At 71.7% G+C, this 115,106-nt stretch carries 94 protein-coding genes, 2 pseudogenes and 1 riboswitch (2 of these 97 running past the window's edge); of the genes and pseudogenes, 47 read left to right on the forward strand and 49 right to left on the reverse strand.

From position 1 onward, the window contains the following. From ACZ55A_RS10165 to ACZ55A_RS10175, 3 genes are all read right to left on the reverse strand, one after another. A protein-coding gene (locus tag ACZ55A_RS10165; protein ID WP_468836982.1) for a metallophosphoesterase crosses the window boundary here: on the reverse strand, positions 1–120 show its start. Its footprint begins 1,200 nt before the window's first position; the window shows 120 of its 1,320 coding nt (coding positions 1–120); its start codon is at positions 118–120; its stop codon lies beyond the left edge, outside the window. Positions 121–308: 188 nt separating this feature from the next. Continuing rightward, positions 309–998, reverse strand: a complete 690-nt coding sequence (gene gntA, locus ACZ55A_RS10170; RefSeq protein WP_468836985.1) for a guanitoxin biosynthesis heme-dependent pre-guanitoxin N-hydroxylase GntA — start codon at positions 996–998, stop codon at positions 309–311. Between the two features lie 330 nt (positions 999–1,328). Further along, complete coding sequence (locus tag ACZ55A_RS10175) at positions 1,329–1,619, reverse strand: SCO4848 family membrane protein (protein WP_468836987.1); 291 nt, start codon at positions 1,617–1,619, stop codon at positions 1,329–1,331. Between the two features lie 10 nt (positions 1,620–1,629). On the opposite strand from ACZ55A_RS10175, the gene ACZ55A_RS10180 reads away from it, so the two are divergent. Then, positions 1,630–3,054: a D-alanyl-D-alanine carboxypeptidase family protein gene (locus ACZ55A_RS10180; protein WP_468836989.1), complete on the forward strand. Its 1,425-nt coding sequence runs from the start codon at positions 1,630–1,632 to the stop codon at positions 3,052–3,054. A gap of 87 nt (positions 3,055–3,141) precedes the next feature. Here the strand turns inward: ACZ55A_RS10180 and ACZ55A_RS10185 are convergent, their stop codons facing one another. The 4 genes from ACZ55A_RS10185 to ACZ55A_RS10200 form a co-directional block, all read right to left on the reverse strand. Next, positions 3,142–4,104, reverse strand: coding sequence for a YihY/virulence factor BrkB family protein (locus ACZ55A_RS10185; RefSeq protein WP_468836992.1), 963 nt, complete (start codon positions 4,102–4,104; stop codon positions 3,142–3,144). A 151-nt stretch (positions 4,105–4,255) separates the two neighbouring features. Continuing rightward, positions 4,256–4,840, reverse strand: coding sequence for a 2'-5' RNA ligase family protein (locus ACZ55A_RS10190; protein ID WP_468836995.1), 585 nt, complete (start codon positions 4,838–4,840; stop codon positions 4,256–4,258). A 179-nt stretch (positions 4,841–5,019) separates the two neighbouring features. Next, complete coding sequence (gene trpS / locus ACZ55A_RS10195; protein WP_468836997.1) at positions 5,020–6,033, reverse strand: tryptophan--tRNA ligase; 1,014 nt, start codon at positions 6,031–6,033, stop codon at positions 5,020–5,022. A 130-nt stretch (positions 6,034–6,163) separates the two neighbouring features. Next, complete coding sequence (locus ACZ55A_RS10200; protein WP_468837000.1) at positions 6,164–7,438, reverse strand: serine hydroxymethyltransferase; 1,275 nt, start codon at positions 7,436–7,438, stop codon at positions 6,164–6,166. A 39-nt stretch (positions 7,439–7,477) separates the two neighbouring features. Next, positions 7,478–7,568: riboswitch (ZMP/ZTP riboswitch) on the reverse strand. A gap of 117 nt (positions 7,569–7,685) precedes the next feature. Between ACZ55A_RS10200 and rocD the strand changes: the two genes are divergently transcribed. Continuing rightward, positions 7,686–8,924 carry an ornithine--oxo-acid transaminase gene (gene rocD, locus ACZ55A_RS10205; RefSeq protein ID WP_468837917.1) on the forward strand — a complete coding sequence of 413 codons (1,239 nt, stop codon included), beginning with the start codon at positions 7,686–7,688 and terminating at the stop codon, positions 8,922–8,924. 158 nt (positions 8,925–9,082) lie between these two features. On the opposite strand, the gene ACZ55A_RS10210 is transcribed toward rocD, so the two are convergent. The 4 genes from ACZ55A_RS10210 to ACZ55A_RS10225 all read right to left on the reverse strand — a co-directional run bounded on the left by ACZ55A_RS10210 (position 9,083) and on the right by ACZ55A_RS10225 (position 20,262). Then, positions 9,083–10,243 carry a M4 family metallopeptidase gene (locus tag ACZ55A_RS10210; protein ID WP_468837002.1) on the reverse strand — a complete coding sequence of 387 codons (1,161 nt, stop codon included), beginning with the start codon at positions 10,241–10,243 and terminating at the stop codon, positions 9,083–9,085. A 143-nt stretch (positions 10,244–10,386) separates the two neighbouring features. Continuing rightward, complete coding sequence (locus tag ACZ55A_RS10215) at positions 10,387–11,577, reverse strand: glutathionylspermidine synthase family protein (protein ID WP_468837005.1); 1,191 nt, start codon at positions 11,575–11,577, stop codon at positions 10,387–10,389. 17 nt (positions 11,578–11,594) lie between these two features. Beyond that, positions 11,595–12,017, reverse strand: coding sequence for a hypothetical protein (locus tag ACZ55A_RS10220; protein WP_468837008.1), 423 nt, complete (start codon positions 12,015–12,017; stop codon positions 11,595–11,597). Positions 12,018–12,156: 139 nt separating this feature from the next. Continuing rightward, positions 12,157–20,262, reverse strand: a complete 8,106-nt coding sequence (locus tag ACZ55A_RS10225; protein ID WP_468837011.1) for an Ig-like domain repeat protein — start codon at positions 20,260–20,262, stop codon at positions 12,157–12,159. 253 nt (positions 20,263–20,515) lie between these two features. On the opposite strand from ACZ55A_RS10225, the gene ACZ55A_RS10230 reads away from it, so the two are divergent. After that, positions 20,516–21,058, forward strand: a complete 543-nt coding sequence (locus tag ACZ55A_RS10230) for a GNAT family N-acetyltransferase (RefSeq protein WP_468837014.1) — start codon at positions 20,516–20,518, stop codon at positions 21,056–21,058. Positions 21,059–21,118: 60 nt separating this feature from the next. Here the strand turns inward: ACZ55A_RS10230 and pdxR (ACZ55A_RS10235) are convergent, their stop codons facing one another. Further along, positions 21,119–22,528, reverse strand: coding sequence for a MocR-like pyridoxine biosynthesis transcription factor PdxR (pdxR, locus tag ACZ55A_RS10235; protein ID WP_468837016.1), 1,410 nt, complete (start codon positions 22,526–22,528; stop codon positions 21,119–21,121). A gap of 47 nt (positions 22,529–22,575) precedes the next feature. Here pdxR (ACZ55A_RS10235) and ACZ55A_RS10240 point away from each other — a divergent pair, with 47 nt between their 5' ends. Both ACZ55A_RS10240 and ACZ55A_RS10245 read left to right on the forward strand, forming a co-directional pair. Then, complete coding sequence (locus ACZ55A_RS10240) at positions 22,576–23,067, forward strand: carboxymuconolactone decarboxylase family protein (RefSeq protein WP_468837018.1); 492 nt, start codon at positions 22,576–22,578, stop codon at positions 23,065–23,067. Between the two features lie 43 nt (positions 23,068–23,110). Continuing rightward, positions 23,111–23,842 (forward strand): isocitrate lyase/PEP mutase family protein, encoded by a 732-nt coding sequence (locus ACZ55A_RS10245; protein ID WP_468837021.1) that lies wholly within the window; start codon positions 23,111–23,113, stop codon positions 23,840–23,842. Between the two features lie 53 nt (positions 23,843–23,895). Here the strand turns inward: ACZ55A_RS10245 and ACZ55A_RS10250 are convergent, their stop codons facing one another. Further along, entirely contained in the window at positions 23,896–24,381 is a 486-nt protein-coding gene (locus ACZ55A_RS10250; protein ID WP_468837024.1) for a carboxymuconolactone decarboxylase family protein, read from the reverse strand. A gap of 46 nt (positions 24,382–24,427) precedes the next feature. Between ACZ55A_RS10250 and pdxR (ACZ55A_RS10255) the strand changes: the two genes are divergently transcribed. After that, positions 24,428–25,855, forward strand: a complete 1,428-nt coding sequence (pdxR, locus tag ACZ55A_RS10255) for a MocR-like pyridoxine biosynthesis transcription factor PdxR (protein ID WP_468837026.1) — start codon at positions 24,428–24,430, stop codon at positions 25,853–25,855. Between the two features lie 159 nt (positions 25,856–26,014). On the opposite strand, the gene ACZ55A_RS10260 is transcribed toward pdxR (ACZ55A_RS10255), so the two are convergent. Together ACZ55A_RS10260 and ACZ55A_RS10265 are read right to left on the reverse strand one after the other, a co-directional pair. Continuing rightward, positions 26,015–26,224 (reverse strand): DUF397 domain-containing protein, encoded by a 210-nt coding sequence (locus tag ACZ55A_RS10260; protein WP_468837029.1) that lies wholly within the window; start codon positions 26,222–26,224, stop codon positions 26,015–26,017. Beyond that, positions 26,221–26,931, reverse strand: a complete 711-nt coding sequence (locus tag ACZ55A_RS10265) for a DUF5753 domain-containing protein (RefSeq protein ID WP_468837031.1) — start codon at positions 26,929–26,931, stop codon at positions 26,221–26,223. Before ACZ55A_RS10265 ends, ACZ55A_RS10260 begins: the two co-directional genes overlap by 4 nt. Positions 26,932–27,855: 924 nt before the next feature. Between ACZ55A_RS10265 and ACZ55A_RS10270 the strand changes: the two genes are divergently transcribed. Continuing rightward, positions 27,856–28,029, forward strand: coding sequence for a hypothetical protein (locus ACZ55A_RS10270; RefSeq protein ID WP_468837034.1), 174 nt, complete (start codon positions 27,856–27,858; stop codon positions 28,027–28,029). A gap of 147 nt (positions 28,030–28,176) precedes the next feature. Continuing rightward, positions 28,177–29,352 carry a methyltransferase domain-containing protein gene (locus tag ACZ55A_RS10275; RefSeq protein WP_468837037.1) on the forward strand — a complete coding sequence of 392 codons (1,176 nt, stop codon included), beginning with the start codon at positions 28,177–28,179 and terminating at the stop codon, positions 29,350–29,352. A gap of 99 nt (positions 29,353–29,451) precedes the next feature. On the opposite strand, the gene ACZ55A_RS10280 is transcribed toward ACZ55A_RS10275, so the two are convergent. From ACZ55A_RS10280 to ACZ55A_RS10295, 4 genes are all read right to left on the reverse strand, one after another. Further along, positions 29,452–30,621: a trypsin-like serine peptidase gene (locus ACZ55A_RS10280; RefSeq protein ID WP_468837039.1), complete on the reverse strand. Its 1,170-nt coding sequence runs from the start codon at positions 30,619–30,621 to the stop codon at positions 29,452–29,454. 383 nt (positions 30,622–31,004) lie between these two features. Further along, positions 31,005–31,295, reverse strand: a complete 291-nt coding sequence (locus ACZ55A_RS10285) for a hypothetical protein (RefSeq protein WP_468837041.1) — start codon at positions 31,293–31,295, stop codon at positions 31,005–31,007. Between the two features lie 63 nt (positions 31,296–31,358). Beyond that, positions 31,359–31,814, reverse strand: coding sequence for a hypothetical protein (locus ACZ55A_RS10290; RefSeq protein ID WP_468837044.1), 456 nt, complete (start codon positions 31,812–31,814; stop codon positions 31,359–31,361). Between the two features lie 243 nt (positions 31,815–32,057). Continuing rightward, positions 32,058–32,375, reverse strand: a complete 318-nt coding sequence (locus ACZ55A_RS10295; RefSeq protein ID WP_468837046.1) for a response regulator transcription factor — start codon at positions 32,373–32,375, stop codon at positions 32,058–32,060. Between the two features lie 453 nt (positions 32,376–32,828). Between ACZ55A_RS10295 and ACZ55A_RS10300 the strand changes: the two genes are divergently transcribed. Further along, positions 32,829–33,569 carry a hypothetical protein gene (locus tag ACZ55A_RS10300; protein ID WP_468837049.1) on the forward strand — a complete coding sequence of 247 codons (741 nt, stop codon included), beginning with the start codon at positions 32,829–32,831 and terminating at the stop codon, positions 33,567–33,569. A gap of 36 nt (positions 33,570–33,605) precedes the next feature. Here ACZ55A_RS10300 and ACZ55A_RS10305 read toward each other — a convergent pair whose 3' ends face one another. From ACZ55A_RS10305 to ACZ55A_RS10335, 7 genes are all read right to left on the reverse strand, one after another. Next, positions 33,606–33,851 (reverse strand): hypothetical protein, encoded by a 246-nt coding sequence (locus ACZ55A_RS10305; RefSeq protein ID WP_468837061.1) that lies wholly within the window; start codon positions 33,849–33,851, stop codon positions 33,606–33,608. A gap of 155 nt (positions 33,852–34,006) precedes the next feature. After that, positions 34,007–34,999 carry an ABC transporter substrate-binding protein gene (locus tag ACZ55A_RS10310; RefSeq protein WP_468837919.1) on the reverse strand — a complete coding sequence of 331 codons (993 nt, stop codon included), beginning with the start codon at positions 34,997–34,999 and terminating at the stop codon, positions 34,007–34,009. A gap of 2 nt (positions 35,000–35,001) precedes the next feature. Then, a complete protein-coding gene (locus ACZ55A_RS10315) occupies positions 35,002–37,002 on the reverse strand; it encodes an ABC transporter permease (protein ID WP_468837062.1) in 2,001 nt (666 codons plus the stop codon). Further along, positions 36,999–37,169: a hypothetical protein gene (locus ACZ55A_RS10320; RefSeq protein ID WP_468837064.1), complete on the reverse strand. Its 171-nt coding sequence runs from the start codon at positions 37,167–37,169 to the stop codon at positions 36,999–37,001. The genes ACZ55A_RS10315 and ACZ55A_RS10320 overlap by 4 nt, the downstream gene beginning before the upstream one ends. Next, on the reverse strand, positions 37,169–38,290 hold the full coding sequence (locus ACZ55A_RS10325) for a quaternary amine ABC transporter ATP-binding protein (RefSeq protein WP_468837066.1): 1,122 nt from the start codon (positions 38,288–38,290) through the stop codon (positions 37,169–37,171). Before ACZ55A_RS10325 ends, ACZ55A_RS10320 begins: the two co-directional genes overlap by 1 nt. Beyond that, positions 38,290–39,831 carry a GMC family oxidoreductase gene (locus ACZ55A_RS10330; RefSeq protein ID WP_468837069.1) on the reverse strand — a complete coding sequence of 514 codons (1,542 nt, stop codon included), beginning with the start codon at positions 39,829–39,831 and terminating at the stop codon, positions 38,290–38,292. Before ACZ55A_RS10330 ends, ACZ55A_RS10325 begins: the two co-directional genes overlap by 1 nt. A 60-nt stretch (positions 39,832–39,891) precedes the next feature. After that, positions 39,892–41,400, reverse strand: a complete 1,509-nt coding sequence (locus ACZ55A_RS10335) for an aldehyde dehydrogenase family protein (protein ID WP_468837071.1) — start codon at positions 41,398–41,400, stop codon at positions 39,892–39,894. Between the two features lie 288 nt (positions 41,401–41,688). Between ACZ55A_RS10335 and ACZ55A_RS10340 the strand changes: the two genes are divergently transcribed. The 3 genes from ACZ55A_RS10340 to ACZ55A_RS10350 all read left to right on the forward strand — a co-directional run bounded on the left by ACZ55A_RS10340 (position 41,689) and on the right by ACZ55A_RS10350 (position 43,835). Beyond that, the gene (locus tag ACZ55A_RS10340) at positions 41,689–42,492 is read left to right on the forward strand and encodes a hypothetical protein (RefSeq protein ID WP_468837074.1); all 804 of its coding nucleotides are present in this window, start codon (positions 41,689–41,691) and stop codon (positions 42,490–42,492) included. Positions 42,493–42,581: 89 nt separating this feature from the next. Next, positions 42,582–43,199 (forward strand): Uma2 family endonuclease, encoded by a 618-nt coding sequence (locus tag ACZ55A_RS10345; protein WP_468837076.1) that lies wholly within the window; start codon positions 42,582–42,584, stop codon positions 43,197–43,199. A gap of 15 nt (positions 43,200–43,214) precedes the next feature. After that, on the forward strand, positions 43,215–43,835 hold the full coding sequence (locus ACZ55A_RS10350; protein WP_468837079.1) for a dihydrofolate reductase family protein: 621 nt from the start codon (positions 43,215–43,217) through the stop codon (positions 43,833–43,835). Here the strand turns inward: ACZ55A_RS10350 and ACZ55A_RS10355 are convergent. Next, positions 43,804–44,391 (reverse strand): carboxymuconolactone decarboxylase family protein, encoded by a 588-nt coding sequence (locus ACZ55A_RS10355; RefSeq protein ID WP_468837082.1) that lies wholly within the window; start codon positions 44,389–44,391, stop codon positions 43,804–43,806. The two genes, ACZ55A_RS10350 and ACZ55A_RS10355, sit on opposite strands and share 32 nt — an antisense overlap. 122 nt (positions 44,392–44,513) lie before the next feature. Here ACZ55A_RS10355 and ACZ55A_RS10360 point away from each other — a divergent pair, with 122 nt between their 5' ends. After that, on the forward strand, positions 44,514–44,723 hold the full coding sequence (locus tag ACZ55A_RS10360) for a DUF5988 family protein (RefSeq protein WP_468837085.1): 210 nt from the start codon (positions 44,514–44,516) through the stop codon (positions 44,721–44,723). 44 nt (positions 44,724–44,767) lie between these two features. Here the strand turns inward: ACZ55A_RS10360 and ACZ55A_RS10365 are convergent, their stop codons facing one another. The 5 genes from ACZ55A_RS10365 to ACZ55A_RS10385 all read right to left on the reverse strand — a co-directional run bounded on the left by ACZ55A_RS10365 (position 44,768) and on the right by ACZ55A_RS10385 (position 49,117). Beyond that, positions 44,768–45,682, reverse strand: a complete 915-nt coding sequence (locus ACZ55A_RS10365; RefSeq protein WP_468837088.1) for a hypothetical protein — start codon at positions 45,680–45,682, stop codon at positions 44,768–44,770. Between the two features lies 1 nt (position 45,683). After that, positions 45,684–46,064, reverse strand: a complete 381-nt coding sequence (locus ACZ55A_RS10370; protein WP_468837090.1) for a hypothetical protein — start codon at positions 46,062–46,064, stop codon at positions 45,684–45,686. Then, complete coding sequence (locus ACZ55A_RS10375) at positions 46,045–47,922, reverse strand: hypothetical protein (protein ID WP_468837093.1); 1,878 nt, start codon at positions 47,920–47,922, stop codon at positions 46,045–46,047. The genes ACZ55A_RS10370 and ACZ55A_RS10375 overlap by 20 nt, the downstream gene beginning before the upstream one ends. A gap of 147 nt (positions 47,923–48,069) precedes the next feature. Continuing rightward, entirely contained in the window at positions 48,070–48,252 is a 183-nt protein-coding gene (locus ACZ55A_RS10380; protein WP_468837095.1) for a DUF397 domain-containing protein, read from the reverse strand. Then, positions 48,170–49,117, reverse strand: a complete 948-nt coding sequence (locus tag ACZ55A_RS10385) for a helix-turn-helix domain-containing protein (protein WP_468837098.1) — start codon at positions 49,115–49,117, stop codon at positions 48,170–48,172. Before ACZ55A_RS10385 ends, ACZ55A_RS10380 begins: the two co-directional genes overlap by 83 nt. A 277-nt stretch (positions 49,118–49,394) precedes the next feature. On the opposite strand from ACZ55A_RS10385, the gene ACZ55A_RS10390 reads away from it, so the two are divergent. The 3 genes from ACZ55A_RS10390 to ACZ55A_RS10400 all read left to right on the forward strand — a co-directional run bounded on the left by ACZ55A_RS10390 (position 49,395) and on the right by ACZ55A_RS10400 (position 51,091). Beyond that, positions 49,395–49,535: a hypothetical protein gene (locus tag ACZ55A_RS10390; RefSeq protein ID WP_468837101.1), complete on the forward strand. Its 141-nt coding sequence runs from the start codon at positions 49,395–49,397 to the stop codon at positions 49,533–49,535. A 245-nt stretch (positions 49,536–49,780) separates the two neighbouring features. Beyond that, positions 49,781–49,918 (forward strand): hypothetical protein, encoded by a 138-nt coding sequence (locus ACZ55A_RS10395; RefSeq protein ID WP_468837103.1) that lies wholly within the window; start codon positions 49,781–49,783, stop codon positions 49,916–49,918. A gap of 3 nt (positions 49,919–49,921) precedes the next feature. Further along, positions 49,922–51,091, forward strand: a complete 1,170-nt coding sequence (locus tag ACZ55A_RS10400) for a methyltransferase domain-containing protein (RefSeq protein ID WP_468837106.1) — start codon at positions 49,922–49,924, stop codon at positions 51,089–51,091. Positions 51,092–51,166: 75 nt separating this feature from the next. Here ACZ55A_RS10400 and ACZ55A_RS10405 read toward each other — a convergent pair whose 3' ends face one another. The 4 genes from ACZ55A_RS10405 to ACZ55A_RS10420 form a co-directional block, all read right to left on the reverse strand. After that, positions 51,167–52,156, reverse strand: coding sequence for a malate dehydrogenase (locus ACZ55A_RS10405; RefSeq protein WP_468837109.1), 990 nt, complete (start codon positions 52,154–52,156; stop codon positions 51,167–51,169). A 386-nt stretch (positions 52,157–52,542) separates the two neighbouring features. After that, the gene (locus ACZ55A_RS10410) at positions 52,543–53,712 is read right to left on the reverse strand and encodes a helix-turn-helix domain-containing protein (protein ID WP_468837111.1); all 1,170 of its coding nucleotides are present in this window, start codon (positions 53,710–53,712) and stop codon (positions 52,543–52,545) included. Between the two features lie 328 nt (positions 53,713–54,040). After that, the gene (locus tag ACZ55A_RS10415; protein WP_468837113.1) at positions 54,041–54,985 is read right to left on the reverse strand and encodes a helix-turn-helix domain-containing protein; all 945 of its coding nucleotides are present in this window, start codon (positions 54,983–54,985) and stop codon (positions 54,041–54,043) included. Next, positions 54,982–55,884, reverse strand: a complete 903-nt coding sequence (locus tag ACZ55A_RS10420) for a helix-turn-helix domain-containing protein (RefSeq protein ID WP_468837116.1) — start codon at positions 55,882–55,884, stop codon at positions 54,982–54,984. The genes ACZ55A_RS10415 and ACZ55A_RS10420 overlap by 4 nt, the downstream gene beginning before the upstream one ends. A gap of 322 nt (positions 55,885–56,206) precedes the next feature. Here ACZ55A_RS10420 and ACZ55A_RS10425 point away from each other — a divergent pair, with 322 nt between their 5' ends. Next, positions 56,207–56,614, forward strand: coding sequence for a peptidase inhibitor family I36 protein (locus tag ACZ55A_RS10425; RefSeq protein WP_468837118.1), 408 nt, complete (start codon positions 56,207–56,209; stop codon positions 56,612–56,614). A 73-nt stretch (positions 56,615–56,687) separates the two neighbouring features. Here the strand turns inward: ACZ55A_RS10425 and ACZ55A_RS10430 are convergent, their stop codons facing one another. Both ACZ55A_RS10430 and ACZ55A_RS10435 read right to left on the reverse strand, forming a co-directional pair. Continuing rightward, positions 56,688–57,116: a DUF3017 domain-containing protein gene (locus tag ACZ55A_RS10430; protein WP_468837120.1), complete on the reverse strand. Its 429-nt coding sequence runs from the start codon at positions 57,114–57,116 to the stop codon at positions 56,688–56,690. A gap of 102 nt (positions 57,117–57,218) precedes the next feature. Continuing rightward, positions 57,219–58,073 carry a bifunctional methylenetetrahydrofolate dehydrogenase/methenyltetrahydrofolate cyclohydrolase gene (locus tag ACZ55A_RS10435; protein WP_391864702.1) on the reverse strand — a complete coding sequence of 285 codons (855 nt, stop codon included), beginning with the start codon at positions 58,071–58,073 and terminating at the stop codon, positions 57,219–57,221. Between the two features lie 243 nt (positions 58,074–58,316). Between ACZ55A_RS10435 and ACZ55A_RS10440 the strand changes: the two genes are divergently transcribed. Next, the gene (locus ACZ55A_RS10440; RefSeq protein ID WP_468837123.1) at positions 58,317–59,039 is read left to right on the forward strand and encodes an RDD family protein; all 723 of its coding nucleotides are present in this window, start codon (positions 58,317–58,319) and stop codon (positions 59,037–59,039) included. Positions 59,040–59,151: 112 nt separating this feature from the next. Continuing rightward, positions 59,152–59,709 carry a hypothetical protein gene (locus tag ACZ55A_RS10445; protein ID WP_468837126.1) on the forward strand — a complete coding sequence of 186 codons (558 nt, stop codon included), beginning with the start codon at positions 59,152–59,154 and terminating at the stop codon, positions 59,707–59,709. Between the two features lie 74 nt (positions 59,710–59,783). On the opposite strand, the gene purH is transcribed toward ACZ55A_RS10445, so the two are convergent. Then, positions 59,784–61,352, reverse strand: coding sequence for a bifunctional phosphoribosylaminoimidazolecarboxamide formyltransferase/IMP cyclohydrolase (gene purH / locus ACZ55A_RS10450; RefSeq protein WP_468837129.1), 1,569 nt, complete (start codon positions 61,350–61,352; stop codon positions 59,784–59,786). Further along, positions 61,349–62,014 carry a phosphoribosylglycinamide formyltransferase gene (gene purN, locus ACZ55A_RS10455; RefSeq protein WP_468837131.1) on the reverse strand — a complete coding sequence of 222 codons (666 nt, stop codon included), beginning with the start codon at positions 62,012–62,014 and terminating at the stop codon, positions 61,349–61,351. Before purN ends, purH begins: the two co-directional genes overlap by 4 nt. A 269-nt stretch (positions 62,015–62,283) precedes the next feature. Between purN and ACZ55A_RS10460 the strand changes: the two genes are divergently transcribed. Continuing rightward, entirely contained in the window at positions 62,284–63,237 is a 954-nt protein-coding gene (locus ACZ55A_RS10460) for a hypothetical protein (protein ID WP_468837134.1), read from the forward strand. 90 nt (positions 63,238–63,327) lie between these two features. Here ACZ55A_RS10460 and ACZ55A_RS10465 read toward each other — a convergent pair whose 3' ends face one another. Then, positions 63,328–64,965: a cell division protein PerM gene (locus ACZ55A_RS10465; RefSeq protein WP_468837922.1), complete on the reverse strand. Its 1,638-nt coding sequence runs from the start codon at positions 64,963–64,965 to the stop codon at positions 63,328–63,330. A 126-nt stretch (positions 64,966–65,091) separates the two neighbouring features. Between ACZ55A_RS10465 and ACZ55A_RS10470 the strand changes: the two genes are divergently transcribed. Continuing rightward, positions 65,092–65,913 (forward strand): RNA polymerase sigma factor, encoded by an 822-nt coding sequence (locus ACZ55A_RS10470; protein WP_468837137.1) that lies wholly within the window; start codon positions 65,092–65,094, stop codon positions 65,911–65,913. 81 nt (positions 65,914–65,994) lie between these two features. Here ACZ55A_RS10470 and sucD read toward each other — a convergent pair whose 3' ends face one another. Both sucD and sucC read right to left on the reverse strand, forming a co-directional pair. After that, complete coding sequence (gene sucD, locus ACZ55A_RS10475; protein WP_468837139.1) at positions 65,995–66,879, reverse strand: succinate--CoA ligase subunit alpha; 885 nt, start codon at positions 66,877–66,879, stop codon at positions 65,995–65,997. Between the two features lie 23 nt (positions 66,880–66,902). Beyond that, positions 66,903–68,081 carry an ADP-forming succinate--CoA ligase subunit beta gene (sucC, locus tag ACZ55A_RS10480; RefSeq protein ID WP_468837141.1) on the reverse strand — a complete coding sequence of 393 codons (1,179 nt, stop codon included), beginning with the start codon at positions 68,079–68,081 and terminating at the stop codon, positions 66,903–66,905. 741 nt (positions 68,082–68,822) lie between these two features. On the opposite strand from sucC, the gene ACZ55A_RS10485 reads away from it, so the two are divergent. The 20 genes and pseudogenes from ACZ55A_RS10485 to ACZ55A_RS10580 form a co-directional block, all read left to right on the forward strand. Continuing rightward, a complete protein-coding gene (locus tag ACZ55A_RS10485; protein ID WP_468837144.1) occupies positions 68,823–70,670 on the forward strand; it encodes a phage tail sheath family protein in 1,848 nt (615 codons plus the stop codon). Positions 70,671–70,710: 40 nt separating this feature from the next. Beyond that, positions 70,711–71,235 carry a phage tail protein gene (locus ACZ55A_RS10490; RefSeq protein WP_384425300.1) on the forward strand — a complete coding sequence of 175 codons (525 nt, stop codon included), beginning with the start codon at positions 70,711–70,713 and terminating at the stop codon, positions 71,233–71,235. A 290-nt stretch (positions 71,236–71,525) separates the two neighbouring features. Continuing rightward, entirely contained in the window at positions 71,526–72,293 is a 768-nt protein-coding gene (locus tag ACZ55A_RS10495) for a T4 family baseplate hub assembly chaperone (RefSeq protein WP_468837147.1), read from the forward strand. Next, positions 72,286–73,053 carry a hypothetical protein gene (locus tag ACZ55A_RS10500; RefSeq protein WP_468837150.1) on the forward strand — a complete coding sequence of 256 codons (768 nt, stop codon included), beginning with the start codon at positions 72,286–72,288 and terminating at the stop codon, positions 73,051–73,053. Before ACZ55A_RS10495 ends, ACZ55A_RS10500 begins: the two co-directional genes overlap by 8 nt. A 90-nt stretch (positions 73,054–73,143) precedes the next feature. Further along, entirely contained in the window at positions 73,144–74,133 is a 990-nt protein-coding gene (locus tag ACZ55A_RS10505) for a Pvc16 family protein (protein ID WP_468837152.1), read from the forward strand. 5 nt (positions 74,134–74,138) lie between these two features. After that, positions 74,139–76,286 (forward strand): ATP-binding protein, encoded by a 2,148-nt coding sequence (locus tag ACZ55A_RS10510; RefSeq protein WP_468837155.1) that lies wholly within the window; start codon positions 74,139–74,141, stop codon positions 76,284–76,286. Beyond that, entirely contained in the window at positions 76,277–76,603 is a 327-nt protein-coding gene (locus ACZ55A_RS10515) for a hypothetical protein (protein WP_468837157.1), read from the forward strand. Before ACZ55A_RS10510 ends, ACZ55A_RS10515 begins: the two co-directional genes overlap by 10 nt. After that, positions 76,600–83,295, forward strand: a complete 6,696-nt coding sequence (locus ACZ55A_RS10520) for an eCIS core domain-containing protein (RefSeq protein WP_468837160.1) — start codon at positions 76,600–76,602, stop codon at positions 83,293–83,295. The genes ACZ55A_RS10515 and ACZ55A_RS10520 overlap by 4 nt, the downstream gene beginning before the upstream one ends. A gap of 127 nt (positions 83,296–83,422) precedes the next feature. Further along, positions 83,423–84,001, forward strand: a complete 579-nt coding sequence (locus ACZ55A_RS10525; protein ID WP_468837163.1) for a hypothetical protein — start codon at positions 83,423–83,425, stop codon at positions 83,999–84,001. Next, positions 83,998–84,666 carry a hypothetical protein gene (locus ACZ55A_RS10530; protein WP_468837165.1) on the forward strand — a complete coding sequence of 223 codons (669 nt, stop codon included), beginning with the start codon at positions 83,998–84,000 and terminating at the stop codon, positions 84,664–84,666. The genes ACZ55A_RS10525 and ACZ55A_RS10530 overlap by 4 nt, the downstream gene beginning before the upstream one ends. 3 nt (positions 84,667–84,669) lie before the next feature. Further along, on the forward strand, positions 84,670–85,050 hold the full coding sequence (locus ACZ55A_RS10535) for a LysM peptidoglycan-binding domain-containing protein (protein WP_468837168.1): 381 nt from the start codon (positions 84,670–84,672) through the stop codon (positions 85,048–85,050). Continuing rightward, the gene (locus ACZ55A_RS10540) at positions 85,043–86,185 is read left to right on the forward strand and encodes a hypothetical protein (RefSeq protein ID WP_468837170.1); all 1,143 of its coding nucleotides are present in this window, start codon (positions 85,043–85,045) and stop codon (positions 86,183–86,185) included. Before ACZ55A_RS10535 ends, ACZ55A_RS10540 begins: the two co-directional genes overlap by 8 nt. Positions 86,186–86,214: 29 nt before the next feature. Next, the gene (locus ACZ55A_RS10545; protein WP_468837173.1) at positions 86,215–86,739 is read left to right on the forward strand and encodes a phage baseplate assembly protein V; all 525 of its coding nucleotides are present in this window, start codon (positions 86,215–86,217) and stop codon (positions 86,737–86,739) included. Positions 86,740–86,825: 86 nt separating this feature from the next. Continuing rightward, positions 86,826–87,113, forward strand: coding sequence for a hypothetical protein (locus ACZ55A_RS10550; RefSeq protein WP_468837175.1), 288 nt, complete (start codon positions 86,826–86,828; stop codon positions 87,111–87,113). After that, on the forward strand, positions 87,110–87,499 hold the full coding sequence (locus ACZ55A_RS10555) for a GPW/gp25 family protein (protein ID WP_468837177.1): 390 nt from the start codon (positions 87,110–87,112) through the stop codon (positions 87,497–87,499). The genes ACZ55A_RS10550 and ACZ55A_RS10555 overlap by 4 nt, the downstream gene beginning before the upstream one ends. Further along, positions 87,496–90,723 (forward strand): putative baseplate assembly protein, encoded by a 3,228-nt coding sequence (locus ACZ55A_RS10560; RefSeq protein WP_468837180.1) that lies wholly within the window; start codon positions 87,496–87,498, stop codon positions 90,721–90,723. The genes ACZ55A_RS10555 and ACZ55A_RS10560 overlap by 4 nt, the downstream gene beginning before the upstream one ends. Further along, entirely contained in the window at positions 90,720–94,523 is a 3,804-nt protein-coding gene (locus ACZ55A_RS10565; protein ID WP_468837182.1) for a putative baseplate assembly protein, read from the forward strand. Before ACZ55A_RS10560 ends, ACZ55A_RS10565 begins: the two co-directional genes overlap by 4 nt. Further along, positions 94,520–96,703 carry a hypothetical protein gene (locus tag ACZ55A_RS10570; RefSeq protein ID WP_468837185.1) on the forward strand — a complete coding sequence of 728 codons (2,184 nt, stop codon included), beginning with the start codon at positions 94,520–94,522 and terminating at the stop codon, positions 96,701–96,703. Before ACZ55A_RS10565 ends, ACZ55A_RS10570 begins: the two co-directional genes overlap by 4 nt. Before the next feature lie 81 nt (positions 96,704–96,784). Next, on the forward strand, positions 96,785–98,461 hold the full coding sequence (locus tag ACZ55A_RS10575) for a DUF6519 domain-containing protein (RefSeq protein ID WP_468837187.1): 1,677 nt from the start codon (positions 96,785–96,787) through the stop codon (positions 98,459–98,461). Next, positions 98,461–99,075, forward strand: a pseudogene (locus ACZ55A_RS10580) (N-acetylmuramoyl-L-alanine amidase); the annotation flags it as partial. The gene ACZ55A_RS10575 and the pseudogene ACZ55A_RS10580, both read left to right, overlap by 1 nt. A 219-nt stretch (positions 99,076–99,294) precedes the next feature. On the opposite strand, the gene ACZ55A_RS10585 reads toward ACZ55A_RS10580, so the two are convergent. The 5 genes from ACZ55A_RS10585 to ACZ55A_RS10605 all read right to left on the reverse strand — a co-directional run bounded on the left by ACZ55A_RS10585 (position 99,295) and on the right by ACZ55A_RS10605 (position 106,854). Continuing rightward, positions 99,295–100,683: a hypothetical protein gene (locus ACZ55A_RS10585; RefSeq protein WP_468837189.1), complete on the reverse strand. Its 1,389-nt coding sequence runs from the start codon at positions 100,681–100,683 to the stop codon at positions 99,295–99,297. Between the two features lie 93 nt (positions 100,684–100,776). Next, on the reverse strand, positions 100,777–101,673 hold the full coding sequence (locus ACZ55A_RS10590) for a hypothetical protein (RefSeq protein ID WP_468837192.1): 897 nt from the start codon (positions 101,671–101,673) through the stop codon (positions 100,777–100,779). Positions 101,674–101,807: 134 nt separating this feature from the next. Further along, on the reverse strand, positions 101,808–102,947 hold the full coding sequence (locus ACZ55A_RS10595) for a VWA domain-containing protein (RefSeq protein ID WP_468837925.1): 1,140 nt from the start codon (positions 102,945–102,947) through the stop codon (positions 101,808–101,810). 137 nt (positions 102,948–103,084) lie between these two features. Further along, positions 103,085–105,670, reverse strand: a complete 2,586-nt coding sequence (locus ACZ55A_RS10600) for a DUF5682 family protein (RefSeq protein ID WP_468837195.1) — start codon at positions 105,668–105,670, stop codon at positions 103,085–103,087. Continuing rightward, entirely contained in the window at positions 105,667–106,854 is a 1,188-nt protein-coding gene (locus ACZ55A_RS10605; protein WP_468837198.1) for an ATP-binding protein, read from the reverse strand. Before ACZ55A_RS10605 ends, ACZ55A_RS10600 begins: the two co-directional genes overlap by 4 nt. Before the next feature lie 168 nt (positions 106,855–107,022). On the opposite strand from ACZ55A_RS10605, the gene ACZ55A_RS10610 reads away from it, so the two are divergent. After that, complete coding sequence (locus ACZ55A_RS10610) at positions 107,023–108,399, forward strand: SWIM zinc finger family protein (protein WP_468837201.1); 1,377 nt, start codon at positions 107,023–107,025, stop codon at positions 108,397–108,399. 78 nt (positions 108,400–108,477) lie between these two features. Continuing rightward, positions 108,478–110,232, forward strand: coding sequence for a DUF5691 domain-containing protein (locus ACZ55A_RS10615; protein WP_468837204.1), 1,755 nt, complete (start codon positions 108,478–108,480; stop codon positions 110,230–110,232). Between the two features lie 56 nt (positions 110,233–110,288). Here ACZ55A_RS10615 and ACZ55A_RS10620 read toward each other — a convergent pair whose 3' ends face one another. After that, on the reverse strand, positions 110,289–110,702 hold the full coding sequence (locus tag ACZ55A_RS10620) for a cobalamin B12-binding domain-containing protein (protein ID WP_468837206.1): 414 nt from the start codon (positions 110,700–110,702) through the stop codon (positions 110,289–110,291). Positions 110,703–111,121: 419 nt separating this feature from the next. Between ACZ55A_RS10620 and ACZ55A_RS10625 the strand changes: the two genes are divergently transcribed. The 4 genes and pseudogenes from ACZ55A_RS10625 to ACZ55A_RS10640 form a co-directional block, all read left to right on the forward strand. Next, positions 111,122–112,057, forward strand: coding sequence for an esterase/lipase family protein (locus tag ACZ55A_RS10625; RefSeq protein WP_468837208.1), 936 nt, complete (start codon positions 111,122–111,124; stop codon positions 112,055–112,057). A gap of 191 nt (positions 112,058–112,248) precedes the next feature. Next, entirely contained in the window at positions 112,249–114,120 is a 1,872-nt protein-coding gene (locus tag ACZ55A_RS10630; RefSeq protein ID WP_468837211.1) for a M23 family metallopeptidase, read from the forward strand. Positions 114,121–114,260: 140 nt separating this feature from the next. Beyond that, positions 114,261–114,746 (forward strand): annotated as a pseudogene (locus ACZ55A_RS10635) (transposase); the annotation flags it as partial. A gap of 271 nt (positions 114,747–115,017) precedes the next feature. Next, positions 115,018–115,106 carry the 5' end (the start) of a hypothetical protein gene (locus ACZ55A_RS10640; RefSeq protein ID WP_468837214.1) on the forward strand. The gene runs 541 nt beyond the window's last position, so the window shows 89 of its 630 coding nt (coding positions 1–89); it begins with the start codon at positions 115,018–115,020; the stop codon falls past the right edge of the window.

Consider the following 115,106-nt stretch of genomic DNA (forward strand, 5'->3'; position numbering starts at 1 on the left):
GCCCGTACGCCGCGGCGCGCTGCCCGGGGTCGTCGTATCGCGGATGAGCCGGCACCACAGGTAGCGGTGCACGCCGAAGAACAGTCCGAGGACCGGGACCACGATCAGGGCGAAGATCACGGTGTCTCCTCCAGCGGTTGCGTGCTCTCCCAGTGAGAGCACGCTATCCGCTGTTCCCGGGAGGACCATGGCCTCCGGCGCAACACGCGCCCCGTGAATCCCCAACGCCCTGTGAATCCCCGGCGCCCCGTGGATCCCCAACGCCCCGTGAATCCCCGGAGCCCGTCATCGCGCGAAGGGAGGCGCGGCTACGCCCCCGTGGGCGCCAGTTCGCGCTCCCGCTCCGTCTCGCGGGCGCTGAAGGGGCACTGCCACTCGGCGGGCTTGGGGCGGCCGGAGTAGCGGCGGGCCTCCGAGAGCTCTTCGTATTCGTGCAGGTTGGGGTTGATGTCGCCCTGGAGCTTGATGTCCTGCTTGCGTATCTTCTCCGCCAGCCGGTCCCACATCCCGGCGCCCTTGATCCGGTCGAACTGCTCATGGGAGTTGAAGGCGAGCATCGGGAACGGCGGGCGACGGCCCCACCGGCGGTGGGTCTCGTGCAGGCCGATCACGAAGAACGGATGGCCGGCCACGCTGTACGCGAACTCCTTGGCCTGGGGGTCCGACGCGTAGCCCTCGGCCCAGCGATGGGTCTCGGCGTCGTGTTCGTGGAGCAGTTGCAGCTGCTGCCACAGGAGCTCTTCGAACCGCAGCTCATCGACCCCGCGAGGCTGCTCGAAGGTCGCGATGAAACTGGTGAACGTCCGGGCGCTCCAGTTCGCCGAGCCCACGAACTCCGCAAGATCGAGCGCCATCAGCCGAGCGGACTCCGCGCCCCCCAGCAGGTCATAGTGCCGGTGTGTGATGCCGCCCTGGCGCCAGGCGGAGCGACCCGCCAGGCAGGAGAACCGGTCTCCCAGGATGAACTGCTCGACCTCATCACGCGCATCCGACGTCATGGCCAGCCTTCCTTCCACCTACGTACCTCCTCGAGGGGAGATCATCTCCTTCACGCAATCCGAAAGCACCCACCCCGCATCCACGGCACCCGGGCCCGCGGGCGGCTGCGGCAGCCGTCACCGCAACACAGGCCGGACCGGGTCCGCTGGAGAACGGGGAAAGTCGCTGGGTGATTGTGACCGGCCGGGGCCGATCGGCGAAATGCCTCAGCGACGTCAGTTGCGACGAATCGCTCACATTGCACGGTGAGCAGGGTTTTTCACACAAGGTGAGGGGAAGGCCCCACCGCGTCCGGATGTCGTCGCCCCGCTCTGCGGGGGTTCGCGGCGTCAGCGGGCAGCGCTCCCGCCGCGCTCCGCGCGTTCGTCGTCCGCCTCCGGGGACTGCCGGCGCAGCGCCCGTACACCGCGGAACCCGATCACGCCGATTGCCGTCCCCAAGAGAAAGGACACCACCGCGAGCAGGAGATGGACCCAGAAGTAGGCGGTCGGGTCACCCGCATCGTCGAAGGCGAGACCGCTCCCGTCCTTCCACAGGTTTTTGACGAAAGTGATCCAGATGACCCAGCTCCACACCCCGAAGGCGAGCAGGAACCAGGACACGGGGCGAGAGAGCTTCATACGTTCCAGTATGGGCAGCGGCTCCATCCGGCGGTCGGGAGGGGCACTCTTCCGTGGGGTGCTGTCGGCGTCGCGGGCAAAGGGGGGTACGTTCAGCGACGTGCCGACGACCTTCTGTGCTTCCACGGCTTCCCTCGACCCGAACGGACCGATCGCCCCGGCCGCCTCCGCCGCGACCGGCAGTGCCGGGCGCGCGGCGCGTAACGGCTTCCCCGTGCGCACCGTCGCCGCGCTGGCCGCCTCCGGCCTGCTCGCGTCCCCGCTTCTGGCCGGCACCGCCTACGCCGACCCGAAGGCACCCGCGCCGCCGGCCAAGATGTCGCAGATCGGCGGGGACCTGCTGGGCAGGCCCGGCGTCCAGGTGCATCCGAAGCCCGGTGCGCCGAAGCTGCCGGGGCCGGACGCGCTGACCGCCCGTTCGTGGATCGTCTCGGACGCCGAGTCCGGCAAGGTGCTGGCCGCCAAGAACCCGCACTGGCAGCTCGCGCCGGCCAGCACGCTGAAGATGCTCTTCGCGGACACCGTGATGCCGAAGTTCCGCAAGGACCAGAAGCACACCGTCAGGCCCGCGGACCTGGCGGGGATGGGCGCGGGCAGCAGCCTCGTCGGGATAAAGGAGAACCTGAGCTACACGGTCCACGATCTGTGGCTGGGGGTCTTCCTGCGGTCCGGGAACGACGCGGTGCACACCCTGTCGGCGATGAACGGCGGGACGAAGGTCACCGTTGCCCAGATGCAGCAGCGTGCCGAGGAGCTGAACGCCAACGACACCCATGTGGTGACGCCGGACGGCTATGACGCGCCGGGGCAGGTCTCCAGCGCGTACGACCTGAGCCTGTTCGCCCGGGCGGGACTACAGAACGCCGACTTCCGCGAGTACTGCTCGACGGCGAGCGCCCAGTTCCCCGGTGAGAAGGGCAAGGGCGGCAAGCGGGCGACGTTCGGCATCCAGAACACCAACCGGCTGCTCAGCGGCGATTACGACCTCAAGCCGTACCCGGGGATCGCCGGGGTGAAGAACGGCTCGACGACGAATGCCGGGTCGACCTTCACCGGCGTGGCACAGCGCGGGGACCGCAAGCTGCTCGTCACGGTCATGAACCCGTCGAAGAAGGAGCACAACGAGGCCTACAAGGAGGCCGCCAAGCTGCTGGACTGGGGCTTCGCGGCGGCCGACAAGGTGGAGCCGGTCGGCCGGCTCGTCGGGCCCCGGAGCGAGGACGACGGCCGGGGCGCGGTGGGCGCCAAGGACAAGGGCGCGCACAAGAGCACCCAGGCCGCGCTGGACGGCGCCGACGGCCCGGGCGGCGTCTGGACCGCGGTGGGGATCACCGGCGGTGCGCTGGTACTGCTGGGTGTCGTGGGGCTTGCGGTGCACCGCCGGTGGCCGCTGCCGGAGCTCGTACGCGGGCGGGGGCGCCGCTCAGGGAAGTGAGCGCGGCGAGGCTGCCCGGCCGGGACGGCGGGTCAGGGAAGGGCCAGGGAAGGGCCAGGGTGTGACGCCCGAAGACACGGCCGCGGCCTAGGTGCCCTTCCCGCCCTCCGGTGCGGCCGGTGCCTGGCCTCCCCCGTCTCCCCCATCTCCCCCGTCTCCCCCGTCCGGTCGGTCCACTCCGTCCGGCTCCTCCGAGGCGGCTGTCTCCTCCGAGGTGGCCGTCCACGAAGCGCAGTACACCAGCAGTTTCGCGGTGAAGTTGATCCACAGCAGCAGGGCGATCGGGGTGCCGAAGGCGCCGTACATACTGCGGGCGGCGACGCCCCTGAGGTAGCCGCTGAGCAGCAGTTTCAGCAGTTCGAAGCCGATCGCCCCGAGGAAGGCGGCGACCACCACGGCGCGGCGCGGCGGATGGGCGCCGGGGAGCTTGGTCAGGACGTAGACGAGCAGCACGAAGTCCGCGAGGACCGCGATGCAGAAGCCGGCGACCGAGAGCAGGACGGCGCCGATGCCGCCCTCCGGCAGACCGATCGCCTCGGCCGCCTTGCCCACCGCGGAGGCGGCGAAGGCCGAGGAGCCGAGCGAGAGCAGGGCGACGCCGCCGAGGCCGAGCAGCAGGACGCCGTCCCGGAGCTTGCCGAGGAAGAAGTTGGTGTCCTCGTCGTCCTTCTCCCAGACGGCGCGCAGACAGTCGCGCAGCGAGTCGACCCAGCCGATGCCGGTCAGCAGCAGGACGCCGCCGGCGACCAGTCCGATCGTGGTGGCGTGGTCGACGAGCGCGGCGAGGTCGAGCTGTGCGGCGATGCCGGGGATCTGCTCGGCGAGCTTGCCCTCCAGGGTGTGCAGCCGGCTGTCGCTGAGCAGGGCGGCGCCGATCGCGGCGGCGACGGTGAGCAGCGGGAAGAGGGCGACGAAGCTGGTGAAGGTGATCGCGGCGGCGAGCCTGGTCCAGTGCACCCGGAGCATGCGGGTGTAGGCGCGCCAGAGGTGGGTGGTCATCAGCCAGGTGACGGCCGGTCCGATCACCGGCAGCCTGCTCAGCCAGTCCATGGCGTTCCCCTCGTGCCCCGGTGGTCCGCCGGGCCGGGCCAGTTGTACGGCGGGGGCTCCGGCCGATCCGGAAGCCTAGCTTCCGAGTACCCCGTAAGCGTCTCCGCTCAAGCGTCTCCGCTCATACGTCCCCAGGGGTGCCCGCAGGTATCTAGCAGGACGGTGCCGGGGGCCGGGAGAGGTCCGCTGCCTGGCGGGGGACGCCGGGGGTCTGGCGGCCGAAGGGGTACTCGCGCTCCAGGCGCCAGACCGCGTCCGCGCCCTGTTCGTAGAGGGCGAAGCCGCTGATCGTCCACGTCGCGGAGAAGTCCCTGAGCTCGGCCTGGGCGCGGTCCATGGCGTCCTCGGCGATGCCATGGGCGACGGTGACATGCGGGTGGTACGGGAACTGGAGCTCACGGGCGCAGGGGCCGGAGGCGGCGCGTACCCGGGCCTGGAGGGCGGTGCAGCCCGCCTCCCCCTCGGTGACCTTGACGAAGACGACCGGGGAGAGCGGGCGGAAGGTGTCGGTGCCTTCGAGGCGGAGCGGGAAGGGGCGGCTGCCGGCGGCGACCTCGGCGAGGTGGCGTTCGATGCCGGGCAGCGCGTCGGCGTGCACCTCCGTCGGCGGGAGGAGGGTGATGTGCGTGGGGATGCCGTGTGCGGCGGGGTCCCCGAAGCTCTCGCGTTTCCTCTGGAGGAAGCGGCCGTACGGCTCCGGGACCGCGATCGAAACGCCCAGCGTTACGGTCCCCACTGCGCTCTCCCTCCTGACGTGTGTGCGGCGCTCGCGCACCCTCCTAGTGTGCCGGGTGCGTGCCCCTCGCGGGGAACCTCCTCAGCCCTGTGACAAGCAGGCCCCTGGGCCCCGCGGGCGGCGGCCCGGGCCGGTGCGGTCCGCGCGGGCCGCCCGGGCGGGCCGCGCGGACCGTACGGTCAGTGCTTGGCCGGCAGCAGTCCGAGCCGGTCATAGGTGGTGGCGAGGGTCTCGGCGGCGACCGCCCTGGCCTTCTCCGCACCCTTGGCCAGGACCGAGTCCAGGGTCTCGGGGTCGTCCAGATATTCCTGCGTACGGTCCCGGAACGGTGTGACGAATTCGACCATCACCTCGGCGAGATCGGTCTTGAGGGCGCCGTACATCTTGCCCTCGTACTTCTGCTCCAGCTCCGGGATCGAGGCGCCGGTGAGGGTGGAGTAGATGGTGAGGAGGTTGGAGACGCCCGGCTTGTTCTCCGCGTCGTAGCGGATCACGGTGTCGGTGTCGGTGACCGCGCTCTTGACCTTCTTCGCGGAGGCCTTCGGCTCGTCGAGCAGGTTGATCAGGCCCTTGGCGCTGGAGGCCGACTTGCTCATCTTGGCCGAGGGGTCCTGGAGGTCGTAGATCTTCGCCGTCTCCTTGAGGATGTACGGCGCCGGGATCGTGAAGGTCTCGCCGTAGCGGCCGTTGAAGCGCTCGGCGAGGTCGCGGGTCAGCTCGATGTGCTGGCGCTGGTCCTCGCCCACCGGGACCTGATGGGCCTGGTAGAGCAGGATGTCGGCGACCTGGAGGATCGGGTAGGTGAACAGGCCGACGGAGGTGCGGTCGGCGCCCTGCTTGGCGGACTTGTCCTTGAACTGCGTCATGCGGGAGGCCTCGCCGAAGCCGGTGAGGCAGTTCATGACCCAGCCGAGCTGGGCGTGCTCGGGCACATGGCTCTGCACGAAGAGCGTGCAGCGCTCCGGGTCGAGGCCGGCCGCCAGCAGCTGGGCGGCGGCGATCCGGGTGTTGGCGCGCAGCTCCGCCGGGTCCTGCGGAACGGTGATCGCATGCAGGTCGACGACCATGTAGAAGGCGTCGTGGGACTCCTGGAGCGCCACCCACTGGCGCACCGCACCGAGGTAGTTACCGAGGTGGAAGGAGCCGGCGGTGGGCTGAATGCCGGAGAGTACACGCGGACGTTCTAGGGCCATGGCATCGATTGTCTCAGGTCGCGTGCGCTCTCCGGCGCGTGGTCGGGAATTCGACCGAGGGTGGCCGGATGGGGTCCCCGGCGGCGGACCGGACCCGCGGTGGCCGCGGCGGGCCCGGCCCGCGGCGGGGTCAGCCCGCGACCGGCAGGCCCGGCGCCGGATAGGCCGCCATCAGCTCGGCGACCTCCGTACGGATCACTGCCAGCGCCTCCTCGTCGCCCTTCGCCGCGGCCTGTACGCCCCGGTCGATCCACTCGGCGACCCGCGGCATCCGGTCCGTACCCAGTCCGCGGGAGGTGAGGGACGGGGTGCCGATGCGGATGCCGGAGGGGTCGAAGGGCTTGCGGGGGTCGAAGGGGACGGTGTTGTAGTTGACGACGATGCCGGCCCGGTCCAGGGCCTTGGCGGCGACCTTGCCGGGGACGTCCTTCGAGGTGAGGTCGATCAGCACCAGGTGGTTGTCGGTGCCGCCGGAGACCAGGTCGTAGCCGCGGGCCAGCAGCGCCTCGGCGAGGGCCTTGGCGTTGGCGACGACGGCGTGCGCGTAGTCACGGAAGGACGGGGCGGCCGCCTCGCGCAGGGCGACCGCGATGGCGGCGGTGGTGTGGTTGTGCGGGCCGCCCTGGAGGCCGGGGAAGACGGCCTTGTCGAGGGCCTTGGCGTGGCTCGCCCGGGACATCAGCATGGCGCCGCGCGGGCCGCGCAGGGTCTTGTGGGTGGTGGTGGAGATGACGTCCGCGTGCGGCACCGGGGAGGGGTGGGCGCCGCCGGCGATCAGCCCGGCGATATGCGCGATGTCGGCGACGAGGACCGCGCCGACCTCGCGGGCGATCTCGCCGAAGGCGGCGAAGTCGATGGTGCGCGGGACGGCCGTACCGCCACAGAAGATGATCTTCGGGCGTTCCTTGCGGGCGAGGTCGCGCACCTCGTCGAAGTCGATGAGCGCGCTGTCCGCGCGGACGCCGTACTGGACGCCGCGGAACCACGTCCCGGTCGCCGAGACGCCCCAGCCGTGGGTGAGGTGGCCGCCCATCGGCAGCGCCATGCCCAGCACGGTGTCGCCGGGCTCGGCGAAGGCGAGGTAGGCGGCGAGGTTGGCGGGCGAGCCGGAGTACGGCTGGACGTTGGCGTGTTCGACGCCGAAGACGGCCTTGGCGCGCTCGACGGCCAGCGTCTCGACCTGGTCGATGTTCTGCTGGCCTTCGTAGTAGCGACGGCCCGCGTACCCCTCGCTGTACTTGTTCTGGAGGACGGTGCCGGTGGCTTCCAGGACGGCGGCGGAGACGTAGTTCTCGCTGGGGATCAGTCGCAGCGTGTCGGCCTGGAGCCGCTCCTCGGCGCCGACCAGCGCGGCCAGTTCGGGGTCGACGGCGTGCAGGGCGGGGTGCGAAGGGGGAAGTGACATGGCGTCCTCCGGGGCGCTCGATCGGTTGGTCCGTCGGGTCCCGGGTGCCCAGGCGGGCGGCACCGCGTGATGGTGGCCGCACACCGCTTCCTCGGGGTCGCTTCCCCGTACGCCAGTCGCGATGCGCACCGCCGAGTCTAGACACCCCTGGACGTCCCCGCCCGCCCCGGCGCCGGGAACACCGACCGCCCGCGCGGCTTCCGAACCCACCACCCGCGCGGCAATATAGAGGGGCATATCGATGCATATGCCCCGTACGGCCTACCGAAACGGAGTCACGGTGACGTCCACGGAACGCAGCATCGCCGCCGCCGAAGCCCACAGCGCGCACAACTACCACCCGCTCCCCGTCGTCGTGGCCACCGCCGAGGGCGCCTGGATGACGGATGTGACCGGCCGGCGCTATCTGGACATGCTCGCCGGCTACTCCGCGCTGAATTTCGGGCACGGCAACCGCCGCCTGCTCGACGCGGCCAAGGCCCAGCTGGACCGGGTCACACTCACCTCACGGGCCTTCCACCACGACCGGTTCGCGGAGTTCTGCACGCGGCTGGCCGAGCTGTGCGGGATGGAGCTGGTGCTGCCGATGAACACCGGCGCCGAGGCCGTCGAGACCGCGCTGAAGACCGCCCGTAAGTGGGGCTACCGGGTCAAGGGCGTCCCGGACGGCCGGGCGAAGATCATCGTCGCGGAGAACAACTTCCACGGCCGCACGACCACCATCGTCTCCTTCTCCACCGACCCCGAGGCGCGCGCGGACTTCGGCCCGTACACCCCCGGCTTCGAGATCGTCCCCTACGGCGACCTGGCCGCGCTGGAGGCCGCCGTCGACGCCGACACCGTCGCCGTCCTCCTGGAGCCGATCCAGGGCGAGGCGGGCGTCCTGGTGCCGCCGCCGGGCTATCTGGCGGGCGTACGGGAGGTGACCCGGCGCCGGAACGTGCTGTTCATCGCCGACGAGATCCAGTCCGGCCTGGGACGTACGGGCCGGACCTTCGCCTGCGAGCACGAGGACGTGGTCCCTGACATGTACGTCCTGGGCAAGGCGCTGGGCGGCGGCGTGGTGCCGGTCTCCGCGGTGGTCTCCTCCCGCGAGGTGCTGGGCGTCTTCGCCCCCGGTGAGCACGGCTCGACCTTCGGCGGCAATCCGCTCGCCTGCGCCGTGGCCCTGGAGGTCATCGCGATGCTGCGGACCGGTGAATTCCAGCAGCGCGCAACGGAGTTGGGCGAGCATCTGCACAGCGAGCTGGGGCTGCTGGTGGGCGACGGCGCGGTGGACGCGGTACGCGGCCGCGGACTGTGGGCGGGCGTGGACATCAACCCCTCCCGCGGCACCGGACGCGCCGTCTCCGAGCAGCTGATGACGCGCGGCGTGCTGGTCAAGGACACCCACGGCGCCACGATCCGGATCGCCCCGCCGCTGGTGATCAGCAAGGAGGACCTGGACTGGGGGCTGGCGCAGCTGCGGGACGTACTGGAGGGATGAGACGGGGGCGAGCGTGCAGCGGGCGGTCGGCGGGCGAAGGGGCCCTGGCCGCTCGTTGCGCCATGTCCGGGGCCGGGGCTCGGGGCCCGACACGGGCCGTGCTCGTGCGCGTACCCGTCCCGAATCGGTGGAGCCGCAGGTGGATTTTCCCTGGCTGTCTATTTCACATTGACCGCGGCCCATGCCTTCTGGACGGCCGCATACTCACGGCTGGACGTTCCGTACAGCCCGGCAGCGGCTTTGAGAGTGCCGCTCCGGGCCTGCTTGAATCCGGTGGTCGAGTTGAACTGGGTGGTGAGCGCTTCGTACCAGATACGGGCCGCCTTGGTGCGGCCGATACCGGCGACTTTCCGGCCGTCGACGGTCGGGCTGTTGTAGGCCACCCCGTTGATGGTCTTCTTGCCGCTTCCCTCCGCCAGGAGGTAGAAGAAATGGTTGGCTATGCCGGCCTGGAAGTGGGTGTCGCCGTCCTGGCCGCTCCCGGGCTTCCAGAAGTCCGGCGACTTGCCGTCGCGTGACGGCTTGTCCATGTAGCGCACGGGGGCGGACTTTCCGTAGACCTTCTCTTCGAAGAGGTAGTCCGGGGGGTCGCTGGGGAGGTTCGCCTGGAATTCCACCATGGCGGCGAAGATGTCGGAGGTTGCCTCGTTGAGGGCATCCGACTCGGCAGAGTCGCCGAATTTCGCAGTGGCGTCGCTGACGAGGTGGGTGTATTCGTGAGCGACCGCGTCGAGCGACGTGACGGGCTTCTTGTTGTTCTTACCGTCGCCGAAGAACGCGGACATCGGGTCGTCGACGGCCTGAGCGTGACTGAAGTTCTTCTTGAAGTGCACGTACAGGGTGGGGCCCTTGTTGTCGCCACGCGGGCCGAGGCGGTGGAAGGTGTTCTTGAAGTAGTCCCAAGCCTGTTCGGCGGCGAAGTGGGCGTCAACCGCCGCCGACTCGCGGCTACTGGTGGTGCCGTTGCCCCATACGTTGTCCTTGCCGGTGAAGGGCTTGCTGAGCTCCAGGTCACCGAAGTACTCGTTGTTCAGGTAGTCCTTGATGGTCAGGCCACCCCGGGTGGGATCTGTGAGCTCGTAGCGGCCATTGCGCAGGCGAGTGGTGATCTCGACCGTGCCGACGCGTATGCCATGGCCCGTCGCGGTGGCACCGCCGGCGGTCTGAGCCGGCACCGGTGTCGGCCCTCCCGTGGCGGCAGTCGCCGGTCCGGCCATCGCCCCCGACGCAGCGAGCGCGGCGGTGGCCCCGACGACGGCGCTCATCTGCAGTGCGGCGCGCCTCCGGCGGCGATTGCGGGTGGATCGTGCACGATTCATGGGCTCCTCCACAGGGCCAAACGGCATGGGATACCGGGGCAGTGGCGCAGTGGCCCCGGGCGCCTTCAGCCACAGAGATGGCCGTAGCGCCCGCGCCGTTCCCGACAAACGCCGGCAAACCGTGGCGGCCCGCCACAGTGGGCTCAGCGGATCACGTGCGGGATGAACCGCGCGTACTCGTCGGTGACCGGCCCCGCCGACTCTCGGATGCCGAGCCCGGCCGCCTCGTCCTCCACGACCCAGGCGCCGAGGACGACACGGTTCCCGTCGAAGTCCGGCAGCGGTGCGAGCTCCTGATAGCAGCAGGGGTCCTCGCCTCCGCGCAGCACCGGCGCGGCACCCGGCTCGTGCAGGGTGACGCCGGCGCCCTCACGGCCGAGCAGCGGCTTGGCGGCGTAGCCGCGGGTACGAGCCAGTTCGCGCGGCCCGTCGAGGTAGGCGGGCAGCAGGTTCGGATGGCCGGGGAACAGCTCCCACAGGATCGCCAGCAGCGCCTTGTTGGAGAGCAGCATCTTCCAGGCGGGCTCGATCCAGAGGGTGGAGCCGGTGCCGCCGCCGTTGTCGAGCGTGTCCAGGACGTACGGGCCGAAGTCGTCGGTGGCCAGCCACTCCCACGGGTAGAGCTTGAAGCAGGCCCGTAGGAAACGCAGCCGCTGGTCGACGAAGCGGCCCGAGAGCCGGTCCCAGCCGATGTCCTCCACCGGGATGGCGACCGTCTCCAGGCCCGCCTGCTGCGCCGTCTCCTCCAGATACGCGACGGTCATCAGGTCCTCGCCGAGCTCATCGCCCGCGGAGTGCGCGAAGTGCAGCGGCGCACCGGGCGGCAGCAGCGTGGCCTGCCGTTTCCAGGCCGCCACCAGCCGCTCGTGCAGCGAGTTCCACTGGTCGGCGCCGGGGAAGCGCTCCTCCATCCAGAACCACTGGGGGCTGGCGGCCTCGACCAGCGAGGTCGGGGTATCGGCGTTGTACTCCAGCATCTTGGCCGGGCCGGTGCCGTCGTAGTGCAGATCGAACCGCCCGTAGAGGGAAGGCAGTTCATCCCGGCGGCGCCAGGACTCGGCGATCAGCCCGGCCAGCCGGGGGTCGTCGATGCCGAGATCGGCGAAGCGGTCGTGCTCGACGAGGTGCCCGGCCGCGGCCAGACACATCTCGTGCAGCTCCTCGACCACCGCCTCCAGCGCCTCGACCTCGGGGAGGGTGAAGGAGTAGTACGCGCTCTCGTCCCAGTACGGGCGCAGCGAATCGTCCGGGTAGCGGGTGAGCGGGTAGATCAGGCCCTGCGCCTCGACGGTCTGCTGCCAGCCGGGGCGCGGCTCGATGGTGTGGCGTTCCATGGCGCTGCCGCGTCCGCTCAGCCGCCGAAGGAGCCGTGCCGGCCGTGCGAGCCGGAGCCCGAACAGCCGAAACCGCCGCGGTTGACGGCCGTGGTCTTGCTGAAGGTGCCGTCGTCGGCGTACTTCCCCCCGGAGTTGCCCGGGTCGTAGTACCACTGGCCGTCGACGGGCTGCCGGCCCGTCCCGCCGCCGCGCCCGCTCTTGCCGTATCCGCCGCTCGTACCGCTACTCGTGGTGCCGCTCGTGGAGGACGAACCACCGCCCGCCGAGCAGTTCTTGGCGTCGACGATGCGATAGCCCTTGAGCGTGTCGTAGCTGTTGCGGTCCACGCAGCGCTTGTCGGGCTCGGACCCGCAGGACGTCAGGGCGGCGGCCAGCGCACCCATACCGCCCAGGATCACCGTGCTCGACCGCAGCCGCCGGCGTGCTTTCTCAGCCATCTTCTACTTCCCCCGTGTACGGACATCTGTGTGAACGGGCAGCAAGCTTAGGGGCACACGGCAAGGCGCCGGACCGCCCCCTCGGACGGCCCGGCGCTGTGCGGTTGATGAGTGAGTCGTTATGGATCGGAGTGGACGGTTAGATGACGGTGTGGGCGTCGGTGCCGGTGGAGGCAGCGAAGTTGGTGTCTCCCGTGTAGTTCGCCGTGACCGTGTAGTTGCCGGTGGTCAGCGGAGAGCTGGCCGTGGCGACACCGAGGATGTCCACGGTCCCGGTGAGGTTCACGGTCGTCACACCATCGGTGATGGTGAAGTTGACCGTGCCGGTCGGGACACCGCTGCCGGGCGGCACCGCCACCACCACGGCGGTGAAGACAACCGTCGCCCCGGACAGGGACGGGTCGGGGGCCGAGGTGACCGTGGTGAGCGTCGTGGCCTGGTTGACGGTGTGCGTGCCCGTCCCGCTGGAACCGGCGAAGTTGGCGTCTCCGCTGTACGTCGCCGTGACGTTGTGCGTACCTGCCTCCAGGGTGCTGGTGGTGACGGTCGCGACCCCCGCGACAACGGTGCCGGTCAGCGTGCCGCCCCCGCCACCGTCGATGACGAAGGTGACGGTGCCGGTCGGGCTGCCTGCCCCGGGCGAGTTGACGGCGACGGTCGCGGTGAACGTCACCAGCTCCCCGAACGCCGAGGGGTCGGGGGCGGAGGTGACGGTGGTGGTCGTGGACGCCTGGTTCACGGTGTGGGTGTCCGTGCCACTGGATGCGGTGAAGTTGGTGTCACCGCTGTAGGTCGCGGTAACCGGGTACGTCCCTGCGCCGAGTGCGCTGGTGCTGACGGTGGCCGTCCCCCCGGAGAGGGTGCCGACCAGCGTCGGACCACCGGTGATGACGAAGGTGACGGTTCCCGTGGGTGTGCCGGCACCGGGGGCGACGGGTGCGACGGTCGCCGTGAAGGTGACCGTCTCCCCGACCACGGTGGGGTCGGGCGACGAACTCACCGAGGTGGTCGTCGACGCCTGGTTCACGGTCTGGGTGTCCGCGCCGACGGAGCCGACGAAGTTCCCGTCACCGCCGTACGTCGCCGTGACGGTGTAAAGCCCGGCCGTCACAAGCCCGTTGGTGCTGACGCTGACCGTGCCGCCACTCAGGGTGCCGGTCAGGGTCACGGTCGTGACACCATCGGTGGCGACGAACGTGACCGTCCCGGTGGGAGTTCCCGCACCCGGAGACACCGGCGCAACGGTCGCGGTGAACGTCACCGTCTGCCCGACCACGGACGGGTCCGGAGACGTCGCGACCGCAGTGGTCGTCAAGGCCGGAGCCACCGTCTGGGTGTCCGTACCGCTGGAGCCGGTGAAGTTCCCGTCACCGCTGTACGTCGCCGTGACGGTGCTGATACCGACCGGGATGGCGCTCGTACTGACACTGGCCGTACCGCCCGAAAGCGTCGCCGTCAGCGTCGGACCACCGGAGACGACGAACGTCACCGTGCCGGTGGGAGTACCGGCCCCCGGAGACACCGGCGCAACGGTGGCCGTCAAGGTCACCGACTGACCGAACACCGACGGGTCGGGCGACGTCACGACCGCAGTGGTCGTCGACGCCTGATTCACCGTCTGCGTGTCCGTACCGCTGGAGCCGGTGAAGTTCCCGTCGCCGCTGTAGGTCGCCGTGACGGTGTAAGTCCCTGCGGTCACCAGGCCGTTGGTGCTGACGCTGGCCGTGCCGCCACTCAGCGTCCCGGTCGCGCTCACGGTCGTGACGCCATCGGTGGCGACGAACGTGACCGTCCCGGTGGGAGTTCCCGCACCCGGCGACACCGGCGCAACGGTGGCCGTGAAGGTCACCGTCTGGCCGACCACGGACGGGTCCGGAGACGTCGTGACCGCCGTGGTCGTCGACGCCTGGTTCACGGTCTGGGTGTCCGTACCGCTGGAGCCGGTGAAGTTACCGTCACCGCTGTACGTCGCCGTGACCGTGCTGGTACCGACCGGGATGGCGGTGGTGCTGACGGTCGCCGTGCCGCCCGAGAGCGTCGCCGTCAGCGTCGGACCGCCCGTCACCACGAAGGTGACCGTGCCGGTGGGAGTACCTGCGCCCGGCGACACCGGCGCGACAGTGGCCGTCAAAGTCACCGACTCACCGAACACCGACGGGTCGGGCGACGTCGCGACCGCAGTGGTCGTCGCCGCCTGGTTCACCGTCTGCGTGTCCGTACCAGTCGAGCCGATGAAGTTCCCATCACCGCCATACGTCGCGGTGACCGTGTAAGTCCCGGCCGTCACCAGCCCGTTGGTGCTGACGCTGACCGTGCCGCCGCTCAGGGTGCCGGTCAGGGTGACGGTCGTGACACCGTCCGTCGCGAGGAATGTCACCGTGCCGGTCGGCGTACCCGCGCCCGGCGCGACCGGAGTGACCGTGGCGCTGAAGGTCACTGTCTGGCCGACCACGGACGGGTCGGGCGACGTCACGACCGCAGTGGTCGTCAAAGCCGGAGCCACCGTCTGGGTGTCCGTACCGCTGGAGCCGGTGAAGTTGCCGTCACCGCTGTACGTCGCCGTGACCGTGCTGGTACCGACCGGGATGGCGCTCGTAGTGACGCTGGCCGTGCCGCCCGAAAGCGTCGCCGTCAGTGTCGGACCGCCGGAGACGGCGAACGTCACCGTGCCGGTCGGCGTGCCCGCGCCCGGAGGCACCGGAAGGACAGTCGCCGACAACGTCACCGGCTGCCCGAAGACGGACGGGTCAGGAGTGGTGGAGACCGTCGTGGTGGTCGCCGCCACGCCCACAATCTGGGTGTCCGCGCCGACGGAGCTGGTGAAGTTGCCGTCACCGCTGTACGTCGCGGTGACGGTGTAAACCCCGGCTGTCACCAGGCCGTTGGTGCTGGCGGTGGCGGTGCCGCCGCTCAGCGTGCCGGTCAGGCTCACGGTGGTCACGCCGTTGGTCACGAGGAAGGTGACCGTACCGGTCGGCGTGCCCGCACCCGGCGACACCGGCGCGACGGTCGCGGTGAAGGTCACCGTCTGACCGACCACGGACGGGTCCGGGGACGAGGTGACCGATGTGGTCGTCGCGGCCGGGGCCACGGTCTGGGTGTCCGCGCCGCTGGAGCCGGTGAAGTTGCCGTCACCGCCGTAGGTCGCGGTGACCGTGTAAACCCCGGCCGTCACCAGGCCGTTGGTGCTGACGGTGGCGGTGCCGCCGCTCAGCGTGCCGGTCAGGCTGACGGTGGTGACACCGTTGGTCGCGAGGAAGGTGACCGTGCCGGTGGGAGTGCCGGCGCCCGGGAGCACCGGGGCGACGGTCGCGGTGAAGGTCACCGTCTCGCCGACCAGGGAGGGGTCGGGAGAGGAGCTGACCACGGTGGTCGTGGTGGCCGGGGCGACCGTCTGGGTGTCCGTGCCGACCGAACCGGTGAAGTTGCCATCGCCGCCGTAGGTCGCCGTGACGGCGTAAACCCCGGCCGTCACCAGCCCGTTGGTGCTGACGGTGGCAGTGCCGCCGCTGAGCGTGCCGGTCAGGCTGACGGTGGTCACACCGTTGGTCACGAGGAAGGTGACCGTACCGGTCGGCGTACCCGCGCCCGGAGAGACCGGGGCGACCGTGGCGCTGAACGTCACCGTCGCGCCGACCACGGACGGGTCAGGAGATGAGGTGACCGATGTGGTCGTCGCGGCCGGGGCCACGGTCTGGGTGTCCGTGCCGCTGGAGCCGGTGAAGTTGGCGTCGCCGCTGTAGGTCGCGGTGACGGTGTGGGTGCCGACCGGCACCGCGCTGGTCGTGACGGTGGCCGTGCCGCCGGACAGGGTGCCGGTCAGCGTCGGGCCGCCGGAGACGACGAACGTCACCGTGCCGGTGGGGGTACCCGCGCCGGGCGCCACCGGTGTGACGGTGGCCGTGAAGGTCACCGGCTCTCCGAACAGCGACGGGTCCGGGGCGGATGTCACGGACGTTGTCGTCGAGGCCTGGCCCACCGTCTGGGTGTCCGTGCCGGTGGAGTTGAGGAAGTTGCCGTCGCCGCTGTAGGTCGCGGTGACGTTGTAAGTCCCGGCGGTCACCAGGCCGTTGGTGCTGACGGTGGCCGTGCCGCCGCTGAGCGTGCCGGTCAGGCTGACGGTGGTCACACCGTTGGTCGCGAGGAAGGTGACCGTACCGGTCGGTGTGCCCGCGCCCGGAGACACCGGCGCGACGGTCGCGGTGAAGGTCACCGTCTGACCGACCACGGACGGGTCCGGGGACGAGGTGACCGATGTGGTCGTCGACGCCTGGGTCACCGTCTGGGTGTCCGAGCCGCTGGAGCCGGTGAAGTTGGCGTCGCCGCTGTAGGTCGCCGTGACGGTGCTGGTACCGACCGGGATGGCGGTGGTGCTGACGCTCGCCGTACCGCCCGAGAGCGTCGCGGTCAGCGTCGGGCCGCCGGAGACGACGAACGTCACTGTGCCGGTGGGAGTACCGGCACCCGGAGAGACCGGCGCGACGGTGGCCGTCAGGGTCACCGATTCACCGAACACCGACGGGTCCGGAGACGTCGTGACCGCAGTGGTCGTCGACGCCTGGTTGACCGTCTGCGTGTCCGTGCCGACGGAACCGGTGTAGTTGCCGTCACCGCTGTAGGTCGCGGTGACGGTGTGCACTCCGGCGGTGAGGGCGGACGTGGTGACGGTGGCCGTTCCGCCGGACAGGGTGCCGGTCAGTGTCGGACCGCCGCTGATCACGAAGGTGACCGTGCCGGTCGGGGTGCCCGCGCCCGGGGAGACCGGGGCGACGGTGGCCGTGAAGGTCACCGGCTGTCCGACCACGGACGGGTCCGGGGAGGAGGTGACCGTCGTGGTCGTGGCTGCCGGGGCGACCGTCTGGGTGTCGGTGTCGCTGGAGCCGGTGAAGTTGCCGTCGCCGGCGTAGGTCGCGGTGACGGTGTAAACCCCGGCAGTGACCAGCCCGTTGGTGCTGACGGCCGCGACACCGGCGCCGTCCAGGGTCCCGGTGAGGTTCACCGTGGTGACCCCGTTGGTGATGGTGAACGCGACCGTGCCGGTCGGGACGCCGCCGCCGGGGGCCACCGGGCCCACGAAAGCGGTGAAGGTGACCGGCTGTCCGGTCACGGAGGGGTCGGGGAAGGAGGTGACCGTGGTGGTGGTCGATGCCTGGTTCACGGTCTGGGTGTCGGTGCCGCTGGAGCCGGCGAAGTTGGCGTCACCGCTGTAGGTCGCGGTGACGGTATGGGTACCGGCGCCGAGTGAGCTGGTCGTGACAGTCGCCGTACCGCCCGAGAGGGTCCCCGTCAGGGTGCCGCCCCCGGTCCCGCTGATGACGAAGGTGACCGTGCCGGTGGGGGTACCGGCGCCCGGGGAGACCGGTGCGACCGTGGCGGTGAACGTCACCGGCTGCCCGAAGAGCGACGGGTCGGGGGACGACGTGACCGTGGTGGTCGTCGCCGACTGGTTCACGGTCTGAGTGTCGGTGCCGCTGGAGCCGGCGAAGTTGGCGTCACCGCTGTAGGTCGCGGTGACGGTATGGGTACCGGCGGTCAGCGAGCTGGTCGTGACGGTCGCCGTACCGCCCGAGAGCGGCGCTGTCAGAGTGCCGCCCCCGGTCCCGCTGATGACGAAGGTCACCGTGCCGGTGGGGGTGCCCGCACCCGGGGAGACCGGTGCGACCGTGGCCGTGAACGTCACCGGCTGCCCGAAGACCGAGGGGTCGGGGGAGGACGTGACCGTGGTGGTCGTCGCCGACTGGTTCACCGTCTGGGTGTCCGAGCCGCTGGAGCCGGCGAAGTTGGCGTCACCGCTGTAGGTCGCGGTGACGGTATGGGTACCGGCGCCGAGTGAGCTGGTCGTGACAGTCGCCGTACCGCCCGAGAGGGTCCCCGTCAGGGTGCCGCCCCCGGTCCCGCTGATGACGAAGGTCACCGTGCCGGTGGGGGTACCGGCGCCCGGGGAGACCGGCGCGACCGTGGCGGTGAACGTCACCGGCTGCCCGAAGAGCGACGGGTCGGGGGACGACGTGACCGTCGTGGTCGTCGCCGACTGGTTCACCGTCTGAGTGTCGGTGCCGCTGGAGCCGGCGAAGTTGGCGTCACCGCTGTAGGTCGCGGTGACGGTATGGGTACCGGCGGTCAGCGAGCTGGTCGTGACGGTCGCCGTACCGCCCGAGAGGGTCCCTGTCAGGGTGCCGCCCCCGCCGCCGCTGATGACGAAGGTGACCGTGCCGGTGGGGGTGCCCGCACCGGGGGATACCGGCGCGACCGTGGCGGTGAACGTCACCGGCTGACCGAACACCGACGGGTCGGGGGACGAGGTGACCGTCGTGGTCGTCGCCGACTGGTTCACGGTCTGAGTGTCGGTGCCGCTGGAGCCGGCGAAGTTGGCGTCACCGCTGTAGGTCGCGGTGACCGTATGGGTACCGGCGGTCAGCGAGCTGGTCGTGACGGTCGCCGTACCGCCCGAGAGCGGCGCTGTCAGAGTGCCGCCCCCGCCGCCGCTGATGACGAAGGTCACCGTGCCGGTGGGGGTGCCCGCACCCGGGGATACCGGCGCGACCGTGGCGGTGAACGTCACCGGCTGACCGAACACCGAGGGGTCGGGGGACGAGGTGACCGTCGTGGTCGTCGCCGACTGGTTCACGGTCTGGGTGTCGGTGCCGCTGGAGCCGTTGAAGTTGGCGTCACCGCTGTAGGTCGCGGTGACGGTATGGGTGCCGGCGCCGAGTGAGCTGGTCGTCACGGTCGCCGTTCCGCCCGAGAGCGGTGCCGTCAGGGTGCCGCCCCCGGTCCCGCTGATGACGAAGGTGACCGTCCCGGTGGGGGTACCTGCGCCCGGGGAGACCGGCGCGACGGTGGCCGTGAAGGTGACCGGCTGCCCGAAGAGCGACGGGTCCGGGGACGAGGTGACCGTCGTGGTCGTCGAGGCCTTGTTGACGAGCTGGGAGTCGGTGCCGGTGGAGCTGTTGAAGTTGCCGTCGCCGCTGTAGGTGGCGGTGACCGCGTGCGAGCCGACGCTGAGGCTGCTGGTGGTCACGCTCGCCGTACCGCCCACGAGCGGCGCCGTCAGCGTCGGGCCGCCGGAGATGACGAAGGTCACCGTGCCGGTCGGGGTGCCCGCGCCTGGGAAGACCGGCGCGACGGTGGCCGTGAAGGTGACCGGCTGCCCGAACACCGACGGGTCCGGGGACGAGGTGACCGTCGTGGTCGTCGAGGCCTTGAGGACGAGCTGGGAGTCGGTGCCGGTGGAACTGAGGAAGTTGACGTCACCGCTGTAGGTGGCGGTGACCGCGTGCGGGCCCACGCTGAGGCTGCTGGTGGTCACGCTCGCCGTACCGCCCACGAGCGGCGCCGTCAGCGTCGGGCCGCCGGAGATGACGAAGGTCACCGTGCCGGTCGGGGTGCCCGGGCCGGGCGGGGAGGGGGAGACGGTGGCGGTAAAGGTGACCGGCTGGCCGAACACCGAGGGGTCGGGCGAGGACGTCACCGTGGTGATCGTCGATGCCATGCCCTGCACGGTCTGGGTGTCGGTCCCGGTGGACGCCGCGTAGTTGGTACTGCCGTTGTACGTGGCGGTGATGGTGTGGGTGCCGACGCTGAGGGTGCTGGTGGTGACGGTGGCGTTGCCGCCGATGAGCGGTGCCGTCAGGGTGCCGCCCCCGCCGCCGCCGATGACGAAGGTGACCGTGCCGGTCGGGGTGCCCGAGCCCGGCGCGACCGGCGCGACATGGGCGGTGAGGGTGACCGTCTGGCCGAAGAGCGAGGGGTCGGGGGACGAGGTGACGGTGGTGGTCGTGGAGGCCTGCACCACGGTCATCGAGGCGTAGCCGGTGGAGGGGGAGAAGTTGAAACTGCCGTTGTAGGTGGCCGATACGGTGTGGAAACCGACGCTCACGTTGTTGACGGTGACGGTCGCGGTGCCGCCGATGAGCGGCGCCGTCAGCGTCGGACCGCCGGAGACGGAGAAGGTCACGGTCCCGGTGGGTGTGCCCAGTCCGAGTGGGATCACGGTTGCGGTTAAGGTCACGGGTTGTCCGAAGACCGCCGGATTCGGCGCTGCGGACACCAACGTGAAGGTAAATGCCATGGTGCGGCCCTTCGTTGGGTGTGCGGAGGGCGGCGGGCCGATCGCCCCCCGCCGCGCCCGAAGAGCTACGGTGAGGCGACAACTTCCTGGAAGAGGTGAGAGCAGCCGGAGGCGCCTGGCTGCCGCGTACGAATGTCCCCCCGCCAGGTGGGCAAACCCGCCGATCGATAGCATCAGTAGGCGCGCCCTTCACTCGTACGCGCCATAGCCGCCCCCGCGTTTCGCCCGGATGGCGCAGCGCTCGGCGGTCCCCGCGTCACGCGAGGCGTGCTCCGCGGGCGTGGACATTGCGTGGACCGGCGCTGGGGCGCGGACGGTCGGTACAGTGCGTTGCCGGGCCGCCCCCGGGCCGTTGCCGGACCGTCGCCGGACCGTCGGCCCCCGGAGCCGGTCACGAGGGCCGGCCCCCAGTGGGAAGGGTGACGCCATGACCGACAGCACTCCGGTGCCCTCGCCCGGCGCGATACGGGGCGATCTGACGCTGCGCCGTCCCGCACCGTCGGACCATCCGCGCCTCCAGGTGGCGCTGGCCGACTGGTGGGGCGGGCTGGGCGGTGAAGCGGGCGCGCTACAACGGCAGTTGCTGGTGCCACGGCTGTTTCTCCAGCACTTCGCCGGCACCAGCCTTCTCGCCGAGCGCCCGGACGGGACCCTGCACGCGTTCCTGATCGGCTTTCTGTCCCAGACGGATCCGGAGACCGCCTACATCCACTTCGTGGGCGTGTGCCCGGAGGGCAAACGGAGCGGTGTCGGCAGGGCGCTCTACGAGCGGTTCTTCGCGCTGGCCGGGGAGGCCGGCCGCCGTCAGGTCCGGTGCATCACCAGCCCCAACAACCGCGACTCCATCGCGTACCACACCCGTATGGGCTTCCGTCTGGAGCCGGGCGACCGGTACGACGACGGGGTGCCGGTACAGACGGACTACGACGGGCCGGGGCTGGACCGGGTGTCGTTCGTCCGGGAGTTGTAGGGGGTGTCTTCCCGGTCATGCCGCCGCCCGGCAGGGTGACGGCCGCCGCGCGCTCGCCGGTCACTCCCCCGGCGGCAGTGCCCTGACCAGCGCGTCCAGGACGCCCGCGAAGGAGTGGTCGGGCGGGGTGCCGTAGGCGACGACCAGGGCGTCGCGGGGCGGCGAGGGGGCGGCGGGGTCGTGGAAGCTGCTGAGGCCTTCCAGGGCGAGGCCCTGCCAGCGGGCGGCCTGGACGATGGACTGTTCGGTGCCGGGCGGGAGTTCCAGTACGGCGTGGAGTCCGGCGGCGATGCCGGAGACCCGGACCTGGGGTGCGCGCTCGGCCAGCGCCGCGACCAGCTGGTCGCGGCGGCGCCGGTAGCGCAGCCGCATCCCGCGCAGATGCCGGTCGTAGGCGCCCGAGGAGATGAACTCGGCGAGGGTGAGCTGTTCCAGCTGCCCGGACTGCCATTCGCCGGCGCGTTTGACGGCGAGCAGCGGCTCGACGAGGCGGTCCGGCAGCACCATCCAGGCCAGCCGCAGTGCGGGGGCCAGGCTTTTGCTCGCGGTGCCCAGGTAGACGACGTGGTCGGGGTCCAGCCCCTGGAGCGCGCCGACCGGCTGGCGGTCGTAGCGGAACTCCCCGTCGTAGTCGTCCTCCAGGATGTAACCGCCGGTGGCGCGCGCCCAGTTGACGGCGGCGGCGCGGCGGTCGGGGTGCAGCGGGACGCCGGTGGGGAACTGGTGGGCGGGGGTGAGGAGGGCGGCCCGCAGGTCGTCGAGGGCGCACAGCTCCTCGGTGCGGGCGCCGTGTTCGTCGACGTCGAGGAGCACGGTGCGCAGACCGGCACGTTCGATGACGTCCCGGTGGAAGCCGAGGCCGTACGACTCGGTGGCCAGCCGGCCGGCGCCCAGCGTGCGGCTGAGCAGGGCCAGCCCCTGCATGAAGCCGGTGCACAGGACGATGCGGTCGGGGTCGGCGTGGACGCCGCGGGCGCGGGCCAGGTAGTCGGCGAGGACGGCGCGCAGTTCGGGCCGGCCGGCGGCGGGGCCGTAGCCGAAGGCGTCGCTGGGCGCGGCGGTCAGCGCACGGCGGGCGGCGGCGAGCCAGGCGGTGCGGGGGAAGGCGGAGACGTCGGGGGTGCCGGGGGTGAGGTCGAAGCGGGGCCGGCCGGCGGGGTGCGGGGTGCCGGTGCGGCGGGCGGGGGACGCGGTACGGGGCAGCGCCCTGTCGGCGACCCGGGTGCCGGAGCCCTGGCGGGCGCTGAGCCAGCCCTCCGCGACGAGTTCGGCGTAGGCGTCGGCGACCGTGTTACGGGCGATGCCGAGGTCGGCGGCGAGCGAGCGGGAGGACGGCAGCCGGGTACCGGGGGCCAGCCGCCCGGACCGTACGGCGTCGCGCAGCGCGCGCAGCAGGGCGGCCCGCAGGCCGCCGGGGCCGGTGAGGTCCAGATGCAGATCACGGCCGAAAGTGGCCCAGGAATCCTCCATGGAAGTGGACCATACCCCTGCGCCATTACCGCCGTAGCGTCGTAGCCATGACCACCGAGAACACACCCGCCACCGCACCGGGATCCGCACACCGGCACGGCCCCCGCCTCCACTGGGCGAAGCTCGCACCCGACGTCTACAAGGCCATGATCGCGCTGGATGCGGCGGCGAAGCAGGGACTGGACCCGGCGCTGGTCGAGCTGGTCAAGATCCGCGCCTCGCAGCTCAACCACTGCGCCTTCTGCATCGACATGCACATCAAGGACGCCCGTAAGGCCGGCGAGACCGAGGAGCGGATCTACCTCCTCAGCGCCTGGGAGGAGGCCGCCGGCTTCTACTCCCCCAAGGAACAGGCCGCCCTCGCCCTCACCGAAGCGATCACCCTGCTCACCGAGGGCTTCGTCCCCGACGCCGTCCACGACCGCGCCGCCGCCCACTTCGACGACGCCGAACTGGCCCGCCTGATCGCGCTGATCACCACCATCAACGCCTGGAACCGCTTCGGCGTCGCCACCCGTATGAGCCCGGGGCAGGCATGACCACCACCGAGACCTCCCCCCGGCTGCCCATGGGCGGTGCGCTGTGACGGCCGCGGCGCTGCGCGCCCTGCACCACGGCCCCGGCCTGCCGCTGGTCCTGCCCGGCCCCTGGGACGCGGCCAGCGCCAAGGTGTTCGCTGATGCCGGTTTCCCGGCCCTGGCCACCCCCAGTGCGGGCATCGCGGCCTCCCTCGGATACGAGGACGGGCAGACCCCGCCGGACGAGATGTTCGCCGCCATCGCCCGCATCACCCGGGCCGTGGACATCCCGGTCTCCGCGGACGTCGAGGCCGGATACGGCCTGTCCGCGAGGGAGTTGACCGGGCGGCTCGCGGACGCCGGCGCGGTGGGCTGCAATCTGGAGGACACCGACCCGGTCACCGGCACCCTGCGCGACGCCCAGCAGCAGGCTGACTGGCTCGCCCGGGTACGGGCCGAGGCGGGCGACGCCCTCGTCATCAATGCCCGCATCGACACCTATCTGTGCGGCGTGCCGGACGAGGAAGAGACGGTACGCCGCGGCCGCCTCTACGCCGAGGCGGGCGCCGACTGTGTCTACCCCTTGGCCGCCCCGCCCGGCCAACTGGCCGCCCTGGCCGCCGCCATCGGTCTTCCGGTCAACGCGGTGGTCCTGCCGGACGGCCCCACGCCCCGCGAACTCGGCGCCCTCGGCGCCTCCCGGATCACCTTCGGCGGGGGCCTCCAGCACCACGCCATGGCGGCCGTCGCGGAGCGGGCGCGGCGGCTGCGGGAGGACCTGACGGCGCGGGGCTGACCGACCCCCGGAGCCGGCCGGTGCGGGCGTACCGGGATCGTCCGCGCCGGCCGTCACCGCTCGTCGGTTCCCGGGACCTTGGCCGTGCTGAGAGCGAGACGGTTCCAGGTGTTGATGGTGAAGATCAGGGCGAGCAGCCGGGCCAGTTCACCGTCATCGAAGTGGGCGGCCGCCTTCTCGTACACGTCGTCCGGTACACCCCCGTCCGAGATCAGGGTGACGGCCTCGGTGAGCGCAAGGGCCGCCCGTTCCTTCGCGGTGAAGAAGTGCGGCGCCTCCTGCCAGACGGCGACCATGTGCAGCCGCTCCTCGCTCTCGCCGGCCTTACGGGCGTCGGTGGTGTGCATATGCAGGCAGTAGGCACACTTGTTGAGCTGGGAGGACCGGATCTGGACCAGCTCCACCAGGGCCGGGTCCAGCCCCTCGCGGGCCGCGGCGTCGAAGCCGATGAGGGCCTTGAAGGCCTTGGGGGCGGCCTGGGCGAAGTTCATCCGGGGGCCGCGGACCGCTGCGTCGTCGCTGTGCTGTGCGTTCGTCATGCCTCGAATCTAGAAGCACAAGCGACCGCCTGTAGGGTGCATTTCTGTGCAGAAATCATGGGTCAATTACGCGGAGAGCCTGGGCGCCGATCTGCATCTGGAGCTGACCGGCACCGGCGGCCGCCGCGCCGCCCTGATCCGCGCACTGCGCGACGCGGTACGGTCCGGGCGCCTCGCCCCCGGCACCCGGCTGCCGCCCTACCGCTCCCTCGCCGCCGACCTCGGCATCGCCCGCAACACGGTCGCCGATGCCTACGCCGAACTCGTCGCGGAGGGCTGGCTCAGCGCCCGCCAGGGCTCCGGTACCCGCGTCGCCCACCGTGCCGAGCCGCTGACGCCCGGCCGCGCCCCTTCCCTGCGGGTACCGGCGGCCCGGCCCGCGCACAACCTCCTCCAGGGGCAGCCGGATGCCGCCTCGTTCCCCCGCACCGCCTGGCTGGCGGCCGCCCGCCGGGCGCTGACCGCCGCCCCCCACGACGCCTTCGGCCCCGGCGATCCCCGCGGCCGCCCCGAGCTGCGCCGCGCCCTCACCGACTATCTGGCCCGCACCCGCGGCGTCCGCACCGACCCGGACCGCATCGTCATCTGCTCCGGCTTCGCCCACGCCCTGCGCCTGCTCTTCCCCGCCGTCCTCCCCGGCCCCCTCGCCGTCGAGTCCTACGGCCTCCCCTTCCACCGCCGCCTGCTGACCACGGCAGGCATCCACACCCACCCCCTCACGCTCGATCAACACGGCGCCGACACCGAGCAGTTGGCGACCCTCGACGGCATCCGTGCGGCTCTGCTCACCCCGGCCCACCAGTTCCCCACCGGCGTCCCACTGCACCCCGACCGGCGCGCAAGCATCATCAACTGGGCGCGCACCACGGACAGTTATCTGATCGAGGACGACTACGACGGCGAATTCCGCTACGACCGACGGCCGGTCGGCGCGCTCCAGGGCCTGGACCCGGAGCGCGTCATGCACATCGGCTCGGTCAGCAAGAGCCTGTCTCCGGCGGTGCGGCTGGGCTGGATGGTGCTGCCCGCCCCGCTGGTCGACGCCGTACTGGCGGTCAAGGGCGAACGCGAGGCCTGGGCGGGCGTCACCGACCAGCTCACCCTCGCCGGGTTCATCTCCTCGGGCGCCTACGACCGTCATATCCGCCGGATGCGGCAGCGCTACCGCCGGCGCCGCGACCAGCTCGTCGAAGCGGTCACCACACACGCCCCGTACCTGCGGGTGACCGGCATCGCCGCCGGACTGCACGCCGTCCTCCAACTCCCCGACCACGCCTCCGACTCCGACGAACGCGCCGCACTGCGCGCCGCCCGCTTCCAGGACCTGGCCCTGGACGGCCTGTCGGACTACCGCCACCCCGACGCCACCATGCCGCCCCGGTACGGCCTGGTGGCCGGCTACGCGACCCCGACGGAGAGCGCCTTCCCCGCAGCCCTGGCGGCCCTGTGCCGGGCGCTGCCGCCGGGAGCGTAGCGGTCTTCTTGTACGGGGCGGCTCGGGGTCGGTGTCACCGGACCCGTCCCCGCGCCTGTGCGCTGCCGCCATGTCGGCGGGCCCAGTGCTGTCTCATAGGACACATCACGGCCCCCTCCTGGGCATCGGGAGGGGGCTCTTGCGTTGCCGCGTATGCGCTTAGAGGGAGAAGTCCCCCGCCTGTACGCCAGCAACGAACGCTGACCACACGGCCGGCTCGAACATCAGGGCCGGGCCGTTCGGGTTCTTGCTGTCCCGGACGGGAACGATGCCGTGGGCGCACTCATGCGCCGGGGACCACTCCACACAGTTGCCACCGTCTTGGCTGCTGTAGCTGGACTTGACCCAGGGGTGGGGCAGGGGGGTCACGATGCCTCCATAAGCTTTCGGATCATGCGGGCGGACGCGTCACGCGAGAGAGCTAAAGCGGTGAGTACATCGTAGGACCGGGATAGGTTGCGCACCGCTGACGGTTCATCGATGATCGCGCCCGACCTGATGCCTTCCGTGTAGATCACGGGTGGCCCGTCCGAGGTGGTCAGAATCGACATGGATCCGTCCATCAGCCCGTGAGTTCCTGCTGAAAGCGGGAGCACTTGCAACACGGTGGTGGGCTGGGTGCCGTGGGTGAGAAGCGCGGACAGCTGTTCCCGCATGACCTCCGGGCCTCCAACGGTCCGTCGGAGCACCGACTCACAGATGATGACAGAGAAGTCCGGCGGAGAGCTTCCTTTGAGCACGTCCTGGCGGGCCAGCCGGTGGTGAACCCTCTTCGCCAACTCCTCATCAGTGGCCCGCGGATCACCTTCCCGGAAGAGTGAATGGGCATAGCCGGCTGTTTGAAGGAGTCCAGGCACAACAGTCGGCGACCATTCGGCGATAGCTATGGCCCTGGGCTCCAGCTTGATCCGCTTCCGGGAGTGCTCCGGGAAGGACTGGGCGGTGATTTCCTCGTACAGCCGCTTGAACAGGCCGTCCGTCGAGAAGACCTGGTCCAACAGGGGCGGGAGGTCCGTGGGGATGGGTCCCGCGCACGTCTCCACGCGGCTGATGGCACTCTTTGACCTGCGGGTCATCTTCGCCAGTTGAGTCTGGCTCAGGGGTCCTTGCGGGTGCAGCTCCCGGCCGCTCCGGCACTCTTCAGCGAACTGCTTGCGTGGGTCGTCTGCGCTCTGTGCGCCCCCTGTCGCGCCCCCGGTAAGGCCCATAACTCCCCCTGACCATTGACGTGGTCACGTGCGGTCGTGGCGTCGTTTACGCCGGTCAACGGCATGTGCATATGCCGGACTGACCAACGCCCAGGTTGGGCGTTGAATCCCTCCTCACAGTACAGATTTCTGCCCCACTCTTGTCACCAACCAACAGCACACAGTGAGGGGTTCGGATGGCTGAGCACTGCGCTCCGGCGTCCACCGACGACGTGGCGAAGGGAGTGGCCATACCTGAAGGCGACTCCGGGCACCCCGCGCCGGACACCGCGACGTTCGCTCCGTGGATTCCGCTTCCTGTCGATATCCCGCGGGGCCCGTACACCCGGCCGACGCGTGAAGTCCTGGAACGGCATGTTGCCGGACTGAGGCAGATGCGCGATGAGTGGGAGTGAGAACGCCTTGGAGAGCCGTGCGTTGGGCGGACGGGAGCTGGAGCCTGTCGCCGTCCCTGGGTGCGACGTGTGCCAGTCCTGCGACCGGGAGAGGGAGCTCGCCCGCCGGGACGGGCGTCTGCTGACCGTCCGGAGCTGTAACGCCGTGATCGCGGGCCATCCGCACGGAAGGGAGGTTCAGACATGACGGTGGACCTGGAGTGGCCCCCGGGCCTTGTCTGGGGCGTGCCGTGAGCTGCACGGCGTGCACTGAGCTGGAACGTGAGTTGGAGGCGGCCGAAAAGGCCGGCGACCTGACCAAAGCGGTTGACTGCCGCGTATTGCTCCGGCGTCACCCGCAGCATGACGGGGAGCCCGTGGCGATCGGTGCACTCCCGCAGATGAGGGACAACGAGAAATGAGCAGACCACTTGGCGCCCGTAAGCCGAGGGGTGACCTGAAGAAGACCGCTCTGGTGGTCAAGGACGAGCGGAGCGCGGGCGAGCAACGCGCCGAGAAGGCAGACCTGTTGAGCCGCATACGGGAACGTATCCACGGCAAAGCGGCGGCAGCCGATCAGACCAACCGCTGAGTGAGAGAACCCGGAGGAAGAGTGGTCAGGATCCTTTCGAACGACGGTGGCGACAAGCTCCCGGGGAAGCCGTACCCCGGCCCGCATCAGCCCCCGTCCCCGGACGGTGGTCCCGGTGTCCCCAACCCGCCCAAGGTTGCCTGACCAGTGACCACCGACGCGCACAAGGAGCCCTCCGGCCTGGACAAGCTGGGGCGTGCCCTCATGGCTTCCGGGGCCCTCTCCGCGGACTGGGCCCCCTCGTACGCGGCCGTTCCTCGTTCCGCTGTGCTGCCGGATCTCATGTGGCCCTTCGACATGGTGGCCGGCCGGAGCGTGGCCGTTTCCAGGGCGGAGGACCCCGTCAGGTGGCAGGAGTACGCGGACTCCGACGTACCGGTCGTCACGCAATGGGACGACGGGAAGCACACCGGCACCGAGCCGGGGCACGTTCCGACCAGCTCGGCGTCCATGCCCTCCGTGGTGTTCCGGATGCTCCAGGTCCTGGATCTCCGGTCCGGCCACAAGGTGCTGGAGATCGGCACCGCCACCACCTGGAATGCGTTGCTCATGGCCCACCGTGCGGGGCCGGGGTGCGTGACCACGGTCGAGGTGGACCGGGCGGTGGCGACGGCCGCCATGGCGACGGTGGAGCGGCGGGGAAGCCCCGTTCGCGTCGTCCACGGCGACGGGTTCCAGGGATACCTGGAAGGGGCGCCGTATGACCGGGTCATCGCCACGTGCGGAATCCGGTCCATCCCGTTCGCGTGGGTGGAGCAGTGCCGGCCCGGCGGGATCGTCGTGGTCCCGTGGGGGACGAACTACAGCCATGCCGACGCGGTGGCCCGCCTGGTGGTGGCGCCGGACGGTCGGAGCGCGACCGGCAGGTTCACCGGTCCCGTGGAGTTCATGAAGCTCCGGTCCCAGCGGTTCGGCCCCCGGGCTCACGCGGAGTACGTCACGGGGAGTGTGGCGGACGGCGACGAGTCGTCCACGACGGTCACCGAAGCGGAGCTCGTCGGGGAGCAATTCGGCCCGGAGCGGTTCGCCATGGGCCTCCGGGTCCCCCGGTGTTCGCACCTCGTGGCGGAGAAGAGCGACGGGGCGCGTCCGGTCTGGTTCTACGGCCTGAGTGACCACTCTTGGGCGTGCGTGATGTTCCGCGACGGGGACACGGCCCGCGTGTGGCAGGCCGGCCCCCGTCGCCTCTGGGACCAGGTGGAGGACGCCTTCCGCTGGTGGTGCCGGCGCGGGAGGCCGGACCACACCCGGTTCGGTCTGACCGTCACCGCCCAGGGCGAACGGGTGTGGCTGGACGATCCGGCCGACTCCTGGGCCGTGTGAGACCGGCCCTGTCCCGCCCCGGCCGTGCGGTGCCCCCGCGGTGCACGGACGGGGCCTGTGCCATGTCCGGTACGTATCCGATACGTACTCGCGAGGCGCCTACTGGCCCGCGAACTTCCGGCTGATGCCGTTGAAGACCCGCTCGGCCTCCGGGCCCAGGTGCGGACCGGCGAGCCAGGTGTGGGCGTTGGAGCTGATCGAGGTGTTGGAGACCAGCGTCAGCTTTCCGCCGCGGTTGACGAACCAGCCGCCGCCCGAGGTGCCGCCGGTCATCGTGCAGCCGATCCGGTGCATGGTGGGCGTGCCCTGCTGCATGACGAGCCGGCCGGGGCGCGCGGGGCAGTTCATCATCCGGGCGCCGTCGTACGGGGGCGCGGCCGGGTAGCCGAAGGCGTCCAGGGAGCTGATGCCGTCGGCGGAGGGGGCGTTGAACCAGACCTGGGCGGCGGCGCCCACCGTCTCTTGGAGGGACTTGCCGCCGCCGTTCTCCGGCTTGACGTGCAGCACCGCGAAGTCGTAGGCGGAGCCGCCGTTGCCGCTCTCCTCGCTGCCCATGTCGATCCACTCACCGGAGGTGGTGATCCAGTCCGCCCAGTAGCGGCCGTACGGCGTGATCTGCTGCGACGGCGTCTGGCCGACCCGGTTCATCGGCACGCCGTTGTCGTTGTACGACGGCACGAAGACGATATTGCGCATCCAGCCGCCCTGCTTGCCGGAGTGCACACAGTGGCCTGCGGTCCACACCAGGTTGGACCGGCCCGGGTGTGCCGGGTCCTCGACGATCGTGCCGGAGCAGACCATCGGGCCCTTTGGGCTGTCGAAGAAGATCTTCCCGACCGGGGCCATGTGCTGGTGGTACGGGCGGGCGACCTGCTCGGCGGTGACCGGCCGCGGCTCGGGGTCGGTGGCACCGGACCCTTCGCCCGCTCCGGTGGCCTTCACCCCGATCTCCGGGGCGGCCTTCGCCTTCGCCAGCCGGTCGTTCTTCCAGTGGTCCTTGATGATCGGGTTGGCGAAGTCCTGAGCCTTGCGGGCCCACTTGTCCCAGTTCTGCCAGCCGCCGTCCTTCCACTCCTTCAGGTCGTCGATGCTGGTCGGCACGCCCTTGGGGAGCTTGAGTCCCCCGCCGCCCTGTCCCTGCTGATCGGCGGCGTCCGAACTCCCGAGCCCGGCGGCCTTGTTGTCACCGGGGCCGCATGCGGTGGCGGTGACCGCGAGCAGCGCGGCCAGCACCGCGGCAGCGGCGGAGGAGCGGCGGATGAATGGCATGGAGCGGATCCCCCTGATACGTGGCGGCGCCGCCCATCGGCCCGCGCCGTTCCGTCACTTGTCATGTCCCTCATCGGACTCGCTCTACTATGCCGCCCCGGCCGGACCGCCCTGCCGCCGGGCCCACAGGCCCGCAGGCCCATAGGGCCGCAGGGCCGCAGGGCCGCAGGCAGGGCGGTCCGTAGGCCCGTCCCCGCTGGTTCTCGCTGGTTCTCGCCGGTTCTCGCCGGTTCTCGCCGGAGCGCGGAAAGGCCCAGGACCCTCGGGGGTGGGTCCTGGGCCTTTCCTGGAGGTTGGCCTGTTGCCGGAGAAATGTGATCAGTGGACCGGTGCTTTGCGGGAAAGGAATTCCCCGCTGGACGAGGCGGAACGGGCGCGCGTCGTCACAGCGGGAAGGAATCACCGTGGTTCAGCCAGAAGAGCAGACCGAATACGAGGAGAAATCCGAAGGCGACCACTCCTCCCACGCCGGGGTTCTTCCGGGTGAGTGCGGACCGGGCCAGCATGATGAGCGCCGGCAGCCATCCGGCCGCATAGACGAGCCAGGCCTTCGCTTGGCCGTCCCGGGTCCCGGCGAACAGGAATCCCAGCAGCGCGATGAAGACGAACAATGCCGGAGAGGCCCAGAGATTGCGCGCGACGATCTCTTCCCGGCTTTCCTTGCCGTCCTGCACGTTGTTCCCCCATCCGAGCAGCCTCCCGACCATTGTGATCGGGAGGCTGCGAGCTTACCGGCGTCAGAGGTGGTTGATGATGTACTTCACCATTTCCTCGACGACCCAGGCCGGCGCCGCCTTGATGATGTGCTTGAGGGGGTTGTACCACTTGAGGCTGTTCACCCAGCGCATGAAGGACCGGTAGCCCTTCTTGGCCTGCTTGACGACGGCCTTGTAGGCCTTACCGCTGTACCTCTTGATGGTGGCGAGCAGGCGCTTCGCGGCTTCCTGCTTCCAGCCGAGCGCCTGGACGTCACCGGCCTTCACCGCCGCCGCGCCACCGGCCTGCTGCGCGCCGGCCAGGGTCAGCGACGACAGGTCGACGGTCCCGGCGGTACGGGTGGCAGCGGCGCCGACCTGCACGGACGAGACGGCCGGGGTACGCGACTGCTCGGCCGCGGAGGCCATCGGAGCCGCGACGCCGAGTGCCACGGCAGCCGCGGCGGTGGCGGCGGCTATCCGGAGTTTGTTACGCAAGGGTGCCCCCTTGAAAGAAATGATGCTGGTGGTGCGGCCGTTCAATGGCGCGATCAGGCAACGCCAACTGCCGCCTCCCGGCCGGTGTTTCCGGCGGGCAGCAAGGATCTTTCCGTCCGCCGCCCCCGTTCTGCCATTGGTTCTTTGGGCATTGGCCGGTGGGGCATTGGCCGGCAGTGCAATGAAACGGAAACGCTCCTCGCCCTGGCCGGGCGAGGAGCGTCGGACCTGACGGTGTTACCGCTAGCTGAACTCCGGAGCGGTGATGGCGTAATGGTGCGCGTAGGCGAAGATCGCGGCTTCGATACGGGTGGCAACCTCGATCTTGGTCATGAGATTGGCGAGGTGTGCCTTGACAGTTCGCTCGGTGATACCGAGCTGCTGGCCTATTTCCCGGTTCGAAGCGGCTTTCCCGACGAGGGTGAGGACCTGGCGTTCCCGTGGGGTGAGACGGGAGATTCTGGTGGGGTCTCCTGGTATGGGCGGCGGGCCGCCGCGGTGCGCGACACGAATCTGCGTGTCCGTCAGTTCAGTCTTGTTGCCCGTATGACTCTGAGGCAAAGCAGTTCTACCTTCCCCGTATTCTGCTTATCAGCACTGCTTGGCGCGGTGGCCCCCGTTCCCCCTGGTGTACCGGGCGGGGTTCCGGCCGACGAGCATGGGCGTGCGGTCATCGTGCGGTCATCGTGCGCCACGGTCAACGGCCTGCCCCGGTGGCGTCCGGGTCAGGGCGTGGTGGCCGCCCGGCGGCGTCCTGTGCACGGCACGGACAGTGTCTTGGTCGGTAACTGCCCTGCCGCGTCAGGCCATTGGCCGGAAAGCACACGTACCGCGAATCCTAAAGCTTCGCTTAACGACCGGTACGCCTTTGAGAAGTAGATCTTGTTGTTCTGTCCGGTACTGCCCCTATGGCCAGCGGCCGAACGGCCAATACCGCCGGCCCGGCCCCGTTCGTACGCTCATCCCTCCATGACGCGCATCAGAGCAACGCGAACCAGAGCAAGAGGAGAGGCAGTGAGCAACGGTTCCCCCCTGCGCCGGATCGGCTCGATCGCGGTCGTCGGTACCGCGGCGGTCGCGGTCCTGGCACCGTCGGCCTCGGCGCTCGGCCACCGCGCCGCACCGCCCGCCCCGCAGACCGCCGCCGCCCAGGCAGCCGGCAGCAAGCTGACGGTCAAGAAGTACGTCGACCACCTGAGGTCCCGGCCGGACCGCGAGGCGAAGAAGGCCCTCAACGCGTTCCGGGCACTGCCGAAGGCCAAGCAGCAGAAGTTCGTCGGGTACCTCCAGAACCGCTCGGTCTATGCGGCATTCACCGCCTCGGTGAAGGGCACCGTCAGATACCCCCACCAGCGCGTGGTGATTCCCTACAGCCAGGACATCGCGTTCGTGCGGGAGGCCACGATCGCGAGGACGAAGAACCAGGGCCAGGTGCACACCCAGGTCACCTTCTCCACCACGGAGCAGATCTTCGGCATCCCCGTCACCACCGAGCAGGTGTGGGTGAAGTACCGCACCAAGCGCTGGTACGCGGACCGGGTGCTGGGCGGTGGCGCCGCGGTGTCCAACGTCAATGCGGCGATACGGATCGAGGGCACCCGCGTCACGCCGCAGCTCGTGCACGGCTCGGCCCGTGCCTCGACCGTCTGGAAGGCCACCCCGCGCTACCACAGCTTCGGCAAGGGTCTCGACAAGCGGGAGCGCATCAGTGCGGGCGTGAACGGCACCTGGGCCGCGAGCCTGCACAACCTCTGACCGTCCCGGCGGCACCGGCCGCGGTGGCGCGGCGCCCTACTGGCGGGCGGCCACCCTCGGGTCCCGGTAGGCGGGGCTGCCGTGCTGTCCGGGGCCGCCGGGCCGTCCGGCCGGCGCCGGACCGTGGCGGAACTCCGCGATCTGGTCCGCTGTGGGGTACCACCTCTGGTCGCAGCGGCGGCACCACCAGCGCCAGTTGTCCCAGTCGGTGTTGGTGTTCGTGGTGTCCTTCCACAGCCGGTCGTCACAGTCCGGTGTGGGGCATGTGGGCGGGAGCGGCATGGCGCCAGCCTGGGGCACCCGCTCCCGTGGGGCGCGGCGGTCGGACCACCGCCATCCGAACGAGTGAGGGCCGTACGGCCGGAACGCGTACGCGGGCAGCCGCACCTCGCAGTGCGACTGCCCGCGTACGCCGGACGGCGGCGGAGTGTGCCGGGCTACTTCTTCGGCAGCCAGCTCTTCCAGACGTCCGGGTGCTTTTCCACCCAGCGCTTCGCCGCCTCATCGGCCGAGAGGCCGCCCGAGGCGATCGATTCGGAGACCTCGTTCTGGTCGTCCTTGGTCCAGCTGAACTTCTTCAGGAACGCCGCGGCACTGCTGCCGCTCTTGGCGAACTCGGTGTTGAAGTGCTTCTGGAGCGGGGTGGTGGGGTACGCACAGTCGATGGTCGTCGGGTCCTTGGTGCCCTTCTCCGCACACGCGTCGGTGTACTTCGGGAGCTTGACCTCCACCATCGGCACCTGGTTGAAGAGCCACTGCGGCTCGTACCAGTACGTCAGGAAGGGCTTCTTCTCCTTGGCGAACTGCTGGATCTGGGTGATCTGCGCCGCCTCGGAGCCGGCGAAGACGACCTCGTAGTTGAGGTGCAGGTTCTTCACCAGGGCCTTGTCATTGGTGATGTAGGACGGTGAACCGTCCATCAGCTGGCCCTTGTTGCCGCTCTCCGAGGTACGCAGCTGGTCGGCGAACTTGTTGAGGTTCTTCCAGTTGGTGACCTCGGGGTGCTTGTCGGCCCAGTACTTGGGGACGTACCAGCCGATGTGGCCGGTGACACCGTTGCCGCCGGCCGCGGTGATCGTCTTCTTGTCCTTGATGTACCGCTGTTCCTGCTCGGGGTGGCCCCAGTCCTCCAGGATCGCGTCGACGCGGCCCTGGCTGAGGGCGTCCCAGGCGGGGATCTCGTCCACCTGGACGGTGTCGACGTGGTAGCCCAGCTCGTGTTCGAGCAGGTACTTCGCCACCGCGACGTTGGCCTGGGCGCCGACCCAGGTCTGCACCGACAGCGTGACCGACTTGGAGCCCTTGGCCGCCGCGAACGGCGAGGACTGCTTGGTCATATCGGCCTTGCCGCAGGCGGACAGGGACAGGGAGAGGACCGCCGTGCCGGTGAGCACGGCCGTACCGAGGAGGGTTCTGCGCTTACGGGACATGGTCATGCTCCCTTCCCCGTCGTGCGGCGTTCGGTGGGCTGGGTGACCCGGTCGAGCATCAGTCCCAGGCACACGATCGCCACACCCGCGACCAGGCCGAGGGCCAGGTCTCCGGTGGCGAGGCCGGTGACGACGTCGTAACCGAGGGCACCGCCGCCGACCAGACCGCCGATGATGACGACGGCGAGGACGAGGACCACACCCTGGTTGACGGCCAGCAGCAGCGCGGGCCGGGCCAGCGGGAGCTGGACCTGGCGCAGCATCTGCCAGCGGGTGGCCCCCAGGGACCGGGCGGACTCCATGGCGGCGGGGTCCACCTGGCGCAGGCCCTGGGTGGTGATACGGATGACCGCGGGCAGTGCGTAGACGACCGCCGCGGCGGCGGCCGGGGCGCGGCCCACCGCGAACAGGGCGACCACGGGGATCAGATACACGAACTGCGGCATGGTCTGCATGACGTCCAGCACCGGGCGCAGGATCGCCTCCAGGCGCTTGCTGCCGGCCGTCAGGATGCCGATGCCGAAGCCCAGCACCAGGGTCACCGCCAGGGCGGCGAGCACCTGGGAGAGGGTGTTCATGGACGGCTTCCACACGCCCAGCACACCGATGGCGGCCATCGCGAGGACGGCGGTCAGGGCGGTGCGCCAGGTGCCGATGAGCCAGGCCAGCGCGGCGACGATGAGCAGCGCGCCGTACCAGGGCAGTGCGGTCAGGCCGTCGCGCAGCGGGTTGAGCACCCAGTTGGTGAAGTTCTCGGCCCAGTCGGCGGTGCCGCCGATGACGGGGACGCCGGAGTAGAGGTGGTCGACCATCCACGCCTTGAAGTCGTTGACGGGACGGGCGATGTCCACCGACCAGGCGCCCGGCCAGACCAGCGAACCGGACAGCCGGCCGAGGACGGCGAGGACGGCGGTGACCGCGGCCACGCCGGCCCAGGCCTGCCAGCCGCGCAGCCACGCCGGGCCGGCGGGGGCGTCCGCGCCGATCCGTGCGCCGGCCGCGGCGGTGGTGCGGTCCATGACGATGGCCAGCAGCACGATCGGGATGGCGGCGGCGAGCGCGGCGCCGACGTCGACCGAGGCGAGCGCCTGGTAGACGCGGTCACCGAGGCCGGCCGCACCGATCACCGACGCGATCACGACCATGGACAGCGCCATCATGATCGTCTGGTTGACGCCGAGCAGCAGCTCCTTGCGGGCCAGCGGGAGCCGGGCGGTCAGCAGCCGCTGCCGGCCGGTGGCGCCGAGCGAGGCGGACGCCTCCAGCACACCGGCGTCCGCACCGCGCAGGCCCAGCGCGGTCAGCCGTGCCATCGGCGGAGCCGCGTAGATGACGGTGGCCAGCAGCGCGGCCGGTACGCCGATGCCGAAGACCAGCACGACGGGCAGGAGATAGGCGAAGGCCGGCAGTACCTGCATGGTGTCCAGCACCGGGCGCAGGACACGGAAGAGCCGGTCCGACAGGCCCGCGGCCAGGCCGAGCAGGGCGCCCACGGCGACCGAGACGGCGACCGCCACGACCATCAGCGCGAGCGTCTGCATGGTCGGGACCCACATCCCGAGCAGGCCGCTGACCAGGAAGGAGACCAGCGCGACGGCCGCGATGCGGACACCGGCCACGCGCCAGGCGAGCAGCGTGACACCGGCCGTCACACCGGTCCAGCCGAGCGCGAGCAGCACCAGGTAGACCGCGCGGACGGAGAGGACCACGGCGTTGGAGAGGTGGCCGAGGAAGTAGACGAACAGCCAGTGGGTGTCGCGGTTGTCGATGATCCAGTCGCTGATGCTGCCGAGCGGCCCGGACACGTCGACGGTCAGGTTCGAGGGCCACAGGGCGCCGGACCACTTGGCGTGCACGAGCGGAACCAGGACCGCCGCGGCGACGGCGAGCAGCAGGAGCTTGGCGAGGCCGCGGCGGCGCAGCAGGGCCTGGGCAGGGCCGGCCTTGGGGCTGTCGGCGCCGAGGCCGCGCTGAGCGGCCGGGGGTGCGGATGCAGTGCTCATGCCCGCCCCCTCTTCACGGTGCCGGTGGGCACGTTCATGGCGGCGGCGCGCTGGGCCTCACGCCACTGGCGCAGCAGGGCGGCGCGCAGCCGGGCGCGGGGGGAGGCCACCGGGGCTCTGGAGCCGACGGCGCGTACGGCGCCGCTGCGTGGGGTTGCGGCGTACATCAGGCAGCCACCTCGCCGTGCTGGGGGCGGTCGATCCGGGCGACCACGTCGAGCAGGCAGGCGTGGTCGACGATGCCCAGGCAGCGGCCGTCCTCGACGACCCGGGCGGCACCGCCGGAGCGGGCGACCGCCTCGATGGCGTCGGAGATCAGGGTGTCGGCGGCCAGCGCCGGGCCCTCGTCGGCCTCGCCGTCCTCGGCCGGGCGCATCGCGCGCCGGACGGTCAGCACCTGCTCGCGCGGGACGTCCCGGACGAAGTCGCGGACGTAGTCGTCGGCCGGGGAGCCGACGATCTCCTCGGGGGTGCCGAGCTGGACTATCTCGCCGTCGCGCATCAGGGCGATCCGGTCACCGAGCCGCAGCGCCTCGGCGAGGTCGTGGGTGATGAAGACCATCGTCCGGCCCTCCTCGCGGTGCAGGCGGACGACCTCTTCCTGCATGTCGCGGCGGATGAGCGGGTCGAGGGCGCTGAACGGCTCGTCGAACAGCAGGACCTCGGGGTCGACGGCGAGCGCGCGGGCCAGCCCGACGCGCTGCTGCTGACCGCCGGAGAGCTGCCCGGGGCGGCGCTTCTCCAGCCCGGCCAGGCCCACCTTGTCGACGACTTCGGTGGCCTTCTCGCGGCGCTCCGCCTTGCTGACGCCCTGGATCTCCAGGCCGTAGGCGACGTTGTCGACGACGGTGCGGTGCGGCAGCAGGCCGAAGTGCTGGAAGACCATGGCGGCGCGGTGGCGGCGCAGTTCGCGCAGCGTGGTGCGGTCCATGGCGCGTACGTCCTCGCCGTCCATCTCCAGCTCGCCGCTGGTCGGCTCGATCAGCCGGGTCAGACAGCGGACGAGGGTGGACTTGCCGGAGCCGGACAGGCCCATGACGACGAAGACCTCGCCCTTGTGGACGTCGAAGGAGACATCGCGGACGGCGGCGGTGCAGCCGGTCTGCTCGCGCAGCTCCTGGGCGCTCAGCTGGGCGACGGAGCTGTCGTCGGGGATCTTGTCGGCCTTGGGGCCGAAGACCTTCCACAGGTGGCGGACGGAGAAGACGACGTCCCGGGCGTCCTGCGAAGTGCCGTTCTTCTCAAGGGTGTTCGGGTTCTCGGATGCGCCGGCGGAGGTGGTAGCCATCACGCATCACCTCCTTCGTTCGGGGCCTTGTGGAGCAGTTCGGCGCACTTCTCCCCCACCATGAGCACGCCCAGCATCGGGTTGACGGCCGGCATCGTCGGGAAGACCGAGGCGTCGGCGATCCGGATGCCGTTCAGGCCGCGGATCCTCAACTCGGGGTCGACAACGGCCAGTTGGTCGTCGGCGGCACCCATCTTGCAGGTGCCCGCCGGGTGGTACACGGTGTGCGCGGCCTTGCGCACCAGCTCGCTGATCTCCTCGTCGTCGGTCACCTGCGGACCGGGGAAGACCTCACGCTTGAGCCACTTGGCGAACGGCTCGGCCTGGGCGACCTTACGGGCCAGCTTGACGCCGTCGACCAGGGTCTTGCCGTCGTAGTCGTCCTCGTCCTCGAAGTACTTGAAGTCCAGCGCCGGCTTGACCTCGGGGTCCGCGGAGGTGAGGTAGAGCCGGCCGCGGGAGCGGGACTTGGGGATGTTCGGGGTCATCGACACCCCGTGCTCGGGACGCTCGTAGCCCAGCCGCTCGGGGTTGTCGGTGAACGGGATCTGGTAGAAGTGGAACATCAGGTCGGGGCCCTTGTGCTCCGGATCCCGTTTGACGAACAGGCCCGCGTCGGAGTCCATCGCGGAGTTGTCCGGGATCGGACCGTTGGTCTCCCAGACGATCACCGACTCCGGGTGGTCGATCAGGTTCTCGCCGACACCCGGCAGGTCGTGCACGACGGGAAGGCCCAGCGCCTCCAGGTCCTTCCGCGGCCCGATGCCGGAGTGCATCAGCAGCCGCGGGGTGTCGACGGCGCCGGCGCAGACCAGCACCTCCCGCGCGGCCTCGACGTAGACCTCCTCGCCGTCCTTGGTGCGGACGTGGACGCCCTTGGCGATGGTGCCGTCCAGCTCCAGCTTGTACGCCCAGGTCTCCAGCATCAGCGTGAGGTTCGGGCGGTCGCCGGCCTCGATGTGCGGGTGCAGGTAGGCGACGGAGGCGGAGGAGCGCTTGTTGTTCTCCGGGTGGTAGGAGAGGTCGAAGAAGCCGACGCCCTCCTCGAAGGGCTTGTCGTTGAAGCCGACGACCTCGGGCACGCCGAGCGCGGTCTTGGTGGCCTCGATCCAGTCCGTGGCGATCTGGTTCTGGTCCTTCTTCGCCACCCGCACGATGTTGTTGCGCAGCTTGCCGAAGTACGGGTCCATCTCCTTGGCGCCCCAGCCGGCCGCGCCCGCCGCCTCCCACTCGTCCCAGTCGGACGGCAGCGGCTTGAAGGAGATCAGGGTGTTGTGGGAGGAGCAGCCGCCGAGGACCTTGGCGCGGCTGTGCAGGATGTGCGAGTTGCCGCGGGGCTGCTCGGTGGTCGTGTACTCGTAGTCCAGCTCGCCGCCGAGGAGGCCGAGCCAGCGGCGCAGGGTGAGGACGTCCTCGCGGTCGATGTCCGAGGGGCCGCCCTCGATGACGGCCACGGTGATGCCGGGGTCCTCGGTCAGACGGGAGGCGATGACGGAACCAGCGGTTCCGCCACCGACCACAACGTAGTCGTACACGGGCATGAGGGGTAACTCCTTACTGCAAGGTGCGCGTGATCCGGGGTTCTGCGACGTCGAGGGGCGTCAGCCCGCGAACCAGCGCACCGGCTCCGGCCGGAGGTTCTCGTAAATGTGCTTGCTCTCGCGGTACTCGTCCAGACCCGTGGGGCCCAGTTCCCGGCCGATGCCGGACTTGCCGAAGCCGCCCCACTCCGCCTGCGGGAGGTAGGGGTGGTAGTCGTTGATCCACACGGTGCCGTGCCGCAGCCGGGCGGCGACCCAGCGGGCGCGGGCGGTGTCGGCGGAGAAGACCGCGCCGGCCAGGCCGTACTCGGTGTCGTTGGCGAGCGCCACGGCCTCGTCCTCGGTGGTGAAGGTCTCCACCGTCAGGATCGGGCCGAAGGTCTCCTCACGGACCACCTTCATCTCGCGGTGGCAGCCGTCGAGCACGGTCGGCGCGTAGAAGTAGCCGCCGGCCGGGCGTACCTCGGAGGGCTTGGGGCGGGCGCCGCCGCAGCGCAGCTGGGCACCCTCGGCCAGCGCGGAGGCGACATACGCCTCGACCTTGTCGAGCTGCTGCTGGGAGACGAGCGGGCCGCACTCCACACCGTCCTCGGTGCCCCGGCCCAGCTTGATCTTCTCGGCGCGACGGGCGAGTTCGGAGACGAAGCGGTCGCGTACGGAGTCCTCGATGATCAGCCGGGCGCCGGCCGAGCAGACCTGCCCGCTGTGGATGAAGGCCGCGTTCAGCGCCTGGTCGACGGCGGTGTCGAAGCCTTCCTCGGTGGCACACGCGTCCGCGAAGACCACATTGGGGTTCTTGCCGCCGAGCTCCAGCGCGATCTTCTTGGCGCCGGAGACCGCCGCCGCGCCCGCCTTGGTACCGCTGACCAGACCGCCGGTGAAGGAGAACAGATCCACATCCGGGTGCTCGGCCAGCCGCTGGCCCACCGGGAGGCCCGCGCCGGTGACGATGTTGGCGACCCCGGCCGGCAGTCCGGCCTCGACCAGCAGCTTGACCAGGTGCACGGTCGACAGCGGGGTGACCTCGCTGGGCTTGATCACAAAGGTGTTGCCGGCCGCGAGGGCCGGCGCGATCTTCCAGCTTGCCTGGAGCAGCGGGTAGTTCCACGGCGTGATCAGCGCGCAGACACCGACCGGTTCGTGCACGACCACGCTGTGCACGTCCGGCGACCCGGCGTCGACGACCCGGCCGCCGCTCTCGTTCATCACCACATCGGCGAAGTAGCGGAAGGCATTGGTGACGTCGTCGACGTCGACCCGGCCCTCCTCCAGTGTCTTTCCGGTGTCCCGGCTCTCGATGAGCGCGATCTCCTCGCGGTCACGCTGGAGCAGGTCGGCGACCCGGCGCAGCAGCGCGGCGCGCTCGGCGACGGCCGTACGGGGCCAGACGCCGGCGCCGCCGTCGAAGGCACGCCGTGCGGCGGCGACCGCCGCGTCCACGTCCTCGGCGCCGCCCTCGGACACCAGCTGGAGCGTCGTCGCGTCGGCGGGGTCGAGGACCTCCCGCGTGGCGCCGGATGCGGCGGGGAGCCACACCCCGTCTACGTGAATGGTCGCAATTGCCGACACGTCGTTTTTCTGCCTTCCGAGTTACCGATGCTGTTCCCACTGGTGCAACCACTGGCGTCACCAGCAACGGGGACCCCTCCCCGGAAGCGCCCTACCTATGCCCAAACCTTCATGGAAAGTGAGCCGACTCACTCAATGTGCGAACGAATGTCCTGGAACGTACGCTGAAGAGCCTTATGTCCGCGCAGTCCGCGCCGACCCCCCGATTTCCGCTGTGTCTCCCGCCGTCTTCCCCGCCGTCCCCGCGGGATGTCCCTCGTACGCCCCCTCCGGACCGGAGGTGCCGAGATGACCAGACGCCGTGCCATCACCGCCACCACCGCCCTGGGCTGCGGCGTGGCCCTGTTCGCCGGGGCCGTCTGCACAGGCCCCGCCGCGGCGGCCGGCGACCCCGACGGCGAGGGCGACCTCGCCGGCAAATCGGCCCAGCAGATCTCCGACAACGCCCTCCATGAACTCGTCGCGGCGAAGTCCCTGCGGTTGCGCACCCAGACCTCGGCCGACCCCACCAAGCTCGATCTGACCCTCGACCGGTCCGGCAACTGCACCGGCGCCATCAGCAAGGGCCCCTTCGGCCGCGTCGAGATCATCAAGCACGGCGAGCAGGTCTGGATGAAACCGGACGCGGCCTTCTGGAAGAGCCAGCTCCCCGGCAAGAAGGGCGCCGACGCCGCCGCGAAGTACAAGAACACCTTCCTGCACGGCACCACCCACGACGGTTTCCTGGAGAGCCTGTCCGAGGCCTGCGACCTCACCGCCTTCCAGAAGTCGGCGACCGGCCCCGACGAGCCCCCCTCCGACGCGCCCTCACCGTCCCGCACCCCCACCCTCACCAAGGGCCGCCCCACCGTCCACGAAGGCACCCGCGTCCTCCCCGTCGTCAAGAAGTCCGACGGCGTGGTCCAGACCCTCTACGTAGCCATCAAGGGCAAGCACTACCCGCTCAAACTCACCGCCGAGGTCGAGGACCAGACCGGGACCATCCTGCTGAGCAACTACGGCACCCCGGTTCCCGCCAAGACGCCCGCCCCGGGCGATACCGTCGACATATCGGCGCTGGAGGACCTGATCCAGGGGACCCAGGAGACCTGAGGGTCCGCACAGCGCGTAACCGTTCATACATACGTATCGTTGATCCACGTGGCTGCCCGTACCACGTGGCGGCGGGGAGGAGCGGCACGGTGACCATCAGCCTTGAGCGGACCGAAGCGATCGAGACCGACGGGATTGAGATGGCGGAGCCCACTGAGCAGCCCGGCGAACGGAGCTTGGACGCGCTGTTCGAGCAGCTGGAGCCCGGCGTCCCCGAGGGTTACAAGGTCGAGATCGTCGAGGGGGCCGTCTACATGGCACCGCAGCGGGCCACACACTGGGAAACCATCCTGGATATCGTCGAGCATCTGCGTACGCGGTATCCAAAGAAGCGCGTACTGTCCGACGTGCGCATCGACTATCCCGGCAATTTGAACGGCTTCGCCTCCGATGTGGTGGCACTGGCCACGGGAAGCACCAAGGACGCGAGCGGCCGCTGGCGCTATCAGGACGTCGAGTTCGTCGCCGAGGTCATCTCCCGGGGAACCGCAGTGAACGACTACGGGCCGAAGAAGACGGCCTACGCAACCGCAGGCGTCCCGGTCTACGTCATCGCCGACCCGTATGCCGGCCGTTGCCGCGTCTTCACCCACCCGCAGGACGACGACTACAAAGTGGACCTCACGCTCGCGTACGGCTTGCCGATCGACCTCACCGACACAGTCGTAGGCATCACCATCTCCACCGAGGACTTCCCCCGGGACTGACCCCCAGGAGCCCCTATGTCCCAGGTATTCGCCGATATCTCGATGTCGCTGGACGGGTACATCGCGGGGCCCGGCGACGGCGTTGGCAATCCGCTCGGTGACCAGGGCGAGCGGTTGCACCAGTGGCTGTACGGGCTGGACGCATGGCGGGGGCGGCACGGCCTCGCCGGCGGGGCGGCCGGGCGGGACTCCGAGCTGATGGCGGAGGCGTTCGAGCGGACCGGCGCGTATGTGATGGGCCGGCGGATGTTCGATGCCGCGGAGGGGCCCTGGGGCGAGGAACCGCCGTTCCGCAGGCCGGTGTTCGTGGTGACGCACCGGGCCCGCCCGGACCTCGTCAAGCGGGGCGGAACGACCTTCTTCTTCGTGGCCGACGGCGGGCCCGAGGAGGCGCTGCGGCGGGCCCGCGAGGCGGCCGAAGGCAAGGACGTGGCCGTCGCGGGCGGCGCCGAGATCATCCGGCAACTGCTCGCCGCGGACCTGCTGGACGAGTTTCAGCTGCACCTCGTACCGGTGCTCCTGGGAGCGGGGGTGCGGCTCTTCGACGGGCTGGGCGCCGGGCTGCGGGAGCTGCACACCACCCGGGTCGTCGCCTCACCCGACGTCACTCATCTGCGGCTGCGCCCGGTGCGGTAGCGGCCACCGGCGGGATGGCGCAGCGGTCGGAGAAGCCCTGGCTGCGCAGGCCCAGCGCGCTGTTCATACGGGAGCGCAGGTTCTCCACAGCCACGATGGTGGTCAGCTCGACGAACGCGGCGTCGCCCAGCCGCCCGCGCAGGCTCTCCGCCAGTTCGTCCGTCACCGCCGGTGGCGTCGCGGTCATCGCCTCCGCGTACTCCATGACCAGGCGCTCCAGCTCGGTGAAGGACTCCTGGTGGGCCCGCCAGTCGGGCACCTTGCTGATCTTCTCCAGCGGCAGCCCGAGCTGGTCGGAGAGCCAGTAGCCGAAGTCCACACACCACGAGCAGCCGATCGCCACGGCCGAGGCCATCTCCGCCAGATGCTTCAGCGCAGGGTCCAGCGCCTTCCAGCGCGCCACCTTGCTCTCGAAGGAGAAGTAGGAGCGCAGCAGCTTCGGGTGGTGGCCCAGCGCCAGGGCGGGCTGCATGACCGCGCCGTAGGTGCGCCGTGAGTACCACTCGGCGAAACGCAGGGTGAGCGTGCGCCGCGGGGAGAGGGAGATACGGGCCATGGCAATGCCTCCTTGGTGTCCGCGTTGCCGCGGTGCGTCCGGAGGGCGGCCCGGGCGGGCGCCCTCACTCCATTGACGTACCGGCACCGGCCGATGTGACATCCCGGGAGGACAATGCAGGCATGGCTGAGACAGCGGCGAAAGCAGTGCTCGTGGGTGGCCCCGAGGAGCTGCCCGAGCGGATCGTGCCGGTCGATCCGCCCGGGTCCGAGCTCAAGATCCCGTTCCGTAACGGCTATGAGCACTACCGGGCCACCAGCCGGCAGCAGCACACCCCCGAAGGGCCGCTGCCCGTCTACGAGTGGTGGGAGCGTACGGAACTGCCCGGGTAGGCGACCGGCTGGGCGGCCGCGCCCACCGGCACCCGGGCCGAGGGTCAGGGGGTGGGCGCGAAGGCCTGGAGCGCGATCTGCTGGGTGCGCTCCTGTTGTGGCCAGTCGGCCTCGGTGCCCAGCACGAGGACCGCGAACTGGCGGCCGTCATCGACGGTGAAGGCGCAGTCGACCACCTTGACCCGCGCGCCGATCCGGTCACTGTCATAGGCGTAGACCAGCTGGGTGGCGTCGGTGCCGGGCGCCGGGCCGGCCAGCGGTGCGAGGCTGATCTCCGCGTAACCGGGGTTGCCGGCCAGCCCCTGTGAGGCCTTCTGCAACGCCTCGCGCGGGGTGCTGTCCGGCTCGTTGATCTCGAAGATCTGCACCAGCCCGCGGTCGTCCGGTGCGGTGTAGAAGACCCCGGTCTTCCGCACGGTGCGCCGCCAGCCGTCCGGCACCGCGGTGGTGAAGCCCGCTTCGTCGTGGACGAGGCGGTAGCCGGGCGGAAGCTCGGCGGCGGAGCCGGTGCCGGTGGAGCCGGCGGTCGGGTCGAGGCCGGTGGACTGCGTCGGGCCGGTGCCGGAGGTCGTCGGGGCGGACGCCTTGGCCCGGGCCGGCGGACGGCCGGCGGACGGGTCCTCGTCATGGCCCCACAGCAGATAGCCGCCGCCGGCCCCGGCCGCGATCACGGCCACCGCGGCGCCGGCGACCAGGGCCGTGGTGCGGCGCCGGACGCCCTCCCCGGGGCCCGAAGCGGGGTACGGGCCGGGGTCGGGTGGGGTGTACGGGCCGGACTGCGGAGGGATGGAGGAGCCGGGGTCGGCAGGGGTGTACGGGCCGGGTTCCGGTATGGGGGGCGGGACGGGCGCGAACGTCGGCCGGGGCGGCATCGGCCCCGTATAGGGAGCAGGCGGCGGGGTGCCGTCCTCCCAGCTCTGGGTCTCGCTGTTCCAGCGGGCCTGGCCGCCGCCCGTCACCTCAGCCTCCCACCAGGGCAGCGACCGCCTCGCCGACCGCGGCGCCGGACGCCAGCAGCCCGACGACCGCACCGGCGTCGGTGAGCGCCGTACGGAGCCGGGCCAGCCGGCCGGGGCCCGCCGCACCGGCGTCGGCGATCTCCGTCTCGGTCTCGGCGAGTTCCCCGCGCAACACCGTGACCTGCGGGGTCTGCACCGCTCGGGACAGATCGTCGAGCAGCGCGCGGACGGCGCGCAGCAGCTCCTGCTGCGCCGGGTCCGCCAAGGCGGCACCCCCGGCCTCGTTATTCGTCACCGTGTTGTTGTCCCCGATGGCGAACGCCCCCCGGACGCTGCCGATGTGGATGCCCTTGCCGCCCTCGTCAGCCGCCACGCTTGCCACTTCCCTTCCCGCTTCCCCTCGGCGCGGAGCCCCGCCCGGTGGTGGTGTTGTTGGTGATGGTGTTGTTGTCGCCGATGCCGACGGCGCCCTGCGCGGACTCGACATAGACCCCGCCCTCGGCGACATGCACCACCCGCTGCTCGAACTCGTCGGTCTGGTAGCCGGCTTCGCGCAGTGCCGTGATCACCCCGGCCGCCACCCGCTGCTGAATGGTCTTCAGATAGCGGGCGACGTCCATGTCCTGGAAGAGCGACGACTCGCCGAACGAGCCCAGCTCCCGTACGGAGGCGCCGGGGCCCTCAGGCAGCGCCGCGCCGTGTCCCGCGGTGGCCAGCCGCCAGGCCGACAGCAGCCCGCGCGCCAGGGTGAGCAGCGCGCTGCCGGCCGAGCGCGGCGTACGGGACAGCGCCCAAACCGCCTTGCCGAAGTGGTGGTGGTGCCGGTACTGGTGGGCCAGCCGGTCGGCGTCCTGGAAGAGCTGCCGCAGCGGCCACAGCACATGCGGCGCGACCTCCAGCATCAGCATCCCGCCCTGGGTGTGCACCCGGACGAAGACCGTGGTGACCACGCCCTCGTTCCAGCCGCCGACCCGGATGCGCAGGAAGTGGCGGCGGGTCTCGCCGCCCTCCTCCACCGCGGCGGCCCGGTGCTCCTCGAACGCCTCCGAGCCGTACGGCGCCACCGCGCGCGTCGGCAGGCCCTCGGCCGGCAGGAAGACGCACTCGTCGATCTCCAGCGCCCGCAGCCGGTCGCGTACCGCGGCCGCCGACTCCGGCGAACCGTGCGGCGACGGCACCCGCAGCGCCGCCACCAGCGGCACGATGCGCGCCAGGATCGCGGCATTGTCCAGCGGTTCGGCTTCCCGGTCCGCCCGGGGATTCAGCTCCACCGACAGCGACCACGTCCGGTACGGATCACCGGCACCGCAGAACGGATTGGCGGCGCGGTACATCACCAGCGGCCCGTGCTGCTCGATCCGTACCCGTTCCCGCAGCCGCCGGAAGCGCAGCCCCTCGGCCCGCTCCGCCGGGTCGGACATCACGTCGGGGAACCGCTCCTTGGACAACTCCCGCGCCAGGGCGTGGGCGAACTGGCCGCGCTGCATCGCGACCAGCGCGGCCAGCAACAGCGGCAGCAGCAGCGCCACCCACACCTGGAAGAGGCCGGACCCGCCGCCCGCGTCGCCGTACGCGCTCGTGCTGTCCCAGCCACCGTACGAACCGCTGTCCCCGGACCACCCGAAGTCCGACCCGTCGGAGGACCCATCGGAGGACGACGAGGCGAACGACACGAAGTCCGTCAGCACCCTGAAGGGCAGCACCCGGCCGAAGCCGCCCAGCGCCTCCCCAATGATGACCGCCGCCACCAAACCCACGATGAAGAAGAGCAGTTGGAGCCGCCCGTACCAGCGCAGCAGGAAGGAAAGGCCGCGCGCCAGCCACACGGGGATGGGCGCCCGCCGTACGAAGCGGCCGAGCGCCATGAAGACGACGGGGAAGAGGTACAGCACCACCAGCCCGGACGACAGCGGAATGGCCACGATCCACAGGCCCAGAATCGCCGCCGCCCAGCCCAGCTCCAGGCGGCGGGCGCGCAGCGCATGGGCCATCACCCGGGCCGCGTCGATGCCCAGCGAGGGCGCGGCGAACCGCTGTTCGTGGACGTACAGTTCATCGATCACCGCATCGCGGTACGCCTCGTCCATGTACGTCCCGGCGCACAGCAGCCGGGTGGCCTCACTGGCACCCGGCGGGGTGGGAGGCAGCGGCGGGGGCGGGACCGCCGCCTCGGAATGCTTGACTAATCGCCGGTGTTCCTCGGGATCTCCGGGCTGCGCGGGCACGTCCGTCCGGGACATCGCTCTCCCCCATATACGCCAACGAGATTCCGCGGACGGCGACTTGGACGGCCAGGCGCCGGTGACCGGCCGCGGCGGTGCGGAAGCCGCAGCATAAGGGAGGGAACCGCTCCGTGTCAGCGCGATAACCCAAGGTTGCGGCGCGGGTCAGGTGGCCGCGCGGAACTCCCCGCCCTTGACGGCGGCGACGAAGGCCGACCAGCCATCCGCCGGGAGGACCAGTACGGGCCCGTCGGGGTTCTTGCTGTCACGGACGGGGACGACGTCGGGGATACCGGGGGCTACTTCGATGCAGTTGCCGCCGTTGTCGCCGCTGTAGCTGCTCTTCACCCAGGTCGCCGCGCTGAGCTCGTGCCTGTCCATGATGCTCGTACCCTTCCATCGCGTCGCTGATCAGAGCGGCGGACTCGGGGGCTGACGGAGCGTCCGCCCTGAGCACATCATAGGTCTGGCTGTGCTGCGCACAGACGGCCGGATCGTCGTTGAGATGACCCCGGTCAAGCGACTCCGAGTAGACCCACTCGCGCCCGTCGGGCATTTTGATCAACGACATGGGGGCGTTGGGGCGAACGAGTACGGGGAAGTCCGCCGGGGCCACCTGGATGCGGATGTTGGGGCGTCGCCCGACGCTGAGCAGGTGCGCGCACTGGTCCCGCATGACGGCAGAGCTGCCCACCACGTTGCGCAGACAGCTCTCGTCCAGGACAACGACGTACATCGGCCCGCCGTTGACCAGGAAGCGCCTCTGTCGACTCAGTCGGGCCCGGACACGCTCCTCGACCTCGTCGCCGCTCGCGACACGGGAGAACAGCGCCCACGCATAATCCTCCGTCTGTAACAGGCCTGGAATGACGCGCTCTTGGTACTCCCGCAGAGCCACCGCCACCGCATCCATCTCAGCCCTGCGCTCGAACCAGTCCGGATGCTGCACCTCCGGATACCAGTCGATCCGCCCCCACAACCGCAGCAACACCCCACCCGTACCCAGCACTTCATCGCACTTCTTCGCGAACGTGTCCTGCGGCACCCTCGTACCGGCCTCCACGCGCGCGACATGGGACCGATCGCAGGGGATCTCGCGGGCCAGCCCCTCCTGCGTCAGTATCGCGGCCTCACGGAAGTGCTTCAGCACCTCGCCGAACACGGCGGCCGTACTGGTGGCCGCCGCTCCCCCCGTGGCATTGCGTCGGTTCACCCGGTCCCCCTTCGTGACAGTTGGGCAGTGTCACGCGATCAGCGTTGTGATCGCCCACCCCGCTGAGCAACGATGAACACACCCAGAGTAAGGGGCCGTTCCACGCAAAACCCCCGCAACGTTGGGAGACGTCCGGGGGCGTGGCCTTCAACCCAGAGAGATTGTCGACATGCACCACGTTATCCGGCTCTTCGAGCCCCTGCTACGTCTGTTACTGCCCGGAGCGGGGCGTCACCGGCCTGCCGATGCACCGCCGTGCACCGCGAGTTGGGCAGACGTGCCGACGTTGGCACTGCCCCGCCGCGTACCCGTACCTCACACGGAGCTGCTGCGGGGTGAGGAGTCCGCCCTCGTACGCCCGTACCTGGTCGCGCACGAGCGGCGGCAGTACAACCGCCTGCCGGAGGTGGTGTGGTGACCGGCCTCAACGGCCGCCCCGTTCACCTGATCGCACCGGCGCCTGATCCCGAGCCGGTTGCCGGGTGCGATGTCTGCGGGGCCCTGGCCCGGCAGCGGGCGGGGGCGTACGCAGGCGGGGACAGGTCTAAGGCGACCGACTGCAACGTCGAGATCCGCCGCCACCCCCATCAGGAGCGGCACCAGCAACAGACTCCCGCCCGGTCGGCGGGGCACGGTAAATCCGGAGCTGACGAAGGAGATTGCATGAGTCACGTATGGCGCATCGCGGGCAGCGGCGGGGGTGGTGGCGACAAGCTGCCGGGCGAGCCCTACCCCGGCCCGCATCCGAAGCCCACCCCCGACGGCGGTCCCGGCGTCCCCAATCCGCCCAGGGTCGTCTGATCAATGACCGCCGACGCACAGCAGGGGCGCCCCGACCACCTGGCGCGCGCCCTCATGTCCGCCGGCGCCCTCACTGCGGACTGGGCGCCCGTCTACGCGGCCGTGCCCCGTTCCGCGTTCCTGCCCGATCTGATGTGGCCCTTCGACATGGCGGCAGGGCGAAGTGCCGCTGTTTCCAAGGCGGATGATCCGGCTGCGTGGCAGGCCTACGCGGACGCCGACGTGCCGATCGTCACGCAGTGGGACGACGGAGATCATGTCGGAACGGAACCGGGCGAGGCGTCCACCAGCTCGGCGTCGATGCCCTCCGTCGTGTTCTCCATGCTCCGTGATCTGGACGTACGGCCCGGAGCGAAGGCCCTGGAGATCGGTACCGGTACGGGCTGGAACGCTGCCTTGCTGGCACACCGGTTGGGCGCCGGGAACGTTGTGACGGTGGAGGTGGACGGCGCCGTTGCCACGTCCGCGCGGGCGGCGCTCGCGCGGATGCGGCTGCCCGTTCGCGTCGTTCACGGGGACGGGTTGCTGGGGTACCCCCGGGGCGCGCCGTACGACCGGATCATCGCGACCTGCGGTCTGCGGGCCGTCCCGTTCGCCTGGGTGCGGCAGAGCCGGCCCGGCGGGGTCATCGTGGCCCCGTGGGGGACGCACTACGGCACTGGGGACGCCGTTGCCCGGCTGGTGGTCGCGCCGGACGGTGCGAGCGCGTCAGGCACCTTCACCGGACCGGTGGAGTTCATGAAGCTGCGCGCGCAGCGTCGACCGCCGGTGGAGCACGGCGCTTATGTGACGGGCAGCGTGGCGGAGGGCGACGAATCCTCCACGACGGTCACGGAAGCCGAGTTCGTCGGAGAGCGGTTCGGCGCTGGGCAGTTCGCTCTGGGGCTGCGTGTCCGCGACTGCGCTCACGTCGTTGCCGACAAGCGGGACGGGGCACGGCCCGTGTGGTTCTACGGCCTGACCGACCGCTCGTGGGCGTGCGCGATGTTCCGTGACGGAGACACCGCGCGGGTCTGGCAGTCCGGGCCGCGCCGGCTCTGGGACGAGGTCGAGGCCGCCTACCGATGGTGGGAAGCGCACGGGAAGCCCGGCTTCCCGCGCTTCGGTCTGACCGTGGACGAGGACGGCCAGCGGGCGTGGCTGGATGATCCGCAACAGGCCTGGCATCTGTAGGTGGCGCCCGGACGGGCCGAGCCCGCACGGCCGTTGAAGCAGGCCGTGCGGGCTCGGGGCGCAGGTGGTGCGGGCTCAGATGAGGCCGAGGGCGCGGACCGCGTCGCGCTCCTCCTCCAGCTCCTTGACGGAGGCGTTGATGCGCTCACGCGAGAAGTCGTTGATCTCCAGGCCCTGGACGATCTCGTACGCGCCGTCCTTGGTGGTGACGGGGAAGGAGGAGATCAGGCCCTCCGGCACGCCGTAGGAGCCGTCCGAGGGGATACCCATCGAGGTCCAGTTGCCGTCGGCGGTGCCGTTGACCCAGGTGTGGACGTGGTCGATGGCGGCGTTGGCGGCGGAGGCGGCCGACGAGGCGCCACGGGCCTCGATGATCGCCGCACCGCGCTTGGCGACGGTCGGGATGAAGGTCTCGGCCAGCCACTTCTCGTCGTTGACCGTCTCGGCGGCGTTCTTGCCGGCGACGGTGGCGTGGAAGATGTCGGGGTACTGGGTGGCGGAGTGGTTGCCCCAGATCGTCAGCTTCTTGATCTCGGAGACCGGGGTGCCGGTCTTCTGCGCGAGCTGGGAGATGGCGCGGTTGTGGTCCAGGCGGGTCATCGCGGTGAAGCGCTCGCGCGGTACGTCCGGCGCGGCGGCCTGCGCGATCAGCGCGTTGGTGTTGGCGGGGTTGCCGACGACCAGGACCTTGATGTCGTCCGCGGCGTGGTCGTTGATGGCCTTGCCCTGCGGCTTGAAGATGCCGCCGTTGGCCTCCAGCAGGTCGCCGCGCTCCATGCCCTTGGTGCGGGGGCGGGCGCCGACGAGCAGGGCGACGTTCGCGCCGTCGAAGGCCACGTTCGGGTCGTCCGAGATGTCGATGCCCTGAAGCAGCGGGAAGGCGCAGTCGTCGAGCTCCATCGCGGTGCCCTCGGCCGCCTTCAGACCCTGCGGGATCTCCAGGAGGCGCAGCTTGACCGGCACGTCCGCGCCGAGCAGATGGCCGGAGGCGATGCGGAAGAGGAGGGCGTAACCGATCTGGCCGGCGGCGCCGGTGACGGTGACATTGACGGGAGTGCGGGTCATGGCGATCTCCTGCGCGACGTTTTCTGGGGGCAAGCCCCAGACCACCATGGGTGGCGGTGGGTGTCCCTGCCCATTTATCTAGGTCTCATCGAGGTCTCTTGGTATCGAGAGACCCGGCCGTCAGGCTATCGGACCCCTGCCCACGGCAGGCGACGGGCCGGTGTGGAACACCTCACCGGGTGCGTCGGCGCGCCCGTACGGGCGCCCGCCGGGCCCCCTGGGCGGGTGCGGCGGCCGCCCGCTCAAGGAGGGGGGACGCGGGCGGCCGCCGAGTTGTGCCTCACCCGTGGGGGGTATCGGTCGCATGCCCGGGATACCGGAGGGCATGCCACCCGTATTTCGAGCATCCCGCGCGGGGGGCGATTCCCGGCCAGCGGCCGGCCGCGCTAACGGGCGGTGGGTGCGGCGGATCCGGCCGGTGCGGTGGGTGCCGCCGGGCCGGTCGACGCCGCCGGCACCGGGCGGGTGCAGCCCCGCACGCCGGCCGTGGTCGTCGCGCAGCCCGAGACCTTCGCCGGGTCGCCGGTGACCTGCACCATCGCGGTGTACGCGGTGCCGTTCCGCTCGACCCGCGCCGTGACCCGGTGCCCGCCCGCGCTGATCGTCGCCCGGTCGCCCGGGGCCGCGCCGCTGATCCGCGCCCAGGCGGCATGGCAGACCGCGCTGTAACGGACCTCGATCAGCGCGCCGCCGGCCATCCCGCGGGACGCGCTGCCGGCGTGCGGACCGCCGCACCCCATCGCCTCCGGGTCCTTGCCCACGCAGTCGGCGCCGCTACAGCGCACTCCGGCCGGCAGCGCGGGCGTCTCGGCGGGGGCGGCCGCCGGCTTGGGCGGTGCCGGCTTCTTGGCGCCGTCAGTGGCCGGATTCAGCAGCAGTACGGCGGCGCCGGCCACCAGCAGCGCGCCGACCGCGCCGACCGCGAACATGGCGGCCCGGCCCCGGCGGGCGCGCCGGGCCTCGGGCGCGGGTGCCGGCTCCGTGTGCGGTGCCGCGGACGCCATTTCGGGAAAGTCGGCGGCCGACGGCAGTTCGTCGGTGCGCTGGCGCGGCACCGGGGGGAGCTTGGGCAGCGGGGCCGTCTGCGGCGGCTCGGCGACCTCCACCCCCTTCGTGGGAGTTGCCCCCTTTGCGGCGTGCGCACCCTTTGCGGGGCGTGCGCCCTTCGCCGGCTTTGCTTCCTTCGCCGAGGGCTTGGCCTCCGCCGGCTGCGCTTCGAACTCGCCCAGCGCGGCCCGCGCCTGGGCGACCCGTATCGCTTCCATGGTGACGTCGTGCCGCATCTCGGCCCGGCTCCAGGCGCGTTCGGCCAGCTCCCACATCGTGGTGAGGTGCCCGGCGTGGGTGCCGGTCGCCTCGGCGAGCGCGATCACCGCGCGCTGCGGTGGCAGCAGCCGCCCGTTGAGGTAACGCTCCCAGGACGTCTTGCTGAAGTTCGTACGGTCCGCGACGGCGGCCACACTCAGCCCGCTGCGGTCCACCAGCCTGCGCAGCTGACCCGCGAACTCCCGTACCTGCGGATCGAGTTCGTCCGGCAGCGGCTTCCAGCGAGGCATGGCCTCCCCCTATCCCCACATATGCGCGTCAGCGCACTCCCCCCGGTCCGCCCGCCTTATTGACTACCCCTAGGGATGCTTCCGGCCAGGTCGCAGTTCCCCATTTTTCCTGAGCGCGCGGAAGCAGTCAGGGCATATGTCGTACACCCGTGCGCTCCCGCGCCCCCACTAGTGTGACATTTCCACCGGCGTACCTGCGACTTTCGTGCGCATTCCGATAAGGACCGGCCATGATCGCGCCCTATGTGCCACGGCGGCCTCCCGGTCCGGTACAGCGACGGGGGGCGATTTCCGGACAACGGATGCCCACGGATGCCAACGGGTGCGGCTACTGCGGGAAGCACTCCTCGGCCGCGCCGCCCGCCGGGTAGAGGCACAGCCGGATGCCCTGCGGACCGCGGGCCGCCGCCATGGGGGTCACGAGATAGCCCTCGGCGTCGAAACGGTCCTTCACCCGCACCGACCGCGGCTTCGACCCCGGCGCCGAGACCTCGATACGGTCACCGATCCGGCCGTTGCGCAACCGCCCCCAGGCCGCGCCGCACGCCGTGCCGTAGCGGACCTGAACGCGCTGCCCCCGGGCGGCGGTTCGCTCCACGACCGTGTCCACCAGGCCCTCGCCGCCGCAGACCATCGACTGCGGGTCCTTGCCGTCACACGCCATCCCCCGGCAGCCGGTGACCGCCGAGGAGACCGGCGCCGCGTCCTGCGCCGGGCCGCTGCCGTCCGGCCCCTCCCCCGCCCAGAACCCCAGCGCCGCGAGGACCGCCAGCCCGCCCGCGCAGGCCCCGGCCGCCACGGCCACCACCCCCTGCGGCAGCCACGACCACGTCAGCCCCCGCCGGATCTCTCCGCCCGGCCCGCCGTCGGCCCGCCCCCCGTCCGGCGCGACCGCGTCGTGGTCGTCCGGCGCGACGGCGACCTGTTCGTCGACCTGTTCGTCCGGCGCGACCGCGACCCGGTCGTCCACCGCACGCCGGCCCGCGGTGCGTACGGACGGTGCGGCGCGCCCGCTCCACGCCGCGTCCGCCAGCTCCCACAGCGCCAGAAGCCGCCCGGCCGGCTCACCGGCCAGCCCGCACAGCGCCTCGACCGCGCCCCGGGGCGGCAGCTTCTTACCGTTGAGATAGCGCTCCCAGGAGGACTTGCTGTACGGCGTGCGCGCGGCCAGCGCCGCCAGGCTCAGCCCCGTACGCCCCCGCAACTCCCGCATACCGGCGGCCAGTCGGGAGCTCTCGACCCCTTCGCGCAGCTCGCGGCCGGCCCCGCTCACCGGCGCAGCGCCTTCCAGGTGTCGGGGCCCACGATCCCGTCCGTCGGCAGCCCGGCCCCGGCCTGGAGGCGCTTGACGGCCCGCACGGTGTTCTCACCGACGACGCCGTCCACCGGGCCCGGGTCGTAGCCCTGGTAGTGCAGCAGACACTGCGCCTCCACGACCTCCCAGCCGCTGGCGCCGCTGCCCAGGATCGCCGTGCCGGTGCGGCTGCGCCCCGCGTACAGGGCTCCCGCCGAGCGCTGGACATGGCAGTCGAAGGTCTCCCCCACCCGGTGCGTGAAGCCCGGTGCGGCGCCGGCTGCCCGGCCGGCCGCGGTGATGGCCGTCCCGCGCCCGGCGGCGGTGTCGTGCTGCCAGGGGCGGACGATCCACAGCGCGACACCGGCCACGACGAACACGGCCAGCGCCCCCAGGGCGACCAGCGCCCCGGTCCGTGGACCACCCTGACCTCCCGCCCGCGAGGTGTCCGCGTCCTGGCCCTCCGCCCGTTCCACGGCAGGCGGCGCGCCCCGCCCAGCGGCTGCTTCTTCCCGTACGCCGGGCCGCTCCTGCGCTCCGGCCGCCCGCGGCCGGGCCTCCACCGCCGACCGGCCCGTGGCGGTCCCGACCTTGTCCGTCCCGTCCGCGGCCGCCCCCCACGCCTGCGCCGCGATCTCATGGAGCACCAGGAGCCGGGTCGCATCGGCGCCGCAGACCCGCGCCAGCGCCTCCACCGCCCCGCGCGGCGGCAGCTTCTTGCCGTTGAGATAGCGCTCCCACGACGACTTGCTGTACGAGGTTCTGGCGGCGAGCGAGGCCAGGCTCAGCCCGCTGTGGTCCTTCAGTCTCCGTAGCTGCACGACAAGCTGCCGCACCCGCTGGTCGAGCGATTCGGGCAGCCCTCTCCAACGCGACATGTCCCACCCCATACGCGTTCGTTCTCCCCCGAGGCATGCGCCCCCTGTGCCGCCGATAATGGCGCGGATGCTGCCTCCGGTTCCCGTTTTTACTCTTTTCCGCACGGTATCCGGACATGCCCGCCGTCGTCCTCCCCGTCCCAGCGCGGCGTCCGCGGGATCGACGTCCCCGCAGGCCGGAGCGTGGGACGTCCCACAGGGTCCCAACCCGGGCGGACGGTATGGCAGTTCGCGTACGCCGCGGCGCACAGTCGTGGCGCAGCACCGGGCGGCGCGGTCCACCCCGCGCCGCCGCCACCACCTACGGGGAGGAACCCACACCATGAACGCCCGTAAGCGCCTCGCACTCACCGTGGCCGCCGCGGCCGTCTCCGGAGGCCTGGCCCTGGCCCCCGCCACCGGCGCCGTCGCCGCCCCCACGCACGCCAAGAAGGCCTCGGTCACCGTCCAGCGCGCACCGGGCAACTGCCCGCGCGGTTACCTGTGCGTCTACCCGAAGCCCAACTTCAAGGGGGCCCCGAAGAAGGTCGCCGGCAACAACCGCGACCTGCGCCGCTACGGCGGTGCCTTCAACCACCCGTGGTCCGCCTTCAACAACGGCACCCGCTGCGCCGTGACGGTCTACGAGCGGCCCAACTTCCGCGGCCACCACGCGAAGCTGAACCGCGCCACCGGCTGGAAGTACATCGGCGGCAACATCATGACCATCTACTCGAACAAGTGGTGCTGAGCCACCTCGCCTGACGACGGCGGCCCGTCCTTTCCCAGGGGAAGGACGGGCCGCCGTCGGCGAAAGGAGCGCCCTAGCGCACGGTGAAGTGCACGATGTCGTCCAGGAACGGGATGTGGATCCACGGCTTGGGCTGCACCATCAAGGACAGCATCACGATCACGAAGCCGAGCAGCCCGTACGTCGCCAGGTCCGTGAAGCGGGAGCGCACCGCCAGCATCCCCACCGACGGCAGCGCCCACCGCAGCACCGCGCCGGCCAGCAGGGAGAGCCCGATCACCAGCGCGCCGATGCGGAACGCATCGAGCGCGACCAGCAGCAGCCCGGCCGCGACCCCGCCCATGACCGCGAGCAGCGGCCACTGCCGGGCCGGTGCTGGGTAGCCGCCCGACGCGGCCCGGCCGCCGCCCTCCGGGCGGGCGGTGTCGCGGGTCAGGGTCGGAAAGCGGCGCGAGGAGCGCTGCGGCTCGGAGGCCCCGTCCGAATGCGCTTCGGCAGCCATGGCTGGCAGTCCCTTCCGGTGTCCGGGTCCGTCGGACCGGTCCGTCTGTGTCATCGAGACCAGCTTCTCAGAAGACCAGGATCTCAGGTCGTGCGCGCGGTCTCAGCCGGCCGCGCGCTCGGCCGCCTCGACCACGTTGACCAGCAGCTGGGCGCGGGTCATCGGGCCGACACCGCCCGGGTTCGGGGCGACCCAGCCGGCCACCTCGGCGACGCCCGGGTGCACATCGCCGACGATCTTGCCGGCCTCGTCGCGGCTGACGCCGACGTCCAGGACGGCCGCACCGGGCTTGACGTCCTCGGGCTTGATGATGTGCGGCACACCGGCCGCGGCGACGATGATGTCGGCCTGCCGGAGGTGCGCGGACAGATCGCGGGTGCCGGTGTGGCACTGGGTGACGGTGGCGTTCTCCGACTTGCGGGTCAGCACCAGCGGCATCGGCCGGCCGATGGTGATCCCGCGGCCGACGACCACCACATGCGCGCCCTTGATCTCGACGTCGTGCCGCCGCAGCAGCTGGACGATGCCGTACGGGGTGCACGGCAGCGGGCCCTCGATGCCCAGCACCAGCCGGCCCAGGCTCATCGGGTGCAGCCCGTCGGCGTCCTTGGCCGGATCCATCAGCTCCAGCACGCGGTTGGCGTCGATGCCCTTGGGGAGCGGGAGTTGGACGATGTAGCCGGTGCAGGCCGGGTCCTCGTTCAGCTCCCGGACGACCGCCTCGATCTCTTCCTGGGTGGCGGTCTCCGGCAGTTCGCGCTGGATCGAGGCGATGCCGACCTGGGCGCAGTCGCGGTGCTTGCCGTTGACGTACCAGCGGCTGCCCGGGTCGTCGCCGACCAGGAGGGTGCCGAGGCCAGGCTGCACGCCCTTGGCCTTCAGCGCCTCGACGCGGGCGGTGAGCTCGGACTTGATAGCGGCTGCGGTGGCCTTGCCATCCAGAATCTGGGCAGTCATGTCTCCATCCTCCCGGATGAGGGCCGCCACGTTCCAATCAGGGCACGCGGGAAGGGTCCGTGGCCGGAATTGATCATTGCACTTGCACAACAGCCGAAGGCCTTGACTGGACAGAGTGAATGCGCAACTAGAAGGATTGACGCGCAGTGCCGCAGGCTTCGTCGGGGGGTGGCCAGTGCAACAACCTGTTTTTCCTCCGCGTCACGCCGTGTGCCCCACTGACCCAACGGAGGAAAGCAGCAGATGAGTTTCGGTGACCCGAACAACCCGTACGGCCAGCAGCCGCAGGCCCCTTACGGCCAGCAGCCCCCGGTCCCGCCGCAGGGCGGCCAGCCCGGCTATGGCTACCCGCAGCAGCCGCAGGCCCCCCAGCAGCCGTACGGTTACCCGCAGCAGGCCGTGCCGCAGCAGCAGGCCTACGGCGGCTACCCGCAGCAGGGTGCGCCCTACGGCCAGCCCGGCATGCCGGGGATGGGCATGCCGACCGGCTACGCGAGCTGGGGCGCGCGGCTGTGCGCCATGCTCATCGACGGCCTGATCGTGGGCCTGGTGCCCGGCATCCTGTACGCGATCGCCGGCATCACCACCGCCGCCTCGGTGAGCGATTACGAGAGCTGCGCCTTCGACGACTACCAGTGCCGGGCGGACGCGGCCTCCGCCGGCCCGCCGGTCTTCGCCGTCCTGCTGATCATCCTCGCCGCCCTCGTGGCCATGGGTGGCGGCATCTTCATGCTCGTGAAGGAAGGCAGCACCGGCCAGACCATCGGCAAGAAGGCCATGAGCATCCGGCTGGTCCGCGAGGACACCGGTCAGCCGCTCGGCTTCGGTATGGCGTTCGTCCGCCGCCTGGCGCACTTCCTCGACAGCATCGCCTGCTACATCGGCTGGCTGTGGCCGCTGTGGGACGAGAAGTCCCAGACGTTCGCGGACAAGGCGGTCGGCTCGGTGGTCGTCAAGACCCAGTAGTCCGGCTCGGGGCTGCGCCCCGGCCCGACCTGCACCACTCCTCGAAGGCCCCCTCGCACCTGCGCGTCGGGGCCTTCGCGGCTCCGTTCAAGTCGCTTGAAGGACACCGCCCGTGAGTTACCCCAACCAGAACCCTTACGGTCCGCCGCCGGGCCAGCAGCCCGGTTACGGCTACCCCCAGCAGCAACCGCCGTCGCCGTACGGCCCCTACCCGGGCGGCGGGATGCCGGGTATGCAGCCGCAGTTCCCGACCGTCATGCCCGGCGGGCTCAAGGCCACCCGGGTCATGCTGTTCGTGCTCGCCGGACTGAACGTCATCGGCCTGATCCTGGCGGTGGCGGGCCTGGGCGAAGTCAGCAAGGCCTCGCACAACACCTCGCCCTACGACTCCGCCGAGACCGAGACGTTGATGAACCTCGGCAAGGGCGTCCTGATCGCCTTGATCATCCTGATCGTCATCTTCTCGGCGGTGGCGATCACCCTGGGGCTCCAGTTCGGCAACGGCGGCAAGGGCGTCCGCATCGGCACCATCGTCTGGGGTATCGCCCACACCCTGGTGAGCCTGATCACTTTCCCGTTCGGCCTGGTCCACACCGTCCTCGGCGTGCTGATCATCGCCTTCGCGTCGAAGGACGACAGCAACGCCTGGTTCAACCGGCCGCGTTACTGAGCGGCGCGCCCGCGCGGCACGGAGGGCCGCACCCCCGCCCGGGGGTGCGGCCCTTTGCCCGTGGTGACGGTGGCTCAGTGGAAGAAGTGCCGGGTCCCCGTGAAGTACATCGTCACGCCGGCCTTCTTGGCGGCCTCGACGACGAACTCGTCGCGGACCGAACCGCCGGGCTGGACCACGGCCTTGACGCCGGCCGCGGTCAGGATCTCCAGACCGTCCGGGAACGGGAAGAACGCGTCCGACGCGGCGTACGAGCCGCGCGCCCGCTCCTCGCCCGCCCGCTCGACCGCGAGCTTCGCGGAGTCGACGCGGTTGACCTGGCCCATGCCGACACCGACCGAGGCGCCGTCCTTGGCGAGCAGGATCGCGTTGGACTTGACCGCGCGGCAGGCCCTCCAGGCGAAGGCCAGCTCGGCCAGGTCCTCGGCCGGGAGTGCCTCGCCGGTCGCGAGGGTCCAGTTCGCCGGGTCGTCGCCCTCGGCCTGGAGGCGGTCGGTGACCTGGAGCAGCGCGCCGCCGTCGATCGGCTTGACCTCGACCGGGTTGGCCGGGGCGCCCTCGGCGCGCAGCACGCGGATGTTCTTCTTCTTGGCCAGGACCTCGACCGCGCCGTCCTCGTAGCCGGGCGCCACGATGACCTCGGTGAAGATCTCGGCAACCTGCTCGGCCATCGCCACGGAGACCGGGCGGTTGACGGCGATCACGCCACCGAACGCCGACAGCGGGTCACAGGCGTGCGCCTTGCGGTGCGCCTCGGCGACGTCCGCGCCGATCGCGATGCCGCACGGGTTGGCGTGCTTGATGATCGCGACGCAGGGCTCCGCGTGGTCGTACGCGGCCCGGCGCGCGGCGTCGGTGTCCGTGAAGTTGTTGTACGACATCTCCTTGCCGTGCAGCTGCTCGGCCTCGGCCAGGCCGCCCGTGCCGTCCACGTACAGCGCGGCACCCTGGTGCGGGTTCTCGCCGTAACGCAGCACGTTGTTCCGCTCGTACGTGGCGCCCAGGAAGTCGGGGAAGCCGCTGTCGTCGGCGGCCGCGTAGTCGTCGGCGAACCAGGAGGCGACGGCCACGTCGTACGCGGCGGTGTGCTGGAAGGCCCTGGCGGCGAACCGCTTGCGGAGCGCCAGCGTGAAGCCGCCCTCCTTGACCGCCTGGAGGACCGCGGCGTACGCGCCCGGGTCGGTGACGACGGCCACGGACGGGTGGTTCTTGGCGGCGGCACGCACCATCGAGGGGCCGCCGATGTCGATCTGCTCCACACACTCGTCGGGGGTGGCGCCGGAGGCGACGGTCTCCCGGAACGGGTAGAGGTTCACGACCACCAGGTCGAACGGCTCGATGCCGAGGTCGGCCAGCTGCCCGCGGTGGTCCTCCAGACGCAGGTCGGCCAGGATGCCGGCGTGCACCTTCGGGTGCAGGGTCTTGACCCGGCCGTCAAGGCACTCGGGGAAGCCGGTCAGGTCCTCGACCTTGGTGACCGGCACCCCGGCCGCGGCGATCTTCGCGGCCGTCGAGCCGGTCGAGACGAGCTGGACACCGGCCGCGTGCAGCCCCTGCGCCAGCTCCTCCAGCCCCGACTTGTCATAGACGCTGACCAGCGCGCGGCGAATGGGCCGCTTCGAACCTTCGGCGGTGGCGGTCACGAGATACGTACCTTTCGTCCCTCAATGCGGTAGCCGTGCCGGGCCAGACGCCCCACGACCTCGACGAGCAGCGATCGCTCGACTTCCTTGATGCGCTCATGCAGCGCGGATTCATCGTCCTCGTCCCGGACCTCGACCACGCCCTGGGCGATGATCGGGCCGGTGTCGACCCCGTCGTCGACGAAGTGGACGGTGCATCCGGTGACCTTCGCGCCGTACGCGAGCGCATCGCGTACGCCATGGGCACCGGGAAAGCTCGGCAGCAGCGCCGGGTGGGTGTTGACCGTACGGCCGCCGAAACGGGCCAGGAACTCCTTGCCCAGGATCTTCATGAACCCGGCCGAGACGACCAGGTCAGGCTCGTGGGCCGCGGTCGCCTCGGTGAGCGCCGCATCCCAGTCCGCGCGGCTGTCGTAGTCCTTGACCCGGCAGACGAAGGTCGGCAGGCCCGCCCGCTCGGCGCGCTCCAGACCCACGATGCCGCCGCGGTCCGCTCCGACGGCCACGATCTCGGCGCCGTACTCCGAAGGACCCTCCTCGGCGATGGCGTCCAGCAGCGCCTGGAGGTTCGTACCGGAACCGGAGACGAGGACGACGATGCGGGCCGGGCGGTCGGGCCTGTCGGGTCGGTCGGGCGGGGCGGGGGCTGGGGACGAAGCCACGGCGGGGCTCTTTCTCGATCTCGCGTGCGGTGCGCCCGGTGGGCCCACCTGCTTTGTGTGGTCGTACAAGGCCGTGGGTACCGCAAATCCGGGGAACCCTACGAAGGCGCCGACCGTCAGCAACGATACCGGCACACCGAGCGGCCCCCGCGGGACGGGGGCGGGGACGGGAGGTAGCGTCGGGCGTAAGACTGCATGCAGTTCGTGGTAACCGGGCGCCGGCCGTCAAGGCCCGCGTACGGACGAGACAAGGGGAAGACGCACTCCAGATGACGGACCGACGCCGCCGCGCGGCCCTCCTGCTCCCTCCCCCAGCTACCGCTGGGTGGTACCCCCAGCCCGCCACCGCCCCTGGGGTGGTGCTGCTGCCGCGTGAGCGCAAGTCGTCGTCCTCGAAGTCGTCCTCCCCGGCTTCGGCGGGCTCCTCGGGGCACTCCGGTTCCCCGGATTCATCGGGTTCCCCGGCTTCCTCGGATTCCGACCGGGACAACCCCTTCGCCCCGCCGCCCGCCGACGCACCCGACCAGGAGTGGCGGCCCCGCCACCCCGCCCCGTACGCCCAAGGCCAGGAGCACGGCCAGGGCCAGGGCCACGACGGCGACGAGGGCCAGCCGCAGGACGGGCAGAACTGGGGGAGCCAGTGGAGCCCCCGGCAACCGGGCCGGCAGAACGGCGGATTCGGCACCCGGCCGGGCGGCCGCAACGGGCAGCAGAACGGCGGCCCCGGCGGCCCCGGCAATCTGCGCTGGGACCCCACCGACCCGGCCCAGCGCCGGGCGCGCTATGCGCTGCTGGGCGGTATGTGGGCGTTCTTCTTCGTGCTCTTCAGCCTGCCGGAGGTCGCCCTGCTGCTGGGCGCGCTGGCGCTGTACTGGGGCATCAGCGCGCTGCGCGCCAAGCCGGACCCGGCGAAGACGTCCGCCGCGGCGACCACCGCCGCCATGGAAGGCCGCCCGGCCCCCGGCGACACCTCGCCCGCCCCGGGGCAGCGGCCCGGCGCCCCGTCGGCGCCCGGCAGCACCCGGCCGCAGGTCACGGCGGCGATCTCCGGTCTGGTGACCGCGTCGCTGGCGCTGATGATGGTGGCCGCGACCTTCACCGTGCAGATCGTCTACCGCGACTACTTCACCTGCGTCAACGACGCCCTGACCCGGTCCGCCGGCAAGTCCTGCGAGAACCTGCTGCCCAAGGAGCTGCGGCCGCTGCTGAGCGTGCAGGAGTAGCGGGGGGGCGCGGCCGGACGGACGCCTGCCGTATTTGGCGGCCGGTGGCCGGCGGTGGCCAGGCGGTCAGGCCCTTAGACCGTCAGGCCGTCAGGCGGCCGGCTCGGCGGGTGCTACGGCGTCCGTGCTGGGCGCGCCGGCTTCGCCGGGCGCCGGCGCGGTGTCTGCGGGGTCTGCGGGATCCGTGGTGTCCATGGCGTCCGTGGCGTCCGTGGCGTCCGTGGCGTCCGCTGTATCTGTGGCGTCCGTGACGTCTGTGGCGTCCTGGCCAGTTGCCGCGTCCTCGGCGTCCCGAGCGGTCGCCGGACCCCTGGCGCCCAGGGGGGTTGCCCGGTCCTCGGCGCCCGGGCCGGTGTCCGTACGAGGCCGGGTGGTCGCCGCTTCCCGCCGCGCCGCCCGCAGCCACCAGGCCCGCAACGCGACCGCGCCCGGAATGCCGGTGACGGCCGTCCAGCCCGCGGCCGCGAGCCCCGTCCACCACCAGCTCGGGCCGAACGCGGAGAGGGCGCCGGTGCCCAGTGCGCCGCCGGCCAGGCCCGCGAGCGCCGCCATGAGCGCACCGCAGACGCCGGCCGCCAGACCCGCCGCACAGGCCGTCGTCCACCATGACCAGGGCCCGGCCGGGGAGCCGGAGGACGCCGCGGGGCGCGCCACCTGACGGGCCAGCAGCACCCCTGCGAGCACCGGCACCACGGCGACCGCCCAGGTCAGGGGGTTTCCCGGGCCCGGGTCCGGGAGGCCGCCGAGCAGCGGCAGTTGCGGCAGCGCGGGGTACGGCGAGGCGGCGAGCGGCCCGATCGTGCTGCCCGCACCAACGGTGAAACCCGGGCCGAGGCCGTACGCGGCTCCCCACACGGCCGCGTTCGGCAGCAGCAGGAGGCACAGCAGCAGGACCGTGGCGCGGCCGGCCCAGTCGGGCGCGAGCTGAAGGAGGTCGTCGCGTACCCGGCCGGCGTGCAGAGCGAGCGCGAGCAGGGTGAGCAGCGCACCGGCGGCGAGCAGGGCGGCCACCGCGACGCCGGCGGCCCGTAGCGCGGCGGCACCGCGGGGGCCGCCGAGCCGGATGCGGAGGCGGGTGCGGAGTCGGTCCGGGACGGTGGCTCCGGCGCGGCGGAGCCGGGAGGGCAGCAGGCCGGCGGCGGAGGGCCCCAGGATGTGCCAGGCCGTGGCGGCGAGGGTGGCCAGGGCGGTGCCCGGCACGGACAGCAGCGCGCTGAGCGGATCGGCGTGCAGCCGCCCGGCCGAGGTGTAGAGCAACGCACCGGCGGCGACCAGCAGATAGCCGGTGAGCAGCGCACCGAGCAGGGTGCGGGGTGCGGCCGCGCCGGCGGGTCCGGTCCCGCCGTCCGGGCTCATGCCGGGCTCCGCGCCGGCCGCGGCCGCGGTCGCCAGGGTGTGGCGGGCGGCGCGATGCAGCAGCCGGACCGGGAGGACGAGCAGCAGCAGCGGGGCCACCGCGACCGGCGCCGGGGCACCGGAGTGGCCGGCGGCGCGTACGAGATCGCCGCCGTGCGCCAACAGCCATACGTCGGCGGCGAGATGCAGGGCCCGCGAGGGCCCGCTGTCGGGGTAGGGGGAGGCGACCCAGAGCAGCAGCACGGCGACCGTCAGCGCGCCGAGGCCGAGGCCTGCGGCCGTCACCCCGCCGAGGAAGGCCGCGCCGATCGCGGAGGAGCGCCGGGCGGCGGTCCGGCCGTACGAGGAGAAGGTGGGGCCGCGGTCGATCATCTGGCTCACGCGGCCATGCTGCCAACAACACCCTTTTCATCCAGGTACTGGGCAAATGATCGACGTGTCGTGGCCGCCGTGTGTGTCGCGTGGTGCGGGCCGCTGCCGGTTTCCACACTGCTGTCCATGACCCAGCCCGACCAGACCCGGCCCCCCGAGCCGAACCGTCCCGCGCGCACCCCGGCCACCACCGCCTTCGACACGCTCCACTCCCGGCACGCCGCCGCGCTGTACCGCCAGGCGTATCTGCTCACCGGGCGTCCCGAGCTCGCCCGGCGAGCCGTGGAGCGGGGGTTCCGTCTGGCGTGGCAGCACTGGCCGGAGGTGGCGGCGGACCCGGATCCGGTGAGCCGGGTGCGGGCGGCCACATACGACTACGCGCTCGCGCCGTGGCACCCTCTGGTCCCCTGGCTGCGCCCCGCCCGCTCCCCGGAGCGCCTTCCGGAGTCCGCAGGAGCCGCCGGCCGTGCGCTGCTGGAGGCGGTGCTGAGCCTGCCGGGCCCGTACCGGCGGACGCTGCTGCTGCACGACGGCGTCGGACTCGGTCTCCGCCGGACCGCCGTCGAGACCGAGGCGAGCACCACGGCAGCGGCCGGCCGGCTCGCCCACGCCCGCGAACGGATCGCCGCGCAACTGCCGGAGCCGGCGCCCGGCGGACAGCCGCCGGCCGGGCGGGACAACCCCCTGCGGGCCCTGCTCGCCGCCGTGCCGGCCGCGCCGGGTGCGGCACCGCCGGCCGGCCCGCAGGTACGGACCGGCTGCGAGCGCAGCGTCCGCCGCACCACGCGCGCGGTGTTCGCCCTGACCGGCCTGTTCGCCCTGGCCACGCTGTCGGTGGCGGTCGCCGCGCCGGACCACGGCAGCCCGCCGAGGAACGGGCCCCGGGCGACCGCGCCGGTCGCCCCGGTGCAGCCCCGGGCGGCCCGGCTCGCCCCCGAGGCCCGTTGAACCGCTGTGCCACAACGGGCGCGGGCCCGTACCCACCAGGGGGTACGGGCCCGCGTCCGGATGCGTGGCGCCGGGCGGCACTCAGCCGACGAGGATCTCGCGGGCCAGCCGCGCGGTCTCCGACGGGGTCTTGCCGACCTTGACGCCGGCGGCCTCCAGGGCCTCCTTCTTCGCCTGGGCGGTGCCGGAGGAGCCGGAGACGATGGCGCCGGCGTGGCCCATGGTCTTGCCCTCGGGCGCGGTGAAGCCCGCGACGTAGCCGACGACCGGCTTGGTGACGTTGGCCTTGATGAAGTCGGCCGCACGCTCCTCGGCGTCGCCGCCGATCTCGCCGATCATCACGATCAGGTCGGTCTCCGGGTCGGCCTCGAACGCGGCGAGCGCGTCGATGTGCGTGGTGCCGATGACCGGGTCGCCACCGATGCCGACGGCCGAGGAGAAGCCGATGTCACGCAGCTCGTACATCATCTGGTAGGTCAGCGTGCCGGACTTCGACACCAGACCGATGCGGCCGGGCTTGGTGATGTCGCCCGGGATGATGCCGGCGTTGGACTGGCCGGGGGTGATCAGACCGGGGCAGTTCGGGCCGATGATCCGGGTCTTGTTGCCCTTGGACTTCGCGTACGCCCAGAAGGCGGCGGAGTCGTGGACCGCGATGCCCTCGGTGATCACGACGGCCAGGGGGATCTCGGCGTCGATCGCCTCGACGACGGCGGCCTTGGCGAAGGCCGGCGGCACGAAGAGGACGGAGACGTCGGCGCCCGTCTTCTCCATCGCTTCCTTGACGGAGCCGAAGACCGGGACCGAGGTGCCGTCGAAGTCGACGGAGGTGCCGGCCTTGCGCGGGTTGACACCGCCGACGATGTTGGTGCCGTCACCGAGCATCAGCTTGGTGTGCTTCATGCCAGTGGCACCGGTCATGCCCTGGACGATGACCTTGCTTTCCTTGGTCAGGAAGATAGCCATGGTGGTTAGTGTCCTCGTCCCTCTTACTTAGCAGCAGCCAGCTCGGCGGCCTTGTCGGCCGCGCCGTCCATGGTGTCCACGCGCTGGACCAGCGGGTGGTTGGCGTCCGACAGGATCTGACGACCCAGCTCCGCGTTGTTGCCGTCGAGACGCACGACCAGCGGCTTGGTGACGTCCTCGCCCTTGGACTTGAGCAGCTCCAGGGCCTGGACGATGCCCTTGGCGACCTCGTCACAAGCGGTGATACCACCGAAGACGTTGACGAACACGGACTTGACGTCCGGGTCGCCGAGGATGATCTCCAGGCCGTTCGCCATGACCTCGGCGGAGGCGCCGCCACCGATGTCGAGGAAGTTGGCGGGCTTGACGTTGTCGTGGTTCTCGCCGGCGTAGGCGACGACGTCCAGGGTGCTCATGACGAGGCCCGCACCGTTGCCGATGATGCCGACCTGACCGTCGAGCTTGACGTAGTTCAGGCCCTTGGCCTTGGCCGCAGCCTCGAGCGGGTTGGCTGCGTCCTTGTCCTCCAGGGCCGCGTGCTCCGGCTGACGGAACTCGGCGTTCTCGTCGAGGGAGACCTTGCCGTCGAGGGCGATGACCTCACCGCTGGCGACCTTGGCGAGCGGGTTGACCTCGACGAGGAGCGCGTCCTCGGCGATGAAGGTCTCCCACAGGGTGACCAGGACGTCGGCGACCTGGTCGGCGACCTCGGCCGGGAACTTCGCCGCGGCGACGATCTCCTGGGCCTTCTCCTTGGTGACGCCCTCGTTGGCGTCCACCGGAATCTTGGCCAGGGCCTCGGGCTTGGTGGCCGCGACCTCTTCGATGTCCATGCCGCCCTCGACGGAGGCCATGGCCAGGAAGGTGCGGTTGGTGCGGTCGAGGAGGTACGAGACGTAGTACTCCTCGGCGATCTCCGGAGCGGTCTCGGCGATCATCACCTTGTGGACCGTGTGGCCCTTGATGTCCATGCCGAGGATGTCCGTCGCGCGGGCGACGGCCTCGTCCGGGGTGGCGGCCAGCTTGACGCCGCCGGCCTTGCCGCGGCCACCGACCTTCACCTGTGCCTTGACGACCGACTTGCCGCCCAGCCGCTGGGTCGCCTCGCGCGCCGCCTCAGGCGTGTCGATGACTTCACCGGCCAGCACCGGTACACCGTGCTTGGCGAAGAGGTCCCTCGCCTGGTACTCGAACAGGTCCACGCGCGTCCGTCCCTTGTCTTCTCAGAATCGCCGTAGTGATCGCGGTTCGTTGTCTGCGATGGGCGTGCCGCGAAGGGCAACGTGACGGCGCTGTCACTGGGGAGGCGTACACGGTGACCGGATACGCGGCATGTCCGTCCCGCAGGTTATCGCCGCGGGACCTGCCGCCCTAAATCGCAGATCACACTCCGGCGGTGATTACGGTCACAGATCTTTTGGCCACGCTGTGTCCCCCCGTGGATATCCGCGTGCGCGCCGGCTGCTTTTCCACGCCGCAGGGAGCGGTCGGCGGCTCCGGTGTCATGCGCCGTGCACCTCCGCTTCACGCGCCGTTCGAGCCCCCCTCCCGGTACGCCCCCGCGCGCCCCTTCCCGGGTGATTCCGCTTCCGCCGAGAAGGGAATCCGTTTGGGAAGAACGTTCGCAGCGCCCGCACAACACCTCCGCAGGGGGTGTCCGGAAAGGTCTCTTGACCCGTCAACTGCCCGCAGAACACACTGCGTTGAGAACTTTCAGATACATGCGCATCAGGAGTCACAAGCTTCGTGCTTGGTCCCGTGCAGGCCGGTCGGCAGATCGCCCCGCTGCGGGTGCAGACGGGGGAACTTGATGGGTAACGGGGGGATGCACGACCGCCGGCAGAGGCGGCCGCGGCCGTGGGCCCTTCCGCACCCGCCGCTCCTCCCCCTTTCTCGATTTCTTGGTGTCCTCACAGCCGGTGCCTGAAGGGATTGGAGGGGGAATGCCGACACATACGACCTATCCCGGCGTTTATGTCGAAGAGCTTCCCAGCAGCATCCGCAGCATCACCACCGTCACCACATCCGTGACCGCATTCGTCGGCCACACCCGGCGCGGCCCGCTCAACCAGCCGGTACGGATCACCAGCTTCGCCGACTTCGAGCGCCGCTTCGGCGGTCTGACCGCACAGAGCCCGGTCGCCTACGCCGTCCACCAGTTCTTCGGCAACGGCGGCACCGTCGCCGTGATCGTACGGGTCGCCAAGGCCGGCACCGGCAAGGCCGCCCACACCACACTGGAGTCCACCGAAGGCCACAGCCGGTGCCCGGTACTGGAGGTGCACGCCAAGGAGCCGGGGGCGTGGGGCAACGGCCTCCGGGTGGCGGTGGACCACGACACCCCGTGCCCCGACCAGACCTTCAACCTCCACGTCCTCGACGCCCACGGCACCGCCCGGGAGTCCTTCACCGGCCTGTCCATGGATTCCGGCCACGGCCGCTACGCCGAAACGGTGATCAACGCCGGCTCCGCCCTGATCCGCGTCAAGGTCCTCGGCGAGGACCGCCCGGACCCCTCCGGCACCGTCTCCAAGGCCTTCCACCACGAACTCCCCGACCTGCACGTCGACCTGACCGTCAAGATCGGCGACGTCGAACGCGAGTTCACCCTCTACGACCCGGACTGCGACGGCGAGCAGCCCTGCACCGTCGCCGAGCTCGCCCTCCTCCTGGAGCACAAGCTGCGCGCCCTGCCCGACGCCCCGGGCAAGCACGCCTTCGCCGGCGCCGAGGTCACCGCCTTCGGCCGCCGCCTCCAGGTCGTGGCCGGCTCCACCGACCCCGACGACGTGGTCCGCTTCCTGGGAGAGTGCGCCAACGACCTCGGCCTGGAAGCCTCCGTCAACCCGCCCGTCTTCCCGCTGTGCGGCGGCGAGGACGGCGAACCGCCGGGCCCGCGCGACCTGATCGGCAGCGAGGCCGGCAAGAGCGGCCTCCAGGCCCTGCGCGAGGTCCACGACGTCAACCTCCTGGCACTGCCCGAGCTGGCCTCGTACGAGAACACCGACGACATGACCACGGTCATCTCGGCGGCCGAGCGGCTGTGCCGGGAGCGCCGGATCTTCCTCCTCGTCGACGCGCCCACCGCCTGGGGCAGCGTGGACGCGGCCCGGGCCGGCATCGCCGCCTTCGAGCCCGTCCGCGGCAACCACTCCGCCCTGTACTTCCCGCACCTCCAGCTCACCGACCCGCTCTCCGGGCGGCTGCGCTCCTTCCCGCCGTGCGGTGCGGTGGCCGGGGTGATCGCCCGTACGGACGGCGAACGCGGGGTGTGGAAGGCGCCGGCGGGAACCGAGGCGCGGCTGGCCGGGGTGCACTCCCTCACCGTCAAGCTGACGGACCGGGAGAACGGCCTCCTCAACCCCCTCGGCATCAACTGCCTGCGCACCTTCCCGATGGTCGGCCCGCTGGTGTGGGGCGCCCGCACGCTCCAGGGCGCAGACGCGCTGGACAGCGAGTGGAAGTACGTGCCGGTGCGGCGGCTGGCGCTGCACGTCGAGGAGAGCCTGCTGCGCGGCCTCCAGTGGGTCGTCTTCGAGCCGAACAACGAGCAGCTGTGGCAGCAGATCCGCCTCAACGCCTCCGCCTACCTGCACTCCCTCTTCGAGAAGGGCGCCTTCAAGGGCAGCACCCCGCGCCAGGCGTACTTCGTCAAGTGCGACAAGGACACCACCACGGAAGCGGACATCGCGCACGGGGTGGTGAATGTCGTGGTGGGCATCGCGCCCGTCAAGCCGGCGGAGTTCGTGATCGTCAAGATCCAGCAGATGGCCGGCCAGTTCGCCCTCTGAGCCCCTACGGACGTGCAGGAAAGGAGAGGTGACGGAACCGATGGCTGAGTTCCAGATCAACGCCCATCGCTTCGACCCGTACAAGAACTTCAAGTTCCTGGTCCTGTGGGACGGTCGTACGGTCGCCGGAGTCAGCAAGATCAGTCCGCTGAAGCGCACCACGGAGGTCGTCAAGCACCGCCACGGCGGCGACCCCAGTTCCCCCCGCAAGTCCCCGGGCCGCTCCGAGTTCGAGGGCATCACCCTGGAGCGCGGGGTCACCCACGACCCGGAGTTCGACCGCTGGGCCAACAAGGTCTGGCAGGTCGGCGCGGGCCTGGGCTCCGAGGTCTCGCTGGCCGACTTCCGCAAGGACATCGTCATCCAGGTCCTCAACGAGGCCGGCCAGGTCGCCGTCTCGCACAAGATCTACCGCTCCTGGCCGAGCGAGTACCAGGTCCTGGGCGAGCTGGACGCCAACGCCAACGCCGTCGCCATCCAGAGCCTGAAGCTGGAGTGCGAGGGCTGGGAGCGGGACTACGAGGTGCCGGAGCCGGAGGAGCCGTCGTTCACACATCCGGCCTGAGGCCGCCGGCCTCCCCCACCCAACGCAACATCACAGAGAGTGACGAATCCAGGAACCAATCACTCTCCGTAATCGTTGCCGGAGTATGAGGAGGCGCCACGAGGAGCAGGGAGGAACAGGCACAAGGAGAGGAACAGGCACAAGGAACAGGCCTGGCACGAGGAGCAGGCACGAGCCACAGGCACGAGGAACAGGCCTGGCACGAGTCGCAGGCCTGGCACGAGGAGCAGGCCTGGACTTGTTCGTCACTCCACGAGCCCAAGGCAGAGAACGGCGGGACGAGGTGAGGAATGGCGGTCACCGGGCCTGCTGAACTGCTGGCCACCTGGGAGGCCGGGCTGGCCCAACAGGGCACCGGCCGGGCCCTGCTGCTGCACCGTGCGGCCCGCCCCGCAGCCGGCACCGACGCCCTGCTGTCGGTGCCGCTCGGGGAGCGCACGGCCGACCTCTTCGCGCTGCGCCGGGCGCTGTTCGGCGAGCGGATGCAGGTCACGCTCGACTGCGCCGAGGCGGACTGCGGCGCGGCGATGGAGTTCGAGCTGGACGCGGCCGAGCTGGGCGCCGCCCGGCCGCGGGTGTCCGAGGACGGGCTGCGCGTGGAAGCGGGCGGGTGGGTGGTGCGGTTCCGGCTGCCCGGCCCCGCGGACCTCGCGGCGGTCGCCTCCACCGCGGCGCAGGCGGCCGTTGCGGCGGAGGACGCCCGGCGGCTCCTGGGCGCCCGCTGCGTCCTGACGGCCGTACGGGACGGTCACGAGGTGGTGGGCGAGGAGCTGGAGCGGCTGCCCGAGCCGGTGCTGAAGCGGTTCGCCGAGGCGGCCGAAGAGGCCGATCCGGCAGCCGAGTTGGCGTTGCACATCACCTGCCCGGAGTGCGGCGCGGCCACCCCGGCGGAGCTGGACATCGCCGCGTACCTGTGGACCGAACTGGACGCCTGGGCGCGCGATGTGCTGCTGGACGTCCATCTGCTCGCCTCGGCCTACGGCTGGAGCGAGCCCCAGATCCTGGCGCTGAGCCCGCTGCGGCGCCGTTACTACCTGGAGCTGTGCGCAGATGCCTGACGACTACTTCGGCCGGTTGCTGGCGCGGTATGCGCCGCCGGGGCCCACGGACCCGTTCGCAGCGGCGTCCGCAGGCCGCGCGGGCGGGATCCGGCGCACGCTCGTGCGGCCGCGGCTGCCCGGCCCGTTCGAGCGGGTCGAGGCGCTGCGCGGCGCCGCCGAGGAGCCGGACGAGCCGGCGCCGTTGTCCCCGCAGGCGGCGCGGACCTCGCCGTTCGACGGGGAGCGGATCCGGTACGAGCGGGAGATCAGGACCACCGAACGCGAACAACGCACGACGGTCCTGCGGGGCGAGGGCCCGCGGCAGGACCCCGCGGGGCCGCTCGGGCCGTTGGTGCGGCCCGGGGCTCCGTTGCTGCGGCCCGCGACGACGGCCGATCCGGGACCGCGGCAGGGCGCACCCGACGGGCAACCACCGCGGCGGGCACGGGCGGAGGACGGCGGTCCCGCCGCGGTCACGCGGGGCTCCGCGCCCCCGGCCGCGCCGGTGGCCACCGGCCCCGTCACCCCGTCCCCGGCGCTGCGCCCGCGTCCCGACGGGGCGCCGCTGCCCGCCCGGAACGCCGCGCGGGCAGCGGCCCCCGGGCGGCGCGGCCGGCGCGGCGCCGAGCGCGTGGTGCACGTACAGATAGGCCGTCTGGAGGTCAGCGCGGCGGGTACGGAACGGCCCGCGGCGGCCGGGCGGCCGGCGCGTACGGAGCGGCCGGCACCGTCGCTGAGCCTCGCGGACTACTTGGCTCGTGGGGAGAGGACCAGGTGACGTGGGCTCGTGGGGAGAGGACCAGGTGACGGTGGAACCTCGGACGGCACCGGTGGCGCTACGCGGAACGACAGCGGGGGGACGGACTTCATGAGCAACGCACTTGCCGTCGCGACGGTCACCCAGGCCCTTGCGCTGCTGATCGAGCACAATCTGCACCCCGAGATCGACCTGGCCGTGTCGGTGGAGACCCGTAAGCCGCCGTCCGATCCGCCGACGGACCCGACGATCACGGTCTTCCTCTACCAGGTCAGCCACAACCCGTCGATGCGCAACAACGACCTGGTCACCCGCGCCTCCGACGGAACGCTGCTGAAGCGGCCCGCCGCCGCGATCGACCTGCACTTCCTGATCAGCGCGTACGGCGAGGAGACCGAGCTGGTCGGGCAGCGGCTGATCGGCAGCGTGGTCCGCACCCTGCACGAAATCCCGGTGCTGCCCAAGGAGTTGATCGAGGAGGCGGCGCAGCGTCCGTACCTGGAGGGCAGCGATCTCGCCGAGTCCCTCCAGAAGGTCCGCTTCACGCCGACCCAGATGGACGTCGATGAGACCTCCAAGCTCTGGGGGATGCTCCACAACACGCCGTACACGCTCTCGGTGGTGTACCAGGCGTCGCTGGTCCTCCTCGACGGCCACCAGAAGCCGACGCCGGCGAAGCCGGTGCAGCGGCCGGAGGTGAGGGTGTTGCCGTTCGGGGCTCCTGGGGCGCCGGAACCTCCTGGGGGATCGGAGGCTCCGGGGGTGCTGGAGCCCCCTGGGGCATCGGAGGGCCCGGGGGCCGGGGAGAGTCCGGGGACCGGGGCGGACCCGGGGACCGGGGAGGATCCGGGGGCCGGGGAGGCGCTGGAGAGGCCTGGCAAGGCGTCCAAGGGGGCCGGGGTGAAGAAGCGGTCGGGGGCGGAAAAGGCGGCTGGTGCAGGGGTGGGTGACGAGGCGTCAGGTAATGTCTCGGGGGCCTCGTCGGCGGGTCCGGCGGCCCGTTCGCGCCCCGCTGGTACCTCCCGTACTCCCCGTACCGCCCGCACGCGGAAGGCAGCCGACGGCGGGGCCACCGCGCGCGACGACGGCAAGGAGCGCTGAGCGGAGTGCGCGGAGCGGGGGGAGCCGAGGGCGTGGACGGCAGCGGCGGGAGCGGGTCGCGGGTGGCGGCCGGCGGGGGAAGCGGTGCACCGGACGGCACCGCGCTGGCGGCTGCCGTACGGTCCGTACTGGCGCGCCTGGACGCCCACGCGGCACGGGCAGGCGGGTCCGGCGGGCCGGGCGGATCCAGCGGGCCCAGCGGATCCGGCAGGTCCGGCGGGCCCAGCGGCTCCAGCGGGCCCAACGGGCCCAGCAGCTCCGGCAGCTCCGGCAGCTCCGCCGGCGGGCTTTCCCCCAGTGCACCGCCCGCCCCCGAGCCGGGCGTTCCCCTCTCCCCCACCGCCCCGCGTCCGCCCCTCCCCGCCCTCGACGCGCTGACCGACTGTTTCGGTCTGAGCGCCTTCGAGCAGGAGATCGTGCTCCTGGCCGCCGCGGCGGAGCTGGATCCGACGACCGGTGCCCGCTGCGCCGCCGCGAGTGCGGACCCCGGCCATAGCCACCCCACCTTCGCTCTCGCCCTGGCCGCGCTCGCCGATCCCCACTGGAGCGCGCTCACTCCCGTCGCCCCGTTGCGCCGCTGGCGGCTGGTCGAGCTGGACGACGAGACCCGGCTGACCACCAGTCGCCTCCGTCTCGACGAGCGCATCCTGCATTTCCTGGTCGGCGCTCCGTACCTGGACGCCAAGCTGCACGGTCTGCTGCGCCGCACGCTCCCGCCCGCGTCCTTGCCGCCCTCGTACGAGGCGGCCGCCGAGCGGGTCGCCGCGGGCTGGGCGGGCTCCGGCCCGGACTCGCCGCTCCGTGTGGAACTGGTCGGCGCCGACCTCCGCACCCGGGCCGACATCGCGGCCGCCGCGGCCCGCCGTTCGGGCCTCGGCCTGTACTCCATGGCCGCCGACGACATCCCGGCCGACCCCGCCGAACGCGACCGCCTGGCCCGCCTCTGGCAGCGCGAGGCGATCCTCCTGCCCGCCGCGCTCCTGGTCGAGGTGGGCGAGATGGACCGCGACCAGCATGCCGCCGCCGATGCGTTCATCGTCGGTGCGCCCGTCCCTCTGGTGGTCTCCAGCCCGGACCCGCGGCAGACGGGGCATCCTCGCGGGGCACGCGTGACCGTGCCCAGGCTCTCGGACGAGGAGCAGCTGGGTCTGTGGAGGGAGGCGTTCGCCGACGTGCCGGAGGTGACGGTGCGTCATCTTCAGTCTCTTGTCGCGCAGTTCCGGCTGCCGCCGCATGTGGTGCGGTCGGCCGCCGCGTCCGTGCGCCGTGATCTGCCGCACCCGGGCGTGTCCGGTCCCGCGGAGCTGGCCTGGCAGGCCGGTCTCGCCGAGGCCCGGATGGGCCTGGACGAGCTGGGGCGCCGCATCGAGCCGCGGGCCGGCTGGGACGACCTGGTCCTCGCCGACCGGCAGTTACGCATTCTCCAGGAGATCGTCGCGCACGTACGTCAGCGCGGCACCGTCTACCAGGACTGGGGGTTCGCGAAGGCGCTGCGCAGCGGTCTCGGCGTCACGGCCCTCTTCGCGGGCGGCTCGGGCACCGGCAAGACCCTCGCGGCCGAGGTCATGGCCAAGGAACTGGGCCTGGATCTGTTCATCATCGATCTCTCGCAGGTGGTCAGCAAGTACATCGGAGAGACCGAGAAGAACCTGAGCAGGGTCTTCGACGCGGCGGAGCGGGGCGGTGCGCTGCTCCTCTTCGACGAGGCGGACGCGCTGTTCGGCAAGCGCAGCGAGGTCAAGGACAGCCATGACCGCTACGCGAATCTGGAGGTCAGCTATCTGCTGATGCGGATGGAGGCGTATCGCGGCCTGGCCGTCCTCACCACCAACATGAAGAAGGCGCTGGACTCCGCCTTCATGCGCCGGATCCGGTTCGTCGTCGACTTCCCCTTCCCGGGTGAGAAGGAGCGCGCGGAGATCTGGCGCCGGGTGCTGCCCTCGCAGGCGCCGATGAAGAACATCGAGCCGGCGCTGCTCGCCCAACTCACCGTCGCCGGCGGCTCGATCCGCAATATCGCCCTCTCCGGCGCGTTCCTGGCCGCCGAGGAGGGCGACCGCCTCCAGATGCGCCACATGCTGGCGGCGGCCCGCACCGAGTATCTGAAGCTGGAACGTTCTCTGACGCCGTCGGAGGTCCAAGGATGGGTCTGAGCGAGAGCAACGGACAGCCGGCCGGGGCCGCGCCCTCGCCTCCCACGGGCTTCCGTATCGACATCGGTGAACTGGTCCTGGACGGCTTCGACGCCCGGCTCGATCCGGAGCGTGTATCGGCCGCGTTCCGGAGCGAGTTGACCCGGCTCGTACGGGAGCGCGGGGTACCGCTGGCGGCGGACGGTACGGCGGACGTGGTGCTGGACGGGCTGGCCGGTCTCCCGCCTCTCCCCTCCACCAGTCACCCCGTACGGCTGGGCGAGGCACTGGCCCGTGCCGTACATGCGGGACTCGCGGGACGGGGGGAGGCTCGATGAGTACGGCACGGTCCTCGACGCAGGACGCCCGGTCGGCCGCCGAGGACAGGCGCCGCAGGCGCAAGGAGCGGTCCGCCAGGTCCCGCGCCCCGGAGCCCAAGGACATCGTCAGCGGCGCGGGCCAGCCTCTCGATCTCAGCGTCCGCCGTGAACTCGAAGAACGGCTCGGCCACGACTTCAGTCAGGTCCGGCTGCACACCGACCGGGATTCCGGGCAGCTGGCGGAGCTGATGGGCGCGGACGCTTTCGCCGTCGGTCAGGACATCTTCTTCCGCGAGGGCACGTACCGGCCGGGCACGGCGGACGGGCAGCGGCTGCTGGCTCATGAGCTGCTGCACACCGTGCAGAACCCGCACGGCCCGGGCGCGCTGCGGGCGGGCCGCGACCTGGGGTCGGTGAGCCTGCCGCAGGAGTCGGTCGAGCGGGAGGCGGAGTCGGCGGCGCGGGCGTCGGTGCTGGGGGCGCTGCGGGATTCCGTACGCCCGGAGGAGCCGGCGGCGGAGGTCGGGGAGGGCCGGGCCAGCCCCGGCTGGCTGCGGTACGCGACGGTGGACGCGGACCGTGCGCGGCTGGAGCAGATCGACCCGGCGACGCTTGTGGACCGGCTGGCGAACGGGGTGCTGCGTTCGCTGCGGGGTGACCCGGCCGATGTGTCGGGCCGCGTACGCCTGCAACTCGCCCGTATGGGGCCGGAGTTGCGGGCCTCGGTGCTGGACCGGCTGGAGGTGCGGCTGCTGTCGCCGGAGTACGAGCGGCTGCTGGATCTGACGGACGAGGCAGAGCTCGGGCCGCTCGGTCTTGGGCCCTCGAACGCGCCGGAGCCGGTCCCGGACGCGATCGACCTGGTTCTGGACGAGCGTGTGGGGGCGGCCGAGCGGGCCGACGGCGGGAAGAAGTCGCGGGAAGCGCGGGACGAGGACGCCGCCGAGGAGAAGAAGGACGCCACGGGCCGCGACGGCGAGCGCGAGAAGGAACGGACCCGGGCGCAGCAGGACGCCTCGGCGGAGGAGAAGGAAGCCGGCGAGCGCAAGGCGAAGGAGGACGAGCGGGCCGAGGAGCTCGCCGACTCCAAGAAGGAACAGCAGCAGGAAGAGGAGAAGCAGGGCGAGGAACGCGAGAAGGCCGACCAGGCCGACGCGGAGAAGGCCGGGGCGGGGCAGGAGGGCGCCGAGCGCACCAAGGAGGAGCGCAAGGAGCAGCGTGAGCGTGAGGAGCAGGACCCGGAGCAGGCCAACCGGCCGGGCGCGGACAAGCGCAAGCGCAAGGACGACCAGAAGAAGCCCGCGGACGGCGCCAAGCAGGAAGAACTCGAAAAGAAGAGGAGGGAGCAGCAGGGGCCGGTCCGCCCGGAGAAGGTCGACGAACGGGCCGAACAGCGCGACAGCGCGCTGTCCGAGCACGGTCTGCACGAGAAGGACGAGGACGAGGGCGAGCCGCGCGAGGAGGAACGGCCCCTCGGGCTGGAGGCCGGCGCGGACAAGGAGGTCCATGGCGGCGAGGAGGGCAAGCGGGGCGGCGGCGGGGGCAACGGCGGGCCGGAGCTGAAGCCCGAGGACTACCTGCCGGATGGTGACCCCGACCTGTCCGCCGTACCGACGGCGGCGAACGCCGCGGCGAGCATGCCGTCCTTCCCCGCTCCCCCGCCCACCAAGGCGGAGAAGATCCAGAAGGAGCGGGAGAACGACGCCGACGAGGAAGAGGACGAGGAGGCGCCGGAGGCCGAGGCCAAGGCGCCGGGTGAGGAGCGGGGCCCGGTAGAGGGTGAAGCGCCACAGCCCGAGCACGGTCCCGCGTCCGAGGCTCCCGATCGCAGCGAGAAGGACCTCCAGCCGGAGAAGCCGGTGGAGCAGGAGGTCGGTCCTGACCCTTCGGCCGAGGAGAAGCCGGAAGGGGAGCAGGAGGCTGAGGAGAAGAAGGACCCCGAGCAGCAGCAGGACCAGGACGAGGACGGGGCCAAGGCCGCCAAGCAGGACGCCGCCGACAAGGACGCGGAGCGGGACGAGAAGTCGGGCGACGGTGACGAGGCGCCGGACGCCAAGGAAGCCCAGGACGAGCAGCAGGAGAAGAAGGACCAGGACGAGCACGAGGAGAAGAAGGCGGCCAAGGGCCGGCCGGAGGGTGCTGCCGCGGAGAAGCCGGCCGGCGCCGCGCCGGGGGCCGCTGCTGGTCCCGGGCCTGGTCCCGCGGCCGTTCCGCTCGCGCCGCCCGCCGGTGCGCACACGGAGAAGACGCCTGTCCAGGACCGGCACCCCTCGCCTGCCGTACGGCGTGCCGTGGGGCCCGTGCGGGGTGAGCGCGAGGCACCGGCGCCGAAGAGCACGGTCCCCAAGGAGGCCGGGCCGGGGGCGGCGCCCAGTGGCGCGGTCGGTGACACCGACCCCGCCGCCGCTCCCAAGTCCGCGGCGGGCCCGGGTGGTGCGCCCTCCCCTGCGCAGGCCGCCGTCGGCCCGGCGGCCGAACAGACCGAGAACCCCGGGAAGATGGGCGCGCCCGCGCCCGAGGGCGCCAAGGCGCAGCCCGACGCCTCGCTGGAGAAGGACGGCGGCGGCTGTGCACCACCGGAGCCCGCCGCCGAGAAGGAGGAGAAGGGCGGCGCTTGCGGCGGAGGTGGCGGTGAGAAGGCGCCCGAGGAGAAGAAGGAAGAGCCGCCGGACGTCTCGGGGCAGGACCCGAAGGCCGCGCTCGGCACCGTCAGCAAGCTCTCGCCCGACCAGGCGCAGGCCGCCATGCCCGGCGTGGACGGGGCGGCGGACAAGAAGATCAACCAGGAGCAGAAGCGTCTGGAGGCCAATCCGCCCAAGCGGGAACGGCCTTCGGGGGCGCCGCAGACGCAGTCCTCGCCTCCGGAGGCCGAGGCGCCGGAGACGGCGGTCAGCGGAAAGCTGGAGCGGGTCGGGCCGGAGGACCAGGGCGAGAAGCAGCGGGCCAAGGGCAGTGAAAAGGCCCAGGGCGCCAAGCCCACCGACAACGTCAAGACGCCGGAGCTCCCGCCCAGCAAGGACGGCAAGCTGACGGAGGGCGACGCGAAGAGCGTCGAGGCCGCGGCGGACAAGGTGCCGACGACCGACCCCGAACTCCGCAACAAGACCGTCGGCCCTGCCCCCAAGATCAAGCTGGAGGGCGAGAGCGATCCGCAGCGTACGGACAAGCAGGCGGAGAAGCTCAAGGAGAAGCAGGGCAAGATCCAGGACACCGGCCGGGCGGACGCGTCCAAGCCGATGGGTGAGGACAAGATCTTCCCCGACGCTCCGAAGGAGCAGCTGACGGGCAAGGCGTCCGGGCGTGCGGGCGGCGGGGGTGGCCGGCAGTCGGCCGGGGGCAGGCCGGAGCAGCATGTCGGCATCGTCGCCAAGCAGGAGCGCGGCGGCGAACTCAAGAGCGGTGCGGCGCAGTCGCAGACCGACATGGCCGCCGAGGAGAAGGAACACCAGCAGGGCGAGCAGAGGGAAAAGCAGGGAAAGCAGCAGGAGATCGACAACGAGGTCGCGCGCAACGCCGAGCAGCAGACGGCGGAGCGCGGCCGGGCCGCCGAACAGGCCGGCAAGGAGCGTCAGAACTGGCGCGACGAGCAGGACAAGAAGATCGAGCAGGCCGACAAGGACACCGAGAAGGAGCACAAGGACGGCAACCAGAAGATCACCAAGGAGCGGGACGGCAAGGACAAGGAAGTCGAGGACCGCAAGAACAACGACAACAAGGACATCGACACCAAGGCGGAGCAGGCCGAGAAGGACGCCAAGAAGAAGAAGGAAGAGAAGAAGGGCGAGTCCGGCGGCCTCTTCGGCAAGCTTCTCGACGCGGTGGGCGACTTCTTCAAGGGCCTCCTGGACGCGGTCACGGCCGTCTTCGATGCCGCCCGCAAAGCCATCAACAGCGTCATCGACAAGTTCAAGGAGTTCGCCAACAAGGCGATCGATGCCGTCCGCGACTTCGCCGTCAAGGCCATCAGCGCCGTCGCCGACGCCCTGATCGCCATCGGCGACGTACTCCTCGCCGCCTTCCCCGAACTCCGCGACAAGTTCCGCAAGGCCATCGAGGGCCTGCGCGACGCGGCCATCGCCACGGTCAACAAGCTGGCCGACGGCCTGAAGAAGGCCGTCAACACCCTCCTCGACGCCCTGGCGGCGGGCCTCAACGCCCTCCTCACCGTCCTCGAAGCGGGCATCAAGGCCGTCATCAAGGCCTACCAGGCCGTGATCACCGCCGCGATCAAGTTCGCCGAGGCCGCGATCGAGGCGCTCGGAAAGTTCGCGGCCCTGGTCGCCGACATCGCCCCGGACCCGGGCGGCTGGCTGAAGAAGGCCGGCAGCGCCGCCAAGACCGGTATCCAGGAACACCTCTGGGGCGCGATCAAGACGGCCGTCAAGCAGTGGTTCGACGCCAAGGTGGAGGGAATTCTGGGCCTTGGCAAGGCTGTCATCAACGTCCTCATCAAGGGCTGTATGTCCTTGAAGCAGATCGGCAAGATGGCCTGGGACGCGATCATCGCGTCCCTTCCGATGATGATCGCCTCGCTGGTCATCGAAAAGGTCGTCTCGATGATCGTCCCCGCGGCGGGCGCGATCCTCACCATCGTCCAGGGCCTGATGGCCGCCTGGCAGAGCATCAGCTCCATCCTCTCGGCCTTCAGCAAGTTCTTCGCCTACCTCAAGGCGGTCAAGGCTGGCCCGGCCGCCTGCCTCTTCGCCGAGGCGGTGGCCGCGGGCGTGGTGGCGTTGCTGGACTTCATCAGCAACTTCCTCATGATCCGCCTGTCCTCGGCCACCAAGGGCGTCGGAAAGCGCCTCAAGGGCATCGCCCAGAAAATCACCGCCGGCCTGAAGAAGACCGGCAAGGGCGCCCGCAAGGCAGCGGGCAAGGCCGTCAACTCCGCCAAGGCCGCCGCCCGCAAGGCCGCCCAAGCCCTCCGCAAGCCGGCCCGCCCGGCCAAGCCGAAGGGGCCCCGGGTGCCGTCCCGCCCTGGTGCTTCAACGGATCGCACGCCGGGCGGCGGCCACCCCAGGCATCAGCCGAAGACACACCCCGACGGGCGTCCGTCGAGCAAGACGCCGGACCCGCTGAAGAAGAAGCGGGAGGACGAGGCGGAGGCGAGGCACGCCAAGGACAGGACGGGCCCAGGCAAGGAGCACAACCAGGGCGGCCCGGCGAAGAAGCCGGATCAGGACGGTCCGGCCAAGCAGCCGGACAAGGGCGGCCCCGACACCAAGAAGGACAAGGCTCCCGACAAGGACGGGCCCAGCGGAAAGAAGGACCGGGCGCCCGACAAGGCGCCGAAGAAGAAAGAGGTCGAGGCCCCCAAACGCGCCAAGCAGCAGAAACCGAAATCGCCGCTGGGGCGCGCCCTGAAGAAGATCAAGAGGACCGTCAAGTCCGCCCTCAAGAAGGTCAAGAATGCAGGTAAGTCCCTAGGCAGGAAGCTCCGCAAGAGCAAGGTCGGCAAGGCGATCAGGAACGGCGCCAAGAAGCTCTGGAACAAGTTCAAGAACAAGCGCAACAACATGCGCGACGACAAGAAGAACCGCACCAGGCCGAGGAAGCCGGAAAGGGACGACAAGAAGAAGGAGAAGGAAAGCAAGGAGGTCCGGCTCAGGAAGGCCATCGCGCGTATGCGGCCGCGGCTCAAGGAGCGTCTTGAGAAGGGGATGTGGGAGCCTCGGTTCCGGGCCATGCTGTTCCAGCTCCGCGCGTGGTATCGGCTGTCGAGCGTCCGGGCCACGGGGGATCCAGAAGTGGATGTCACTGCATCGCTGAACCCGGGCCCCTACCCCGTCATCACGGGTGAACGCGTGAATGACGAAATCGTCCTCGGGAACGTGGAGAAAGATGACCTCCCGGACCCGGAGCTGCCACGCTTCGGTGATGTGAAAGCGAGTAGGATCACCGCCAAGTTCCTGAGCAAGCATGTGAAGGACACCGGCCAGGACGCGGACCTCGCCAAGGGTGGGAAAGATCCTCAGCCCATGGGGTGGAGGCACGTGAAGGACACCGGACTCTCCGGTGACAGCGCATGGGTGCGGATGCATCTGCTCCCGGAGGCCATCGGCGGAATGGCTTCCGGCAACAACCTCGTGCCGGCCCGCGGACCGCAGACGAACACGCCCTTCGCCGCGGGGGTTGAACGCAAGGCATACGACGACATACCCAGCCCGGAAAAGCTCATTTGGTACTCGTCGCATGTGACCTTCCACCCGGAGCCCGTCACGGATCAGGGACCGGCCCCCGGAAAAGACGGCTACCCGCAGGGGTTTCCGAAATCCATCACCTCCAGCTACGGGGGCTACCGGAAGGTCGGAAGCAAGCCCGGTCGGCTGCGTAGCTCATGGCTGCCCGAACCGGCGAAGAAGACCTACTCCCAGAACAACATCCCGCTGCCGGCCAAGAATGAACACCAGCAGTTGTTCATCAACAAGGCGGGAGAGGACTCCATATCCGCGCGCATCGGCGAGGAAAATCTGACCCTGGCTCGCTACATCGCGGGGAAGAACCCGAGCACCGGCGGCGGGAAGGAGAAGGTCAACGGGCAGGATGTGGATATCGTTCGCCCGAAGTACCACAAGGTCCAGGACATCGAGGATTACCTGAAGAGCAAGACGAGAATGCAGGCCGCCACCAGGCTGAAGATAAAATTCGTGATCAAGAAGCTGCAGGACATGGAAGACAAGGGCGAAATCAACTGGGCCACCTTCGAGTGAGCTGCACCGGGAAGAGAGTTCGACAGTGACCGATCCAATGGATTTCGCAACCCGTTGCTCCGGTGTCATTGCGGCACTGGAGACGGCGGACGACATGGAAGTGGAACGGCGGCCCTGCGATGTTCCCGTGGAGTTCACGGACAGCCGGTCCGCCTTCGCCGACATCTTCGCGCGCACAGGGGTGAATCTCGACGCCGGTCTACAGCCGTACTTCTTCACTGCCGCGGAGATTCACGCGAGCTGGCAGCGGACGTCGGGGCCGGTGATCGTTGGCGAACTCTGTCTGGCCAACCTTCATCGATGCCTGACCAAGGAACACCGGCCGCTGGAGGATGCCGGACTGCCCGAGGACGAACAGCGGACCCTGGCCGAGCTGCGCGTCATCGACCAAGCGCCGTTCGGGGGATCGGGGCGGGTCGCAGGACTGCGTATCCCCCGTGGCACCTCCTTGCCTGAGGTGTGGCTGTACGACAGGAAGAAGGGCCTCCTGAAGCAGCTTGACCTCGACTACGCCGGCTACTTGGAGCAGGTGCTGCTCACCCGGGGTGCTTTCGGCTGGCAGTACCTCTTCGCCGCAGTGGACCTGTCGGAGGGAAGGTTCCGGAGCATCGCCAAGAACCTCCTCACCTCGTTCCGTACTTTCGCCGAGATCTTCCCGGCCGAGGACTTCGGCCCGCTGAACGAGCGTCTGGAGGCCCGCCGGTGACCCGCTACGCCGACATCCCCAAGCCCATCCGCTCCGGCCTCGTCGTCGTGGATCCCGAGCGCGGCACCCCCCAGCGCATCATCGTGCTCCAGTTCAACCCCGACACTCTGGAACGGTCGGTTCAGCCGCAAGCCGCCGGAGGGGAAGGCGACAGTGGCGGGGGCGGGAGCGGAGGCGGGGACCGGAATGAGGCGCTGCGGCTGAAAGGGCCGGCGCAGGAGAGCTGGAAGTTCACCGCGGAGATCGACGCCACCGATCAGCTGGATGTGGCCGCGCCCGACGGGATCCACCCCCAACTGGCCGTGCTGGAGATGCTGGTGCAGCCCACCACGGCGCAGCTCCGTGCCGCCTCGCACCACGCCAAGAAGGGCACCATCGAGATCAGTCCGATCGAGACGCCGCTGACGCTCTTCACCTGGGGCAGCAAGCGCGTCATGCCCGTGCGGCTGACCGAGTTGTCGGTCAATGAGTCGGCGTTCGATGTCTACCTCAATCCGATCCGGGCCTCGCTCAGTATCGGATTGAAGGTGCTGACGGTGAGTGATCTGCCGGCGGGGCATCGGGGGGCGGAGCTCTACCTCGCGCATCTGGCGCAGAAGGAGCAGTTGGCGCGGGCGGCGCGGGGCGGGAGTTTTGCGCAACTGGGGTTCGGGAGGGGGATCTGAGGCGTGATCGAGCCGTATGAGCGGGCGTTGGACGAGGTGCCGGGGGCGCATCCGTATCCGCGGAGCAGTCGGTATCACGATGCGGAGATCGGGGTGTACCGGGCCGAGGACGGGACCGAGGTGAGGTACGCCAAGCGGAGGTTGCTGCCGCCGCTGGACGAGGCGGCGGAGGAGAGCGTGCCGCACACGGTCGGTGCGGGTGAGCGGCCGGATCAGCTCGGGCAGCGGTACTTCGGGGATCCGGGGCAGTGGTGGCGGATCGCGGATGCCAATCCGGTGCTGGATCCACGGGAGTTGACGGATGAGCCGGGGGAGCGGATAGCCGTGCCGCTGCCGGGTGGGTTCCCGGGTGGGGTGGGCGGGCCGGGGGTCCGTAATGGGTGAGGATCAGCCCGTTGGCCAGGGGCCCATTCATGTGTCGATGTTTATGGGGCCGAAGTTGGCCCGGCCGGTGCCGGCCGAGGTGATGGAGGCGCTGCTGTCGGCGCAGGTGACGAGTACGGCGGGTGAGCGGTCGGGGTTTCAGATTGCGTTCGACCTGACGAAGAAGGGCGCCCTCACCCAGCGGTTGCTGCCCGAAGGGTTCTTTGATCCCAAGACCCGGGTCATTGTCGCGGTCTCGATCAAGGGCACGCCGTTCGTGCTGCTGGACGGTTTGATCGTCCGGCAGGAGGTGGGGGCCAGTAATCAGCCGGGGCAGACGACGCTGACCGTCACCGGGGAAGACCTGACGCTGCTGATGGATCTGGAGGAGCGGGCGGACCGGTATCCCAACCTCGCGCCGTCGCAGCGGGTGGAGCGGATTCTGGGGAAGTACGCGGATTACGGGATCGATGCGCGGATCATCCGGGAGCAGGTGCCGCAGCCGCCCCGGGAGCAGGTCCGGGTGGATTATCAGGTGGGGACGGATCTCCAGTATGTGAATGAGCTGGCCAGGGCCAATGGATACACGTTCTACCTCGATCCGGGTCCCGTTCCCGGGCGGTCGACCGCCTTCTGGGGGCCCGAGCAGCGGCTGGGGCAGCGGCAGCACGCGTTGAATGTGAATATGGACGTGAACTCGACCGTGGATCAGTTGACGTTCGCGTACGACGGGACGGCGAGAGAAGAGCCGCAGGCGCGGGTGCAGGATCCGGTGACGCGGCGGGCGCCTTTGCTGGCGCAGCCGGATATCAGTCCGCTGCGGCCGCCGTTGGGGTTGCGGGCGTCGCCGGCGCTCAAGCGGAAGACCCTGGCCGGCACGGCGAAGATGGATGAGGCGCTGGCGAAGGCGGAGGCCCTGGGCCGGGCCGCCACTTCCGCCGATGCGATTTCCGGGTCGGGGCAGTTGGACGTCAACCGGCATGGATATGTGCTGCGGGCCCGGGAGTTGGTGGGGGTGCGGGGCGCGGGCGTGACCTATGACGGCGATTACTACGTGAAGAGTGTGACGACCAATCTCCGGCCCGGTTCTTACCAGCAGAACTTCACGCTGTCGCGTGAGGGACTCATTGCGCGGAGCGGCACCGTACGTCCGTAACACCACTCGTCAGACCAGGAGACAGAGGAATGGGCGGCGCATCGAACAACCGCTTTCTCGGGAAATTCCGGGGCCGGGTGGCGGCGAATGACGATCCGATGGGAATCGGGCGGCTCAGGGTGCAGGTTCCTGATGTGCTCGGGGACGAGGTCTCCACCTGGGCCTTGCCGTGCTTTCCGTTCACGGGAGAGCGGGCGGGCCAGGTGGTGGTGCCGTCCGTGGGGGCCGGGGTGTGGGTGGAGTTCGAGCAGGGCGATCCCAGTTTCCCGGTGTGGACGGGGTGTTGGTACGGGCGGCGGGAGGAATTGCCGGAGGATGCGCAGCGGGATCCGGCGATATCGCATCCGGTGGTGGTGCAGACGCCCGGGAAGCACAAGATCGTGATGTCGGACGTGCCCACCGAGGGGATTTTGCTGGAGGCGCCGGGCGGGGCCCATGTGCGGATCGATGCCTCCGGTGTCCATATCAGCAACGGCCATGGGGTGTCGATTTCTTTGGTGGGAGATCGCGTCGATGTCAATGACGGCCGGTTGACGGTACCCAGGAAACGCTGACGGGAACGGGGGAGGCAGGTCAGATGGCGAGTGGGAATGTCCTTCATGGTGGATCGGCCCTTGCTTGTCCGCATGGCGGGCGGGTGGTGGCGGCCGCGCGCGGCGGTGCGGCGGTGCGGATCGACGGGGCGCCGGTGGCCACGGCAGCGGATCTGTTCGCGGTCAGTGGGTGTCCGCATGCGGAGGCGGGGCGTCCGCGGCCCTGTACGAGCGTGCGGTGGACCCCGGGCGCGGGTGACCGGGCGGTGTGCGTCGACGGGGTGCCGGTGCTGCTGGACAGCACCGCGGCGATGTGTTTCAGCGCCGGGCCGGTGCCGCAGGGGCCGCCGGTCGTGGCATCCGTCCACCAGGGCCAGGGGGTGTTCAGCCGATGAGGAGCACACGGCAGCAGGTGCGTACGGAGATCGCGTTTCCGTTCCGGATCGACCGGCGGGGGCGGACCGCACATGCCGGCCATGACGCGCATGTGCGGGATCTGATCGAGCAGTTGCTGTTCACGAGCCCGGGTGAGCGGGTCATGCGGCCGGACTTCGGGTGCGGGCTGCTGGACCTGGTGTTCACGCCGAACAGTCCGGAGCTGGCGTCGGCCGTGGAGCTGTCCGTCCAGGCCTCGTTGCAGCGGTGGCTGGGGGATCTGATCGAGGTCGAAGCGCTGGACGTGGTGAGCGAGGAGAACGTCGTACGGGTGTCTCTGCGGTACGTCGTGCGCTCCACCGCGAGCCGGCGGGACGAGGTCTTCGAGGGGCGGGGCGAGGGATGAGCCGGCAGGGGAACGGCACCGCGGCCGACGGGACACGGGCGACGGAGGACCGCCGTACGCGGGTCAGGGCCGCGCGCCTCAACGGCATCGATGCCGTGGAAGTGGCGGACGACGGGGTGACGTTGACGGTCACCTTTCTGGGGAAGGCGCCGCACGGGCTGCGTCCGGAGAACGTCCGTATCGACGGCGGGCGCCGGATCACCGGACTGGAGGCCCTGGAGGTGTCCGTCGAGCGGGAGGAGGATCCCGAGCTCGACGACCGGCTGTATGTGACGCTGGACCGGGCCGGTGACACCTCCCGCTACCGGTTGTCGCTCGTCGGGACCGACCCGTACGGGCGGCCGGGCACCGCACCGTACGAGGGCTTCGACCAGCGGTACTTCAGCGCGGAGTTCTCGTTCCGCCCCGACTGCCCGAGCCCCTTCGACTGCACCGACGACAGCGGCGGCGGGGACGCCTGCCCGGACACCTTCCGGCCTGCGCCCGTGATCGACTACACCGCCCGCGACTACGACACCCTCCGGCAGCTCGCCCTGGACCGGCTGCGGCTGACCACTCCCGACTGGGTCGAGCGCAGTCCGGCGGATCTGGGCATGACGCTGGTCGAGTTGCTGGCGTACACGGCGGACCGGATCAGCTATCAGCAGGACGCGGTGGCGACCGAGGCGTATCTCGACACGGCGCGGCGACGGGTGTCGGTACGGCGGCATGTGCGGCTCATCGACTACCCGATGCACGACGGGTGCAGTGCGCGGGCGTTCGTGGCGGTGGAGGCCGTCGACGAACTGACGCTCCTCCCCGGCGAGTTCCGCTTCGCCGCCGTCGACACCCGGACGTACGGGCCGCGGGACCGGCCGGAGACCGGGACGGTCCTCGACGACCGGGATCTGGCCGTGCTGGACGAGCGGGGCGCGGTGGAGGTCTTCGAGCCGGTGGCGCAGACGCCGCTGACCGTACGGCCCGCGCACAACGCCATTCGGCTGTGGACCTGGGGCGGGGAGGTGTGCTCGCTGCCCCGGGGGGCGACGAGCGCGACGTTACGGGACGCATGGGAGGACGACGGCCGCGAGGCCCGCGCCCTCCGCCTCTCCCCCGGCGATCTGCTGCTCTTCGAGGAGGTCAAGGGGCCTCGTACCGGCACGCCGGGCGACCAGGACCCGGCGCACCGGCAGACGGTCCGGCTCATCTCCGTCACCCCCGGCGTCGATCGGCTAGACGACCAGCCGGTGCTGGAGGTGACCTGGGCTCCGGAGGACGCGCTGGCCTTCCCGCTGTGTCTGGCCACCCGGGGCGGTCCGGACTGTGTGCCGGTGGAGGACGTGAGTGTGGCCCGCGGCAATGTCGTCCTGGTGGATCACGGGCGGTCGGTCACCTTCGGGCAGGACCCCGGCGGCGTCCCGGAAACCGTCATCGTGCCGCCCGTGCCGGCCGTCCTCGCGTCGTGCGAGCCGCCCGCGTTCGGCTGCGGCGACCGCACGGGCGGCGGGAACGCCACCGCGCGGACCCTCAACCGCCTCCTCACGAAGGTGAGTTGTCATCAGGCGCTGACGCCGGACGACATCGGGACGTTGTTCCGGGTGGTCGGGGAGGAGGCGACCGTACGGGCGGGGCTGGGCCTGGAGGCGGCGGGGCGGCGGCGCGTGGGGGCGCCTCCCGGCGGTGGCCGGGGGAGGGTGGTGCCGGGGACCGTGCACGCCCAGGCCGGGGCGCTGCGCACCCTGCTGGCGCAGTCCGTCCACCCGGGCATCGCGCCGCGCTTCCGGCCCGTACTGCACCGCTCACCCGTCGCCCAGACGGTGCCCTTCCCGCAGCCCGCGCAGGTGGCCGCGGGGCAGGCCGGCCGGCTGGCGGGCATCCGGGAGCGGGTGCGGGCGCGGCTGGTGGAGCTGTGGCGGAGCGCCCGTGACCACGACGGGCTGTCGGAGGACGAGGTCGCCGAACTGGCGGTGCTCTTCGGCCTCAAGGTCCTGGAACGGCTGGAGCTGCGCCGGCATCCCGTGCGGGCGCTGCGGGAGTTGCTGCACCGTGGGGACCGGCTGCTGGACGGCAAGCTGCGCCGGCTGGAGGTGCTGACCGCGCGGGCCCGTGCGGGGGCCGTGCTGGACGGGCGGATCGCCTGGGAGATCGCGCAGAGCTGGGGCCCGCCGTACGCGGTGGGGCTGCATCCGGACGAGCCGGTGCTGCACGGCCCGGCGGCCACGCTGGTGCCCGATCCGCGGGCCGCGCTGCCCGCCGTACGGCTCACCGAGGACGACGGCGAAGCGACCTGGACGCCGCGCCGCGACCTCCTCGGCAGCGGCCCGCGCGACCGGCACTTCGTCGGTGAGCTGGAGGACGGGGGGCGGATCGCGCTGCGCTTCGGGGACGGGCGGTACGGCGCCCGTCCCGAGCCGGGCAGCCGGCTGACGCTGCACTACCGGCTGGGCGGCGGCCGGGCGGGCAACGTCGGGGCCGAGGCGATCAACCATCTGGTCCTCAGCCGGGACCCGGAGTCCTCGGAGGCCGCCGCTCCGCTGCCGGTGGCCGGTGTGCGCAATCCGCTGCCGGCGACCGGCGGTACCGCGCCCGAGCCCGTCGAGCAGGTGCGGCAGCTCGCACCGCTCGACCTGAAGCGCACCCGGCACCGGGCGGTCACCGCGGCGGACTACGCGGAGCTGGCGTCGGCCCTGCCGGGTGTGCAGCGGGCGGCGGCGGAGATCCGCTGGACCGGCAGCGTCCAGGAGGCGCATGTGGCCGTCGACGCGGCGGGGACCGGTGAGGCGGGTCCCCGGCTGCTGGAGTCGGTCGCGTACGCGCTGGAGCGCTACCGGCGGATCGGGCACGACCTGGTCGTGGAGCCGGCCCGGACGGTTCCGGTGGACCTGGCGCTGGAGGTGTGTGCCGCGCCGGGGCACCAACACGGCCAGATCCTGGCCGAGTTGTACCGGGTGCTGGGCAGCCGGCGGCTGTCCGGCGGCCGGCTCGGCTTCTTCCATCCGGACGCGCTGACCTTCGGCGAGCCGGTCCGGCTGAGCCGTCTGGTCGCGGTGGCCGCGGCCGTGCCGGGCGTGCGGAGCGTACGGGTGACCCGGCTGCGGCGGCTGTTCCATCAGGACAACGGAGAACGGGAGGACGGTGTGCTGCGGCTCGGCCCGCTGGAGATCGCCGTGTGCGACAACGACCCGGAACGGCCGGAGAACGGGCGGCTGGTCATCGAGTTCGGCACGAGCGGGGGTGCACGATGAACGGCACTGCCGGCCGCGGCTGCGGCTGCGGCTGCGGCGGGGGAAGCGGCGGCAGCGACGAGCGGCGCGCCCCCGACGCCCTCTACAACCCGCCGGGCCGGACGGCCCTGCACTACCGCGTCGGCGACCACGACACCTTCCTCGCCGGGATGCTCGACCGGCTCGCCTCGCCCGCCTACCCGGCGCTGCGCCAACTGACCGTGCGGGCCGCGGACGACCCGGCGATCGGTCTGCTCGACGCCTGGGCGGTGCTCGGTGACGTCCTGACCTTCCACAGCGAGCGGATCGCGGACGAGGGGTATCTGCGGACCGCGAACGAACACCGGTCGCTGGCCCTCCTGGGGCGGCTGGTGGGGCACCGCCCGCGGCCCGGCGTCGCGGCCGGCACCCACCTCGCGTACACCCTGGACAAGGATCCGCGCGCCGAGGACCTGCCGGTGGTCATCCCCCGCGGGTCGCGCAGCCACAGCGTCCCGGCCACCACCGGGGAGGAGTCACAGACCTTCGAGACGGACGAGGATCTGACGGCGCGCTGGGCGTGGAACGAGCTGACGGTGCGCAGCCGCCGCCCTGCCCTGCTGGTCCCCGAGGACCTGGCCACCCGATCGGAGCTGTTCGTGGCGGGCACGTCGGCCTCCCTTCAGACCGGCGACCAGCTGCTCTTCGACTTCGGCGGGACGCAGCAGCTGCTGCTGCCGGTGGCGCGGGTGCGCATCGACCGGGACGTGGACGCCACCGGCCTCACCGCGATCACCCTGCCGCGGTCCGCGCCGCCCACGCTCAAGGAGCTGGTGGCCGAGCTGCGGCAGTGGATCACCGCACCGCGGGACGGGGGTGACCCGGACGATCCCGACGAGCCGGGGCCGCCCACCCCGCAGACCCCGAACCCGCGCCCCGTCAGCAAGTTGATCGAGACCTTCGACGTCCAGGTGCTGGCGCCGCTGCGCAAGGACCTGGACGGCGAGGCCGGGACGTCGCCCGGCGCGTTCGCCGAACGGCTGGCCGGGCCGCACGAGCGGCTGGCCGAGGCGCAGGTGCTGGCCGCGCCGTACGAGGAGGTCGCGGCCTGGTTCGAGGAGCTGGCGGCGGTGGTCGGCGAGCTGCGGGAGCGGGCGGCGCGGCTGGCGCCCGCCCGCACGGTGCCGGCCACGGCGAGGCCGGCACCGGCCGGCGGGGCGGGGGCGGCGGCGCTGCACGCCCTCGCCGCCCTGCTGCCCGCCCTCCGCACCCGCGTCGTCCGCCCGCCGTCCGGCACCCGGGCCGCCCACGGCCACCCCTTGGCGCCCGGCTCGGACCTGTCCGCGCGGCTGCTGTCCGCCCTGGACCCGCGCCTGGCGGACGGGATGTACGCGGCGTGGCGGCAGACCGCGCCGCCCGCCCCCGCCGCGCTGCGGGAGCTGCTGGCGATGCGGGTGACCGCCGCTCCCTTCGGGGCGACCGCGCCGCTCAAGCCCGTGCAGGACGACAAGGGCCGGGTGATCCGGCAGTCCGACTGGCCGCTGACCGGCGGTGTACTGACCGGCATGCGGATCGTCTACGACACGGCGGGGAAGGTGCCGGTGCGGGCGGAGTTCGAGCACATCGAGGCCGGCACGACGGTGCAGCGCACGGTGGATCTGCCGTCCGACGAGCCGTTCGCCTTCGGTCCTGGCCGGGTGGAGCTGTCCACCCGCACCGGCCAGGACCACGATCTGAGCTGGCTGGGGCGCCGCCCGGCCGATTCGCAGGAGGCCGGGATCACCGCCCGGCTGCTGCCCGGTCTGCCCGAGCGGACGCTGTTCGTGGGCCGCCCGGACGACCGGGGCCGGATCGAGGTCGCGGTGCACAACGGCGAGACCAGGACCTGGCACCTGAAGCCGGGCGAGCGGGACCAGATCCGGCACGGCGCGTACGAGGTGACCGTGCGCCGCACACCGGGCAGCGAACCGCCCGCCGTGGAGATCGGCATCGCCACCGTCCCGGCACCCGCCAACCGCCGTGTGCTGCCGCTGGATTCGGTGCAGGACGGCATCACGGTCGGCAGCTGGGTCGCCGTCCGGCGGCCCCGTAAGGGCACGGGCGGGGCGGACGGCATCCCGGGGGACGCGAAGCTGGCGTTGGTGACCACCAGGGTGACGGCGGTGCGGACCGCCGCGTACACCGACTTCGGCATCACCGGCCGCGGCACCGAACTGACCCTGGCCGACCCCTGGCTGGACGAGCACGACGTGCTGCTCTCCGCGATCCGGGACACGACCGTGTACGCGGCCGGTGAACCGCTGCGGATGGCGGACGAGCCGCTGGGCGAGGACGTGCACGGCAACGAACTGGAGCTGGCCGAGCTCTACGAAGGGCTGCGGCCCGGGCGGCGCCTGATCGTCTCCGGCGAGCGCACCGACATCCCGGGGGCGGCGCTGCGCGCCACCGAACTGGCCGTGATCGCCTCGGTCGACCAGCGGCTGGACCCGGACCTGCCCGGCGACCACGTCCACACGGTCCTCACCCTCACCGCGGACCTGGCCCACCGGTACCGGCGGGACACCGTCCGCATCCAGGGCAACGTCGTGCCGGCCACACACGGCGAGAGCCGGGACGAGCCGATCGGCAGCGGCGACGCCGCCCGCGCCCACCAGACCTTCGCGCTCTGGCAGTCGCCGCTGACCTGGCTTCCTGCGGACAACCCTCTGGGCGCCACCCCGGAGCTGGAGGTACGCGTCGACGGGCTGCTGTGGCACGCGGTGGACAGTCTGGCCGGGCGGGGGCCGACCGAGCGGGTGTATGTCACCGGGACGACCGATGAGGGCCGGACGACGGTGACGTTCGGCGACGGCGTGCACGGCGCGCGGCTGCCGAGCGGCCACGACAACGTACGGGCCAGGTACCGCTTCGGCACCGGGCGGGCCGCGAACGTGGCGGCGCACCGCGTCACCCAGGCGGTCACCCGGCCGCTCGGGGTGACCGGCGTGACCAATCCGCAGCCGGCGAGCGGCGGCGCGGACGCCGACGGTCCTGCGCTCACCCGGCGGACGGTACCGCTGTCGGTGTCCGCGCTGGACCGGCTGGTCTCGCTCACGGACTACGAGGACTTCGCGCGCTCCCGGGCCGGGATCGGCCGGGCCTCGGCCCGTGAACTCTTCGACGGGCGGCGGAAGGTGCTGCATGTGACGGTGGCGGGGGTCGACGACACTCCTCTGGCGCCGGACGCGGAGGTGCTGCGGGCGCTGCGGTCCTCGCTGGCCGAGTACGGCGATGCCCGGCTGCCGGTGCGGGTGGACGTGCGTGAGCCGGTGCTGCTGCTGTGCGCGGCGAAGGTGAAGGTGGCGCCGGACCACTCGTGGTCGCTGGTGGAGCCGCGGGTGCGGCAGGCGCTGATGGCCGAACTGGGCTATGAAGGGCGGGAGTTGGGTCAGCCGGCGCAGCTGTCCGAGGTGCTGGCCGCGGCCCAGTTGGTACCGGGCGTCGACCACGTCGACGTGGATGTCTTCACGGGCGTCCCGGCGTCCGCGACGCCCGCCGGGCTCGCCTCGCTCGCCGGGCAGTTCGCCGATCCGCCGCGCGCGACGGTGGCGTCCCGGCTCGCCACCTACGACGAACAGCTCCACGAGGTGACCGCGGACGGCGGGGAGACCCTCACCGCGATCGCCGCCCACCACGGCATCCCGCTCGCCGAACTGCTGCGCCTCAACCCCGACATCACCGACACCCGGCCGCTGCCGAAGGGCCGCGCGGTCTGCGTCTTCCGCGGTATCCGCCCGGCCCAGCTCGCGCTGTTCCCGCCGCAGGTGGCGGACACCCTGATCCTCACGGAGGTGACCCGATGACCACGAGCAGGGAGCCGGACGGGCTCGCGGAGCTGCTGCCGCAGTGGCACCGGCTGCGGGACTCCGAAGACCCCGGGCACGGCGAGCCGCTGCGCGCCCTGCTGGCCGTGATCGCCGAGCAGGTGGACCGGGTACGGGACGGTGTCGCCCAGCAGTACGACGACTGGTTCGTGGAGACCGCCGCCGCGTGGGTGCTGCCGTACCTCGGGGACCTGGTGGGGTACCGCCCGCTGCCCGGGTACGAACGGGTGCTGGCGACCGGGCTGCGGGACGGCGGGCTGCCGGACTCCTCACGGCGGCGGCTGGCCGAGGCGCTGGCGCCGCGCCGCGATGTGGCGGCGACGGTCGGCAACCGGCGGCGCAAGGGCACCCTGGCACTGCTGGAGGAGCTGTCGGAGTCGGTCGCGGGCCGGCCGGCCCGGGCGGTGGAGCTCTCCCGGCTTCTCGCGCACCACCAGCCGGTGAAGCTGTACGGGTCGGGCACCGAGGCCGTCAATGCGCGGCGGGCCGGGCGCGGGCGGCTGGTGGACCTGCGGGACGGGGCGGCGCTGGACCTGGCCGGCGGGCCGTTCGGCACGGTGGCCCGCTCGGTGGACGTGCGGCGGGCCGGCTCCCGCCGCACGCAAGGGGGTTACACCCCGGCCGGGGTGGGGCTGTTCGTCTGGCGGCTGAAGCCGTACCCGGTGACGCGGGCGCCCGCGTACTGCATCGACCGGGCCCGCAGCCTCTACACCTTCTCCCTCCTGGGCAACGACACGGCGCTGGTGACCCGGCCGGAGCCGGAGCCGTCCGCGGCGCACCTCGCCACGCTCGACAACGTGCCGGCCCCGATCCGGCGCCGGCAGCTGCACGACCGGCTCGCGGACTACTACGGGCCGGGGAAGAGCTTCGTCATCCGGCGGGACGGCCACGAGACCCCGGTGCCGCTGTCCGACCTCGTCGTCGCGGACCTGAGCGACTGGCGCTACCGGCCCGGGCGCGGGCAGGTCGCCGTCGACCCTGAGCTGGGCCGGATCGCGTTCGGCGCCCGGTCGGCGCCCCGGCAGGGCGTATGGGTGGACTACCACTACGCGTTCGGGGACGAGCTGGGCGGCGGTGAGTACCCGCGTGAGCGAGAGACCCCGGCGGACGCCGCCGTCTACCGGGTGGGGCCGGGCCAGGCGCACCAGCGGATCATGGATGCGTACGGGGCGTGGCAGCACGACCGGCGGGCCGGCCGGTGCGGCCCCGACGGCATCATCGAGATCACCCACAGCGGCGCCTACCAGGAGCAGCTGGACTTCGACCTCGGCCCCGGCGACCGGCTGGAGCTGCGCGCCGCGGAGGGCACCCGCCCCGTCATCCGGCTGCTCGACTGGTACAGCAACCGGCCGGACGCGCTCAACATCCGGGCCCGGGAGGAGGATTGCGCGGCCGGCGAGCGGCCGCGGATGGTGCTGGACGGGCTGCTGGTCACCGGACGCGGGCTGAACGTCACCGGCCCGATGGGCGCGGTCGTGCTGCGCCACTGCACCCTCGTACCGGGCTGGTCCCTGGAGCCGGAGTGCCATCCGGCCTCTCCCGAGGAACCGAGCCTGGTCCTGGACCGGACCACCGCCTGCGTAGAGATCGACCGCTGCATCCTGGGCACCATCGAGGTGATCGGCGACGAGGTGGGCACCGACCCGCTGCCGATCCACCTGCGCGACTCCGTCCTGGACGCCACCGGCGCCGACCGCGAGGCGCTGTCGGCGCCGGACTGCCGGCATGCGCACGCGGTGCTGTACGCCCACCGGACGACGGTCCTCGGCGAGGTGCACACCCACGCCGTGGAGCTCGCCGAGAACTCCCTGTTCACCGGCCGTATGCACGTCGCCCGGCGCGGGGTCGGCTGTCTGCGGTTCAGCTATGTACCGCCGGGCTCGCGCACCCCGCGCCGCTACCGCTGCCAGCCGGACCTGGCAGGCCGGGACGACGCCGCGCGGGTACGGCCGCTGCTGCGCAGCGAGCGCTACGGGACGCCGTGGTACGGGCAGTTGGCGGACGGCTGTGCGGAAGAGATCCGGCGCGGCGCGGAGGACGGCGCCGAGATGGGCGCGTACCACGACCTGTACCAGCCGCAGCGCGAGGACAGCCTGCGGGCCCGGCTGGCGGAGTACACACCGGCGGGCAGCGACGCGGGGGTGGTGTTCGTGACCTGACCCGTCCCCCGGCCGCAAGCCGCCGTCACCGGCCGTCCGTCTTCGACCTTCCGAGCATCCCGTACGAGGGGGACCCCTGCCATGCACGCTGATCTCTCGCGCCTCACCCACCGCCCGGAGCGTCACTACTCCGCGGTCGTCGCCCAGCAGGGCCGGGTGCAGCTGGACGCCGACGCCAACGAACAGACCGCGATCCAGCTGTTCCAGGCCCGTACCCTCGCCGCCGATCTGATCGGGGCGCACGGCGGACCGAGCGGCGCCACCGGCTTCCGGATCACCCTCAAGGGCGGCAGCCACGAACTGGACGACCTGGTCATCGGCGGCGGCCGCTACTACGTGGACGGCATCCTGTGCGACGCCACCCGTCCGCAGCCCGGCGTCCCGGTACCCGCCACCGGCGCGTCCGGCGCGCACGAAGCGGACGGCAAGGACGGCGCGGCGGGCACCGGCCAGGGCGGGGGCGAAGGCGCGGGTGAGCCGGCCGCCGCGCCCGCGACCTGGACGTACTGGGACCAGCCCGACGGGTTCCGGGACCCCGAGCGGCCCGGCGACCGGCTGCCCGGCTCCTTCCCTTACCTGGCCTACCTCAAGGTGTGGGAGCGGGTGGTCACCGCGGCGGAGGACCCGGCGCTGCGCGAGGTCGCGCTGGGCTCGGCGCTGCCGGACACCGCGGCCCGTACGAAGGTGGTCTGGCAGGTACTGCCGCTGCCCGCCGACGCGTTGGGGCTGACCGGCCACACCCCGCCGGTCGACGAGATCCGTAAGGCGTTCGCGGAGTGGGCGCGAAAGGCGGCCGCACCCGGCTCCCGGCTCGCGGCGCGCAGCGAGCGCCCGGACCACGCGGACGACGAGCCCTGCCTGGTCGCCCCGGACGCCCGCTACCGGGGCCCGGAGAACCAGCTCTACCGGGTCGAGGTGCATGACCCCGGCACCGCGCAGGACGCCACCTTCACCTGGTCCAGGGAGAACGGCTCGGTCACCTTCCCGGTCGATGAACTCGACGGCACCTGGGTCGAGTTGGCGACGCTCGGCGGCGACGACAAGCTCGATCTGAACGTCGGCGACCGGGTCGAGTTCGTCGACACCGCCTACACCAGCCGGGGCGAGGCGGCGCCGCTGCTGCGGGTGGAGGAGGTCGATCTGCCGGGCCGCCGGGTGCGGCTGTCCGGCGAGCCCGCACCGGGCGTCGGGCGGCGGCCCGAACTCCATCCGTTCCTGCGCCGCTGGGACCACCACGAAGGCAGCCGGCAGACCGGCAGACGGGGCGAACGGGCGGCACGGCTCAAGCACGGGGCGCTGCCCGTCGAGGAGGGCGCCTGGCTGCCGCTGGAGGACGGCGTCGAGGTGTACTTCGCACCCGGCGGCCACTACCGCACCGGTGACTACTGGCTGATCCCGGCCCGTACGGCCACCGGCGGAGTGGAGTGGCCGACGGATACCGCGCGCCGGCCGCTGCTGGTCCACCCGGCCGGAATCGAGGTGCACTTCGCGCCGCTGGCATGGGTGGCAGGTGAGCAGGCCGAAACCGATCTGCGGCTGGCCTTCCGGCCGCTGGCGGCGGGTATCCCGGCGGCGGACGACGCGGCACTGGCCGCCGAGGAGGAGGCCAGGGCCGAGGAGGAGGCCCGCACCGAGGAGGCGGGCGGCGGGGCGTACGACCCGGCGGGCGCGGGCCACGACACGACCCGGCCGGCGCCGAGCCGCTCACAGACCACCGCCGAGGCCGAGGCCGCCGTCGACGAGGGGGGTGCAGGCTGATGGCCACTCCCCTGACCGCGGGCAAGCTGCTGGCGGCGCTGCGCGCCGAGGGCCTGGTCGTGCACGAGGTCCGCGACTGGCGTCACCACAACCGCAACAAGAAGGGCCGGTGGGGCCCGATGCACGGGGTGATGATCCACCACACCGCCACCGAGGGCACCGACGCCTCGGTGGACCTGTGCTACGACGGGCGGTCCGACCTGCCGGGGCCGCTCTGCCACGGCGTGATCGACAAGAAGGGCGAGATCCACCTCGTCGGCAACGGCCGCGCCAACCACGCCGGGCTCGGCGACCGTGACGTCCTGGAAGCGGTGATCAACGAGGATCCGCGGCTGCCGGCGGACAACGCCGCGGACACCGACGGCAACCGGTACTTCTACGGCTTCGAGTGCATCAACCTCGGCGACGGCAAGGACACCTGGCCCGAGGAGCAGCGGATCGCCATCGAGAAGGCCGCGGCGGCGATCTGCCGGGCGCACGGCTGGACCGAGCGCTCGGTCATCGGGCACAAGGAGTGGCAGCCGGGGAAGGTCGATCCGCGCGGCATCGTGATGAACCAGCTGCGGGGCCGGATCAAGCAGCGGCTGGCGAAGGCACCGGAGGGCGCGCCGGAGCGGGGCGAGGGGTGAGCCGGGAGCGGCGGCGGGTGCTCAACCCCCAGGTTTGATCGGGGCCTTGGCGCCCACGCAGAGGCAGTTGCCCCGCCTCATGGGTGCGTTGACACACCAGAGCCGGGCGGCCCTCCCCCACAGAGGTCCGCCCGGCTGTTCTTGGGTGTGTCTACGGCGTTCGGCCGCCGCCGCGGCCGACGAGCCGGTCAGTCTGTCCGGGCCTCAGACGCCCTGGACCGGGAGGGCCGGGAGGACGGGCAGCGCCGGGATGTTGGCGGCGTTGGTGAGCTTGGCCAGGTCGGCGGGCACGGCCGGGACGGCGACGGCGTCGGTCAGGTTGGCCGGAACGGCGGGAACGGCCGGGACGGCCAGGTCGGCGGGAACGGCCGGGACGGCGACGGCGTCGGTCAGGTTGGCCGGGACGGCGGGAACGGCCGGGGTCGCGGGCACGGACGGGACGGCCGGGACGGACGGGACGGCCGGGACGGACGGGGCGGCGGGAACCGCGGGAACGGCCGGGGCGGCGGGCACGGACGGCACGGACTTGACCGGGGTCACGCCCTGCACACCGGCGACGGCCTTGGTGGCGGTGCCCTGCGCGTCGGTCACCACGACGGTGCCCAGGCCCTGGGCGAACGGCGTGGCGTCAGCGGCCGCACCCTGCGCGAACGCCGCGGCGTCGCCCGCCTTGCCCTGCACGAACGGCACCGCGCCGGTGGCCTCGCCCTGCGCGAAGGCGGCCGCGTCGGTCGCCACACCCTGCGCGAACGGCACCGCGTCACCGGCGGTGTCCTGCACGAACAGCTGCGCCTGGCCACCGACGACGGTCACGAACGGCGTCGCCTGGCCGGCCGCGTCACCGGCGAGCTGACCGGCACCGCCGACCGCACCCTGGGCAACCGGCACCACCTTGACGACGATCCGCTGGGCGACGGGCGGCAGCACATCGGCGGCCGCCTTGTCGACGACCGGACGGGCGGTGGCCAGCGCGGCCTGCGCCTGCTTCGTCAGCTGCTCGGGGCGGATGCCCGCACCGGCAAGACCGGCCAGCAGGTTGTCGGCGGAGCCGGGGGCCTTCGGCAGCGCGGGAGCCTTCGGCAGCTTGGGCAGGCCGGCGGACGGCACGCCCGGGGTCGCGGGCAGCGACGGGGCGGCGGGCAGCTTGCCGTCCGCGAGCCGGCCGAGCTTGACCGGACCGGCACCGTTCGCGGCCTTCTTGGCGTCCTTCGCGGCCTTCTTGGCCTTCTTCAGGTCGGCGGTCTTCTGCACGTCGCCGGTCTCGGGCAGGCGACCGGTGACGTCACCGAGCTGCGGCAGCTCGCCGGTGGGCAGGTCCTGGGTCGACACACCGCCGCCGAGCGCACCGGTCGCCTTGCCGGCCAGCTCGCCCGCCGTCTTCTTCGCGGTGTCGGTGACGGTCGTGGCGGCCTTCGTGGCGGTGCCGGTCACCTCACCGGTGGGCAGCTTCTTGGTGGCGTCGGTCACCGAGCCGGTGGTGGGCAGGTCCGAGGAGACGGGCAGCTCGGCGGCGCCGGCGGCAGCGGAACCCAGGGCCCACAGACCGGTGGCGGCAGCGGCAACGACGATGGAACGACGGATGTTGGAGCGCATGGAGATGAAGTCCTTCGAATTCAGGAGGGTTTGAGGGCAGACCTGTCCCGCCCCCGCGCGGCAGGTCCAGTTACAGACGCGGAGCGGTCTGCCCTAGCCCGGGAATTCGAGGATGTCTTCGGCACGCCGACGCGTCGGAGCGCCATCGGCCGTGCGGACGCCACCGGGCAGCAGCCGGAAGCGCGTGGAGTCGGCCGGAACGGCGGCGTACTGGTCCCCGCCACGGGGGCCATGGCCGTCACCGGCGGTGTGCGGGGCGGGAGCCGAGGGGCCCTGCGGGAGCTGTCCCGGAAGGCCCTGGTGGCCCGGATCCCGCTGCTCGTGCACGGTCGAACGGGGGTGCTCGGCAGCCCCGTTGTGCAGACCGGCGGAGCAGTGCGCGGGCTGAAGCGCCGCACCGGCCGCCGTCGCGTCGGTCCGCGGACCGGCCGGCTGCGCGCCGCCCGGGGTACGGCCGTGCTCGTGCGCGGCACCGTCGCCGGGCTGCTCGGCGTGCTCACCGGACGGAAGGTCCACGGGAAGCACGGCACCTGCCGTGTCCCCGATCTCCCCGACGACGCGGTTCACCGGCTCGGTGATCCGGCCGGTGACCGGCGCGGTCCGCTCGGCGGCGGGCCGCACCGCGTCGGCGAGCTCGCCGGACGCGGCCTGGGTGCCGTCGGCGAGCTTCGCGCCGGCTGCCTTGCTCTTCTGCTCGAACGCGGACTCGGAACCGGAGCCGGAGAGCCGGTCCGGGTCATCCGTGCCGTCCGTCGCCCCGTCCCGGGTGGCGGCCCGGTCCGGGGAGGACGCCTCGGCCCCGTCCCCGGCCGGGGACGTTGCCCCGGTCAGGGCCTGCGAGCCCGTGCGGTCCTCGGCATGGGCGCCGGGGCCGAAGGCGAAGCCGAGCGCGACGAAACCCACCAGGAAGAACCCGGCCAGCAGTGCGCGCCGCACGGCCACCGTGCGCGGCAGGCGCACGGCGGCAGGCAGGGCGAACACAGCAGACAAGGAGGGGACCTTCCCATACGGACGGGGACATCCGGGCACACGGCCTCGATGTCATACCCGTCGCGGGCGATCGAGCGATGCCCTGATCCTTGCACGAGGGGCCAGGTGCCACGCAAGTCCCACCGGCGTATCGGTCACCGTTGCTCCGCCATGTCCGGTATGGGCAACGGCCGTTTCTCCAGTGCGGCCGCCATCACCTCCGGGAAGAGGTCCGGGGTGCAGGCGAACGCCGGTGCGCCCAGGGCCGCGAGCGCCGCGGCGTGCTCCCGGTCGTAGGCCGGCGCGCCCTCGTCGGACAGTGCGAGCAACGTCACGAACTGCACCCCGGACGCCTGCATCGCGGCGACCCGTTTGAGCATCCCGTCCCGGATGCCGCCCTCGTAGAGGTCGCTGATGAGGACGACGACGGTCTCGGTGGGGCGGGTGATACGGGACTGGCAGTACGCCAGCGCGCGGTTGATGTCCGTACCGCCGCCGAGCTGGGTGCCGAAGAGGACATCGACCGGGTCGTCCAGTTGCTCCGTCAGATCGACCACCGCGGTGTCGAAGACGACGAGCCGGGTGTCGAGGGCCCGCATGGACGCCAGCACCGCGCCGAACACCGCGGCGTGGACGACCGAGGCGGCCATCGACCCGGACTGGTCGATGCAGAGCACCACGTCCTTCTTCACCGACCGGGCGGCCCGGCCGTAGCCGATCAGCCGCTCGGGGACGACCGTGCGGTACTCCGGGAGGTAGTTCTTGAGGTTCGCCCGGATCGTGCGGTCCCAGTCGATATCGCGGTGCCGCGGCCGGCTGATCCGCGCGGAGCGGTCCAGTGCGCCGGTGAGGGTGGCGCGGGTGCGGGTCGCGAGCTTCTTCTCCAGCTGCTCGACGACCTTGCGGACGACGGCCCGTGCGGTCTCCTTGGTCGTCTCCGGCATGACCTTGTTGAGTGAGAGCAGGGTGCCCACCAGATGCACATCGGCCTCGACCGCCTCCAGCATCTCCGGCTCGAGCAGCAGCGCGGACAGCCCCAGCCGGTCGATGGCGTCACGCTGCATCACCTGCACCACCGAGGACGGGAAGTACGTCCGGATGTCGCCCAGCCAGCGCGCCACACCGGGCGCCGAGGCCCCCAGGCCCGCCGTCCGCCGCCCGTCGTCGCCGCCGCTGCCCTTCTGCCGCCCGTAGAGCGATGCCAGCGCCCCGTCCATCGCGGCATCGCGCCCGCGCAGCTCACACCCCGTACCGTCGGCGCCACCCCCGCCGAGCACCAGCCGCCAGCGCCGCAGCCGCTCCGCCTCCGCCTCGGCCCCTTGAACTGCGGTCGTCGCCCCTTGGCCTGTGGTCGTCCGTTGAACCGTGGTTGCGCCTTGAGCTGTGGTTGTCCCTTGAACTGTGCTTGTCCCGTGAACTGCCGTAGTCCCGCTCAACTCGACACCCCCATAAGGTCGTTCGTAAGGCCTTCCCTCAGCCCTCTGTCCGGTCGGCGGTCCGCCGGCCGCTCCTCGTCGAAGCCGTACTGCCCGATGCCCAGCAGCAGGCGCAGGGTGGGCAGGACGGCGGCGGCGCGGTCGCGGTCCAGGCCGGGGCCGAAGCCGGGCGGGGCGAGGGCCGCGGTGTCGCCCGCGCGGCCGCGTGCGGTGGCGGGGCCGCGGCGGATCAGTTCGCCGAGCGTGCGCCGCACCCCGGCCTCGTACTCGGCGAACGTTCTGCGCAGCAGCGGCAGTACGTCCGTGAACACGGCGTCCGGCACGCTGGTCAGCCAGCCGTCGAGCAGCGCGAGCAGCCGTTCGTCGTGGACCAGCAGCATGCCGCCGTCCCCGCCAGGACCGCCGCCGACGAAGCCCTCGATCCAGCCGGCGGCGTCGGTCGGCTCGGTGCCCGGCGAGAGCGCCAGCCCCATCAGCCGCTCGGCTTCCCCGTCCCCCAACTCACCGTCGTCCAGCAGGAGCCGGGCCGCCCGGCCACGGAGCAGACCCGGTACGGCGTCCCGCTCGCTCACCGACCGCAGCACCCCCGCCCACCGCGCACGCAGCCCCACCGGCCGCACCCCGGACCGGGTCCCCGGCGGGGTCTCCGGCCGGGTCTCCGGAGGGCTCACCGACTGGGCGAGGAGGGCGACGGCCTGGTGGGTGGCGTCGAGCGGGCCCCGCATCCCGGCGGCGCCGTCCGCGTCCAGACCGGCGCAGGCCGGCGGCAGTCCGACGAAGACCCGCTCGGCCAGCCCCGTCGCCACCTCGCGGAGCGCCGTGGCGTCCGTGCCGCGCACATCGCCGTAGCGCACGGACCGGACCAGGGCGGGCAGCGCCTGCGCGAGCCGGCCCACGTCCGCGTCGAGCGCCGCACGGTCGGACAGCGCGCGCATCACCACCGGCAGGGCGTCGGGGAGTTCGGCACGCAGACACTGCTCGGCGAGCGCGGTCACCTCGGCGAGGGCGGCCGCACCGGTCGCCTCCGCCGCGGCCTTGGCGGTGGCCGCGGAGAGCACCGTCGTGCCCCAGATACCGGCCTCCGCGACCCGCACCGCCAGCTCGGGCTCCCAGCGCAGCCGCCAGGTCTCCCGGAACGTGCCGGTACTGCCGCGGGAGGCGGCGGGCTCGCCCCACGGGATGCCGAGCAGCCGCAGCCGGTGCAGCAGCCGGCTCCGCCCGGCGTCGGTCTCCTTGCGCAGATCCAGCTCCAGCTCCCGCTCCAGAGCCTCGGGTTTGAGCCGCAGCGCCCGCTGATGGCGGGCGATGTCCCGTTGCAGCGGCACCGCGGGGGCACCCGCGGGGACCTCACCCAGCACCTCGCCGACCACCAGCCGGTCGTGGATCAGCAGGGACGGTGCGTCGGACCCGTCGCCCATGACGGCCCGGACCGCCTCGTCCAGCTCGGGCAGCCCGGCCAGCGGGCGGCCGCGGACCGCGGCCAGCCCCTCGGCGAGCCGCACCGCCTCGATGACATGCGCCGACGAGACCGCGTAGTCCTCCTCCCGCAGCACTCGGGCGACCTTGGTGAGCCAGCGTTCGACGGGACGGTCGGGGGAGCTGAAGAGGTGGCCGTACCAGCCGGGCGAGGTGATACCGGCGCCGTAGCCGCTGCGGCGGGACAGCCGCCGGTGCGTCCACGGCACCCAGGTCACGGCCACCTTCGCCTTCGGCAGGCCCTTGAGCAGCTGCCGGTCGGCGGCCATCGTCGTACGCCGCTCCAGCGCCGGGACGTGCCAGGCCCCGCACACGACGGCGATACCGTCCCCGAACTCCTTGCGCGCGGCCCGCAGTCGCAGCCGCATATGCGCCTCGCGCACCGGGTCGGTGTCACCTCCCGCTCGAACGGAGCCGGCAGCGGAGGAGAATCCGCCGTCGCCGTACGCCTCGCGCAGCGCCCCCATGGCCTCGGCGAGCGCCGCGAACGGCGCCAGCGCATCCGCACCGGAGCCTCCCTCGCTCTCGGCGCCACTCCCCCGGGAGGTGCCCCCGGCCCCGCGGTGCTCGACCACGTCCTCCCACCAGCGCTCCGGATCGTCATAGCCGGCCGTCTCGGCCAGCACCCCGATCGGATCGCCCCGCAGTCCGGCAGCGCCACCGCTCCCCCCACCGGCCTCCTCGGACAGCCCCGCCCCTGCCCCCTCGTCACCCTCGTCACCGCCGTCACCGACCTCGCCATCCGCCCCGTCGTCCCCGTCCGTCATGGCCAGGGAGTGCGCGGCGGGCAGGTCGATGAAGCGGACGGGAACGCCGTGCTCCAGGGCCCAGCGCATCGCCACCCACTCCGGGGAGAACGCGGCCAGCGGCCAGAACGCCGCCCGGCCGGGATCGTCCTGCACATGGGCGAGCAGCGCGACCGGCGGCCGCATGTCCTCCTGCGCGGCCAGCGGCACCAGCGCGTCCGCCTCCGGTGGGCCCTCGATCAGGACGGCGGCGGGCGCGCACTGGTCCAGGGCGGCGCGCACCGCCCGCGCCGAGCCGGGGCCGTGGTGCCGCACCCCGAGCAGCACCGGCCCATGCCCCTCCCGCGGCTGCCCGCTCATACGGTCACCTCACGGCAGGCGCGGTAGAAGTCCTTCCAGCCGTCGCGCTCGCGCACCACCGTCTCCAGGTACTCCTGCCAGACGACACGGTCGGCGGCCGGATCGCGGACCACGGCGCCCAGGATGCCCGCGGCGACGTCGCCGGCGCGCAGCACGCCGTCGCCGAAGTGGGTGGCCAGCGCCAGGCCGTTCGTCACCACCGAGATCGCCTCGGCCGTGGAGAGCGTGCCGGACGGCGACTTGAGCTTCGTACGGCCGTCGGCGGTCAGGCCGTCCCGCAGTTCGCGGAAGACCGTGACGACCCGGCGGATCTCGTCCATGCCCTCCGGCACGGCGGGCAGATCCAGCGAGCGGCCGAGCTGGCCGACCCGGCGCGAGACGATGTCCACCTCGTCGTCCGGGGTCGCGGGCAGCGGAAGCACCACGGTGTTGAAGCGGCGGCGCAGCGCGCTGGAGAGTTCATTGACCCCGCGGTCGCGGTCGTTGGCCGTGGCGATCAGATTGAAGCCGCGCACGGCCTGCACCTCCTGCCCCAGCTCCGGGATGGGCAGGGTCTTCTCCGACAGGACCGTGATCAGCGTGTCCTGTACGTCGGCGGGGATACGGGTCAGCTCCTCGACCCGGGCGGTCATGCCCTGCGCCATCGCCCGCATCACCGGACTGGGCACCAGGGCTTCCCGGCTGGGGCCGTTCGCGAGCAGCTGGGCGTAGTTCCAGCCGTAGCGGATCGCCTCTTCGGGGGTGCCCGCGGTGCCCTGCACCAGCAGGGTGGAGTCGCCGCTGACGGCCGCCGCCAGATGCTCGGAGACCCAGGTCTTGGCCGTGCCGGGCACACCGAGCAGCAGCAGCGCGCGGTCCGTCGCGAGCGTCGTCACGGCGACCTCGATGATCCGGCGCGGGCCGACGTACTTGGGCGTGATGACCGTGCCGTCGGCGAGCGTGCCGCCGAGCAGATACGTCGCGACCGCCCACGGCGAGAGCCGCCAGCGCTCCGGCCGCGGCCGGTCGTCGGCCGCGGCGAGCGCCGACAGCTCCCCGGCGAAGCTGTCCTCGGCATGCGGCCGCAGCGCCTCGCCGCCCCCCGTCCCCGCCGCCGTCCCGGCCGCCGCGGCGCGGTCCGCCGTGGTCCCGTCGCCGGTCTTGTGAAGGCCGTTCCCGGTCGTGTGAAAGGTGTGGTCGGACATGGCTCCCCCTCGTCGCAAGGACTGCGGCCGACCGCGTGAAAACCCGTCGGCCGCTTGCGGGATCAAGCCTGCACCACGCCACTGACAACGCCCCCGAAAAGCACCTCTGACCTGCACTTTCGGCGCGGGCGAGGGGCATTGTCAGTGGTGCGCCGTAGCGTCGGAGACATGAATCCGCAGGGGGAACGCTGGACGACGGATCAGGTGCTCGCACTGGCACCTGACGAGGCATCACGCAAGGCGGGCGGCAAGCTCGCGGGGCCCGGGCCGTGGTCGGAGACGGGCGCGGACGGGGGCGCGGTGTGGGGGCTGTGCAAGGGCAGCGGAAAGAAGCCGTACCAAGCGGTCGTGGACCTCAAAGGCCCCGCCTTCACGTGCAGTTGCCCGAGCCATAAGTTCCCGTGCAAGCACGCGCTGGGCCTGCTGCTGCTCTGGGCCGGCGACGAGGGGGCGGTGGCGGCCGGGGAGCCGCCGCAGTGGGCGGACGCGTGGCTGGCCGGCCGCCGGGAGCGCGCCGAGCGGGCGGCCCCCGCACCGCCGGGCGCGGGGGCCGGCTCGCGCGCGCCCGCCGATCCGGACGCCGCCAGGCGGCGGGCGGAGCGCCGGATGCAGCGGATCGGCGCGGGCGCGACGGAGCTGGAGCAGCGACTGGAGGACCTGCTGCAATCCGGTCTGGCCTCGGCCGGCCGCGCGCAGGCAGGGGCCTGGGGGGCACGCTCCTGGGACGAGACGGCCGCGCGCATGGTCGACGCCCAGGCACCCGGACTCGCGGCCCGCGTAAGGGAGTTGGGGCCAATCATGGCGTCCGGCCCGGACTGGCCCGCCCGGCTGCTGGAGGAGTGCGCGCTGCTGCACCTTCTCGACCAGGGCTTCCTCGGCATCGAGCGGCTCCCGGCCCCGCTCGCCGCGACGGTCCGCACCCGGGTCGGGCTGACGACGGAGACCGCGGACCTGCTGACCGACCCCGATACGGCGACGGTGCGGGACCGCTGGCTGGTGCTCGCCCAACAGGACAGCGACGACGGCAGGCTGACCACCCGCAGAATCTTTCTGCGCGGTGAACGGACCGGCCGGATGGCGCTGCACCTCTCCTTCGGCGGCGCCGGCCGCCCCCTGGAGCAGGCCCTGCCACCCGGTCTGCTGCTCGACGCGGACCTGGCGTACTACCCGGGGGCCCGCCCGCTGCGCGCCGCACTCGGTGAGCGGCACGCCCCGGCCGCCCCGGGACCGGTGCCGTCCGGCTGCGGCATCGACGCCGCCCTGGCCGCGTACGGCGACGCGCTGCGCGACGACCCATGGCTGGACTCCTGGCCGGTGGTCCTCGCGGACGTCACCCCCATACCGGGCCGCGACGGCGCGGGCTGGCAACTGGCCGACGCGGACGGGGAGTCGGCGCTCCCGCTGGACCCCCGCTGCCTCGGCCGCACGGGCCTGTGGCAGCTGGCCGCCATATCGGGCGGCGCGCCCGTCACGGTCTTCGGCGAATGCGGCCACCGCGGCTTCCTGCCGCTGACCGTCTGGGACCCGGCCCCGGTGTCCCTGTGACCCCAGCCACCGGTCGCGCCGGCCGCGACACCCACTCACACCGGAACTCCGTCCACCACCGATACCTGGAGGAAGGGCATGACGACAACCACCAGCCCTGACACCACCCCCACGCCCACCGGCACCACCACAACAACGGCCACAGCAACAACCACAGCAACGACCACCGGCACCACCACACCGCCAGCTCCCCCACCCACCGCGACCACCCCCGCGCCCTGGCCCGACCTGGTGAGCGCCGCGCTGCTCGGGACCGAACGGCGGCAGCCACCGGTGACCGTACGGCCGGGGCAGGGCGCCGCGGCCGCACTGCTGGACGCCGCCGCGCTGAGCACCGTCCGCCGGCGCGCCGCGCTGCGCCCCGCCCCGGCCGGCGAACGCCCCGCCCCGGCCCCCGCCGACCCACGGCCACCGCTGCCGCCCGCCGCGCGCCGCAGACTCTCCCTGCTGCTCGCCGACCGCGGCGGCGCCGGAGCCGGCACCCGCCGCGGCACCGCCCCCGACCTCACCGAACTCCTGCCCCAGTGGCTGGCCGCGGCCGACGGCCACGGCTACCGCGCCCCGGAAGCCCTGCTGCCCGCACTGCTCGACGCCGCCCGCGCCCGTACGGACCTACGGCCGGCCGCCCTCTCCCTGGCCGGGCCCCGCGCCCTCTGGCTGGCCCGGCTCAACGACGCATGGAAGTTCGTCCTCCGCGGGACCGGCAGCCCCGCAGAGCTCCCCGAGGACGGCGACCCCGAGCGCGTCCAACGACTGTGGGAGGAAGGCCTGTTCGCGGAGCGGATCGCCCTGCTGACCGCACTGCGCCGCCGCTCCCCACAGGCCGGCCTGGAACTGCTGGGCGCAACCTGGCCCACCGAGCGGGCCGAGGACCGTCTGATGTTCCTCGACTCGCTGCGCGAAAGCCTCACCGCGACCGATGAACCCTTCCTCGAACAGGCACTGTCCGACCGCAGCCGCAACGTCCGCGCCACCGCCGCCGAACTGCTCTCCGCACTCCCCGGCTCGGCCCTCGCCGCCCGTATGGCACGGCGCGCCCACGCACACGTCAGCCTGGACCGCTCCCCGAACCCACCGGTGATCGTCGTCGAAGCCCCCCACGAGTGCGATGCGGGGATGCAGCGGGACGGCGTGGCACCCACGCCGCCCTCCGGGCGCGGCGAACGGTCCTGGTGGCTGGGCCAGTTGGTGGAGGCCGCACCACTCGACGGCTGGCGCGCCCGGTTCGAGGGCCGCGACCCGGCCGCGATCGTGGCGCTCCCGGTGGCCGACGACTGGCGCACCGAACTGCACGACGCCTGGTGCCGCGCCTCCGTGCGCCAGCACAACGCCGACTGGGCGCGGGCGCTGCTGGGCGCCCCGGGCGCCCCCGCCCAGGCCGCCGAGGTCGCCCCGGCCGGCTCGTCACGGGACCTGACCAAACTGCTGACCGTACTGCCCGAGGACGAACGCGCCCGCTGGGTGGCCGAGTTCATCGCCGCCCACGGCCTGTCCGACGCCTTCCGGATGCTCGGGGTGTGCGCCGTCCCCTGGGCCGAACCACTGGGCCGGTCCGTCGTGGACGCCCTGGACATCGCACGGGACGCGGGCAGCTACCCGTGGAGCTTCAGCGGAGTGATGGGCCTGGCCGAGCGCTGCCTCGACCCCGCGGCGGCCGACCGGCTCGACATGCTCACCGCGGTCACGGACGAGCCGGAGGGCGCCTCGCCCGGCTCCGGCGGCTACTGGTCCGAGGCGTTCCAACGACTGGTCGGCACACTCCGGCTGCGCGCCACGATGCGCACCGAACTCACCCCACCGCCCACGGACGGCGACGACCGGAGCGCGCCATGATCAACCACGCCCCGGCCGCCGACGGCCGCCGCCGCTCCCCGCCGCTCCCCGGCGGCTCAGACCGCCGGCGCCCGCACATTCGCATGGACCCACTCCACGATCGAGGCGGTCGTCGCACCCGGAGTGAAGATCTCCGCAACGCCCTGCGCCTTGAGCGGCGCGATGTCCGCCTCAGGAATGATGCCGCCGCCGAAGACCTTGATATCGGCCGCGTCGCGCTCCTCCAACAGGGCGATGACCTTCGCGAAGAGAGTGTTGTGCGCGCCCGAGAGGATGGACAGCCCGATGGCGTCGGCGTCCTCCTGGATCGCGGTGTCGACGATCTGCTCCGGCGTCTGGTGCAGTCCGGTGTAGATGACCTCCATACCGGCGTCACGCAGCGCCCGCGCAATGACCTTGGCGCCCCGGTCGTGCCCGTCCAGCCCCGGCTTGGCCACCACCACACGGATCGGCCCCGACCTGCCCGCCATGCCCTGGCTCCCCGCTTGCGCCCCGTCCTGCCGAGCCACACTCATCACTGCCTCCAAGCCATGCACGACACGGTGGTGCCGCCGAGCCGACAATCGATCGCGCAGCCGCGATCGGCGGCCACGAGCGTGAACGAACGTTATCTCCAGCATCCCGTACCCAGCCGTTTCGTGACATCCGGCGAGGGGGAAATCACACATGGGACACGTTCGCTACGCGCCGCGGACCGCGCGTCGTGCCGTCAGGGACAGGCGGCCCGGTGCGCACGGGCCGGGCGTCCGGGGAGCCGCAGCCGGGCCGGCGCGCCGATGGCCGCGCATCAGGGCGAGCACGCCGCATGCTCGCCATCGCTGCTCATGGCTTCCCGCGAGGGCACACGGGGGTCACAGCTGCCTCCCGCGCGCCGTTCGGGAGGTCGGCCATGCAGGCCCTGCCCTTTCTCTCCGCACCACTTCTGCTCGCCCGGTTCCTCTCCACACCCCTCCGGTGCGCACGACCGCTCCCCCCGCGCGCCGCTGCCCTCCTGCTGCGCAGCACGGTGATGGAGCTCGCGGTCCTCGCCGGCCACCTCCTGCTCTACCCCACCGGCATCTCCGCGGAGCGCCCCCTCCCCCACCCCGCACCACCACCCACGGCCGACACCCCGCCAGGGCAGCCGCCGGACGCCACCCACCCCGCCACCGCCGCACCCTCGCTCCTGCCGACCGAGGGCCGGGCCCATCCGCCCGTCCTCCTGCTCCACGGCTTCATCGACAACCGCTCCGTCTTCGTACTGCTGCGCCGCTCACTGCACCGCCACGGCTGGCGCCACATCGAGGCGCTCAACTACTCCCCGCTGACCTGCGATCTCCGCAAGGCCGCCGAGCTGCTGAGCCGCCATGTGGAGGAGGTGTGCGCACGGACCGGCCATCGCCGGGTGGACCTCGTGGGCCACAGCCTCGGCGGACTGATCGCCCGTTACTACGTCCAGCGGCTCGGCGGCGACAGCCGCGTCCGTACGGTCGTCACGCTCGGCACCCCGCACTCCGGCACCCGCGTCGCACCCCTGATGTCGGCGCACCCGATCGTCCGCCAGATGCGACCCGATTCCGACGTGATGGCGGAGTTGTCGCTTCCGGCACCGCATTGCCCCACCCAATTCGTCGCTTTCTGGAGCGAGGAGGACCAGGTGATGGTTCCGGCCACGACCGCCAGGATCGATCACCCGGACCTGATGGCGCACAACGTGCATGTCCCCGGCGTCGGACATCTCGCGCTACCGGTCAACGGCACCGTCGCGGCCGGCATACGCGAAGCGCTGACTTCCGCGGAGAAGGCGGCAGAGGAAGGCGGCACGGACGCCGTCTCGGTGGCCTGACGTCGCCACGCAGCGTAACCAACGGTCGAACAAACATCGAACGGGGCGCCAAGAACTCGCATGCGCTCTGCCGAAAGGCGGCCAAATGCCCGTTCTTGCCGAGTCCACATCCCGTGGAAGATTGTCGCCGTCGCGTACCGCCGGGTACAGTCGCCGCTAATTCTCCTGCTGCCGAGGCGAAAGAGAAGTTGGTGAACGACCGTCACCCATCGGAAGGCCCCCTTCCGACCGGCTCCGCTTCCGACGCCTCGTATGCGCACTATCCCGCCTACGACTCCTACGGGCAGCAGTATTCCCCCGCCGGCAACGCCGCATACGGCGACGGCGACCCCCTCTTCGGCTCACTCCCCGCCTCGTACGAGACCGGCATGTACGACACCGGCACCTACGAAACCGGCGCATACGCCACCGGGGCATACGGCGCCGGGGACTCCGGGATGTACGACACCGGCAGCTACCCCACCAACACCTACGACACCGGCACATACGGGGCAGTCGGCTACGACACGGGCAGCTACGACACCGGCAGCTACCCGACGGCGGGCGACGGCTACGACACCGGCGGGTACGACACCGACACCTTCGCCTCGACACAGTGGGGCACCGGCAGCTACGACCTCGGCGCCGCCGCGGCCTACGACCCGTACGCCCACACGGCATACGAGCCGACAACGGAACACGAGCCGCACGGTTCCGCCGGCTGCGGGCCCACCGCATACGGGCACGGCGCATACGACACCGGCAGCTACCCCACCAACACCTACGACACCGGCACATACGAGACCACCGGCACGTACGACACCGGCACCTACGCCACAACCGGCGCGTACGAACCAACCGGCGCCTACGACACGGGGGCCTTGGCGGACGCCTTCGCGACGACCGGTGGCTTCACCGTCGGCCGGCAGGCCACCGCGGTCGAGGAGAGCGAGGCCTTCGCGGCCGCCGGCTTCGGGACCTCGGACTTCGACTCGGCCGGCATCGACATCTCCGACTTCGAAACCGCGAGCTTCGAAGCCACGGAGATCTGGCCGGCCACGGACCAGGGACTGATCGCCGCCATCCCGGCACAGGCCGGCCCCCCGCCGACCGACACCGTCCAGTGGGACAGCACCACTTGGCAGGAGAACGCCCAACACGAGGACGGCTCGCCCGGTGCCGACGGCGGCCCCGACGACACCCAGGACCCCGCGGACGCCCACGCAGACAGCGACGCCGCCGCCGTGGCCGACGCCCTGACACAGGCCATGCCGATCCCCCCCGTCCCCGCCGACCCGTCCGCCCGCCGAGTCGTCGGCCCGGCCCCCGGGAAGGCCGTCCGCGGCCGTGGCCGACGGCGCCCGGCGAAGCGGTCGGCACTGCTGACCGTGGCCGTCCCTTCGGTCGCCGCCATGGGCGTGTGCGGGGTGGCCGCCGCGTCGGTCGTCGGCGTCGGCGGGGACGACAAGAACGAGACCACCAACCAGGCCGGCCCGGTCGACCCGGGTGGCCTCAAGACCTCCGCGGCCAACAGGAAGCTCGACACCCAGCTCGCCGGCCTCAGCGCCAGCGCAGACGACTTCCGCGACCGCGCCAGCCGCACCCAGGAGCGGATCGACCTCAAGGAGCGCCAGGCGCTGGAGCGTAAGCGCAAGGCGGAGGAAGCAGCCCGCAAGGAGGCCATGCGCCCCAAGTTCGTGCTGCCGGTCTCCCAGCACGGGCTGAGCGCCCTCTTCGGCCAGGCCGGGGTGAACTGGATGTCCGTGCACACCGGCATCGACTTCCCGGTCAGCTACGGCACCCCCGTCATGGCCGCCACCGACGGCACCGTACGCACCCAGTGGAACTCCGCCTACGGGAACATGGCGATCGTGACGGCGCCCGACGGTACGGAGACGTGGTACTGCCATCTGAGCAGCACCAAGATCCGCTCCGGGTCGGTCAAGGCCGGTGACCAGATTGCCTATTCGGGCAACTCCGGCAACTCCACCGGGCCGCATCTGCACTTCGAGGTACGCCCCGGCGGCGGCTCGGCCGTCGACCCGCTCCCGTGGCTGCGCAGCCACGGCCTCAACCCGAACTGAGCCCGCCCCGGGGGCGATTACCGCGCCGCCGCCTGCTCTTACCCGAGCACTGCGCCGCCGCCTCCTCTTACTCCGGCAACGATTACGGAGCGTAATCAGTTCCCTTTATTATTACACTCCGTGACGGCGAGGGGTAGGGGGTGAGCGTGGATTCCACGGTGTGCCGTGCCCTTCAGCACGCGGCCGGGGCCCGCCACCGGACGCGTGCTGAGGCCGGGACGGCGCAGGCGGCCCGCGCCGCATCGCCCCGCCGGGCATACCGCCCGGACAGTGGGGGCGCGCCGCAGCTGATTCCGGTCCTGGACCGTATCCGTGTCCCGCGCGCGGATGGAGGGCATATGCGGACGCGTCCGGAAGCCTTGTGCGGCGACAAGGCGTACAGCTCGCGCCGGAACCGCCAATACCTGCGGCGCAGGGATCAGCGAGCCAGCCGCCAGCGGCGTGGCAGCCGGGGCGGTCGGCCTACCGGTTTCGACCGGGCACGGTATGCCCGCAGGAACGAGGTTGAGCGGACGATCAGTCAGCTCAAGAGCTTCCGCGCGGTAGCGACCCGTTTCGGTAGGAGGTCCTATGTCTTTCACGGCGCTGTAACTGTGGCTGCGGTCCGGCTCTGGCTCCGCTCGTGACCCGCCCGACAGTCCATAGGGACGGCCGGGCGCCGCGCTCTGGACCGACCAGGGGAACATCCGCCGACTGCCCGGCTTCCCGCGATCGCAATCTCCGCCCCGCCCCGGGCCGTATGTGAACCTGACGTCGTCCAACAGCTGTCCTGGCCCGCAGGGCTCAACGATCGGAAGCGCGCACATGGGCGGGTCGAATCACCCTTCGAAACCGACGGAATCTCCGGCCCCGACCATCGGAGAGATTCAGGCCACGCTGGGAAAGCGCCTGGACGACGTGGCCAAGATCTTGGCCGGTGCCCTTGTGGCGGTGGCCGGCATCATGACGACCTTGGGGCTCAACAGCAAGTTCGTGTTTGTCGCCCT

This window comes from Streptomyces sp. NPDC034111, assembly GCF_055575375.1.

Coding starts and splice junctions, on each gene's coding strand:
- gntA (WP_468836985.1), bottom strand. CDS start 998: ATGACGTCGGATGCGCGTGATGAGGTCGAGCAGTTCATCCTGGGAGAC.
- ACZ55A_RS10175 (WP_468836987.1), bottom strand. CDS start 1,619: ATGAAGCTCTCTCGCCCCGTGTCCTGGTTCCTGCTCGCCTTCGGGGTG.
- ACZ55A_RS10180 (WP_468836989.1), top strand. CDS start 1,630: ATGGGCAGCGGCTCCATCCGGCGGTCGGGAGGGGCACTCTTCCGTGGG.
- ACZ55A_RS10185 (WP_468836992.1), bottom strand. CDS start 4,104: ATGGACTGGCTGAGCAGGCTGCCGGTGATCGGACCGGCCGTCACCTGG.
- trpS (WP_468836997.1), bottom strand. CDS start 6,033: ATGGCCCTAGAACGTCCGCGTGTACTCTCCGGCATTCAGCCCACCGCC.
- ACZ55A_RS10200 (WP_468837000.1), bottom strand. CDS start 7,438: ATGTCACTTCCCCCTTCGCACCCCGCCCTGCACGCCGTCGACCCCGAA.
- rocD (WP_468837917.1), top strand. CDS start 7,686: ATGCCCCGTACGGCCTACCGAAACGGAGTCACGGTGACGTCCACGGAA.
- ACZ55A_RS10210 (WP_468837002.1), bottom strand. CDS start 10,243: ATGAATCGTGCACGATCCACCCGCAATCGCCGCCGGAGGCGCGCCGCA.
- ACZ55A_RS10215 (WP_468837005.1), bottom strand. CDS start 11,577: ATGGAACGCCACACCATCGAGCCGCGCCCCGGCTGGCAGCAGACCGTC.
- ACZ55A_RS10220 (WP_468837008.1), bottom strand. CDS start 12,017: ATGGCTGAGAAAGCACGCCGGCGGCTGCGGTCGAGCACGGTGATCCTG.
- ACZ55A_RS10225 (WP_468837011.1), bottom strand. CDS start 20,262: ATGCTATCGATCGGCGGGTTTGCCCACCTGGCGGGGGGACATTCGTAC.
- ACZ55A_RS10230 (WP_468837014.1), top strand. CDS start 20,516: ATGACCGACAGCACTCCGGTGCCCTCGCCCGGCGCGATACGGGGCGAT.
- pdxR (WP_468837016.1), bottom strand. CDS start 22,528: ATGGAGGATTCCTGGGCCACTTTCGGCCGTGATCTGCATCTGGACCTC.
- ACZ55A_RS10240 (WP_468837018.1), top strand. CDS start 22,576: ATGACCACCGAGAACACACCCGCCACCGCACCGGGATCCGCACACCGG.
- ACZ55A_RS10250 (WP_468837024.1), bottom strand. CDS start 24,381: ATGACGAACGCACAGCACAGCGACGACGCAGCGGTCCGCGGCCCCCGG.
- ACZ55A_RS10265 (WP_468837031.1), bottom strand. CDS start 26,931: ATGACCCGCAGGTCAAAGAGTGCCATCAGCCGCGTGGAGACGTGCGCG.
- ACZ55A_RS10270 (WP_468837034.1), top strand. CDS start 27,856: ATGAGCAGACCACTTGGCGCCCGTAAGCCGAGGGGTGACCTGAAGAAG.
- ACZ55A_RS10280 (WP_468837039.1), bottom strand. CDS start 30,621: ATGCCATTCATCCGCCGCTCCTCCGCCGCTGCCGCGGTGCTGGCCGCG.
- ACZ55A_RS10305 (WP_468837061.1), bottom strand. CDS start 33,851: ATGCCGCTCCCGCCCACATGCCCCACACCGGACTGTGACGACCGGCTG.
- ACZ55A_RS10310 (WP_468837919.1), bottom strand. CDS start 34,999: ATGTCCCGTAAGCGCAGAACCCTCCTCGGTACGGCCGTGCTCACCGGC.
- ACZ55A_RS10315 (WP_468837062.1), bottom strand. CDS start 37,002: ATGAGCACTGCATCCGCACCCCCGGCCGCTCAGCGCGGCCTCGGCGCC.
- ACZ55A_RS10320 (WP_468837064.1), bottom strand. CDS start 37,169: ATGTACGCCGCAACCCCACGCAGCGGCGCCGTACGCGCCGTCGGCTCC.
- ACZ55A_RS10325 (WP_468837066.1), bottom strand. CDS start 38,290: ATGGCTACCACCTCCGCCGGCGCATCCGAGAACCCGAACACCCTTGAG.
- ACZ55A_RS10330 (WP_468837069.1), bottom strand. CDS start 39,831: ATGCCCGTGTACGACTACGTTGTGGTCGGTGGCGGAACCGCTGGTTCC.
- ACZ55A_RS10340 (WP_468837074.1), top strand. CDS start 41,689: ATGACCAGACGCCGTGCCATCACCGCCACCACCGCCCTGGGCTGCGGC.
- ACZ55A_RS10350 (WP_468837079.1), top strand. CDS start 43,215: ATGTCCCAGGTATTCGCCGATATCTCGATGTCGCTGGACGGGTACATC.
- ACZ55A_RS10355 (WP_468837082.1), bottom strand. CDS start 44,391: ATGGCCCGTATCTCCCTCTCCCCGCGGCGCACGCTCACCCTGCGTTTC.
- ACZ55A_RS10360 (WP_468837085.1), top strand. CDS start 44,514: ATGGCTGAGACAGCGGCGAAAGCAGTGCTCGTGGGTGGCCCCGAGGAG.
- ACZ55A_RS10375 (WP_468837093.1), bottom strand. CDS start 47,922: ATGTCCCGGACGGACGTGCCCGCGCAGCCCGGAGATCCCGAGGAACAC.
- ACZ55A_RS10395 (WP_468837103.1), top strand. CDS start 49,781: ATGAGTCACGTATGGCGCATCGCGGGCAGCGGCGGGGGTGGTGGCGAC.
- ACZ55A_RS10400 (WP_468837106.1), top strand. CDS start 49,922: ATGACCGCCGACGCACAGCAGGGGCGCCCCGACCACCTGGCGCGCGCC.
- ACZ55A_RS10405 (WP_468837109.1), bottom strand. CDS start 52,156: ATGACCCGCACTCCCGTCAATGTCACCGTCACCGGCGCCGCCGGCCAG.
- ACZ55A_RS10410 (WP_468837111.1), bottom strand. CDS start 53,712: ATGCCTCGCTGGAAGCCGCTGCCGGACGAACTCGATCCGCAGGTACGG.
- ACZ55A_RS10420 (WP_468837116.1), bottom strand. CDS start 55,884: ATGTCGCGTTGGAGAGGGCTGCCCGAATCGCTCGACCAGCGGGTGCGG.
- ACZ55A_RS10425 (WP_468837118.1), top strand. CDS start 56,207: ATGAACGCCCGTAAGCGCCTCGCACTCACCGTGGCCGCCGCGGCCGTC.
- ACZ55A_RS10430 (WP_468837120.1), bottom strand. CDS start 57,116: ATGGCTGCCGAAGCGCATTCGGACGGGGCCTCCGAGCCGCAGCGCTCC.
- ACZ55A_RS10435 (WP_391864702.1), bottom strand. CDS start 58,073: ATGACTGCCCAGATTCTGGATGGCAAGGCCACCGCAGCCGCTATCAAG.
- ACZ55A_RS10440 (WP_468837123.1), top strand. CDS start 58,317: ATGAGTTTCGGTGACCCGAACAACCCGTACGGCCAGCAGCCGCAGGCC.
- ACZ55A_RS10460 (WP_468837134.1), top strand. CDS start 62,284: ATGACGGACCGACGCCGCCGCGCGGCCCTCCTGCTCCCTCCCCCAGCT.
- ACZ55A_RS10465 (WP_468837922.1), bottom strand. CDS start 64,965: ATGATCGACCGCGGCCCCACCTTCTCCTCGTACGGCCGGACCGCCGCC.
- ACZ55A_RS10470 (WP_468837137.1), top strand. CDS start 65,092: ATGACCCAGCCCGACCAGACCCGGCCCCCCGAGCCGAACCGTCCCGCG.
- sucD (WP_468837139.1), bottom strand. CDS start 66,879: ATGGCTATCTTCCTGACCAAGGAAAGCAAGGTCATCGTCCAGGGCATG.
- ACZ55A_RS10485 (WP_468837144.1), top strand. CDS start 68,823: ATGCCGACACATACGACCTATCCCGGCGTTTATGTCGAAGAGCTTCCC.
- ACZ55A_RS10490 (WP_384425300.1), top strand. CDS start 70,711: ATGGCTGAGTTCCAGATCAACGCCCATCGCTTCGACCCGTACAAGAAC.
- ACZ55A_RS10495 (WP_468837147.1), top strand. CDS start 71,526: ATGGCGGTCACCGGGCCTGCTGAACTGCTGGCCACCTGGGAGGCCGGG.
- ACZ55A_RS10500 (WP_468837150.1), top strand. CDS start 72,286: ATGCCTGACGACTACTTCGGCCGGTTGCTGGCGCGGTATGCGCCGCCG.
- ACZ55A_RS10505 (WP_468837152.1), top strand. CDS start 73,144: ATGAGCAACGCACTTGCCGTCGCGACGGTCACCCAGGCCCTTGCGCTG.
- ACZ55A_RS10515 (WP_468837157.1), top strand. CDS start 76,277: ATGGGTCTGAGCGAGAGCAACGGACAGCCGGCCGGGGCCGCGCCCTCG.
- ACZ55A_RS10520 (WP_468837160.1), top strand. CDS start 76,600: ATGAGTACGGCACGGTCCTCGACGCAGGACGCCCGGTCGGCCGCCGAG.
- ACZ55A_RS10540 (WP_468837170.1), top strand. CDS start 85,043: ATGGGTGAGGATCAGCCCGTTGGCCAGGGGCCCATTCATGTGTCGATG.
- ACZ55A_RS10545 (WP_468837173.1), top strand. CDS start 86,215: ATGGGCGGCGCATCGAACAACCGCTTTCTCGGGAAATTCCGGGGCCGG.
- ACZ55A_RS10555 (WP_468837177.1), top strand. CDS start 87,110: ATGAGGAGCACACGGCAGCAGGTGCGTACGGAGATCGCGTTTCCGTTC.
- ACZ55A_RS10560 (WP_468837180.1), top strand. CDS start 87,496: ATGAGCCGGCAGGGGAACGGCACCGCGGCCGACGGGACACGGGCGACG.
- ACZ55A_RS10565 (WP_468837182.1), top strand. CDS start 90,720: ATGAACGGCACTGCCGGCCGCGGCTGCGGCTGCGGCTGCGGCGGGGGA.
- ACZ55A_RS10570 (WP_468837185.1), top strand. CDS start 94,520: ATGACCACGAGCAGGGAGCCGGACGGGCTCGCGGAGCTGCTGCCGCAG.
- ACZ55A_RS10575 (WP_468837187.1), top strand. CDS start 96,785: ATGCACGCTGATCTCTCGCGCCTCACCCACCGCCCGGAGCGTCACTAC.
- ACZ55A_RS10585 (WP_468837189.1), bottom strand. CDS start 100,683: ATGCGCTCCAACATCCGTCGTTCCATCGTCGTTGCCGCTGCCGCCACC.
- ACZ55A_RS10600 (WP_468837195.1), bottom strand. CDS start 105,670: ATGAGCGGGCAGCCGCGGGAGGGGCATGGGCCGGTGCTGCTCGGGGTG.
- ACZ55A_RS10605 (WP_468837198.1), bottom strand. CDS start 106,854: ATGTCCGACCACACCTTTCACACGACCGGGAACGGCCTTCACAAGACC.
- ACZ55A_RS10610 (WP_468837201.1), top strand. CDS start 107,023: ATGAATCCGCAGGGGGAACGCTGGACGACGGATCAGGTGCTCGCACTG.
- ACZ55A_RS10615 (WP_468837204.1), top strand. CDS start 108,478: ATGACGACAACCACCAGCCCTGACACCACCCCCACGCCCACCGGCACC.
- ACZ55A_RS10620 (WP_468837206.1), bottom strand. CDS start 110,702: ATGGCGGGCAGGTCGGGGCCGATCCGTGTGGTGGTGGCCAAGCCGGGG.
- ACZ55A_RS10625 (WP_468837208.1), top strand. CDS start 111,122: ATGCAGGCCCTGCCCTTTCTCTCCGCACCACTTCTGCTCGCCCGGTTC.